108 protein-coding genes, 1 tRNA gene and 4 rRNA genes (2 of these 113 cut by a window edge) are annotated in these 115,343 nt (G+C 53.8%); 55 read left to right on the top strand and 58 right to left on the bottom strand.

What is annotated here, in order from left to right:
- Positions 1-380: the 5' end (the start) of a methionyl-tRNA formyltransferase gene (fmt, locus tag ACN9MQ_RS20500; protein WP_410377828.1), read on the bottom strand. Its footprint begins 568 nt before the window's first position; only the first 380 of its 948 coding nucleotides appear in the window; it begins with the start codon at positions 378-380; its stop codon lies beyond the left edge, outside the window.
- 25 nt (positions 381-405) lie between these two features.
- On the bottom strand, positions 406-915 hold the full coding sequence (def, locus tag ACN9MQ_RS20495) for a peptide deformylase (RefSeq protein WP_008503479.1): 510 nt from the start codon (positions 913-915) through the stop codon (positions 406-408).
- A 128-nt stretch (positions 916-1,043) separates the two neighbouring features.
- Between def and dprA the strand changes: the two genes are divergently transcribed.
- From dprA to ACN9MQ_RS20465, 6 genes are read left to right on the top strand one after another with little or no spacing between them, the layout of a single operon-like run.
- Positions 1,044-2,168, top strand: a complete 1,125-nt coding sequence (gene dprA / locus ACN9MQ_RS20490) for a DNA-protecting protein DprA (protein ID WP_410377829.1) — start codon at positions 1,044-1,046, stop codon at positions 2,166-2,168.
- Positions 2,140-2,613: a DUF494 family protein Smg gene (smg, locus tag ACN9MQ_RS20485; protein WP_014171887.1), complete on the top strand. Its 474-nt coding sequence runs from the start codon at positions 2,140-2,142 to the stop codon at positions 2,611-2,613. The genes dprA and smg overlap by 29 nt, the downstream gene beginning before the upstream one ends.
- Positions 2,614-2,639: 26 nt before the next feature.
- On the top strand, positions 2,640-3,197 hold the full coding sequence (locus tag ACN9MQ_RS20480) for a DNA topoisomerase family protein (protein ID WP_014171886.1): 558 nt from the start codon (positions 2,640-2,642) through the stop codon (positions 3,195-3,197).
- Positions 3,187-3,759 (top strand): L-threonylcarbamoyladenylate synthase type 1 TsaC, encoded by a 573-nt coding sequence (gene tsaC / locus ACN9MQ_RS20475; RefSeq protein ID WP_086532951.1) that lies wholly within the window; start codon positions 3,187-3,189, stop codon positions 3,757-3,759. Before ACN9MQ_RS20480 ends, tsaC begins: the two co-directional genes overlap by 11 nt.
- A 4-nt stretch (positions 3,760-3,763) precedes the next feature.
- Entirely contained in the window at positions 3,764-4,582 is an 819-nt protein-coding gene (gene aroE / locus ACN9MQ_RS20470; protein WP_410377830.1) for a shikimate dehydrogenase, read from the top strand.
- Positions 4,579-4,827 (top strand): DUF1488 domain-containing protein, encoded by a 249-nt coding sequence (locus ACN9MQ_RS20465; protein ID WP_014171883.1) that lies wholly within the window; start codon positions 4,579-4,581, stop codon positions 4,825-4,827. Before aroE ends, ACN9MQ_RS20465 begins: the two co-directional genes overlap by 4 nt.
- On the opposite strand, the gene ACN9MQ_RS20460 is transcribed toward ACN9MQ_RS20465, so the two are convergent.
- Positions 4,803-5,357 (bottom strand): gamma carbonic anhydrase family protein, encoded by a 555-nt coding sequence (locus ACN9MQ_RS20460; protein ID WP_426021634.1) that lies wholly within the window; start codon positions 5,355-5,357, stop codon positions 4,803-4,805. The two genes, ACN9MQ_RS20465 and ACN9MQ_RS20460, sit on opposite strands and share 25 nt — an antisense overlap.
- Positions 5,358-5,829: 472 nt before the next feature.
- On the opposite strand from ACN9MQ_RS20460, the gene ACN9MQ_RS20455 reads away from it, so the two are divergent.
- The 5 genes from ACN9MQ_RS20455 (at position 5,830) to rrf (ACN9MQ_RS20435) (ending at position 10,911) form a co-directional block, all read left to right on the top strand.
- Positions 5,830-7,369: ribosomal RNA gene (locus tag ACN9MQ_RS20455) — 16S ribosomal RNA — on the top strand.
- 208 nt (positions 7,370-7,577) lie between these two features.
- Positions 7,578-10,483: ribosomal RNA gene (locus ACN9MQ_RS20450) — 23S ribosomal RNA — on the top strand.
- Between the two features lie 63 nt (positions 10,484-10,546).
- Positions 10,547-10,662: ribosomal RNA gene (gene rrf / locus ACN9MQ_RS20445) — 5S ribosomal RNA — on the top strand.
- A gap of 14 nt (positions 10,663-10,676) precedes the next feature.
- Positions 10,677-10,752 (top strand) — tRNA-Thr (locus ACN9MQ_RS20440).
- Between the two features lie 43 nt (positions 10,753-10,795).
- Positions 10,796-10,911, top strand: a 5S ribosomal RNA gene (gene rrf / locus ACN9MQ_RS20435).
- The 16S, 23S and 5S rRNA genes sit together here with 1 tRNA gene alongside, the layout of an rRNA operon.
- A 103-nt stretch (positions 10,912-11,014) precedes the next feature.
- Here rrf (ACN9MQ_RS20435) and ACN9MQ_RS20430 read toward each other — a convergent pair.
- The 7 genes from ACN9MQ_RS20430 to ACN9MQ_RS20400 all read right to left on the bottom strand — a co-directional run bounded on the left by ACN9MQ_RS20430 (position 11,015) and on the right by ACN9MQ_RS20400 (position 20,445).
- Positions 11,015-11,773, bottom strand: coding sequence for an amino acid ABC transporter ATP-binding protein (locus tag ACN9MQ_RS20430; RefSeq protein WP_014171880.1), 759 nt, complete (start codon positions 11,771-11,773; stop codon positions 11,015-11,017).
- Positions 11,774-11,780: 7 nt separating this feature from the next.
- A complete protein-coding gene (locus tag ACN9MQ_RS20425) occupies positions 11,781-12,884 on the bottom strand; it encodes an amino acid ABC transporter permease (protein WP_426021124.1) in 1,104 nt (367 codons plus the stop codon).
- A gap of 9 nt (positions 12,885-12,893) precedes the next feature.
- The gene (locus ACN9MQ_RS20420) at positions 12,894-14,075 is read right to left on the bottom strand and encodes an amino acid ABC transporter permease (RefSeq protein WP_311382906.1); all 1,182 of its coding nucleotides are present in this window, start codon (positions 14,073-14,075) and stop codon (positions 12,894-12,896) included.
- Positions 14,076-14,142: 67 nt separating this feature from the next.
- Positions 14,143-15,168, bottom strand: coding sequence for an amino acid ABC transporter substrate-binding protein (locus tag ACN9MQ_RS20415; RefSeq protein ID WP_014171877.1), 1,026 nt, complete (start codon positions 15,166-15,168; stop codon positions 14,143-14,145).
- Between the two features lie 487 nt (positions 15,169-15,655).
- Complete coding sequence (locus tag ACN9MQ_RS20410) at positions 15,656-15,877, bottom strand: lipoprotein (RefSeq protein WP_008502867.1); 222 nt, start codon at positions 15,875-15,877, stop codon at positions 15,656-15,658.
- A gap of 303 nt (positions 15,878-16,180) precedes the next feature.
- Positions 16,181-19,294, bottom strand: a complete 3,114-nt coding sequence (locus ACN9MQ_RS20405; protein WP_426021125.1) for an efflux RND transporter permease subunit — start codon at positions 19,292-19,294, stop codon at positions 16,181-16,183.
- A gap of 11 nt (positions 19,295-19,305) precedes the next feature.
- Complete coding sequence (locus ACN9MQ_RS20400; protein WP_426021126.1) at positions 19,306-20,445, bottom strand: efflux RND transporter periplasmic adaptor subunit; 1,140 nt, start codon at positions 20,443-20,445, stop codon at positions 19,306-19,308.
- A gap of 383 nt (positions 20,446-20,828) precedes the next feature.
- Between ACN9MQ_RS20400 and envR the strand changes: the two genes are divergently transcribed.
- Positions 20,829-21,548, top strand: a complete 720-nt coding sequence (envR, locus tag ACN9MQ_RS20395) for an acrEF/envCD operon transcriptional regulator (RefSeq protein ID WP_020883496.1) — start codon at positions 20,829-20,831, stop codon at positions 21,546-21,548.
- Here envR and ACN9MQ_RS20390 read toward each other — a convergent pair.
- The 14 genes from ACN9MQ_RS20390 to ACN9MQ_RS20325 all read right to left on the bottom strand — a co-directional run bounded on the left by ACN9MQ_RS20390 (position 21,452) and on the right by ACN9MQ_RS20325 (position 34,394).
- Positions 21,452-23,545, bottom strand: coding sequence for a putative bifunctional diguanylate cyclase/phosphodiesterase (locus tag ACN9MQ_RS20390; RefSeq protein WP_151711679.1), 2,094 nt, complete (start codon positions 23,543-23,545; stop codon positions 21,452-21,454). The two genes, envR and ACN9MQ_RS20390, sit on opposite strands and share 97 nt — an antisense overlap.
- Before the next feature lie 139 nt (positions 23,546-23,684).
- On the bottom strand, positions 23,685-23,849 hold the full coding sequence (locus ACN9MQ_RS20385) for a DUF2556 family protein (RefSeq protein ID WP_020883498.1): 165 nt from the start codon (positions 23,847-23,849) through the stop codon (positions 23,685-23,687).
- A gap of 180 nt (positions 23,850-24,029) precedes the next feature.
- Complete coding sequence (gene fis / locus ACN9MQ_RS20380; protein WP_000462905.1) at positions 24,030-24,326, bottom strand: DNA-binding transcriptional regulator Fis; 297 nt, start codon at positions 24,324-24,326, stop codon at positions 24,030-24,032.
- A 23-nt stretch (positions 24,327-24,349) separates the two neighbouring features.
- On the bottom strand, positions 24,350-25,315 hold the full coding sequence (dusB, locus tag ACN9MQ_RS20375) for a tRNA dihydrouridine synthase DusB (protein ID WP_014171871.1): 966 nt from the start codon (positions 25,313-25,315) through the stop codon (positions 24,350-24,352).
- A 330-nt stretch (positions 25,316-25,645) separates the two neighbouring features.
- Complete coding sequence (locus ACN9MQ_RS20370) at positions 25,646-26,386, bottom strand: carbonic anhydrase (RefSeq protein WP_020883499.1); 741 nt, start codon at positions 26,384-26,386, stop codon at positions 25,646-25,648.
- 137 nt (positions 26,387-26,523) lie between these two features.
- Complete coding sequence (prmA, locus tag ACN9MQ_RS20365) at positions 26,524-27,405, bottom strand: 50S ribosomal protein L11 methyltransferase (RefSeq protein ID WP_014171869.1); 882 nt, start codon at positions 27,403-27,405, stop codon at positions 26,524-26,526.
- A gap of 11 nt (positions 27,406-27,416) precedes the next feature.
- Positions 27,417-28,868 (bottom strand): sodium/pantothenate symporter, encoded by a 1,452-nt coding sequence (gene panF, locus ACN9MQ_RS20360; protein ID WP_020883501.1) that lies wholly within the window; start codon positions 28,866-28,868, stop codon positions 27,417-27,419.
- Positions 28,858-29,100: a YhdT family protein gene (locus tag ACN9MQ_RS20355; protein WP_006178860.1), complete on the bottom strand. Its 243-nt coding sequence runs from the start codon at positions 29,098-29,100 to the stop codon at positions 28,858-28,860. The genes panF and ACN9MQ_RS20355 overlap by 11 nt, the downstream gene beginning before the upstream one ends.
- A gap of 110 nt (positions 29,101-29,210) precedes the next feature.
- Entirely contained in the window at positions 29,211-30,560 is a 1,350-nt protein-coding gene (gene accC, locus ACN9MQ_RS20350; RefSeq protein ID WP_020883502.1) for an acetyl-CoA carboxylase biotin carboxylase subunit, read from the bottom strand.
- Positions 30,561-30,570: 10 nt separating this feature from the next.
- Positions 30,571-31,032 (bottom strand): acetyl-CoA carboxylase biotin carboxyl carrier protein, encoded by a 462-nt coding sequence (gene accB, locus ACN9MQ_RS20345; RefSeq protein ID WP_014171866.1) that lies wholly within the window; start codon positions 31,030-31,032, stop codon positions 30,571-30,573.
- Between the two features lie 21 nt (positions 31,033-31,053).
- Positions 31,054-31,506 (bottom strand): type II 3-dehydroquinate dehydratase, encoded by a 453-nt coding sequence (aroQ, locus tag ACN9MQ_RS20340; RefSeq protein ID WP_047956178.1) that lies wholly within the window; start codon positions 31,504-31,506, stop codon positions 31,054-31,056.
- Positions 31,507-31,740: 234 nt separating this feature from the next.
- Positions 31,741-32,340, bottom strand: coding sequence for a protein-methionine-sulfoxide reductase heme-binding subunit MsrQ (gene msrQ / locus ACN9MQ_RS20335; protein ID WP_020883503.1), 600 nt, complete (start codon positions 32,338-32,340; stop codon positions 31,741-31,743).
- Complete coding sequence (msrP, locus tag ACN9MQ_RS20330) at positions 32,341-33,342, bottom strand: protein-methionine-sulfoxide reductase catalytic subunit MsrP (RefSeq protein ID WP_020883504.1); 1,002 nt, start codon at positions 33,340-33,342, stop codon at positions 32,341-32,343. It abuts the gene before it with no gap.
- 77 nt (positions 33,343-33,419) lie between these two features.
- Complete coding sequence (locus ACN9MQ_RS20325; RefSeq protein WP_020883505.1) at positions 33,420-34,394, bottom strand: MDR family oxidoreductase; 975 nt, start codon at positions 34,392-34,394, stop codon at positions 33,420-33,422.
- 182 nt (positions 34,395-34,576) lie between these two features.
- Here ACN9MQ_RS20325 and csrD point away from each other — a divergent pair, with 182 nt between their 5' ends.
- The 8 genes from csrD to tldD all read left to right on the top strand — a co-directional run bounded on the left by csrD (position 34,577) and on the right by tldD (position 46,843).
- Complete coding sequence (gene csrD / locus ACN9MQ_RS20320) at positions 34,577-36,517, top strand: RNase E specificity factor CsrD (RefSeq protein WP_073396292.1); 1,941 nt, start codon at positions 34,577-34,579, stop codon at positions 36,515-36,517.
- A 281-nt stretch (positions 36,518-36,798) separates the two neighbouring features.
- Positions 36,799-37,842, top strand: a complete 1,044-nt coding sequence (mreB, locus tag ACN9MQ_RS20315; RefSeq protein ID WP_000913396.1) for a rod shape-determining protein MreB — start codon at positions 36,799-36,801, stop codon at positions 37,840-37,842.
- Positions 37,843-37,903: 61 nt separating this feature from the next.
- Positions 37,904-38,920 (top strand): rod shape-determining protein MreC, encoded by a 1,017-nt coding sequence (mreC, locus tag ACN9MQ_RS20310; protein WP_014171860.1) that lies wholly within the window; start codon positions 37,904-37,906, stop codon positions 38,918-38,920.
- Entirely contained in the window at positions 38,920-39,408 is a 489-nt protein-coding gene (mreD, locus tag ACN9MQ_RS20305) for a rod shape-determining protein MreD (protein WP_014071997.1), read from the top strand. Before mreC ends, mreD begins: the two co-directional genes overlap by 1 nt.
- 9 nt (positions 39,409-39,417) lie before the next feature.
- A complete protein-coding gene (locus ACN9MQ_RS20300) occupies positions 39,418-40,011 on the top strand; it encodes a Maf family protein (RefSeq protein ID WP_014171859.1) in 594 nt (197 codons plus the stop codon).
- Positions 40,001-41,470 (top strand): ribonuclease G, encoded by a 1,470-nt coding sequence (gene rng, locus ACN9MQ_RS20295; RefSeq protein WP_014885432.1) that lies wholly within the window; start codon positions 40,001-40,003, stop codon positions 41,468-41,470. Before ACN9MQ_RS20300 ends, rng begins: the two co-directional genes overlap by 11 nt.
- Before the next feature lie 42 nt (positions 41,471-41,512).
- Entirely contained in the window at positions 41,513-45,313 is a 3,801-nt protein-coding gene (gene yhdP / locus ACN9MQ_RS20290; RefSeq protein ID WP_426021128.1) for an AsmA2 domain-containing protein YhdP, read from the top strand.
- 84 nt (positions 45,314-45,397) lie between these two features.
- A complete protein-coding gene (tldD, locus tag ACN9MQ_RS20285) occupies positions 45,398-46,843 on the top strand; it encodes a metalloprotease TldD (RefSeq protein WP_426021129.1) in 1,446 nt (481 codons plus the stop codon).
- A 51-nt stretch (positions 46,844-46,894) separates the two neighbouring features.
- Here the strand turns inward: tldD and ACN9MQ_RS20280 are convergent, their stop codons facing one another.
- Positions 46,895-47,509 carry a YagU family protein gene (locus ACN9MQ_RS20280; RefSeq protein ID WP_020883508.1) on the bottom strand — a complete coding sequence of 205 codons (615 nt, stop codon included), beginning with the start codon at positions 47,507-47,509 and terminating at the stop codon, positions 46,895-46,897.
- A gap of 218 nt (positions 47,510-47,727) precedes the next feature.
- A complete protein-coding gene (gene aaeR, locus ACN9MQ_RS20275; RefSeq protein WP_014171854.1) occupies positions 47,728-48,654 on the bottom strand; it encodes an HTH-type transcriptional activator AaeR in 927 nt (308 codons plus the stop codon).
- Between the two features lie 179 nt (positions 48,655-48,833).
- Between aaeR and aaeX the strand changes: the two genes are divergently transcribed.
- From aaeX to ACN9MQ_RS20250, 5 genes are all read left to right on the top strand, one after another.
- The gene (gene aaeX, locus ACN9MQ_RS20270) at positions 48,834-49,037 is read left to right on the top strand and encodes a p-hydroxybenzoic acid efflux pump operon protein AaeX (protein WP_003860416.1); all 204 of its coding nucleotides are present in this window, start codon (positions 48,834-48,836) and stop codon (positions 49,035-49,037) included.
- 7 nt (positions 49,038-49,044) lie between these two features.
- The gene (aaeA, locus tag ACN9MQ_RS20265) at positions 49,045-49,977 is read left to right on the top strand and encodes a p-hydroxybenzoic acid efflux pump subunit AaeA (RefSeq protein ID WP_059305675.1); all 933 of its coding nucleotides are present in this window, start codon (positions 49,045-49,047) and stop codon (positions 49,975-49,977) included.
- 5 nt (positions 49,978-49,982) lie between these two features.
- Positions 49,983-51,950 carry a p-hydroxybenzoic acid efflux pump subunit AaeB gene (aaeB, locus tag ACN9MQ_RS20260; protein ID WP_426021130.1) on the top strand — a complete coding sequence of 656 codons (1,968 nt, stop codon included), beginning with the start codon at positions 49,983-49,985 and terminating at the stop codon, positions 51,948-51,950.
- Between the two features lie 89 nt (positions 51,951-52,039).
- Positions 52,040-53,494 carry an NAD-dependent succinate-semialdehyde dehydrogenase gene (locus ACN9MQ_RS20255; protein ID WP_426021131.1) on the top strand — a complete coding sequence of 485 codons (1,455 nt, stop codon included), beginning with the start codon at positions 52,040-52,042 and terminating at the stop codon, positions 53,492-53,494.
- A gap of 45 nt (positions 53,495-53,539) precedes the next feature.
- Positions 53,540-53,812, top strand: coding sequence for a barstar family protein (locus tag ACN9MQ_RS20250; protein ID WP_014171850.1), 273 nt, complete (start codon positions 53,540-53,542; stop codon positions 53,810-53,812).
- 66 nt (positions 53,813-53,878) lie between these two features.
- Here ACN9MQ_RS20250 and yhcN (ACN9MQ_RS20245) read toward each other — a convergent pair whose 3' ends face one another.
- The 3 genes from yhcN (ACN9MQ_RS20245) to argR all read right to left on the bottom strand — a co-directional run bounded on the left by yhcN (ACN9MQ_RS20245) (position 53,879) and on the right by argR (position 55,367).
- Entirely contained in the window at positions 53,879-54,145 is a 267-nt protein-coding gene (gene yhcN / locus ACN9MQ_RS20245) for a peroxide/acid stress response protein YhcN (RefSeq protein WP_014171849.1), read from the bottom strand.
- A 110-nt stretch (positions 54,146-54,255) separates the two neighbouring features.
- Positions 54,256-54,519, bottom strand: coding sequence for a peroxide/acid stress response protein YhcN (gene yhcN, locus ACN9MQ_RS20240; protein ID WP_014171848.1), 264 nt, complete (start codon positions 54,517-54,519; stop codon positions 54,256-54,258).
- 377 nt (positions 54,520-54,896) lie between these two features.
- Positions 54,897-55,367: a transcriptional regulator ArgR gene (gene argR / locus ACN9MQ_RS20235; RefSeq protein WP_014171847.1), complete on the bottom strand. Its 471-nt coding sequence runs from the start codon at positions 55,365-55,367 to the stop codon at positions 54,897-54,899.
- A 397-nt stretch (positions 55,368-55,764) separates the two neighbouring features.
- Between argR and mdh the strand changes: the two genes are divergently transcribed.
- Positions 55,765-56,703 carry a malate dehydrogenase gene (mdh, locus tag ACN9MQ_RS20230; protein ID WP_014171846.1) on the top strand — a complete coding sequence of 313 codons (939 nt, stop codon included), beginning with the start codon at positions 55,765-55,767 and terminating at the stop codon, positions 56,701-56,703.
- 83 nt (positions 56,704-56,786) lie between these two features.
- Here mdh and degS read toward each other — a convergent pair whose 3' ends face one another.
- From degS to zapG, 3 genes are all read right to left on the bottom strand, one after another.
- Complete coding sequence (gene degS, locus ACN9MQ_RS20225; RefSeq protein ID WP_020883511.1) at positions 56,787-57,854, bottom strand: outer membrane-stress sensor serine endopeptidase DegS; 1,068 nt, start codon at positions 57,852-57,854, stop codon at positions 56,787-56,789.
- 92 nt (positions 57,855-57,946) lie between these two features.
- On the bottom strand, positions 57,947-59,314 hold the full coding sequence (degQ, locus tag ACN9MQ_RS20220; protein ID WP_014171844.1) for a serine endoprotease DegQ: 1,368 nt from the start codon (positions 59,312-59,314) through the stop codon (positions 57,947-57,949).
- A gap of 169 nt (positions 59,315-59,483) precedes the next feature.
- Entirely contained in the window at positions 59,484-59,882 is a 399-nt protein-coding gene (gene zapG / locus ACN9MQ_RS20215) for a Z-ring associated protein ZapG (protein WP_014171843.1), read from the bottom strand.
- Between the two features lie 189 nt (positions 59,883-60,071).
- On the opposite strand from zapG, the gene zapE reads away from it, so the two are divergent.
- From zapE to rpsI, 3 genes are all read left to right on the top strand, one after another.
- Positions 60,072-61,196 (top strand): cell division protein ZapE, encoded by a 1,125-nt coding sequence (gene zapE / locus ACN9MQ_RS20210; RefSeq protein ID WP_040018734.1) that lies wholly within the window; start codon positions 60,072-60,074, stop codon positions 61,194-61,196.
- Between the two features lie 289 nt (positions 61,197-61,485).
- Positions 61,486-61,914: a 50S ribosomal protein L13 gene (gene rplM / locus ACN9MQ_RS20205; RefSeq protein ID WP_003860434.1), complete on the top strand. Its 429-nt coding sequence runs from the start codon at positions 61,486-61,488 to the stop codon at positions 61,912-61,914.
- A 15-nt stretch (positions 61,915-61,929) separates the two neighbouring features.
- The gene (gene rpsI, locus ACN9MQ_RS20200) at positions 61,930-62,322 is read left to right on the top strand and encodes a 30S ribosomal protein S9 (RefSeq protein WP_003860436.1); all 393 of its coding nucleotides are present in this window, start codon (positions 61,930-61,932) and stop codon (positions 62,320-62,322) included.
- Positions 62,323-62,333: 11 nt separating this feature from the next.
- On the opposite strand, the gene ACN9MQ_RS20195 is transcribed toward rpsI, so the two are convergent.
- On the bottom strand, positions 62,334-62,636 hold the full coding sequence (locus ACN9MQ_RS20195; RefSeq protein ID WP_136342246.1) for a hypothetical protein: 303 nt from the start codon (positions 62,634-62,636) through the stop codon (positions 62,334-62,336).
- Here ACN9MQ_RS20195 and sspA point away from each other — a divergent pair.
- The 6 genes from sspA to ACN9MQ_RS20165 all read left to right on the top strand — a co-directional run bounded on the left by sspA (position 62,635) and on the right by ACN9MQ_RS20165 (position 68,646).
- Positions 62,635-63,273, top strand: coding sequence for a stringent starvation protein SspA (sspA, locus tag ACN9MQ_RS20190; protein WP_014071978.1), 639 nt, complete (start codon positions 62,635-62,637; stop codon positions 63,271-63,273). The two genes, ACN9MQ_RS20195 and sspA, sit on opposite strands and share 2 nt — an antisense overlap.
- 5 nt (positions 63,274-63,278) lie before the next feature.
- Positions 63,279-63,770, top strand: coding sequence for a ClpXP protease specificity-enhancing factor (gene sspB, locus ACN9MQ_RS20185; protein WP_025202910.1), 492 nt, complete (start codon positions 63,279-63,281; stop codon positions 63,768-63,770).
- A 380-nt stretch (positions 63,771-64,150) separates the two neighbouring features.
- Positions 64,151-64,834, top strand: a complete 684-nt coding sequence (locus ACN9MQ_RS20180; RefSeq protein WP_032679063.1) for a DUF1120 domain-containing protein — start codon at positions 64,151-64,153, stop codon at positions 64,832-64,834.
- Between the two features lie 120 nt (positions 64,835-64,954).
- Positions 64,955-65,659, top strand: a complete 705-nt coding sequence (locus ACN9MQ_RS20175) for a fimbria/pilus chaperone family protein (RefSeq protein ID WP_014171838.1) — start codon at positions 64,955-64,957, stop codon at positions 65,657-65,659.
- Between the two features lie 9 nt (positions 65,660-65,668).
- Positions 65,669-68,089, top strand: a complete 2,421-nt coding sequence (locus ACN9MQ_RS20170) for a fimbrial biogenesis usher protein (RefSeq protein WP_426021132.1) — start codon at positions 65,669-65,671, stop codon at positions 68,087-68,089.
- Complete coding sequence (locus ACN9MQ_RS20165) at positions 68,086-68,646, top strand: hypothetical protein (RefSeq protein ID WP_426021133.1); 561 nt, start codon at positions 68,086-68,088, stop codon at positions 68,644-68,646. The genes ACN9MQ_RS20170 and ACN9MQ_RS20165 overlap by 4 nt, the downstream gene beginning before the upstream one ends.
- Before the next feature lie 105 nt (positions 68,647-68,751).
- On the opposite strand, the gene ACN9MQ_RS20160 is transcribed toward ACN9MQ_RS20165, so the two are convergent.
- Positions 68,752-70,170: a glutamate synthase small subunit gene (locus ACN9MQ_RS20160; RefSeq protein ID WP_014171835.1), complete on the bottom strand. Its 1,419-nt coding sequence runs from the start codon at positions 70,168-70,170 to the stop codon at positions 68,752-68,754.
- Positions 70,171-70,179: 9 nt separating this feature from the next.
- Positions 70,180-74,640, bottom strand: coding sequence for a glutamate synthase large subunit (gltB, locus tag ACN9MQ_RS20155; protein WP_032679060.1), 4,461 nt, complete (start codon positions 74,638-74,640; stop codon positions 70,180-70,182).
- Positions 74,641-75,322: 682 nt separating this feature from the next.
- On the opposite strand from gltB, the gene ACN9MQ_RS20150 reads away from it, so the two are divergent.
- The gene (locus ACN9MQ_RS20150; protein WP_121339897.1) at positions 75,323-76,264 is read left to right on the top strand and encodes a TIGR01212 family radical SAM protein; all 942 of its coding nucleotides are present in this window, start codon (positions 75,323-75,325) and stop codon (positions 76,262-76,264) included.
- Here the strand turns inward: ACN9MQ_RS20150 and ACN9MQ_RS20145 are convergent.
- The gene (locus ACN9MQ_RS20145) at positions 76,244-77,746 is read right to left on the bottom strand and encodes a helicase HerA-like C-terminal domain-containing protein (RefSeq protein WP_025202916.1); all 1,503 of its coding nucleotides are present in this window, start codon (positions 77,744-77,746) and stop codon (positions 76,244-76,246) included. The genes ACN9MQ_RS20150 and ACN9MQ_RS20145 overlap by 21 nt on opposite strands.
- 137 nt (positions 77,747-77,883) lie before the next feature.
- On the opposite strand from ACN9MQ_RS20145, the gene ACN9MQ_RS20140 reads away from it, so the two are divergent.
- The gene (locus ACN9MQ_RS20140; protein WP_032680191.1) at positions 77,884-79,530 is read left to right on the top strand and encodes a glycerone kinase; all 1,647 of its coding nucleotides are present in this window, start codon (positions 77,884-77,886) and stop codon (positions 79,528-79,530) included.
- An 81-nt stretch (positions 79,531-79,611) separates the two neighbouring features.
- Here the strand turns inward: ACN9MQ_RS20140 and ahr are convergent, their stop codons facing one another.
- The 5 genes from ahr to pepA all read right to left on the bottom strand — a co-directional run bounded on the left by ahr (position 79,612) and on the right by pepA (position 86,263).
- Positions 79,612-80,631 (bottom strand): NADPH-dependent aldehyde reductase Ahr, encoded by a 1,020-nt coding sequence (gene ahr, locus ACN9MQ_RS20135; RefSeq protein WP_032680192.1) that lies wholly within the window; start codon positions 80,629-80,631, stop codon positions 79,612-79,614.
- Positions 80,632-80,714: 83 nt separating this feature from the next.
- Positions 80,715-81,218: a GNAT family N-acetyltransferase gene (locus ACN9MQ_RS20130; RefSeq protein WP_020883521.1), complete on the bottom strand. Its 504-nt coding sequence runs from the start codon at positions 81,216-81,218 to the stop codon at positions 80,715-80,717.
- Between the two features lie 123 nt (positions 81,219-81,341).
- A complete protein-coding gene (locus tag ACN9MQ_RS20125) occupies positions 81,342-84,197 on the bottom strand; it encodes a valine--tRNA ligase (RefSeq protein ID WP_020883522.1) in 2,856 nt (951 codons plus the stop codon).
- Positions 84,197-84,640, bottom strand: coding sequence for a DNA polymerase III subunit chi (gene holC / locus ACN9MQ_RS20120; protein ID WP_008502815.1), 444 nt, complete (start codon positions 84,638-84,640; stop codon positions 84,197-84,199). Before holC ends, ACN9MQ_RS20125 begins: the two co-directional genes overlap by 1 nt.
- A gap of 111 nt (positions 84,641-84,751) precedes the next feature.
- Positions 84,752-86,263 carry a leucyl aminopeptidase gene (gene pepA, locus ACN9MQ_RS20115; protein WP_014171826.1) on the bottom strand — a complete coding sequence of 504 codons (1,512 nt, stop codon included), beginning with the start codon at positions 86,261-86,263 and terminating at the stop codon, positions 84,752-84,754.
- A 266-nt stretch (positions 86,264-86,529) separates the two neighbouring features.
- Between pepA and lptF the strand changes: the two genes are divergently transcribed.
- The 5 genes from lptF to mtgA all read left to right on the top strand — a co-directional run bounded on the left by lptF (position 86,530) and on the right by mtgA (position 92,787).
- Positions 86,530-87,630, top strand: coding sequence for an LPS export ABC transporter permease LptF (gene lptF / locus ACN9MQ_RS20110; protein WP_014171825.1), 1,101 nt, complete (start codon positions 86,530-86,532; stop codon positions 87,628-87,630).
- A complete protein-coding gene (gene lptG, locus ACN9MQ_RS20105; RefSeq protein WP_014171824.1) occupies positions 87,630-88,712 on the top strand; it encodes an LPS export ABC transporter permease LptG in 1,083 nt (360 codons plus the stop codon). The genes lptF and lptG overlap by 1 nt, the downstream gene beginning before the upstream one ends.
- A gap of 135 nt (positions 88,713-88,847) precedes the next feature.
- Positions 88,848-91,181 carry an aerobic respiration two-component sensor histidine kinase ArcB gene (gene arcB, locus ACN9MQ_RS20100; RefSeq protein ID WP_032679053.1) on the top strand — a complete coding sequence of 778 codons (2,334 nt, stop codon included), beginning with the start codon at positions 88,848-88,850 and terminating at the stop codon, positions 91,179-91,181.
- 230 nt (positions 91,182-91,411) lie between these two features.
- Positions 91,412-92,065, top strand: coding sequence for an isoprenoid biosynthesis glyoxalase ElbB (elbB, locus tag ACN9MQ_RS20095; protein WP_032670144.1), 654 nt, complete (start codon positions 91,412-91,414; stop codon positions 92,063-92,065).
- On the top strand, positions 92,062-92,787 hold the full coding sequence (gene mtgA / locus ACN9MQ_RS20090; RefSeq protein ID WP_032679051.1) for a monofunctional biosynthetic peptidoglycan transglycosylase: 726 nt from the start codon (positions 92,062-92,064) through the stop codon (positions 92,785-92,787). Before elbB ends, mtgA begins: the two co-directional genes overlap by 4 nt.
- Positions 92,788-92,825: 38 nt before the next feature.
- On the opposite strand, the gene npr is transcribed toward mtgA, so the two are convergent.
- The 11 genes from npr to ACN9MQ_RS20035 all read right to left on the bottom strand — a co-directional run bounded on the left by npr (position 92,826) and on the right by ACN9MQ_RS20035 (position 100,745).
- The gene (npr, locus tag ACN9MQ_RS20085) at positions 92,826-93,098 is read right to left on the bottom strand and encodes a PTS phosphocarrier protein NPr (protein WP_003861872.1); all 273 of its coding nucleotides are present in this window, start codon (positions 93,096-93,098) and stop codon (positions 92,826-92,828) included.
- The gene (gene rapZ / locus ACN9MQ_RS20080; protein WP_014171820.1) at positions 93,095-93,949 is read right to left on the bottom strand and encodes an RNase adapter RapZ; all 855 of its coding nucleotides are present in this window, start codon (positions 93,947-93,949) and stop codon (positions 93,095-93,097) included. Before rapZ ends, npr begins: the two co-directional genes overlap by 4 nt.
- A gap of 45 nt (positions 93,950-93,994) precedes the next feature.
- Complete coding sequence (gene ptsN / locus ACN9MQ_RS20075) at positions 93,995-94,486, bottom strand: PTS IIA-like nitrogen regulatory protein PtsN (protein ID WP_014171819.1); 492 nt, start codon at positions 94,484-94,486, stop codon at positions 93,995-93,997.
- Positions 94,487-94,568: 82 nt separating this feature from the next.
- Positions 94,569-94,856, bottom strand: coding sequence for a ribosome hibernation promoting factor (gene hpf / locus ACN9MQ_RS20070; RefSeq protein WP_014171818.1), 288 nt, complete (start codon positions 94,854-94,856; stop codon positions 94,569-94,571).
- A 22-nt stretch (positions 94,857-94,878) separates the two neighbouring features.
- Positions 94,879-96,312, bottom strand: coding sequence for an RNA polymerase factor sigma-54 (gene rpoN / locus ACN9MQ_RS20065; protein ID WP_014171817.1), 1,434 nt, complete (start codon positions 96,310-96,312; stop codon positions 94,879-94,881).
- Positions 96,313-96,359: 47 nt separating this feature from the next.
- Positions 96,360-97,085: an LPS export ABC transporter ATP-binding protein gene (gene lptB, locus ACN9MQ_RS20060; protein WP_014171816.1), complete on the bottom strand. Its 726-nt coding sequence runs from the start codon at positions 97,083-97,085 to the stop codon at positions 96,360-96,362.
- A gap of 6 nt (positions 97,086-97,091) precedes the next feature.
- Positions 97,092-97,646, bottom strand: coding sequence for a lipopolysaccharide ABC transporter substrate-binding protein LptA (gene lptA, locus ACN9MQ_RS20055; RefSeq protein WP_020883526.1), 555 nt, complete (start codon positions 97,644-97,646; stop codon positions 97,092-97,094).
- On the bottom strand, positions 97,615-98,190 hold the full coding sequence (lptC, locus tag ACN9MQ_RS20050) for an LPS export ABC transporter periplasmic protein LptC (RefSeq protein WP_014171814.1): 576 nt from the start codon (positions 98,188-98,190) through the stop codon (positions 97,615-97,617). The genes lptA and lptC overlap by 32 nt, the downstream gene beginning before the upstream one ends.
- Complete coding sequence (kdsC, locus tag ACN9MQ_RS20045; RefSeq protein ID WP_014171813.1) at positions 98,187-98,753, bottom strand: 3-deoxy-manno-octulosonate-8-phosphatase KdsC; 567 nt, start codon at positions 98,751-98,753, stop codon at positions 98,187-98,189. The genes lptC and kdsC overlap by 4 nt, the downstream gene beginning before the upstream one ends.
- A gap of 14 nt (positions 98,754-98,767) precedes the next feature.
- Positions 98,768-99,754, bottom strand: coding sequence for an arabinose-5-phosphate isomerase KdsD (gene kdsD / locus ACN9MQ_RS20040; protein ID WP_020883527.1), 987 nt, complete (start codon positions 99,752-99,754; stop codon positions 98,768-98,770).
- Positions 99,755-99,767: 13 nt separating this feature from the next.
- Complete coding sequence (locus ACN9MQ_RS20035; RefSeq protein ID WP_020883528.1) at positions 99,768-100,745, bottom strand: calcium/sodium antiporter; 978 nt, start codon at positions 100,743-100,745, stop codon at positions 99,768-99,770.
- 231 nt (positions 100,746-100,976) lie between these two features.
- Here ACN9MQ_RS20035 and mlaF point away from each other — a divergent pair, with 231 nt between their 5' ends.
- From mlaF to murA, 7 genes are all read left to right on the top strand, one after another.
- Complete coding sequence (mlaF, locus tag ACN9MQ_RS20030; protein ID WP_014171809.1) at positions 100,977-101,789, top strand: phospholipid ABC transporter ATP-binding protein MlaF; 813 nt, start codon at positions 100,977-100,979, stop codon at positions 101,787-101,789.
- A 7-nt stretch (positions 101,790-101,796) separates the two neighbouring features.
- Positions 101,797-102,579 carry a lipid asymmetry maintenance ABC transporter permease subunit MlaE gene (gene mlaE / locus ACN9MQ_RS20025; RefSeq protein WP_010436044.1) on the top strand — a complete coding sequence of 261 codons (783 nt, stop codon included), beginning with the start codon at positions 101,797-101,799 and terminating at the stop codon, positions 102,577-102,579.
- A 4-nt stretch (positions 102,580-102,583) separates the two neighbouring features.
- Positions 102,584-103,132: an outer membrane lipid asymmetry maintenance protein MlaD gene (mlaD, locus tag ACN9MQ_RS20020; protein WP_025202923.1), complete on the top strand. Its 549-nt coding sequence runs from the start codon at positions 102,584-102,586 to the stop codon at positions 103,130-103,132.
- Between the two features lie 18 nt (positions 103,133-103,150).
- Positions 103,151-103,786 carry a phospholipid-binding protein MlaC gene (mlaC, locus tag ACN9MQ_RS20015; protein WP_014171807.1) on the top strand — a complete coding sequence of 212 codons (636 nt, stop codon included), beginning with the start codon at positions 103,151-103,153 and terminating at the stop codon, positions 103,784-103,786.
- Positions 103,786-104,079: a lipid asymmetry maintenance protein MlaB gene (mlaB, locus tag ACN9MQ_RS20010; RefSeq protein ID WP_014171806.1), complete on the top strand. Its 294-nt coding sequence runs from the start codon at positions 103,786-103,788 to the stop codon at positions 104,077-104,079. Before mlaC ends, mlaB begins: the two co-directional genes overlap by 1 nt.
- Positions 104,080-104,205: 126 nt before the next feature.
- The gene (gene ibaG, locus ACN9MQ_RS20005) at positions 104,206-104,460 is read left to right on the top strand and encodes a BolA family iron metabolism protein IbaG (protein WP_320738704.1); all 255 of its coding nucleotides are present in this window, start codon (positions 104,206-104,208) and stop codon (positions 104,458-104,460) included.
- A 50-nt stretch (positions 104,461-104,510) separates the two neighbouring features.
- Positions 104,511-105,770 carry a UDP-N-acetylglucosamine 1-carboxyvinyltransferase gene (murA, locus tag ACN9MQ_RS20000; RefSeq protein WP_020883531.1) on the top strand — a complete coding sequence of 420 codons (1,260 nt, stop codon included), beginning with the start codon at positions 104,511-104,513 and terminating at the stop codon, positions 105,768-105,770.
- Between the two features lie 61 nt (positions 105,771-105,831).
- Here the strand turns inward: murA and sfsB are convergent, their stop codons facing one another.
- Complete coding sequence (gene sfsB, locus ACN9MQ_RS19995) at positions 105,832-106,119, bottom strand: DNA-binding transcriptional regulator SfsB (RefSeq protein ID WP_014171802.1); 288 nt, start codon at positions 106,117-106,119, stop codon at positions 105,832-105,834.
- A gap of 231 nt (positions 106,120-106,350) precedes the next feature.
- Positions 106,351-107,322, bottom strand: coding sequence for an octaprenyl diphosphate synthase (gene ispB / locus ACN9MQ_RS19990; protein WP_040018745.1), 972 nt, complete (start codon positions 107,320-107,322; stop codon positions 106,351-106,353).
- Positions 107,323-107,578: 256 nt separating this feature from the next.
- On the opposite strand from ispB, the gene rplU reads away from it, so the two are divergent.
- From rplU to cgtA, 4 genes are all read left to right on the top strand, one after another.
- Positions 107,579-107,890, top strand: coding sequence for a 50S ribosomal protein L21 (rplU, locus tag ACN9MQ_RS19985; RefSeq protein ID WP_003025032.1), 312 nt, complete (start codon positions 107,579-107,581; stop codon positions 107,888-107,890).
- Positions 107,891-107,909: 19 nt separating this feature from the next.
- On the top strand, positions 107,910-108,167 hold the full coding sequence (gene rpmA, locus ACN9MQ_RS19980) for a 50S ribosomal protein L27 (RefSeq protein WP_004385076.1): 258 nt from the start codon (positions 107,910-107,912) through the stop codon (positions 108,165-108,167).
- Positions 108,168-108,263: 96 nt separating this feature from the next.
- Complete coding sequence (locus tag ACN9MQ_RS19975) at positions 108,264-109,229, top strand: DMT family transporter (protein WP_014171799.1); 966 nt, start codon at positions 108,264-108,266, stop codon at positions 109,227-109,229.
- 15 nt (positions 109,230-109,244) lie between these two features.
- Complete coding sequence (gene cgtA, locus ACN9MQ_RS19970) at positions 109,245-110,417, top strand: Obg family GTPase CgtA (RefSeq protein ID WP_014171797.1); 1,173 nt, start codon at positions 109,245-109,247, stop codon at positions 110,415-110,417.
- Between the two features lie 32 nt (positions 110,418-110,449).
- Here cgtA and pmrB read toward each other — a convergent pair whose 3' ends face one another.
- The 3 genes from pmrB to dacB are packed head-to-tail and all read right to left on the bottom strand — an operon-like array spanning position 110,450 to position 113,588.
- Positions 110,450-111,493: a two-component system sensor histidine kinase PmrB gene (pmrB, locus tag ACN9MQ_RS19965; RefSeq protein WP_020883533.1), complete on the bottom strand. Its 1,044-nt coding sequence runs from the start codon at positions 111,491-111,493 to the stop codon at positions 110,450-110,452.
- Entirely contained in the window at positions 111,490-112,152 is a 663-nt protein-coding gene (pmrA, locus tag ACN9MQ_RS19960) for a two-component system response regulator PmrA (RefSeq protein ID WP_014171795.1), read from the bottom strand. The genes pmrB and pmrA overlap by 4 nt, the downstream gene beginning before the upstream one ends.
- A gap of 2 nt (positions 112,153-112,154) precedes the next feature.
- Entirely contained in the window at positions 112,155-113,588 is a 1,434-nt protein-coding gene (dacB, locus tag ACN9MQ_RS19955; RefSeq protein WP_025202924.1) for a serine-type D-Ala-D-Ala carboxypeptidase, read from the bottom strand.
- Between the two features lie 227 nt (positions 113,589-113,815).
- Between dacB and greA the strand changes: the two genes are divergently transcribed.
- The gene (gene greA, locus ACN9MQ_RS19950) at positions 113,816-114,292 is read left to right on the top strand and encodes a transcription elongation factor GreA (RefSeq protein WP_014171793.1); all 477 of its coding nucleotides are present in this window, start codon (positions 113,816-113,818) and stop codon (positions 114,290-114,292) included.
- A 151-nt stretch (positions 114,293-114,443) separates the two neighbouring features.
- Here the strand turns inward: greA and yhbY are convergent, their stop codons facing one another.
- Positions 114,444-114,737, bottom strand: a complete 294-nt coding sequence (yhbY, locus tag ACN9MQ_RS19945) for a ribosome assembly RNA-binding protein YhbY (RefSeq protein ID WP_003861814.1) — start codon at positions 114,735-114,737, stop codon at positions 114,444-114,446.
- 127 nt (positions 114,738-114,864) lie between these two features.
- On the opposite strand from yhbY, the gene rlmE reads away from it, so the two are divergent.
- A protein-coding gene (gene rlmE / locus ACN9MQ_RS19940; RefSeq protein WP_014171792.1) for a 23S rRNA (uridine(2552)-2'-O)-methyltransferase RlmE crosses the window boundary here: on the top strand, positions 114,865-115,343 show its 5' portion. Its footprint extends 148 nt past the window's final position; only the first 479 of its 627 coding nucleotides appear in the window; it begins with the start codon at positions 114,865-114,867; its stop codon lies off the right edge, out of view.

Below are 115,343 nucleotides of genomic sequence, written 5' to 3'. Positions count from 1 at the left end.
GAGCGCTGAATAGGTGCTGCCCCACGCCAGCGTGGAAGCAGAGAACCATGCACGTTAATGCAACCCAGGCGAGGCATATCAAGCACAGCTTTTGGCAGAATTAAACCGTAAGCCACCACCACCATTACATCGGCATTCAGGTCAGCGACAAGCTGCTGGTTTTCCTGAGGGCGCAAGGATGCTGGCTGGAAAACAGGTAACCCATGCTCTTCTGCCAGCACCTTAACAGGACCTGGCATCAGTTTTTTACCACGGCCAGCCGGGCGATCCGGTTGGGTAAACACGCCAACAACCCGGTGGCCAGAAGATAACAGCGCGTCAAGATGACGCGCTGCAAAATCAGGGGTTCCCGCGAAGATAATACGTAGTGATTTAGACACGATGATCCTTGTATCCGGGGGGACGTTATGCGCGAGAACGCAAACGGTCCAGTTTCTCTACTTTCTGACGAATTCGTTGCTGCTTCAGCGGCGAGAGATAATCGATAAACAGTTTACCGACCAGATGATCCATCTCATGCTGAATACAGATCGCCAGCAGGTCGTCAGCTTCCAGTTCGAACGGATTGCCGTCACGATCCAGGGCGCGAATTTTCACTTTTTCGGCACGCGGCACTAAAGCACGCTGTTCCGGAATAGACAGACAACCTTCCTCAATACCTGTTTCGCCACTCTTCTCGAGCAGCTCAGGATTGATTAACACCAGGCGGCCATCGCGATTTTCAGATACGTCGATCACGATAATACGCTTGTGAATGTCGACCTGAGTGGCCGCAAGACCAATACCTTCTTCGGCGTACATGGTATCGAACATATCATCAACGATACGCTGAATTTCTGCATTCACTTCTTTTACCGGTTCAGCGACGATGCGAAGGCGCTCGTCCGGAATATGTAACACTTGCAAAACTGCCATAAATTTCCAGAGTCGTGTTCAGGAGTTGATAAGAATATTATCTCCTATTCTAGACAAAACCCCCATCGATTGACAGCATCAGTGACCAATCGCAATGATTGCGGAGGCCGCTTATGGCAGGGGAAAGGATGACGTCGACTGAGTTATGGCTACGGTTAATACACACCGGTTCTCTTTATGGCGATGTGATGCTGGAAGCGGCAGCACGATTGCACAACCAGACAACCATTGATGGTCCTGTTGTCAGAGACGCCGGTCTGTCTGTCAAACAGGCTGCACGGTTCTTTGCGCTCAGAGAAAGTGAGCTGGAAAGTAGCCTGCTCTGGCTTGAGCAGCCGGGTAACTATCTGATCACGGCGGATCACCCCCTTTATCCCCCCTTACTCCGGACGATCCCGGATTGTCCAGGCGCAGTCTTTGTTAAAGGCAACCCTAATGTACTGAATGCAGTTCAACTGGCGGTTGTTGGCAGCCGTGCGCCGTCATGGTACGGCGAGCGATGGGGAAAAATTCTCTGTGAACAGCTTTCTCAAAGTGGTTTAACGATCACCAGCGGGCTGGCCTGCGGTATTGACGGTATCGCCCACAACGCTGCGCTATCGGCAAAAGGGCGTAGCGTTGCGGTGCTGGGTAACGGTCTCTTTAGTATTTATCCTCGTCGGCATCAGGCGCTGGCTGCGCGGCTTATCGATTCTGGTGGCGCGATAGTGTCTGAGTTTCCGCTATCAGCGCAGCCCCGGCCGGGACACTTTCCCCGGCGTAATCGAATTATCAGCGGGCTAAGTCAGGGGGTGTTCGTGGTTGAAGCAGCGGTACGCAGCGGTTCGCTTGTGACCGCACGGTGCGCGCTTGAGCAGGGGCGAGACGTGTTTGCCTTACCCGGCCCAATTGGTAACCCGGGATGCGAAGGGCCGCACTGGCTGATAAAGCAGGGTGCAACACCGGTAACGGAAGTCAGGGACATTCTTGAAAATTTGCAATATGGATTGCAATGGCTGCAGGAAGATCCCGAAAAGCGACATTATTCATCAGATCAGGGAAAGGTGGCATTGCCATTTCCCAAGCTCCTGGCTAACGTAGGAGATGAGGTAACACCTGTTGACGTTGTCGCTGAACGTGCCGGCCAACCTGTGCCAGTTACGGTAGCACAGCTACTCGAACTGGAGTTAGCAGGATGGATCGCAGCTGTACCCGGCGGCTATGTCCGATTAAGGAGGGCAAGCCATGTTCGACGTACTGATGTATTTGTTTGAGACTTACATCCATAACGAAGCAGAAATGCGAGTGGATCAGGACAAATTGACACAGGATCTTACCGATGCGGGGTTTGAGCGGGAAGATATCTATAATGCGTTGATGTGGCTGGAAAAACTGGCTGATTATCAGGAAGGCCTCGCCGAACCGATGCAGTTAGCTTCTGACCCATTGTCTGTGCGCATCTACACAGCTGAAGAGTGTGAAAGGCTGGACGCGAGCTGCCGGGGATTCATTTTATTCCTTGAGCAGATTCAGGTGCTAAACCTCGAAACGAGAGAGATGGTGATAGAGCGCGTTATGGCGCTGGATACGGCAGACTTCGAACTGGAAGACCTCAAGTGGGTCATCCTGATGGTTCTGTTTAATATTCCAGGCTGTGAAAATGCCTATCAGCAAATGGAAGAATTACTCTTTGAAGTGAATGAAGGTATGCTGCATTAATTCAATGTGCAGCACCAAGAGTTGTTATGGCCAAATCAGCACTATTCACGGTGCATAAAAATGAGCCCTGTCCGCAGTGCGGGGCTGAACTTGTTATTCGGTCCGGGAAACACGGCCCGTTTCTCGGTTGTTCCCACTATCCGGAATGTGATTATGTCCGTCCCCTGAAAAGCCAGGCGGATGGACATATCGTCAAAATTCTGGAGGGACAGCTTTGCCCTCTTTGCGGCGGCGAGTTAGCGCTACGTCAGGGCCGTTTCGGCATGTTTATTGGCTGTAGCCACTATCCTGAATGTGAACATACAGAACAAATTGATAAACCTGATGAAACGGCTATTGCCTGTCCTCAATGCCAGCGTGGACAGCTCGTGCAGCGCCGTTCTCGTTTTGGTAAGACCTTTCATTCCTGCGATCGCTATCCTGAATGTCAGTTTGTTATCAATTTCAAACCGGTAGCGGGTGTCTGCTCTCATTGCAATTATCCGCTACTTATAGAGAAAAAAACGGCGCAAGGTTTGAAACGCTTCTGCGCCAGTAAACAATGTGGAAAGCCGGTTCCGGCGGATCAAAACAGTGAAGAATAACCTGCCATCAGGCTCTATTGCTCATGCGGTGGATGTCCTGAAAAATGAAGAAGTCATCGCCTATCCAACTGAAGCTGTTTTTGGGGTCGGTTGCGATCCTGACAGCGAAACGGCCGTTGGCCGACTGCTCACACTTAAACAGAGGCCAGTCGAAAAAGGGCTTATTTTAATCGCTGCTAACTATGAGCAGCTTAAACCTTATATCGATGATTCCATGCTAACGCCGGAGCAGCGGGAGACTATTTTCTCAGCATGGCCCGGCCCCGTGACCTTTGTTTTCCCGGCGAAGCCGACAACGCCGCGCTGGTTGACCGGGCGCTTTGATTCCCTCGCAGTGCGCGTGACGGACCATCCGATGGTGGTCGAGCTTTGCCTGGCCTTTGGGAAACCACTGGTCTCAACCAGCGCGAATCTGACCGGGCAGCCACCTTGCCGTACAACCGATGAAGTACGGGCGCAGTTTGGGAATGATTTCCCGGTTGCCGTCGGTGAGACGGGAGGGCGCCTCAATCCGTCTGAAATCCGCGACGCCTTGACCGGCGAACGTTTTCGCCAGGGGTAATCCAATGGAAACCTATGCTGTTTTTGGTAATCCGATAGCACACAGCAAGTCACCGTTAATCCATCAACTGTTTGCCGAGCAACTGCAAATAAATCATCCCTATGGCCGCGTGCTGGCACCCGTTGATGCATTTATTCCTGCGCTGGAGGGTTTCTTCAACGCGGGTGGCAAAGGTGCGAATGTAACGGTACCGTTTAAAGAGGAAGCCTTCGAACGTGCGGATGAACTCACCGAGCGTGCTTCCCTTGCGGGTGCAGTGAATACCTTAAAACGGCTTGAGGATGGACGCCTGCTGGGAGATAACACTGATGGAATTGGTTTACTAAGCGATCTGGAAAGGCTCTCGTTTATTAAGCCTGGTTTCAGGGTTCTGCTGATTGGTGCGGGCGGAGCGTCACGGGGAGTATTGCTGCCTCTGCTGTCACTGGATTGCGCGGTGACCATTACAAACAGGACCTTCTCGCGGGCAGAAACGCTGGCTGCGTTGTTCGCACATACCGGCAGCGTGAGCGCGGTCGCCCTGGATGAACTTGCCGATCGTGAGTTTGATCTGATCATCAACGCCACCTCCAGCGGTATCGGTGGTGACGTGCCGGCGATCTCTGCTTCGCTGGTAAGTGCCCATATTTACTTCTACGACATGTTCTATCAGAAAGGGAAGACACCTTTTTTGAACTGGTGTGAACAGCACGGCGGAAAACACGTAGCCGATGGGCTGGGAATGCTGGTGGGGCAGGCGGCACACGCGGTGCTGCTCTGGCACGGTGTATTGCCTTCGGTCGAACCGGTCATTGAAAAGCTGAAAAGGGAGCTCACGGCGTGAATCAGGCAATTCATTTTCCGGACAGGGAAAGCTGGGACGAGAGTAAACAGGCGGTCTGTTTCCCGGTGCTGGTGCATGGAATGCAACTTACCTGCGCCATTCGTGGGGAAACGCTGTTGCGTCGCTTTGGTGGTTCAGACCCGTTAGAGGTGTTTTGTGAAAATCGCTGGGATCTTGAAGAGGAAGCCAGCGATTTAATCCGCGATCAGCAGGAAGACGATCAGGGCTGGGTCTGGGTATCCTGACTCAGATAGTCATTCTTCCATTTAACGTAGTTATTCGCCGAGTATTTTAATCCTTCGATCTCTGCCTCCTTCAGGGGGCGGATCTGTTTTACCGGGCTTCCCAAATAGAGATAGCCGCTCTCCAGTCTTTTGTTCTGGGGAACAAGGCTGCCTGCGCCAATCATCACGTCATCTTCTACAATGACGCCATCCAGCAAAATCGACCCCATGCCAACAAGAACCCGATTACCAATAGTGCAGCCGTGAAGCATCACTTTATGGCCGACGGTGACATCTTCTCCAATGATGAGTGGATTGCCCTGGGGGTTATAGGAGGATTTGTGGGTTACGTGCAGAACGCTACCGTCCTGAATATTGGTGCGTGTACCAATGGTCACATGGTTTACATCCCCCCGGATGGCGACGAGCGGCCAGATACTGACGTCATCGGCCATTCGAACATCGCCGATGACCACGCTGCTGGCATCGATCATCACGCGATCGCCTTTTTGGGGGAAAAGATCTTTATAAGGACGTAATACTGCGGACATATCTACCTCGAACGATGAGCACTATATAGAAGACTTGATCATATTATTGGATCGAGGCAAGGCAAAAAGCGTCAATATTTAAGCATATTGGGTGGGATTTCAGCGAAAAGCGCGGAAAATCGACAGTTGGAAAAAAAGATCCAAAAAGTACTTGTGCTAAAAATTGGGATCCCTATAATGCGCCTCCATCGACACGGCGGATGTGAATCACTTCACAGTTAACCCGGTCGGTTGAAGAGAAAAAATCCTGAACTTCAGGGTTGACTCTGAAAGAGGAAAGCGTAATATACGCCACCTCGCGACGGTGAGCTGTAAGCCGCGTCGCAACTGCTCTTTAACAATTTATCAGACAATCTGTGTGGGCACTCAAAGTGACATGGATTCTTAATGTCTTCGGACACTAAATGAATACCAAGTCTCTGAGTGAACATACGTAATTCATTACGAAGTTTAATTCACGAGCATCAAACTTAAATTGAAGAGTTTGATCATGGCTCAGATTGAACGCTGGCGGCAGGCCTAACACATGCAAGTCGAACGGTAGCACAGAGAGCTTGCTCTCGGGTGACGAGTGGCGGACGGGTGAGTAATGTCTGGGAAACTGCCTGATGGAGGGGGATAACTACTGGAAACGGTAGCTAATACCGCATAACGTCGCAAGACCAAAGAGGGGGACCTTCGGGCCTCTTGCCATCAGATGTGCCCAGATGGGATTAGCTAGTAGGTGGGGTAACGGCTCACCTAGGCGACGATCCCTAGCTGGTCTGAGAGGATGACCAGCCACACTGGAACTGAGACACGGTCCAGACTCCTACGGGAGGCAGCAGTGGGGAATATTGCACAATGGGCGCAAGCCTGATGCAGCCATGCCGCGTGTATGAAGAAGGCCTTCGGGTTGTAAAGTACTTTCAGCGGGGAGGAAGGTGTTGTGGTTAATAACCGCAGCAATTGACGTTACCCGCAGAAGAAGCACCGGCTAACTCCGTGCCAGCAGCCGCGGTAATACGGAGGGTGCAAGCGTTAATCGGAATTACTGGGCGTAAAGCGCACGCAGGCGGTCTGTCAAGTCGGATGTGAAATCCCCGGGCTCAACCTGGGAACTGCATTCGAAACTGGCAGGCTAGAGTCTTGTAGAGGGGGGTAGAATTCCAGGTGTAGCGGTGAAATGCGTAGAGATCTGGAGGAATACCGGTGGCGAAGGCGGCCCCCTGGACAAAGACTGACGCTCAGGTGCGAAAGCGTGGGGAGCAAACAGGATTAGATACCCTGGTAGTCCACGCCGTAAACGATGTCGACTTGGAGGTTGTGCCCTTGAGGCGTGGCTTCCGGAGCTAACGCGTTAAGTCGACCGCCTGGGGAGTACGGCCGCAAGGTTAAAACTCAAATGAATTGACGGGGGCCCGCACAAGCGGTGGAGCATGTGGTTTAATTCGATGCAACGCGAAGAACCTTACCTACTCTTGACATCCAGAGAACTTAGCAGAGATGCTTTGGTGCCTTCGGGAACTCTGAGACAGGTGCTGCATGGCTGTCGTCAGCTCGTGTTGTGAAATGTTGGGTTAAGTCCCGCAACGAGCGCAACCCTTATCCTTTGTTGCCAGCGGTCCGGCCGGGAACTCAAAGGAGACTGCCAGTGATAAACTGGAGGAAGGTGGGGATGACGTCAAGTCATCATGGCCCTTACGAGTAGGGCTACACACGTGCTACAATGGCGCATACAAAGAGAAGCGAACTCGCGAGAGCAAGCGGACCTCATAAAGTGCGTCGTAGTCCGGATTGGAGTCTGCAACTCGACTCCATGAAGTCGGAATCGCTAGTAATCGTAGATCAGAATGCTACGGTGAATACGTTCCCGGGCCTTGTACACACCGCCCGTCACACCATGGGAGTGGGTTGCAAAAGAAGTAGGTAGCTTAACCTTCGGGAGGGCGCTTACCACTTTGTGATTCATGACTGGGGTGAAGTCGTAACAAGGTAACCGTAGGGGAACCTGCGGTTGGATCACCTCCTTACCTTAAAGAACCTGCCTTTGTAGTGTCCACACAGATTGTCTGATGAATGATAAATTTCAAAATGTACTGCGAAGTGCATTGTGAAATTTTGCTCTTTAAAAATCTGGATCAAGCTGAAAATTGAAACGACACACAGTTAATGTGTGTTCGAGTCTCTCAAATTTTCGCAAGCCGGTGATGAATCGAAAGAAACATCTTCGGGTTGTGAGGTTAAGCGACTAAGCGTACACGGTGGATGCCCTGGCAGTCAGAGGCGATGAAGGACGTGCTAATCTGCGAAAAGCGCCGGCGAGGTGATATGAACCTTTGACCCGGCGATGTCCGAATGGGGAAACCCAGTGTGTTCCGACACACTATCGTTAACTGAATACATAGGTTAACGAGGCGAACCGGGGGAACTGAAACATCTAAGTACCCCGAGGAAAAGAAATCAACCGAGATTCCCCCAGTAGCGGCGAGCGAACGGGGAGCAGCCCAGAGTCTGAATCAGCTTGTGTGTTAGTGGAAGCGTCTGGAAAGTCGCACGGTACAGGGTGACAGTCCCGTACACGAAAGCACACAGGCTGTGAACTCGAAGAGTAGGGCGGGACACGTGGTATCCTGTCTGAATATGGGGGGACCATCCTCCAAGGCTAAATACTCCTGACTGACCGATAGTGAACCAGTACCGTGAGGGAAAGGCGAAAAGAACCCCGGCGAGGGGAGTGAAAAAGAACCTGAAACCGTGTACGTACAAGCAGTGGGAGCCTCTTTTATGGGGTGACTGCGTACCTTTTGTATAATGGGTCAGCGACTTATATTCTGTAGCAAGGTTAACCGTATAGGGGAGCCGAAGGGAAACCGAGTCTTAACTGGGCGTTAAGTTGCAGGGTATAGACCCGAAACCCGGTGATCTAGCCATGGGCAGGTTGAAGGTTGGGTAACACTAACTGGAGGACCGAACCGACTAATGTTGAAAAATTAGCGGATGACTTGTGGCTGGGGGTGAAAGGCCAATCAAACCGGGAGATAGCTGGTTCTCCCCGAAAGCTATTTAGGTAGCGCCTCGTGAACTCATCTTCGGGGGTAGAGCACTGTTTCGGCTAGGGGGCCATCCCGGCTTACCAACCCGATGCAAACTACGAATACCGAAGAATGTTATCACGGGAGACACACGGCGGGTGCTAACGTCCGTCGTGAAGAGGGAAACAACCCAGACCGCCAGCTAAGGTCCCAAAGTCATGGTTAAGTGGGAAACGATGTGGGAAGGCACAGACAGCCAGGATGTTGGCTTAGAAGCAGCCATCATTTAAAGAAAGCGTAATAGCTCACTGGTCGAGTCGGCCTGCGCGGAAGATGTAACGGGGCTAAACCATGCACCGAAGCTGCGGCAGCGACACTATGTGTTGTTGGGTAGGGGAGCGTTCTGTAAGCCGTTGAAGGTGTCCTGTGAGGGGTGCTGGAGGTATCAGAAGTGCGAATGCTGACATAAGTAACGATAAAGCGGGTGAAAAGCCCGCTCGCCGGAAGACCAAGGGTTCCTGTCCAACGTTAATCGGGGCAGGGTGAGTCGACCCCTAAGGCGAGGCCGAAAGGCGTAGTCGATGGGAAACAGGTTAATATTCCTGTACTTGGTGTTACTGCGAAGGGGGGACGGAGAAGGCTATGTTAGCCGGGCGACGGTTGTCCCGGTTTAAGCATGTAGGCGGAGGTTCCAGGTAAATCCGGTTCCTTGTTAACGCTGAGGTGTGATGACGAGGCACTACGGTGCTGAAGTAACAAATGCCCTGCTTCCAGGAAAAGCCTCTAAGCATCAGGTAACATCAAATCGTACCCCAAACCGACACAGGTGGTCAGGTAGAGAATACCAAGGCGCTTGAGAGAACTCGGGTGAAGGAACTAGGCAAAATGGTGCCGTAACTTCGGGAGAAGGCACGCTGATATGTAGGTGAAGCCCCTGCGGGTGGAGCTGAAATCAGTCGAAGATACCAGCTGGCTGCAACTGTTTATTAAAAACACAGCACTGTGCAAACACGAAAGTGGACGTATACGGTGTGACGCCTGCCCGGTGCCGGAAGGTTAATTGATGGGGTTAGCGGCAACGCGAAGCTCTTGATCGAAGCCCCGGTAAACGGCGGCCGTAACTATAACGGTCCTAAGGTAGCGAAATTCCTTGTCGGGTAAGTTCCGACCTGCACGAATGGCGTAATGATGGCCAGGCTGTCTCCACCCGAGACTCAGTGAAATTGAACTCGCTGTGAAGATGCAGTGTACCCGCGGCAAGACGGAAAGACCCCGTGAACCTTTACTATAGCTTGACACTGAACACTGGTCCTTGATGTGTAGGATAGGTGGGAGGCTTTGAAGCGTGGACGCCAGTCTGCGTGGAGCCAACCTTGAAATACCACCCTTTAATGGCTGGTGTTCTAACGTAGACCCGTGATCCGGGTTGCGGACAGTGTCTGGTGGGTAGTTTGACTGGGGCGGTCTCCTCCCAAAGAGTAACGGAGGAGCACGAAGGTTAGCTAATCCTGGTCGGACATCAGGAGGTTAGTGCAATGGCATAAGCTAGCTTGACTGCGAGAGTGACGGCTCGAGCAGGTGCGAAAGCAGGTCATAGTGATCCGGTGGTTCTGAATGGAAGGGCCATCGCTCAACGGATAAAAGGTACTCCGGGGATAACAGGCTGATACCGCCCAAGAGTTCATATCGACGGCGGTGTTTGGCACCTCGATGTCGGCTCATCACATCCTGGGGCTGAAGTAGGTCCCAAGGGTATGGCTGTTCGCCATTTAAAGTGGTACGCGAGCTGGGTTTAGAACGTCGTGAGACAGTTCGGTCCCTATCTGCCGTGGGCGCTGGAGAATTGAGGGGGGCTGCTCCTAGTACGAGAGGACCGGAGTGGACGCATCACTGGTGTTCGGGTTGTCATGCCAATGGCACTGCCCGGTAGCTAAATGCGGAAGAGATAAGTGCTGAAAGCATCTAAGCACGAAACTTGCCCCGAGATGAGTTCTCCCTGAGACTTTAAGTCTCCTGAAGGAACGTTGAAGACTACGACGTTGATAGGTCGGGTGTGTAAGCGCAGCGATGCGTTGAGCTAACCGATACTAATGAACCGTGAGGCTTAACCTTACAACGCCGAAGGTGTTTTGGCGATGAGAGACGATTTTCAGCTGATACAGATTACAGAATTTGCCTGGCGGCTTTAGCGCGGTGGTCCCACCTGACCCCATGCCGAACTCAGAAGTGAAACGCCGTAGCGCCGATGGTAGTGTGGGGTCTCCCCATGTGAGAGTAGGGAACTGCCAGGCATCAAATTTAGCGTGCTGATATGGCTCAGTTGGTAGAGCGCACCCTTGGTAAGGGTGAGGTCCCCAGTTCGACTCTGGGTATCAGCACCACTTTATACTTAGGTTAAAGTTCGGCAAGAAGTAAAAGAATTTGTCTGGCGGCTTTAGCGCGGTGGTCCCACCTGACCCCATGCCGAACTCAGAAGTGAAACGCCGTAGCGCCGATGGTAGTGTGGGGTCTCCCCATGTGAGAGTAGGGAACTGCCAGACATCAAACAAGTGAAGAGGCCATCCGAAAGGATGGCCTTTTTGCGTTATGTTTCCCGGAAAAAGTCAGACCCGGTAAGCGAAGCGCCACCGGGCTAAGACACGCTTAATGGATCACTTGTGACAGGAAAGCCCGCGTACGTTCAGATTTAGGATGTGCGAAGAACTCATCCGGCGGTGCCTGCTCAACGATTTCCCCACGATCCATAAAGATCACCCGATCGGCCACGGTTCTGGCAAACCCCATTTCGTGCGTCACACACAGCATGGTCATCCCGGACTGCGCCAGTCCAATCATGGTATCCAGTACCTCTTTCACCATTTCCGGATCCAGGGCGGATGTCGGTTCATCAAACAGCATAATTTTCGGTTTCATACAGAGCGAACGGGCGATAGCCACGCGCTGCTGCTGACCGCCTGATATCTGGCCGGGAAATTTATTGGCGTGCTCTGCGATTCGTACCCGTTCCAGGTAGTGCATCGCCAGTGCTTCAGCCTCCTTTTTAGGCATCTTTCGTACCCAAATTGGCGCAAGCGTACAGTTCTGCAGAACGGTCAGATGGGGAAACAAGTTAAAGTGCTGAAACACCATTCCCACTTCCTGGCGCACCCGTTCGATGTTACGAATATCTTCATTTAGCTCGATGCCATCAACAACAATGCGCCCCTGCTGATGTTCTTCAAGGTGGTTAATACAGCGAATGGTCGTGGATTTTCCGGACCCGGAAGGGCCACAAAGAACGATCCGTTCTCCCTGCTTAACCTTGAGGTTAATGTCTTTCAAAACATGAAACTGCCCGTACCATTTATTCACGTTTTCCAGCGTAATCATCGCGTCGGCAGGTGTCATAGTAATCTGGCTCATAATTTCCTCAGTGCGGTGTACGCCCGGTGTTAAAGCGCTTTTCCAGATGCTGGCTATAGCGCGACATGCTAAAACAAAAGATCCAGTAGATCAGAGCAGCAAAGACATATCCCTCGGTGGACATACCCAGCCAGGCAGGGTCAACGGTCGCCTGTTGCACGCTGCTAAAGAGATCGAACAGCCCGATGATGATCACCAGGCTGGTATCTTTGAAGAGGGCAATGATGGTATTGACCAGGCCCGGGATAACCAGCTTGAGTGCTTGTGGCAATATCACCAGCCCCTGCGTTTTCCAGTAGCCAAGCGCCAGTGATTCCGCCGCTTCGTACTGACCTTTAGGCAGAGCCTGCAGGCCCCCACGCACCACTTCCGCAACGTAAGCGGACTGGAAAAGGATGACCCCGACCAGGGCACGGATCAGTTTGTCTATCGTTGTCCCTTCTGCCATAAACAGCGGCAACATGACCGAAGACATAAACAGAACGGTGATAAGCGGTACGCCACGCCAGAATTCAATGAAAATAACGGAAAGCACACGTACGACAGACATTTTTGAGCGCCGCCCAAGCGCGAGCAAAATACCCCATGGCAGTGCGCCGGCTATCCCAACGGACGCGATAATCAGCGTCAGCGTTAACCCACCCCACTGACGTGTTTCAACACGTTCCAGCCCCAGGAAGCCGCCATACAACAGCACCCAAACAATAATGGGATACACCACTGCCCAACAGGCAATATAACGGCCCCGATGAGGCAGTTTTTTCCAGAACATTACGGCGATGGAGAGCAGCCCGATGGCCAGTGCCAAATTAATCCGCCAGCGCTGTTCATGCGGATACAATCCATACATGAACTGGCCAAAGCGCTCATGGATAAACACCCAGCAGGCCCCTGCTTTTGTACAGTCTGCGCGAGTGGATCCCGACCAGTTAGCCTGTAAAAAAGCCCAGTTCAGCAGTGGTGGAATTAATTCCCACATAAGCCACAAACATACAATTGTCAGCAGGCTGTTACTCCAGCTGGAGAACAGATTCTTACGCGCCCAGAGAATAAAACGTCCGCCTGTCGAACCGGCAGGGCGCGAGGAGTGCGACAGTATCGCTTTTGTCATCATAGATCCTTAGCGCTCGACCAGTGCTATACGACGGTTATAGAGGTTCATCAGCAACGAAATCACCAGGCTGATGATCAGATAGACAGACATTGTGATGGCGATAGTTTCAATGGCTTGTCCGGTCTGGTTAAGCACGGTTCCGGCAAACAGCGACACCATATCGGGGTAACCAATGGCGGCCGCCAGCGATGAGTTTTTGACAATATTGAGGTATTGACTGGTCAGCGGCGGAATGATGACCCGTAACGCTTGCGGAATAATGACCTGACGAAGCGTCACCGTATGGGGTAATCCCAGCGAGCGTGCCGCCTCGTGTTGTCCGTAAGGAACGGCCTGGATCCCCGCACGAATAATCTCGGCGATAAATGCAGAGGTATAAATCGAAAGCGCCAGCGTCAGGGCTGCCAGCTCAGGAATTAAAACCATTCCGCCCTGGAAGTTAAAGCCACGCAGCTGCGGAATATCCCAGTGAAGGGCGGCCCCAAACAGCCAGTGTGTCAGGAGTGGCAGACCAATGATAAGGATGGCGGCGGTTGGCCAGGTTTTACGAAGCTGCCCGGTTTTGAACTGATGCTTGCGGTTATAGCGGAACATGGCCGCTGAGAGAGCAAGCGCTATTACAAGGGCGGCAATGAAGGCATACAACCCTTCACCCGGCTGCGGAGAAGGAATATACAACCCGCGATTACTCAGGAAAAACAGATCAAGAGCGTCAATAGCCTGACGTGGCCCCGGCAGGTTGCGCAGCACGGCAAAATACCAGAAAAAGATCTGCAGCAGCGGCGGGATATTACGGAACGTCTCAATATAAAAAGTAGACAGTTTGCGCAGCAGCCAGTTTTCGGACAGACGTGCCAGACCAATAAAGAAGCCCAGTATGGAGGCAAAAACAATACAAAGTGCAGAGACCAGCAGCGTATTCAGTAAACCGACCATGAACACGCGTCCATACGTGTCGCCTTCCTGATAATCAATAAGGTGTTGAACAATGCCAAACCCCGCGCTGCGATCCAGAAAAGCAAAGCCGGAGGTAATACCGCGATTATTCAGGTTGGTTATAGTGTTATGGATGAGATACACGGCGATAAGAACAACCGCAATAATCGCAATAACCTGGAATAGCCAGGCGCGGACCGCGGGATGAGAAAAGGATAGCGATCCTTTTACGGCTGAGCGGCGATGGGACATAAAGAAACCTCGGTAACCATGACTCTGGGGCGGGCACTGCCTTAACAGTGCCCGTTACAGCAATGTCTTAACGTACTGGTGGCGCGTACTGAATACCGCCGTTGTTCCAGAGATTGTTCTGGCCGCGTTTGATCTTCAGAGGGCTTTCCGATCCCACGTTGCGCTCAAAGATCTCAGCGTAGTTACCCACCTGTTTGATGATGTTGTAAGCCCACTTGTTATCCAGCTTCAGATCCTTCCCGAAATCGCCCTCTGTTCCCAGCAGATGAGCCATATCCGGCGTGGACGGTTTAGCGGCTTTCTCGTCGACGTTTTTCGAGTTGATACCCATCTCTTCGGCATTCAGCATGGCAAACAGCGTCCAGCGAACAATGGAGAACCAGTCTTCATCGCCACGACGCACAACCGGTCCAAGAGGCTCCTTGGAGATCACTTCAGGCAGGACAATCCACTCCGCCGGGTTGCTCAGCTTAATACGCAAGGCGTACAGCTGTGACTGGTCAGAAGCCAGCGTGTCGCAACGACCGGATTCCAGCGCTTTGGCCGATTCATCGGAGCGATCGAATGTCACAGGGGTATATTTCATGTTATTTGCTTTGAAATAATCCGCGACGTTCAGCTCTGTATCGGTACCGGCCTGGATACAAACGGTCGCGCCATCCAGCTCTTTGGCGCTTTTCAGCCCCGCTTTATTGTGGGTCAGGAAACCGATACCGTCATAATAGGTCACGCCAGTAAATGCCATTCCCATGCCTGCATCACGGGAGGAGGTCCAGGTGGTATTACGGGAAAGCATGTCAACTTCGCCAGACTGTAATGCAGTAAAACGTTCTTTCGCCGTCAGCGGGGTATATTTTACTTTACTGTCGTCACCGAAAACGGCGGCGGCGACACCGCGGCAGACATCGACATCAATACCGGTAAATTTGCCGTTTGCATCGGCATAAGAGAAGCCAGGTAAACCGTCACTGATCCCACATTGAACAAACCCTTTCTTTTTAACGGCATCCAGTGTCGTACCCGCATGGGCCTGACCGGCTACAGCAAACAACATGCCCGCGGCGGCCAGGCTGGCTATCATCGTCTTTTTCATAATGCATCCTGTGTGGCGAAATTTATCGTTATAGAGGCGTTTTAAACGCTTTACCTGTCTGTGGCTTTGGCCAACGTTTATAAAGCAAACGTAATGCCAGGTTTTGCGCTCAACAAAATAGGTGACCAATGAACGCATAATGCTGAGTGTAGACAGGGTTAAATAAAGAGAGCGCCCCGAAACGGTGCGAAATTACAACCTGTGCCACAAATCGGAGCAAAACTTTCAGCGGCTATACCTTAAAAAGAAGAGATAGTTTCTGGGGTGAATATTGGCAGGGTATTAAATATAATTAATATGTGAAAATCATCACGATAGAATATGTAATTTAACGCTGTGCATTAAAAATATGTGACTGTCCGCAGGATGAAATAAACAAGGTGGGTAAAGACAGGGCTATTTTTTTACTTATCTGAAAACGCTGCACTCTTTAAAAGCAAAAGCGCGGACAGAGCCGCGCTTTCTACACACATGATACGTTCTGATGTTACTTCGTCAGAGCAACGATACCCAGCGTCAAACCTGCCACCGCGGCAGCACCACCGGCGATAGCACCTGCTGTTTCCCAGTTGTCCTGAGTGGTGCCTTTCATACAGGTATTGGTATGAACCAGTCGGCCTTGATCGTCGTATACCGGTACACATGGAGAGTCGTGCGCGCATCCAGCAAGCAGCGCAGCGAGTAGTGCAACGGAAATGAATCTTTTCATGATGTTACCTCAGTATTATTTCTCATTCGCTATACAGCCAGGAGGGCTATTAACGAACTGGAGACTATTTTACCACCGGGATAAGGCAACGTTGCACGGGGAATAATCTCAAATTATGTTGTTTGTAAAAATCGTGGAGAAAAGTCGCTGTCAGGATGAATTAATGGAGAAAATATGAAGACGTAACGCGGCGTTTTTACTTAATGCAAATGGTTAACTATTAATGCTGTGAGTATGACATATCTAATTCATTGTTTATGCCAAAAATAAAAAAGGCACCTGAGGTGCCTTTTTTGAGAAACATTACTCTTTATGTTTCGTAAACCGGCGCCGGACAACCACAAAGAAGACGGGCACGAAGAAAATGGCCAGAAGCGTTGCGGAAAGCATCCCTCCCATAACACCTGTCCCGACAGCATTTTGCGCGCCGCTCCCGGCTCCTCTGCTGATGACCAGTGGCATCACGCCAAGGATAAAGGCCAGCGACGTCATCAGGATCGGTCGAAGGCGCATTCTGGATGCTTCCAGTGTGGCTTCAATGATCCCTTTACCTTCTTTATCCATCAGATCCTTAGCAAACTCGACGATCAGAATGGCGTTTTTCGCTGACAGACCAATCGTTGTCAGCAGACCGACCTGGAAATAGACATCATTATTTAACCCGCGAATCGATGCGGCGAGAAGTGCGCCCGTGACACCCAGCGGCACAACCAGCATGACCGAGAAGGGAATAGACCAGCTTTCATAAAGCGCAGCCAGGCACAGGAACACCACAATCAGTGAAATGGCGTACAGGGCAGGTGCCTGGTTACCAGACAGTCGTTCCTGATAAGACATTCCCGTCCAGTCATGGCCGATACCGGAAGGCAGTTTTGCGGCGAGGTTCTCCATCAAGGCCATCGCCTCACCGGTACTTTTACCCGGCGCGGACTCACCGAGGATCTCCATCGAAGGCATCCCGTTGTAGCGCTCCAGGCGAGGCGAGCCATACACCCAGTGCGAGCTGCTAAAGGAGGAGAACGGCACCATTTCTCCGTTCTCGCTGCGCACGTAGAGGTTGTTGATGTCCCCTGGCAACATACGGAAGTGAGCGTCGGCCTGGACGTACACTTTTTTCACGCGTCCATGATCGATAAAGTCGTTCACATAGGTTCCCCCCAATGCCGTCGAGATCGTCTGGTTGACGTCAGAGAGGCTGACGCCCAGCGCCTGTGCCTTCTCCTGGTCGACATCCAGTTTGAACTGTGGGGTATCTTCCAGACCGTTAGGACGAACGCGAACCAGCAGATCGGGGTGCGCTTTCACCATACCGAGCAGCTGATTACGCGCCTGGGTCAGTTGGGTATGCCCCAGGTTAGCTTGATCAATCAACTCAAAGTCAAAGCCCGTTGCGGTACCCAGCTCGATAATCGCAGGCAGGTTAAACGGGAACACGAGGCCATCTTTAATCTGACTGAAGGCCTTTGTCGCACGCCTTACGATCGCCTCAACGCTATTTTCTGCTCCGGGACGCGCTTCCCAGGGCTTTAGGCTAACGAACGCAATACCGGAGTTCTGACCCTGACCACTAAAGCTAAAGCCGTTCACGGTAAACACCGATTCAACGTTAGCCTTCTCGTTGTTGAGATAATAGTTTTGAACCTGGTCAAGCACCTGCTGGGTTCGCATCTGGGTGGCACCGGCGGGGAGCTGGACCATGGTCATAAATACCCCCTGATCCTCTTCGGGCAGGAAGGAGGTGGGTAAGCGCAGGAACAGTACGGCCATGCCACCGACGATGATGACGTATACCACCAGATAGCGCCCGGTCTTACGCAAAATGCCGCTTACGCTATTGCTGTAATGCTTCACGCTCCGGTCAAAGAGCGCATTAAACCAGCCGAAGAAGCCACCTTTCTTTTCGTGGCTATCGCTGGAGACGGGCTTAAGCAAGGTGGCGCACAGTGCCGGTGTCAGAATCAGAGCGACCAGCACTGACAGCGCCATAGCCGAGACAATGGTCAGCGAGAACTGACGATAGATGGCTCCCGTTGAACCGCCAAAAAAGGCCATGGGGATAAAGACCGCTGAGAGCACCATGGCGATACCCACCAGTGCGCCCTGTATCTGCCCCATCGACTTCTGCGTCGCCTCTTTTGGCGGCAGCTTGTCCTCAACCATGACGCGTTCGACGTTCTCAACCACCACGATGGCGTCATCAACCAGCAGGCCAATCGCCAGCACCATACCGAACATGGTCAGGGTGTTGATGGAGAAACCGAACGCCGCCAGGATCGCAAACGTACCCAACAGCACGACCGGCACCGCAATTGTCGGGATAAGCGTCGCCCGCAGGTTTTGCAGGAAAAGATACATCACCAGGAAGACGAGAATGATCGCTTCGAACAGCGTTTTCACCACTTCGTGGATAGAGATCTTCACAAAAGGCGTGGTGTCATAGGGGTAGACTACTTTCAGCCCTTGCGGGAAGAACTGCTGGAGCTGGGCCAGTTTGCTCTTGATGGCGGCGGCCGTGTCCAGTGCGTTTGCACCGGTAGCCAGCTTAATCCCCAGGCCGGTTGCCGCTTGCCCGTTGATTTTGGTGACCATATTGTAGTTTTCGCCCCCCAGCTCAATGCGGGCCACATCTTTCAGATGAACCATGGAGCCGTCCTGGTTCACCTTGAGCGTCACGCGGCCAAACTCTTCCGGAGATTTCAGACGCGTTTGTGCAATGATCGAGGCGTTCAACTGCTGCCCCGGTACTGACGGCGTTCCGCCTAACTGGCCGGCCGCTATCTGGTCGTTCTGCGTTTTCAGCTGATTAATCACATCCAGTGGCGTCAGCTGGTATTTGTTCATCGCGTTGCTGTCGAGCCAGATGCGCATCGCATACTGGGCACCAAACAGCTGCACATCACCAACTCCCGTGGTGCGGCTAATGGCATCTTTCACGTTAGATGCGACATAGTCAGAGATGTCATCCTGCGTGAGGTCTTTGTTATCGGAAACAAAGCCTGCGACCAGCAGGAAGCTGCTGCTGGACTTCTCAACACCGATCCCTTGCTGCTGGACCTCTTGGGGGAGCAGAGGCATGGCGAGCTGCAGTTTGTTCTGCACCTGTACCTGCGCAATGTCCGGGTCTGTTCCAGACTGGAAGGTCAGCGTGATGGTGACATTACCTGCGGAATCGCTGGTGGATGACATATACATCAGGTTATCGATACCGTTCATGTTCTGTTCGATAACCTGCGTTACGGTATCCTGCACCGTTTGCGCATCAGCACCCGGATACGTTGCGGTGATAGCCACGGCGGGAGGGGCAATGGTCGGATACTGCGCGATGGGCAGTTTGAGAATAGCCAGCCCGCCTGCAATCATCAAAATGATGGCAAGCACCCAGGCGAAAACCGGCCGTTGGATAAAGAAATTAGCCATGTCGTCGTTCCTTAACCGGCTGGAGTCGTGGTGGTATCAGGCGTCGCGACGACGGTAGCGCCCGGTCTGACTTTTTGTAAGCCGCTGACAATGACGCGGTCGCCATTTTTCAGCCCTTCCGTCACCAGCCAGCGATCGCCAATCGCCTGAGGGGCAACGATGGTACGTGACTCAACCTGGTTTTTATCGTTAACCACCAGAACGGATGCATCACCGCGCGGCGTGCGGGTCACGCCTTGTTGTGGGACCAGAATCGCATCAGGCTGTGTGCCTTCATCAATGCGGGCCCGGACAAACATGCCAGGCAACAGCAGGTGCTGTGGGTTTGGGAAAATCGCGCGCAAGGTGATAGAGCCGGTACTTTCGTCGACCGTGACATCCGAGAACTGCAGCGTACCTTTCAACGGGTAGGGCTGACCATTCTCCATCACCAGCTCAACGGTGCTGGTGGCCTCTCCTTTTTGCAGGCTCGTCTGCTTCAGACGCATAAAATCACTGCTGGACTGGGTGACGTCGACATACATCGGATCAAGCTGCTGAACCGTTGCCAGGGCTGCGGCTTGCCCGTTGGTCACCAGCGCGCCTTCGGTGACGCTGGATTTACCGATGCGACCCTCGACGGGAGACGTCACTTTGGTATAGGCAAGATTAATGCGCGCGCTTTCAACGCCTGCCTGTGCGGCAACGACGCTGGCATCTGCTTGCTGCGCTGTCGCCACGGCCTGGTCGTATTCCTGCTTGCTGACATACTGCGTGCCAACCAGCGTGAGATAACGTTTTACCGTCAGGTGCGCAATGTTAGCCGCCGCCTGGGCCTTCGCGAGTTCACCTTTCGCGTTGTCATACGCAGCCTGATAGGTGGCAGGATCGATCTGATAAAGTGACTCGCCGGCTTTTACATCGCTTCCCTCTGTGAAGTTACGACGCAATATGATGCCGCTCACCTGAGGACGAACCTCCGCAACGCGAAAGGCATCTGTTCTGCCCGGGAGTTCGGTGGTGACAGCCAGAGGGGCGCTTTTCACTATATGCACGCTGACCTGAGGCGCCTGCGGATGCGGTGGTTGGTTTTCCTGACCATCGCATCCAGCGAGCAGTACCGCGCAGACAATAAAACCGGATAAGGGCAAACGTCTGAAATAATTCGTCATTACTGTTCCTTTAAATACCCATGAACCGATATTTGCCGTGAATCGGTAGCAGGGCAGAGGGAGAAAAATAAAATGTAGGGCGTATAATAATGAGGGTAATTAATGTTTTTTAATTTATAAGTGCGAATGAACAGGTCTTAAGGCAAAAATCAGAATCAAACCTGGTGTTAGCGGGGATATACTTCTGGCTGGTTAATCAGATAAATGGCATTTAACGTGGTTGAATTATTTATCTCATGAATTTAATTATATCTATGCATTTGTCTGAATTATTAATTAAGCGATTTGACTTTTTTTGTGCAAAATTAAAACGCAAAGTAGTGAATACTTTCGTGTACCTGACCCGTGTAAATATAAACCTTGTGAGTAACGAGTAGTCGTCTATGGCGCGTAAAAAGAAAGAAGAGGCTCAACAAACCCGTCAGCAGCTGATTGAAGCGGCTATCGGGCAGTTTGCGACGCGGGGCGTGGCGAACACGACGCTGACGGATATCGCGGATGCAGCAAATGTTACACGGGGTGCCATCTACTGGCATTTTACCAGTAAATCAGAAATATTTAATGCCATCTGGGAACAGCAATTACCGTTTCGTGACATCATTCGTGACAGACTTTCTCTTTCTGCGGGCAGCGATCCGTTGTTAATGCTTCGTGAGCAATTTATTGCTGCGTTGCAATATATTGCACATGAGCCTCGGCAATGTGCTCTTTTGCAAATTTTGTATCATAAGTGTGAATTTAATAGCGATATGATTTCAGAGTGTGAAATCAGAAAACGTATTGGTTTTAATTATGAGTCTTTACGTGCCACGTTGCAGGACTGTATTTCGCGGAACCTTATTTCGTCACAGGTAAATGTTGATCTGACCCTGATTGTTTTCCACGGTTTTTTCAGCGGGATCATTAAAAACTGGTTAATGAATAACAGCAGTTTTAATCTTTACCAGCAGGCTCCTGCGCTGGTCGATAGCATTCTGGCGACACTCCCTGTCGTGCGGGTGTCGCCTCATGAGGATGATTTTAGCTCAGCGCCAGGTAACATTTCCCCTTGCGCGCAGAGCGTTTCGATGGTCTGTGCACTGACCGGTTTGCCCAACAGATAGCCCTGAAGCGTGTTGCAGCCCAGCGCCGTCAAAAAGGTTTGCTGTGCTTCGGTTTCCACCCCTTCCGCCACGACTTTCAGATTTAGCGTTTTTGCCAGGGCCACGATCGCTGAGACAATGGTGGCGTCTTCGCTTTCACCGCTTAACTCTTTCACGAACGCTCTGTCGATTTTCAACTCACAGGCCGGCAGACGCTTGAGATAAAGCAGGCTGGAATAACCGGTACCAAAATCATCAATGGACGCTTTCACGCCCGCGTCCGTCAGCTCTGTCAGTACGCGCACACTCTCATCCGGGTTGCTCATCGCCGTGGTTTCCGTCACTTCAAGGATCAGCATCTCCGGCGGTACGTTGTGACGCGTCAGGCAGTCGAGCACCGTTTTAACCAGTGAAGGTTGCTCAAACTGCAGTGTCGACAGGTTCACCGCCATCGACCAGTTTTGATGCCCCTGAAGGTGCCATTCCCGCAACTGACGGCAGGCCTCATTAAGCACCCAGTTACCAATCGGGATGATCAGCCCCGTTTTTTCCGCCAGCGGCAGGAACAGGTCTGGCGTCAGCAATCCCTGTTTCGGATGTTGCCAGCGCAATAGCGCCTCGAACCCAAGGACAGGACCCGCCGGTGCGTGGAATTTTGGCTGATAAAGCAGGCGCAGTTCATTACGATCGATAGCCAGCCACAGATCGTTCATCAACTGGAGATGGGTCTGCGCCAGGGTGTTCATGGAGGGCTGGAAAAAGTGATAACCGTTTCGGCCCATGTGCTTCGTGTGGTACATCGCCGCATCGGCGTTAAACATCAGCTCGCGCTCGGTTTTACCGTCGTGGGGATAGAGCGCGATACCAATGCTAAGGGTTACCACCAGTTCATAGGGATCCAGATTGAATGGGCTATCGATAGCGCGAACCAGCGAGTTGGCCAGCGAGGCCGCATCATCCGGACCTTCTCCTTCTGCCAGCAGAACAAACTCATCACCACCGATACGGGCAAGGGTGAACTGACCCTTCAGGGGCGTGAGCAGGCGCTGCGTCACGGCGACAAGCAGTCTGTCACCGACATCATGGCCGTACGCATCGTTGATGGTTTTAAACCCGTCGAGATCCATGAACATCAGTGCAAAATGGGTGCCTTCACGGTCAGCTTTGCTGATGGCCTGATCGAGTCGGTCCTCCAGCAAAACACGGTTCGGCAGACGCGTCAGCGTATCCTGCAAAGCCAGTTGAGCGAGTTCGCGGTTCGCTTCTGCAAGGGATGAGGCCAGAAGAGAGGTCCGTGCCTGAAGGCGGGCATCCAGCATCGAGACCAGCAGCGTGATCCCCAGTATGGAGAGTGCGACGACGCTGACCAGTACTGCCAGCCAGCTGCCGTTAATACCTTCATGGTGTGTCATGGTCGACATTGGGAACTGAGCGGCTTTCATCCCGGCATAGTGCATACCGGCAATGGCGATCCCCATCGTAACGGCGGCGGCAAGACGCATCAGCGACACCTGAGATGCTTCATGCCGCAAGCGGAACGTCAGCCATAATGCGGCGAGCGAAGCCGCAAGCGCAATGACAACCGAAATGGCCACCCATGTTTTGTCCCAGATAATACCGGGAGAGACTTCCAGCGCCGCCATGCCAGTGTAATGCATCGCCACAATGCCGCAGCCCATCACTAACGCACCGGGCAGCAGACGGCGCAAACGTAACTGCTCACAGCTTACGAGCCACAGCGCAAACAGTGACGAGCCCACGGCGATAACCATGGATAGCACCGTCAGGGTCGCGTTGTAGCGCATGCTCATGGAGAGGTCCATCGCCAGCATGCCGATAAAATGCATGGCCCACACGCCAATCCCCATGGCAATACCGCCGCCGGCCAGCCAGACGCGCGCAGCCACGCCCTGACTCCCGGCAACACGTGCAGCCATATTCAGCGCGGTATAGGCAGCAAGGATAGCAACAACAAAGGAGAGGACGACGAGGATATGGTTGTATTGGCTAACCAGCATGATCGGTTCTACTCGAGTGTGAAGTTACGCAGGCGCGGTTGAGAAGGGCGAGACATTATCATCGTAAGGTAACGGCTCAAAGGGATTTAAATCCCCGTTTTTAGTGGGTCTTAACAGTGAGTTTAGCGACGTCAGGCGGTTAGTCGAGTTCTGAGCAGTTCACTAATTTTAGCGGATTTACGGAATTCATATTGCGACACTTATCGGCTTCAGTGCTCATCAGTTCAATCCACTGCATCAGGAGCGCGTCGAAGAGGAAAACCGAGACAGCAAATACAACCAGCCACCAGTATTTACGAATCATACGTATCGTTCCGGGCGAAGAGGTTCAGTGAGGTGGTGGAAATATACACGAAAAGTTGCGGTTTAAAAGGGGGATAAACGAAGGTTTACACAGCCTTGACGGTGACAGGCGCGGGCAATAAAAAAGGCGCATCCCCATGCCAGGTAGCGCCTTTTTAAACAAGCATTTCGCTAACCGAAATTAGTTCATGCCGTATTTTTTCAGTTTCTTACGCAGTGTACCACGGTTGATACCCATCATCAGGGCAGCGCGGGTTTGGTTACCGCGGGTGTATTGCATCACCATGTCCAACAGTGGCTGTTCAACTTCAGCCAGTACCAGCTCATACAGGTCATTAACATCCTGACCGTTCAGTTGAGCAAAATAGTTCTTCAGTGCCTGTTTAACCGAGTCACGCAGGGGCTTTTGAGTTACCTGATCCTGAGAGTTAACGGTAGAAACGGTCAGTACGTCAGAATTTACGCGTTGTTCGAACATAGTTCTGTCAGCTCTTTATTTCATTACGCAAGATTTTCGAAGTATGCCTCCAACGCCTCCAGCTGTACGCTGGCATCCTCTATGGCGTTGAATGTGCGCCGAAACTGGTCATTTGGAGCGTGCTCCTGGAGATACCAGGATACGTGTTTACGCGCAATTCGGTACCCTTTTGCCTGACCATAAAAGTCATGCAATTCCCGAACATGCGAACAAAGCAAGCGCTTTACCTCTGCCAGTGGCAGTGGGGCAAGCAACTCCCCAGTGTCCAGATAATGCTGGATTTCCCGAAAGATCCAGGGTCTTCCCTGAGCGGCACGTCCTATCATCAGAGCATCAGCTCCCGTATAGTCGAGCACAGCTCTGGCTTTAAGCGGGTCAGTAATGTCACCATTCGCGATAACCGGAATGGAAACTTTCTGCTTAACTGCCCGAATGCTGTCGTATTCAGCTTCACCATTGAACAAACAGGCGCGAGTGCGTCCATGGATGGTCAGGGCCTGAATGCCACAGTCTTCGGCCAGTTGGGCAATCTCTACACAGTTACGGTGTTCCGGCGACCAACCCGTGCGAATCTTCAACGTAACAGGAACGTCCACTGCGCTGACAACCGCGGTCAGGATAGACTTCACCTGGTCGGGGTATTGCAGAAGGGCTGAACCTGCAAGCTTGCGATTCACTTTCTTGGCCGGGCAACCCATATTGATATCAATAATCTGGGCGCCACTTTCCACGTTAATCCGCGCGGCATCTGCCATCTCTTCAGGCACGCTTCCGGCAATTTGCACGGTGCGAATACCTGGTTCATCAACGTGCACCATCCGAAGGCGGGACTTATCGCTTTCCCACACCTGTGGGTTAGACGACATCATCTCGGAAACGGTTAAACCTGCCCCCATCTCATAGCACAGCGTCCTGAACGGCCGGTCGGTAATACCTGCCATTGGGGCTGCGATCAGGCGATTTCTGAGCTGGTAGTGTCCGATGCGCATGAGTTAAGAAATGACCATACTGTGACTGCAAGGCGGCGTATATTACGCATTTTTTGCACGAGATGAAAGGCCAAACTTTGAACAATCCACTGTTGTAGATCAAGGAATCGCCGCTCTGTCCTTCAGGTGAAAATTATAAACCTGTTAAATCATAAAGTTATGACGTAATGATTATTTTATAGCCGCTTACAATTTCCCGTAACTTCTCATCATTTCTGAATAAATGCATCACTTGAGCGGGATAATCTGCTGTTTTTAGCAGCAGATTATCCCGCTTGTTTGCGATCTGAGTCGCATTTTAGAACATGATCTGCATGCGAAAAATGCGCATTATTCGACGACTACGCGACCATGAAGGGGTTGTACCGGGCGGTTATTTTCGTGGTGCATCGTGTGGGAGAATTTCTCAAGCTGCTCTGCAGAGACGGTCAGCGGGTGCTTCAGTACAATCCAGGTTACCCCCTCTGAGCACGGCGGTGTGGTCAGCGAGCCGCTAAAGCGCCAGTATGTTTTATCTTTTGGAATCAGCTTGTTCAGATTGAGATCCTGCTTAATGGAGACGTTCTGTTCGGCCTGCTCAGGCATGACGCTCCACAGCTTATTCAGTTCCGGGTTCGCGGCCCCTTTATCGAACATGACCGCCACCACCGCCAGCTCACCGGCCGCGTTTTTGTGCACCAGATGCATTTCCATCGCAAATTTCTTGCCATGCACGGTGTTTTCGCTCGGCGCGTGGAAATGGAACTGTTGCAGGGTCCAGGTTTGCTTATCGAGGGTAAGGGTATCGCGGGTTTCCGGCTTTTCACTTGCCTGAATGGTGTGGCCGTTGTTCGTCAGCGTCACAGGGCCATCAATGTAATGTGTTTGCAGCGGGGAGAGGTGCGCGTTAGCAGTGGATTCAATGTTGATGGGGGACTGGTTCATCCCGCTTTGACAGGTTTTATAGGCCTCGTCCAGTTCGCCCCAGTGTTCCGGTGCGCCTTCGCCTTCGTAGCTCCAGTGTGATGCGCAGGCTGAAGCCGAGATAATGCTCAGCGCGAAGAGCGCTGCCTTGCCAGTAAAGTGGGTCATAGTATTCTTCCGGTGAATTATTGTGGTTCAAACCATTTTTATCAATATGATTTGTGTGGGTATTTTACCGGAGAAGGGCACGGGAAGAGAGGATTATCGGAGGAAGAGAGGCGTGGTCAGATGACCACGCCAATGGCTTACTTTTTACGGCCCGTAATACGACACCACTCTTCTTTTTCGACCACCGGGTCGAGGGCGAAAAGATCGGCGTAGGCTTCGCATACGCTGTCAGCCTGGCTTGCCAGGATCCCGGAAAGCCCCAGCAGACCGCCGTCAACGGGCAGCACGCTGATTAACGGGGCCAGTTCGCGTAATGGGCCGGCCAGAATGTTCGCCACCACCACATCGGCTTTCATGGCTTCTGGCTGCGCATCCGGCAGATACAGTTCAAGGCGGTCAGAAACGCCGTTGCGCTCAGCGTTATCACGGCTGGCCTGAATAGCCTGTGGATCGATATCGATCCCAATGGCTTTGGCCGCGCCCAGTTTCAGCGCCGCGATAGCGAGGATCCCGGATCCGCATCCGAAGTCGATCACCGTCTTGCCGTCCAGATCCAGACTGTCCAGCCACTGCAGGCACAGAGAAGTCGTCGGGTGAGTACCGGTCCCAAATGCCAGGCCCGGATCCAGCATCACGTTTACCGCGTTTTCATCCGGAACGTCACGCCAGCTCGGGCAGATCCACAGACGTTTACCGAACTGCATTGGGTGGAAGTTATCCATCCACTCGCGTTCCCAGTCTTTGTCTTCCAGCTGTTCGATTTTGTGTGCAAAACCCGCACCCAGCAGCGGATGATTTTCCAGGATCGCGACAACCTCTTTCATGTCAGTTTCTGCATCAAACAGGCCAATAACGTCGGTATCACCCCACAGGCGGGTTTCGCCCGGCAGTGGCTCAAACACCGGCGTGTCATGCGTGTCCTGGAAGGTGATGGAGACCGAACCGGCTTCCATCAGCGCATCGCTTAGCTCTTCGGCGTTAGCGCCGGTTGTATTCAGTTTTAGTTGGATCCACGGCATGGCAAAACTCTTTATTTATCAGTAGAAATCGTAGCGGGCTGTGGGACAGGCTGACCGAAACGGTTCCCGACCACAAACGCCAGTAAACTTAACAGTAACGAAGGCACAATAGGATGGAAGCCCAGGTACTGAATTTTAAATGTAGCTAGCACGGCATACAGCACACCGCCGACAATCATGCCGCTCAGGGCACCGGCAGCGTTGGCGCGCTCCCAGTAGAGGCCCAATACCAGCGGCCACAGGAAGACGGCTTCAAGGCCGCCAAACGCCAGCAGGTTCAGCCAGATGATCATCTCCGGCGGACGCCATGCGGCTAACAGCAGCAGCGCGCCTAAAACGAGCGTAATCACCGCCGACATACGCTTCAGGCGTCGTTCATTTTGAACCTGCTCAGGACGCAGGTTCAGATAGAGATCTTTAATGATCGTAGCGGAACTCTGCAGTAGCTGGGCGTTAATGGTCGACATTATGGCGGCCATTGGCGCGGCGAGGAATATCCCCGCGGCAAAAGGCGGAAGCACTTTGACCATCAGGGTCGGGATCACCAAATCGGGAACCGTAAGGTCGGGGATCACCGCACGTCCTAACGCACCCGCCAGATGCATGCCGAACATCAGGATTGCAACAACGACCGTCCCGATAATAATACCCCGGTGAACGGCTTTGCTGTCTTTATACGAGATACAACGCACGGCGGTATGCGGCAGGCCAATAACACCAAAGCACACCAGCACCCAGAACGACGTCATAAATGTTGGCGAAAGGATATCATCCGCACCCTGCGGGGAAATCAGTTTCGGGTCAATCGCTTCCAGAGTTTCAACGGCATGGCTCAGACCACCTGCGGCGTGAACAATTCCCACCAGCAGAACGATTGTGCCAACGAGCATCACCATCCCCTGCAGCGTATCGTTCAGCACGCTGGCGCGAAATCCGCCAAACGCGGTATACAGCGCAATGCTCACCCCAAAGATGATAAGGCCCGTCTCATAGGGGATCCCTGCAGCGGTTTCCAGCAGACGTGCCCCGCCGATGAACTGCACCGTCATTGCACCAATAAACGCGACCAGCAGGCTTAAGCTTGCCAGCCACACCAGCAGACGGCTCTGGTAGCGCGCAAACAGCATATCGTTGAGCGTCACGGCGTTATAACGGCGTGCCAGAATGGCAAACTTTTTACCCAGTATACCCAGTGAGAGCCAGACGGCAGGCAGCTGAATCATTGCCAGCAGCACCCAGCCTAACCCATATTTATAGGCTGCACCGGGGCCACCGATAAACGAGCTGGCGCTGATATAGGTGGCGGTAAGCGTCATGGCCAGCACGACACCGCCCATCGAGCGACTGCCGAGGAAATACTCATTCAGGAAAGTGCCGGTTGTCCTCTTACGCATTGCATAAACGGACAAACCAAACACGACCACCAGGTACGCGACCAGCGGCAGAATGACTTCAAGCTGCATCATCATCCTCCAGCGGGATATCCCGGTAGATAAATTTCACCATTGCCCAGCACAGCAGGATAAAGACCAGCGGCACCAGCAGGCAGGCCATTTCGAACCAGTGAGGCAGGCCGGTAATGCCGATAGCCGAGTCAGGTAAGTAAGCGGTCACCAACCATGCGGCAAGATAGAGAAGGGTCAGCCACAGCGCCCATCGCGCTTCTTTATGGGCCTGAACAAAACGCTTGTCCATTTTTTGTCCCTTGTGGATGAATAAAGTGGGGATTGTACATGATGGGGCTTTCCGATCCCCAGAAATAAAAAAAGGCCGGATTATCCGGCCTTTTTGGCGTGACTGCGCGCTTACTTCTCTTGCAGACCGAGTTTTTTCTCCAGATAGTGGATGTTAGTCCCACCATTCTGGAAGTGCTCGTCGCTCATTATACGCATCTGCAGTTCAACGTTGGTTTTGATACCGTCGATGATCAGCTCCTGCAGGGCGTTCTTCATGCGGGCAATTGCCACGTCACGGTTTTCGCCGTAGCAGATAAGCTTACCGATCATGGAGTCATAGTACGGCGGTACGGTGTAACCCGCGTAGATATGAGACTCCCAACGCACACCAAAGCCACCCGGCGCGTGGAAACGCGTGATTTTACCCGGGCTTGGCAGGAAGGTATTCGGGTCTTCGGCGTTGATACGGCATTCCACCGCATGGCCTTTGACCACAACTTCTTCCTGTTTGATGGAAAGAGGCTGACCCGCAGCGATACGCAGCTGTTCTTTGATCAGGTCAACGCCGGTAATCATTTCGGTAACCGGGTGTTCTACCTGAATACGGGTGTTCATCTCAATGAAGTAGAACTCGCCGTTTTCGAACAGGAACTCGAAAGTACCCGCACCGCGATAGCCGATATCGACACAGGCTTTAGCACAACGCTCGCCGATGTAGCGACGCAGTTCCGGCGTAATGCCCGGTGCTGGCGCTTCTTCAACCACTTTCTGGTGACGACGCTGCATGGAGCAGTCACGTTCTGCCAGATAGATAGCGTTACCCTGACCGTCAGCCAGCACCTGAATTTCGATGTGGCGTGGGTTTTCCAGGTATTTTTCCATGTACACCATGTCATTGCTGAAAGCTGCTTTCGCTTCCGCTTTGGTCATGGAGATGGACTGAGCCAGTTCAGCATCGCTACGCACAACGCGCATACCGCGACCGCCGCCGCCGCCGGACGCCTTGATGATAACCGGATAGCCAATGCGTTTCGCATGAGCACGGTTAGCATCCATGTCGTCGGTCAGAGGACCGTCAGAGCCCGGTACGGTTGGAACACCGGCTTTTTTCATCGCGGTGATTGCGGACACTTTGTCGCCCATCAGGCGGATAGTGTCAGCTTTCGGGCCGATGAAGATAAAGCCAGAGCGCTCAACCTGCTCAGCAAAGTTGGCGTTCTCAGAGAGGAAGCCATAACCCGGATGAATTGCCACCGCGCCGGTGATTTCAGCGGCGCTGATGATAGCCGGGATGTTCAGATAGCTTTTTACGGACGGAGCCGGGCCAATACAGACCGTCTCATCCGCCAGCAATACGTGTTTTAAATCGCGATCCGCGCTTGAGTGCACAGCGACGGTCTTGATGCCCAGTTCTTTACAGGCACGAAGAATACGCAGTGCAATCTCGCCGCGGTTGGCGATAACAATTTTATCCAGCATGTTCGCCTCGTTACTCGATGACGACCAGCGGCTCGTCAAATTCAACCGGCTGACCACTTTCGACCAGAATCGCTTTCACAGTGCCTGATTTGTCTGCTTCGATCTGGTTCATCATTTTCATCGCTTCAACGATGCACAGGGTATCGCCTGCGTTGACTTTCTGACCCACTTCGATGAACGCTTTCGCGTCCGGGCTCGGGGTGCGGTAGAAAGTACCAACCATTGGGGAACGTACGATGTGACCACTGATTTCTGCTGCAGCGGCAGGTGCGGCTTCAGCTGCTGGTGCAACGGCTGCGGAAAGCGCAGGCTGCTGCACTGGCGCAGCATAAGCCTGCTGCATTACCGGGAAGCTAGCGGCTGGGGCTGCACGGCTGATGCGTACAGACTCTTCGCCTTCAGAAATTTCCAGTTCGGAGATGCCTGATTCTTCAACCAGCTCGATCAGTTTTTTAATCTTACGAATATCCATGAGTGGGTTCCGTACTCTTGTTTAGTGTGATTGTGACAAGCGTTTTACCGCTGTCTGTAAAGCGTATGAATAGCCGTCAGCGCCCAGTCCGCAAATAACGCCAGCGGCGATATCTGATAGATAGGAATGGTGGCGGAACGGCTCTCGGGCGTGCACGTTGCTCAGGTGGATCTCGATAAACGGGATACTCACTGCGAGCAGTGCGTCGCGAATAGCAACACTGGTGTGCGTAAACGCGGCCGGATTGATCAGGATATAGTCCACAATGTCTTTAGCCTGATGAATACGGTCGATGATTGCGTACTCCGCGTTCGACTGAAAATGATCCAAATCCACATTCAGCGACGTTGCTTCCGTGCTCAGACGGTTAACAATTTCACTCAATGTTAGCGAGCCGTACTTCTCTGGCTCGCGGGTGCCGAGCATGTTCAGGTTCGGTCCGTTTAAAACTAAGATATGGAACTTATCAGCCATTGTGCCGCTATCTCCTGCGATTCTCCGGTAAAAAACAAAATATACCTTCGAAGCACGATTGTCACCTTTTCAGAGGCCTAAAACCGCTGTCGGGTAAACCAAAGTCGCACATTATAACGATTTCGTAGCATTTGGCAGCTAAATACTGGTCTTATCAGGGAAGATAATCAACCGCTATCCGAAAAAGATTCGCGGTTGACAGGGATTCTGCGGGAAAACGCACAGTTTCGCGAATTATCGCAACCACTGACGGAACTTCTTGTAACGCCATGCTAAAAGCGCCACAGCCAGCAGCGCGTAGAGTATGGGCTGCGGGGAGAGGATCTTCACCGACCACAGATAATGGATGGGAGCGAGGATCGCGACAAGATAGACGAAGTTGTGCAGCAGTTGCCAGCGCCTGCCCAATGTACGTTGTGCATATTGCGTTGATGTCAGTGCTAATGCCAGTAACACCAGCCAGCTCACGATACCTAACGTCAGGTACGGACGGGTAACCAGTTCGCGGCCCAGCAGTGCCAGGTTGTTAACGCCCAGTTCCAGCAAGGCGTAGCTGGTCAAATGGAGCGTCGCCCAGGCAAAACACCATAGCCCCAAAAGCCGGCGGGTGCGTATCAATAATGGCTGTTTAGCGTAGCGCGCTAACGGTGACACCAGCAAGGTCGCCAGTAAAAATTTCAGAGCCATCCGACCGGTAAAGTGCTGGATATCCTTTGCCGGATCAGCGCTAAAAAGCCCCTGGCTGGCGGCCCAGAATAACCAGATAAAAGGAAGCAACCCGGCTAAGTGCAACAGCACTTTCAGCCAGGTTATCTGTTTTGCCGTTAAACGCACTCAGAAGTTCTCCCGTAAATTAAGGCCACGGTAAAGCGACGCCACTTCATCAGCGTAGCCGTTAAACAGCAGTGTCGGCTGACGCTTCACATCCAGCGCGCCGCCGGAACCGATAAATCGCTCGGTGGCCTGCGACCAGCGGGGATGATCGACGTGCGGGTTCACATTGGCAAAAAAGCCATATTCGTCGGGCGCCGCCAGGTTCCAGGTCGTGGGTGGACGTTCGCGGGTGAGCTTAATGCTGACGATAGATTTAATCCCTTTAAAACCGTACTTCCACGGCACCGTTAAGCGAACAGGCGCGCCGTTCTGCGGCGGGAGTGCTTTGCCGTAAACACCGACGGTCAGCAGCGTAAGAGGATGCATCGCTTCGTCGAGCCGTAACCCTTCGACATACGGATACGCAAGCCCACCGCCGATAAACCGATCTTTCTGGCCCGGCATCTCGTCCGGGGCGTAGCGCGTCTGGAAAGAGACATATTTTGCGTTGCTGGTGGGTTCAACCATCGCCAGCAGTTTATGCAGCGGGAAGCCTACCCAGGGCACGACCATCGACCAGGCTTCCACGCAGCGCATGCGGTAGATACGCTCTTCCAGTGGAAAACGGGTGGTGAGATCGTGATGGTCCAGCGTCAGCGGTTTTGCCACTTCACCGTCGATTTTCAGCGTCCACGGATCGGTTTTCATACTCCCCGCGTTGGCCGCAGGATCGGCCTTATCGAGACCAAATTCGTAGAAATTGTTATAGCCGGTCACTTTGTCTTCCGGCGTGAGCGTCAGTGTGTTTTGCCACTGCGCGGGCTTCGTAAAGGTGAGTGGGGCGCCAGAAGGGGCTTTCGGGCGATCGTTACCTTTAAACCAGTCGAGCAGGTCGGCATGAGCCGCAGGGGAAAGCGTCAGTGCGGTGGCGCTGATGCCAAGCATTTTCAGGATCTGGCGGCGCTGTAACATAAAGACAGATTCCGACGTTACGTCGGCTTCCGTCAGTTTTCGGGTTTTCATGGCATCCTCCGTCATGCGTTTTTCTAAGCATGACGGAGGAGAGGGATTAGCGCGAATATGTCACGAAAATTTGAAGATTAGGCAATTTTCACCAGCGCGCGGCCGTGGAACTGGTTGTCCATGATCTTGCTGGCATATTCAGGCGCCTGGCTAAGCGTGATTTCGGTTGCGCTCTGAGTAAAGAACGTGTCCGGCAAATCGCGCTGCAGACGTTCCCAGGCCGCAATGCGGCGCGCCGCCGGGGTCATTACGGAATCAACACCCTGCAGGCGAACGTTACGCAGAATAAAGGGCATCACGGTGGTGGGCAGGGCAAAACCGCCCGCCAGACCACAGGCTGCCACGCAGCCGCCGTAGTTCATCTGCGCCAGCACTTTTGCCAGCACTTTGTCACCGACGGTATCTACCGCACCTGCCCAGAGCTGTTTTTCCAGTGGACGGGTTTCGGCAAACTCGTCGCGGCTCAGGATGCGATTAGCGCCGAGCTGACGCAGGTACGCGTGGGTGCTCTCGCGCCCGGAAACTGCCGCAACCTGGTAACCCAGTTTGTGCAGCAATGTCACCGCCGTGCTGCCCACACCACCGCTGGCACCGGTCACGACGATCTCACCCGATTCAGGGCGAATACCGGCATCTTCCAGCGCCATCACGCACAGCATGGCGGTAAAGCCTGCGGTACCGATGATCATCGCTTTACGACCATCCAGGCCTTGTGGCATCGGCACCAGCCAGTCGCCTTTCACGCGCGCCTGTGTCGCCAGCCCACCCCAGTGATTTTCACCCACGCCCCAGCCCGTGAGCAGCACCTGCTGGCCGGCATGGAAGCGCGGATCTTCGCTCGCATGAACCCGGCCCGCAAAATCGATACCTGGCACCATAGGGAAATTTCGGATGATTTTACCCTTCCCGGTAATAGCCAGCGCATCTTTATAATTTAAACTGGACCAGTCGATGTCGACGGTCACTTCGCCTGCCGGCAGGCGGCTCTCTTCAACGGCCTGCACCGAGGCAAGCGTTTTGCCGTCCTGCTGTTCTAAGATCAAAGCCTGCATACAGGGTCCTCACGACTCAGATGATTGGAAAATAGCTCCTGAAGACTATACTCCCTCAGGGAAAAGCAATGCCGATTTAACGCAATAAATTGCCAGATACGCCAGGTTTGATAGTATGCCGCATTTGAAATGCAAGTTAGCGCTTACTCGCTACCCCCTCAACCCACGGAGTTATCTCAAGGATGCGATTAACGACGAAGTTCTCGGCTTTTATCACCTTACTGACGGGGCTAACCATTTTTGTCACGCTCCTTGGCTGTTCTCTGAGCTTTTATAACGCCATTCAGGACAAGCTGGTTAATCGGGTGCAGTCTGTCGCGTCGGTGATTGATAATCGTCTCCTCACCACCCCGCTGCCGGCGCTGTCCCGCGAGCTGGATGAGTTGATGGTGCCTGTCGATATTGTCCAAATCGACATTCTGCAGGGAAAGCATAACGTTTTAAGCCATGCCCGGCAGGACAGCTATCGGCCTGCGGGCGTGGTAAGCCAGTACCGGGAAGTGACGGTGCATTCCCTTAAAAACCCGGGCATGACCATAAACATGGTCTACCTCGATCCGATGGCCAGCTACTTCCGCTCGATGATGACCACCGCGCCGCTCACCGTCGCCGTCGCGTTTATTGTCCTGCTGATTTTTCTCGCGGTTCGCTGGCTGCGCCGTCAGCTCTCTGGTCAGGAACTGCTGGAGATGCGTTCCGTGCGAATACTGAACGGTGAACGCGGCCCGCAGGTGCGTGGCTCGATCCATGAATGGCCTGCACGTGCCAGCAGTGCGCTGGATATGTTGCTCTCAGAAATTCAGTTCGCCAGCGACCAGCGCAGCCGTATGGACACGCTGATCCGCTCTTACGCTGCGCAGGATAATAAAACCGGGCTGAACAACCGTCTTTTCTTTGATAATCAACTGGCCACGTTGCTGGACGATCCGGAAAAAGTCGGGACGCACGGTGTTGTCATGATGATTCGCCTGCCCGATTTCGATCTGCTGCGCGATACCTGGGGACAGCGCGTGGCGGAAGAGAATCTCTTTACGCTGATCAACCTGCTCTCAACCTTTATTATGCGTTATCCGGGTGCGCTGCTGGCCCGTTATCACCGCAGCGACTTTGCCGTGCTGCTGCCTCACCGTACGCTGAAAGAGTCAGAAAGCATCGCCAGCCAGCTGCTGAAAGCGGTGGATGCGCTGCCGCAGAGCAAAATGCTCGACAGGGACGATATGGTTCATATGGGCATCTGTGCCTGGCGCGGCGGCCAGTCGACGGAACAGGTGATGGAACATGCTGAAGCGGCAACCCGCAACGCCGTGTTGCAGGGCGCTAACGGCTGGGCAGTATACGACGATTCGTTACCGGAAAAAGGGCGCGGTAATGTGCGCTGGCGAACGTTAATAGAACAAATGCTCAGCCGCGGCGGGCCGCGCATTTATCAAAAACCGGCGGTGATGAAAAACGGGAACGTTCATCATCGTGAGCTGATGTGCCGTATTTTTGACGGTACGGAAGAGGTCATCTCCGCGGAATATTTGCCGATGGTGCTGCAGTTTGGGCTTTCTGAAGAGTATGACCGCCAGCAGATCACCCGACTCATGCCGTTTTTATCCTTCTGGCCCGAAGAAAACCTGGCGCTACAGGTTACCGTGGAGTCGTTAATTCGCCCGCGTTTTCAGCGCTGGTTGCGTGATACATTAATGCAATGCGAAAAATCGCAACGCAAACACATTATTTTTGAACTTGCTGAGGCGGATGTGGGTCAACACATCAGCCGGTTACGTCCGGTAGTACGGTTGATTAATGCGCTAGGTGCCCGTGTCGCGGTCACGCAGGCGGGTTTAACGCTGGTCAGTACTAACTGGATTAAGGAACTGGATGTGGAGTTATTAAAGCTGCATCCGGGGCTGGTAAGGAACATTGAAAAGCGCACGGAAAACCAGCTGCTGGTACAGAGTCTGGTGGAAGCGTGCAAGGGAACGCGAACACAAGTCTTTGCCACGGGCGTGCGCTCCAGAAGCGAATGGCAGATGTTGACAGAGCGCGGTGTGACGGGCGGTCAGGGGGATTTTTTTGCCTCCTCTCAGCCGCTTGACACCAATGTGAAAAAATATTTGCAAAGATACTCTGTTTGACCTGCCGTTTAATCCGTTTTCACGTAGAATATCGCGCCTGTAGCTTTGAGTATGACGAGCAAAAAGCCAGTGAACGACCTTTAGCGGGTTACAAATGTCAGTGAGGGACGCTACTGTGTACTCAGCCCTGAGGGAATCAGGGAAAGATTTGTAACATCAGGATACGTACTGCACAAATTTTCACCGCTGCAGATGATTTTTGCGCCTTGTCGCTGCTGCGTGTGGTTGGTAAAGTAAGCGGATTTTGTTTTCCGCCCCAGCTTTCAGGATTATCCCTTAGTATGTTGAAAAAATTTCGTGGCATGTTTTCCAATGACCTGTCCATTGACCTGGGTACCGCGAATACCCTTATTTACGTTAAAGGACAAGGCATCGTATTGAATGAGCCTTCCGTTGTGGCCATTCGTCAGGATCGTGCCGGCTCGCCGAAAAGCGTAGCCGCGGTGGGTCATGACGCGAAGCAGATGCTGGGACGTACCCCTGGCAACATCGCCGCAATCCGCCCAATGAAAGACGGCGTTATCGCTGACTTCTTCGTGACTGAAAAAATGCTTCAGCACTTCATCAAGCAGGTTCACAGCAACAGCTTCATGCGCCCAAGCCCGCGTGTTCTGGTGTGTGTGCCGGTTGGTGCCACCCAGGTTGAACGTCGCGCAATCCGTGAATCAGCCCAGGGTGCAGGCGCGCGTGAAGTGTTCCTGATTGAAGAGCCAATGGCGGCGGCAATCGGTGCGGGTCTGCCTGTTTCTGAAGCGACCGGTTCTATGGTGGTGGATATCGGTGGTGGTACCACTGAAGTGGCCGTTATCTCCCTGAATGGCGTGGTGTACTCCTCTTCCGTGCGTATCGGTGGCGATCGTTTCGACGAAGCCATCATTAATTATGTGCGTCGTAACTACGGTTCCCTGATCGGCGAAGCGACCGCTGAGCGTATCAAGCATGAAATCGGTTCCGCTTACCCGGGCGATGAAGTGCGTGAAATCGAAGTTCGCGGCCGTAACCTGGCTGAAGGTGTTCCACGCGGCTTTACCCTGAACTCCAACGAAATTCTGGAAGCGCTGCAGGAACCTCTGACCGGTATCGTGAGCGCAGTGATGGTTGCCCTGGAACAGTGCCCACCAGAACTGGCGTCTGACATCTCCGAGCGAGGTATGGTTCTGACCGGTGGTGGTGCGCTGCTGCGTAACCTCGACCGCCTGTTAATGGAAGAGACAGGTATTCCTGTCGTAGTTGCAGAAGATCCACTGACTTGCGTCGCCCGTGGTGGTGGCAAGGCGCTGGAAATGATCGACATGCACGGCGGCGACTTGTTCAGCGAAGAGTAGTCATTGTGAAAGGGTAGCGTATCGCTACCCTTTCTCTCTGACACGAGAATACGCATAGCCTATGAAGCCAATTTTTAGCCGTGGCCCATCGCTACAGTTTCGCCTCATTCTGGCGGTCCTGGTTGCGCTTGGGGTCATTATTGCCGATAGCCGCCTCGGTACGTTCAGTCAGATCAGAACGTACATGGATACCGCCGTCAGTCCTTTCTACTTTATTTCAAATGGTCCCCGTGAGTTGCTCGACTCCGTTTCTCAAACGTTGTCTTCACGTGACCAACTCGAACTCGAAAACCGGGCATTACGTCAGGAACTGCTGTTGAAAAACAGCGAGCTGCTGATGCTGGGACAATATAAGCAGGAAAACGCGCGTCTGCGTGAGCTGCTTGGCTCGCCGCTGCGTCAGGATGAGCAGAAGATGGTGACGCAGGTGATCTCCACCGTCAACGATCCTTACAGCGATCAGGTTGTGATCGACAAAGGAAGCGTGAACGGTGTGTATGAAGGTCAGCCTGTTATCAGTGATAAAGGCGTTGTAGGCCAGGTTGTTGCTGTGGCCAAACTGACCAGCCGCGTTCTGCTGATCTGCGATGCCACGCATGCGTTGCCGATTCAGGTACTGCGTAATGACATTCGCGTCATCGCGGCCGGTAACGGGTGTACCGACGATCTCCAGCTGGAACATCTGCCGGCTAACACGGACATTCGTGTGGGCGACGTTCTGGTGACGTCGGGTCTGGGTGGACGTTTCCCTGAAGGGTATCCGGTTGCGGTTGTCTCTTCGGTGAAGCTTGATACGCAGCGTGCCTATACCGTGATTCAGGCGCGTCCAACCGCGGGTTTACAGCGTCTTCGCTACCTGCTGCTGCTGTGGGGCGCCGACCGCAATGGTGCTAACCCCATGACGCCTGAAGATGTTCATCGCGTCGCGAATGAACGCCTGATGCAAATGATGCCGCAGGTTCTGCCGGCACCGGATGCCATGGGACCCCCTGCGCCAGTACCGGCCCCTGCTACGGGGCTAACGCAGCCGCTGCCGGATGCACCGCCACCGCCTAAACTCTCCTCGGGAGGGCAGTAGTGGCAAGTTACCGTAGCCAGGGACGCTGGGTTATCTGGCTCTCATTTCTCATTGCGCTGTTACTGCAAATCATGCCCTGGCCGGACGACATTCTCGTTTTCCGGCCAAACTGGGTATTGCTCATTTTGCTCTACTGGATCCTTGCCCTGCCGCACCGCGTAAATGTCGGCACAGGTTTTGTGATGGGTGCCATACTGGATCTCATTAGTGGCTCTACGCTTGGCGTGCGCGCCTTGTCCATGAGTATTATTGCGTACCTCGTCGCACTTAAATTCCAGCTCTTTCGTAACCTCGCGCTCTGGCAACAGGCGCTGGTGGTGATGTTGTTGTCGCTTGCTGCGGATATCGTTGTTTTCTGGGCAGAGTTTTTAGTGATCAACGTCTCTTTCCGACCGGAAGTGTTCTGGAGTAGTGTAGTAAACGGTGTGCTCTGGCCGTGGCTGTTCCTGCTGATGCGTAAGGTTCGCCAGCAGTTTGCTGTGCAATAAAAGGTTTCTATGACGTCTCTATATCTTGCTTCTGGTTCTCCGCGTCGTCAGGAGTTGCTCACTCAGCTGGGTGTCTCCTTTGAACGCATTGTTACGGGCATCGAAGAGAAACGCGCTGAAGGCGAAAGTGCCCAGCAGTACGTTTCTCGACTGGCGCGTGAGAAAGCGCAGGCAGGCGTGGCGCAAACGCCGCGTGACTTGCCGGTGCTGGGGGCAGATACCATCGTTATTCTTAACGGTGAAGTGCTTGAGAAACCGCACGACGCTGAACATGCGGCGCGCATGCTGCGCAAAATGTCCGGACAAACACATCAGGTAATGACCGCCGTCGCGCTGGCGGACAGCCAGCACGTGCTGGATTGCCTGGTGGTGACGGACGTGACATTCAGAGTGCTTACCGACGACGAGATCGCCGCTTATATCACCAGCGGTGAACCGATGGATAAGGCAGGTGCATACGGTATTCAGGGGCTGGGTGGCTGTTTTGTCAGGAAGATTAATGGCAGCTATCACGCCGTAGTCGGCTTACCGCTGGTGGAAACGTATGAGTTGCTGAGCAATTTTAACTCACTGCGTGAGGGAAGGGATAATTATGACGGCTGAATTGTTGGTAAACGTAACCCCATCGGAAACCCGTGTGGCCTATATTGATGGTGGCATTCTTCAGGAAATTCATATTGAGCGTGAAGCGCGGCGCGGAATAGTAGGCAATATCTACAAAGGTCGTGTCAGTCGTGTACTACCGGGTATGCAGGCGGCTTTTGTAGATATTGGACTGGATAAGGCGGCATTTTTACATGCCTCCGACATTATGCCGCATACCGAGTGCGTCGCGGGCGAAGAGCAAAAGCAGTTTGCCGTGCGCGATATCTCCGAACTGGTGCGTCAGGGCCAGGATCTAATGGTGCAGGTCGTCAAAGATCCGCTGGGCACGAAAGGCGCCCGTCTGACGACCGACATTACCTTGCCTTCCCGTTATCTGGTCTTTATGCCTGGCGCGTCGCACGTGGGCGTTTCGCAGCGCATTGAGAGCGAAAGCGAGCGCGAGCGTCTTAAAAAAGTGGTCAGCGCTTACTGCGATGAACAGGGCGGGTTTATCATCCGTACCGCCGCAGAAGGGATCAGTGAAGACGATCTGGCGTCTGATGCGGCCTACCTCAAGCGCGTCTGGACCAAAGTCATGGAGCGTAAAAAACGCAACCAGACCCGCTACCAGCTTTACGGCGAACTGGCGCTGGCTCAGCGCGTCCTGCGTGATTTTGCCGATGCACAGCTCGACAGAATTCGCGTGGATTCCCGCCTGACCTATGAAGCACTGCTGGAATTTACCGCCGAATACATTCCCGAAATGCCTGGCCTGCTGGAGCATTACACGGGGCGTCAGCCTATCTTCGATCTCTATGACGTCGAAAATGAGATCCAGCGAGCGCTGGAACGCAAGGTTGAACTGAAGTCCGGCGGCTATCTGATCATCGATCAGACCGAAGCGATGACGACTGTGGATATCAACACCGGCGCGTTTGTCGGCCATCGCAACCTGGATGACACCATCTTTAATACCAACATCGAAGCCACGCAGGCCATCGCCCGCCAGCTTCGCCTGCGCAATCTGGGTGGCATTATCATCATCGACTTTATCGATATGAGTAATGAAGACCATCGCCGTCGTGTGCTGCACTCGCTGGAGCAGGCGCTGAGTAAAGATCGCGTGAAAACCAGCATCAACGGCTTCTCACAGCTGGGGCTGGTGGAAATGACGCGTAAGCGTACCCGCGAAAGCGTGGAGCACGTGCTGTGCAATGAATGCCCAACCTGCCACGGACGTGGCACAGTAAAGACGGTTGAGACCGTCTGCTACGAGATCATGCGTGAAATCGTTCGCGTTCATCATGCCTACGACTCCGATCGTTTTCTGGTCTATGCTTCCCCTGCGGTGGCTGAAGCGCTGAAAGGCGAAGAGTCGCACGCGCTGGCGGAAGTGGAAATCTTTGTCGGTAAACAGGTAAAAGTTCAAATCGAACCGCTCTATAACCAGGAGCAGTTTGACGTCGTGATGATGTAAGACGCGGTACGCCGCGTGACCAAAGCTGACAAGGAGAGATGAGTGAGGCGATTGCCGGGGATTTTATTGCTTACAGGGGCAACGCTGGTCGTGATTGTCGCGTTGCTCGTGAGCGGGCTGCGCCTCGTTTTACCGCATCTGGACAGCTGGCGTCCGCAGCTGCTGGCAAAAATCGAATCCACCACCGGTGTCCCGGTGGACGTGAGCCAGATAAGCGCCAGCTGGCAGAATTTTGGCCCGACGCTTGATGTCCGGGATATCAATGCCAGCCTGAAAGATGGCGGCTATCTGAAAATCAAACGCGTCACCCTGGCGCTGGATGTCTGGCAAAGCCTGCTCCATTTTCGCTGGCAGTTCCGCGATCTCACCTTTTATCAGCTTCAGTTTCTGACCAATACCCCGCTGTCCGGCGGCGATAGCAATCAGAGCCTTGAAACCAACCGCTTCAGCGATCTCTTCCTGCGTCAGTTTGATCATTTCGATCTGCGCGACAGTGAAGTGAGCTTTATTACCCTCTCCGGGCAGCGCGCTGAACTGGCGATCCCACAGCTGACCTGGCTTAACGGCAAAGAACGCCATCGCGCGGAAGGACAGGTGAATCTCTCCAGTCTGAACGGCCAGCACGGCGTGATGCAGGTTCGTATGGATCTGCGCGACGACGACGGTTTGTTAAATAACGGCAAGGTATGGCTGCAGGCCGACGACGTGGATGTTAAGCCGTGGCTCGGCGACTGGTTACAGCAAAATATGCAGCTGGAAACCGCCCGTTTTAGCCTTGAAGGCTGGATGACCCTGACGAAAGGGGAATTTGCCAGCGGCGATATCTGGCTTAAGCAGGGGGGCGCAAGCTGGAAGGGCGAAAAACAGCAGCATCAACTTTCTGTCGATAACCTCACCGCGCACGTGACGAAAGAGAAAGAGGGCTGGCAGTTTGCCATTCCGGACACACGCATCACCATGGATAACAAACCCTGGCCGCGCGGTGCTCTGACGCTGGCCTGGATGCCGGAACAGGATGTCGGTGGGGCGACCAGCAAACGCAGTGACGAGCTGCGTATTCGCGCCAGCAACCTTGATCTGGCCGCAATAGAAGGTCTGCGCTCGATGGCCGCCAAGCTTTCTCCGGACCTGGGTGAGATCTGGCTGGCAACGCAGCCAAGCGGAAAGATAGATTCGCTGGCGCTGGATATCCCGCTTCAGGCCACGGAAAAGACCCGTTTTCAGGCCGCATGGAAAGGTCTGGCCTGGAAGCAGTGGAAGATGTTACCGGGCGCGGAAAACTTCAGCGGTAAGCTGGAAGGGAGCGTTGAGAACGGCAGGCTAACGGTCGATATGCATGACGCCAGAATGCCTTACGAAACGGTCTTCCGTGCGCCGCTGGAAATTGAACAAGGCAATGCGGTGCTCAACTGGCTGCGTAACGATAAAGGCTTCCAGCTGGATGGGCGCCATATCGATGTGAAAGCCAAAGCGGTGCATGCGCGTGGCGATTTCCGCTATCTGCAGCCTGAAGATGAAGAGCCGTGGCTGGGTATTCTGGCCGGGATCAGCACTAACGACGGTTCTCAGGCCTGGCGCTACTTCCCCGAGAACCTGATGGGCAAAGCGCTGGTGGACTATCTGAGCGGCGCGATCCAGGGCGGCCAGGCGGATAATGCCACCCTGGTCTACGGCGGTAATCCGCATCTTTTCCCGTACAAGCACAATGAAGGTCAATTCCAGGTGCTGGTGCCGCTGCACAACGCCACCTTTGCCTTCCAGCCGGGCTGGCCTGCGCTGAAAAATCTCGACATTGAACTTAATTTTATCAATGACGGATTATGGATGAAGGCAGACAACGTGGCGCTGGGCGGCGTAACGGCCAGTAACCTGACGGCAAACATTCCGGATTACTCAAAAGAGAAGCTTTTGATTGATGCCGACATTAACGGCCCCGGGAAAGCGGTCGGCCCCTATTTTGAAGACACGCCGCTGAAAGAGTCGCTGGCGGCGACCCTTCAGCAGCTGCAGCTGGATGGCGATGTGAGTGCTCGCTTACATCTTGATATCCCGCTCGACGGTGAAATGACCACCGCCAAAGGCGACGTCCGTCTCAATAACAACAGTCTGTATATTAAGCCGCTTGAAAGCACCCTGAAGAACCTCAGCGGGCAGTTTAGCTTTGAGAACGGTAATCTGAAGAGCGAGCCGCTCACGGCCAGCTGGTTTAATCAGCCTGTGAATATTGATTTCTCGACCACCGAGGGCGAGAAAGCTTATCAGGTAGCCGTCAACCTGGACGGCAACTGGCAGCCATCGCGCATGGATGTTCTGCCAAAGCCGATTGAGGAGTCGGTTAACGGTGCAGTCTCCTGGAATGGCAAGGTGGCAATTGAACTGCCTTATCACGCCGGTGCGCGCTATAAAGTTGATATCACCGGCGATCTGAAAAACATTCAGAGCCAGTTGCCTGCACCGCTGGATAAATCGTCCGGTCAACCCCTGCCAATAAAGGTTAACGTCGATGGCAATCTTAACAGCTTCGCGCTGACCGGCAGTGCGGGTGAGAAAAACCATTTCAACAGCCGCTGGCTGCTTAACCGTAAGCTCACGCTCGACAGAGCCATCTGGACGACGGACAGCCGCACCACGCCGCCGCTGCCCGATCACACCGGCATTGAGCTTAATCTGCCGCCAATGGACGGGGCCGAGTGGCTGGCCCTGTTCCAGAAGGGCGTGGGCCAAAACGTTGATGAGGCTGCCCAGTTCCCGCAGAGCATTACTGTTCGTACGCCGTCGCTGATGCTGGGTGGACAGCAGTGGAATAACCTGAGCATTGTTTCGCAGCCAACGGCGAATGGGTCAAAAGTCGAAGCCCAGGGCCGCGAGATCAATGGCACGCTGACCATGCGCGACAATGCGCCGTGGCAGGCGGCGATTCGCTATCTTTACTACAACCCGGCCACCGCGAGCGGAAAAGATCGTCCGTCAAATACGGCGCCGTTGAATAACCCAACCCGTATCGACTTCAGCGGCTGGCCCGATCTCCAGCTACGCTGTGCTGAGTGCTGGCTTTGGGGTCAAAAGTATGGCCGTATTGACGGCGATTTCGCCATTAAGGGGAATACGCTGAGCCTTGCGGGCGGACTTATCGACACCGGCTTTGGCCGTCTGCGGGCCGCCGGGGAGTGGGTTAATAACCCGGGCGAGCAGCGAACCTCTTTGAAGGGCGACATCAAGGGCAATAAACTGGATTCCGTGGCTAACTTCTTTGGCATCAGCACGCCGCTGCGGGGTTCATCATTTGACGTGAATTACGATCTCCACTGGCGTGCGGCACCGTGGACGCCGGATGAAGCCTCGCTGAACGGCATTCTGAAAACCCGCTTTGGCAAGGGTGAAATTGCCGATGTGAGTACCGGGCATGCGGGCCAGATACTGCGTCTGTTGAGCTTTGATGCCCTGCTGCGTAAGCTGCGTTTCGACTTTAGCGATACCTTCAGCGAAGGTTTCTATTACGACTCCATCCGCAGTACGGCATGGATCAAAGACGGGGTGCTGCATACCGACGATACGCTGGTGGACGGCCTGGAAGCGGATATTGCGATGAAAGGCTCGGTCAACCTCGTGCGCCGCGAACTGGATATGGAAGCGGTAGTGGCACCTGAAATTTCAGCCACCGTCGGCGTGGCGGCGGCTTTTGTGGTGAACCCGATTGTCGGTGCGGCGGTGTTTGCCGCCAGTAAAGTGCTGGGGCCGCTGTGGAGCAAAGTTTCTATTCTGCGCTATCGCATCACCGGGCCGGTGGATAAACCGCAGATTAATGAAGTGCTGCGCCAGCCGCGCAAAGATGCACAGCAATGATTTGACGTGGGCAGGTAATTGCCTCACTCTCAATAAATACGATTTATATACCGCCACGGGCGGCAACGAACGAGTAGCAATACGATGAGTCTGAACCTGGTAAGTGAACATTTGCTCGCAGCGAACGGCCTGAGCCATCAGGACCTGTTCTCCATTCTTGGTCAACTGACCGAACGCCGTCTCGACTACGGCGATCTCTATTTCCAGTCGAGCTATCACGAATCCTGGGTTTTAGAAGACAGCATCATTAAAGATGGCTCTTATAACATTGACCAGGGTGTCGGTGTACGTGCCGTCAGCGGCGAGAAAACCGGTTTTGCTTATGCCGACCAGATTAGCCTGGCCGCACTGGAGCAGAGCGCGCTGGCCGCGCGGACTATCGTGCGCGAAACCGGTGACGGTCGCGTGAAGACGCTGGGTGAAGTGCAGCACTCTGCACTCTATACCAGTATCGATCCCCTGCAGAGCATGAGCCGTGAAGAGAAACTGGATATCCTGCGCCGCGTGGATAAAGTCGCACGCGCTGCGGATAAACGCGTGCAGGAAGTCTCTGCCAGCCTGAGCGGTGTCTATGAACTGATCCTGGTCGCGGCGACAGACGGCACGCTGGCAGCGGATGTGCGTCCGCTGGTACGTCTTTCTGTCAGCGTGCAGGTTGAAGACGACGGTAAGCGTGAGCGCGGTTCAAGCGGTGGCGGCGGTCGTTTTGGCTATGACTGGTTCCTGGGCGATGTTGACGGTGAAGCACGCGCTGACGTATGGGCAAAAGAGGCCGTGCGCATGGCGCTGGTGAACCTGTCTGCCGTGGCGGCACCCGCCGGTACATTGCCGGTGGTACTCGGTGCAGGCTGGCCTGGTGTGCTGCTGCACGAAGCGGTGGGCCACGGCCTGGAAGGCGATTTTAACCGTCGCGGCACCTCCGTATTCAGCGGCCAGATGGGACAACGCGTCTCATCTGAACTCTGTACTGTGGTTGATGACGGCACGATGCAGGATCGCCGTGGCTCGATTTCAATCGACGATGAAGGTACGCCCGGGCAGTACAACGTGCTGATCGAAAATGGCGTACTGAAAGGCTACATGCAGGACAAACTCAACGCGCGTCTGATGGGCGTTGCGCCAACGGGCAACGGCCGTCGTGAATCCTACGCGCATCTGCCGATGCCGCGTATGACGAACACCTACATGTTGCCGGGTAAATCCACACCGCAGGAGATCATCGAGTCCGTTGATTACGGCATCTTCGCGCCAAACTTTGGTGGCGGTCAGGTAGATATCACCTCCGGTAAGTTCGTCTTCTCCACTTCAGAAGCGTATCTGATTGAGAAAGGCAAAGTGACCAAAGCGGTGAAAGGGGCGACCCTGATTGGCTCCGGTATTGAAGCCATGCAGCAGATCTCCATGGTCGGTAACGATCTGAAACTGGATAACGGCGTTGGTGTTTGCGGTAAAGAGGGCCAGAGCCTGCCGGTTGGCGTCGGTCAGCCAACGCTGAAAGTGGATAACCTGACGGTGGGCGGCACCGCCTGACCTGAACCAATCTGAAAAAATGGCGCGACTTTTACAGTCGCGCCATTTTTTTTAACGTGCGTTACCCAGCGGGATCTCCGGGTCGGGCTCGTGCGTGATGCGGTTGCGTAGGTCACGACGAATGATTTCAATCGACCAGAACCAGATCAAATGCCCCACGATCTCTGAGACGTGTTCGTACCAGGGCAGTTCGAACAGCGGGGGTGTCAGCCCCATCAGCGGGAAGGAGATCATGTGAACAAAAAGCTGCGCTAACGCACCCGCCAGTAAACCTTGCCAGAGTTTAATTTTTGGGAAGACTTCAGCAACTACACAATACCCTACAGCAAAGACGATAGAGAAAATAATATGTGTTACGCCGACCGCGTTAAATATATGTCCGGCAAAGGTATAAACCGCGGCGTTAGGGTCAGCAATGCCCAGCCAGTCGCGTAAAAATACATAAGGAGGATTTAAAAAATTGCGGGAACAATCAATCTGACCTGCGGCTCTTATTAATTGCTCCGGTCCGCATGCGCTGGTGAATAAATCGGTAGGGCTTCGCGGCGGAAGCGGCACCTCTGCTCCCCATTTTACGAAGGCGGAGACAATCCCTGCAATCAAACCAATGAACGCGGCGAGTCCATAGCGCCTGCGTGAAGGCGGTGTTTGTTCAAATATATTCATTTCTTTTCCTTGTTTAACGTCATCCTGAGAAATACATTTTATTATTCATATCGGTAACAAATTAATAACAGCCTGACTGTCAGACTGTTTATAAGGTAAGGCGCAGATGGCGGCAGTGTCAATTCGCTATTCCTGGCAGGGGCGAAGGAATATTCCTGAATGACGGTCTGTATCATCCTGGAATATTCATCACGAATATACTTTTGGGAAATTAAAGGTTATTCCTTTCGTCTTTCGCGCATTCCCTGAAACAACTCCGCCACGTCCACAAAATACTCGGTCAGATAGTTTATGCATACCTGAACCTTGAGCGGCAGTTTGTCTTTCTCGGTGTACAGCGCGTACACCGGACGCGGATCGGACTGATAGCGCGGGAAGAGGATCTCCAGTACACCGCTGTTGATCTCGTTGATTACCCACATTAACGGCACATACGCGATCCCGGCACCGGCCACCAGCCAGCGCGAAATAGTCATCGGATCGTTGGTGACGAACCGTCCTTCCGGCAGCAGTCTGGTGGAAATCCCTTCCGGGGCAATCAGCTCAAATTCATTGTCGGGGCGAACGCTGTACTCCAGCCAGGAGTGGTTGGTGAGATCGGCGGGTTTCTCCGGCACCCCGTACTGAGCCAGATAGCTTTTCGAGGCGCAGACCACCATTGGCATACTGCCCAGCCGACGGGAGAAGAGGCTGGAGTCCTGTAATGCCCCCACGCGGATCACCACGTCCAGCCCGTCGGCAATCAGGTCCGGAGCGGGAATGCCCGTGACCAGATTGACGGTTAATCCCGGGTACTCTTTCAGCATGTCAGCGGTCATGGCGGCGAGAACATTTTGTGCCATAGTTGAAGAACAACCGATGCGCAGCGTACCGATAGGCGTGTTGTTGAAGGCGTAAAGTTGTTCGTGCACATCCTGCACTTCGAGCAGCATGCGGCGACAACCCTGATAGTAAATCTTACCCGCTTCCGTCAGCCCAATGCTGCGGGTGCTGCGGTTGAGTAGCTTGACCTGCAGCTCATCTTCCAGTTTGGACACGGTCTGGCTGATGGAAGAGACGCTCATCTGAAGCTGACGTGCAGCGGCGGTAAAAGAGCCAAGTTCAACCACTTTGGCAAAGACCGACATCCGTTTTAGACGTTCCATTGTTAACTCTGACTTAAAAGTGATTTAGATCACATATTATAGATAACAGCATAACAGTTACGTTAATATATTATTAATTACATAACGGCTGCGCCATTCTCGCCCGGCGTTTCTTGCTCTCCTGCGGTGGCGTGCGCTAAAAAAGTCTGAAGCCTGCACTCTCTCTAATCAAGGTCAACATGAGTCTGTTTCCCGTTATCGTGGTGTTCGGTTTGTCGTTCCCACCGATATTTTTCGAGCTTCTTTTATCACTGGCGATTTTCTGGCTGGTGCGCAAGGTGCTGGTCCCCACCGGGATCTACGATTTTGTCTGGCATCCTGCATTGTTCAATACCGCGCTGTATTGCTGCCTGTTTTACCTGATATCGCGCATGTTTGTCTGAGGTTGATGTGAAAACGCTAACAAGAAAAATCTCCCGCACTGCCATCACCATGGCGCTCGTTATCCTCGCGTTCATCGCTATTTTCCGCGCCTGGGTCTACTACACCGAATCACCGTGGACGCGTGATGCACGCTTTAGCGCCGATGTCGTGGCAATCGCCCCCGACGTGGCGGGTCTCATCACTGCGGTCAATGTCCACGATAACCAGCTGGTGAAAAAAGATCAGGTACTGTTCACCATCGACCAGCCGCGTTATCAGAAAGCGTTAGAAGAAGCCGAAGCGGATGTGGCCTATTATCAGGCGCTGGCTTCCGAGAAACGTCGTGAGGCAGGTCGCCGTAACCAACTGGGTGTTCAGGCGATGTCCCGCGAAGAGATTGACCAGTCCAATAACGTCCTGCAAACCGTGCTGCATCAGCTGGCCAAAGCGCAAGCGACACGCGATCTTGCCCGGCTCGATCTTGAACGCACCGTGATCCGCGCACCAGCCGATGGTTGGATCACCAACCTGAATGTTTATACCGGGGAGTTTATCACCCGCGGCTCAACCGCCGTGGCGCTGGTTAAACAGAACTCCTTCTACGTGCTCGCCTATATGGAAGAGACCAAACTGGAAGGCGTGCGTCCGGGATTCCGGGCTGAAATTACGCCGCTTGGCAGCAACCGAGTGCTGAAAGGCACCGTCGACAGCGTAGCCGCGGGGGTCACTAACTCCAGCAGCTCTAACGATACTAAAGGGATGGCGACGGTGGATTCCAACCTGGAATGGGTACGTCTGGCCCAGCGTGTGCCGGTGCGTATCCACCTGGATGAACAGCAGGGCAATCTGTGGCCTGCCGGGACCACAGCGACGGTGGTGATCACCGGTGAAAAAGACCGTGACGCCAGCCAGGACTCCATCTTCCGTAAAATTGCCCATCGCCTGCGCGAGTTTGGTTAATCGTTATGGGTATCTTTTCCATCGCCAGCCAGCACATTCGCTTCGCCGTTAAGCTGGCGTGTGCCATTGTGCTGGCGCTGTTTGTCGGCTTCCACTTTCAGCTGGAAACCCCCCGCTGGGCCGTACTGACGGCGGCGATTGTCGCGGCAGGGCCTGCCTTTGCTGCGGGCGGGGAACCTTACTCCGGAGCGATCCGCTACCGTGGGATGCTGCGCATCATTGGGACATTTATTGGCTGTTTCGCCGCACTGACCATCATCATATTGATGATCCGCACGCCGCTGCTGATGCTGATGGTGTGCTGTATCTGGGCGGGCTTCTGTACCTGGCTCTCGTCGCTGGTGAAAGTGGAGAACTCCTACGCCTGGGGGCTGGCCGGTTATACCGCGCTGATTATTATCATCACCATTCAAAGCGAACCGCTGCTTGCCCCACAGTTTGCCGTGGAACGCTGCAGTGAGATTGTCATCGGTATTGTCAGTGCCATTGTCGCTGACCTGCTTTTCTCTCCTCGCTCCATTAAGCAGGAAGTGGATCGTGAACTGGATGCGCTGATTGTTGCCCAGTATCAGTTGATGCAGCTCTGTATTAAGCATGGTGACAGCGAAGAGGTGGATAAAGCCTGGAGCGCTCTGGTGCGCCGCACCACGGCGCTGGAAGGGATGCGCAGCAATCTGAACATGGAGTCTTCGCGCTGGGCCCGTGCCAACCGCCGCCTTAAAGCCATCAACACCGTCTCCTTAACGCTGATTACCCAGGCGTGTGAAACCTATTTGATCCAAAACACCCGCCCGGACGCGGTAACCGATACCTTCCGCGAGCTGTTTGCGGAGCCGGTGGAAACCGTGCAGGACGTACACAAACAGCTTAAACGCATGCGCCGGGTCATTGCCTGGACCGGGGATCGTGATACGCCAGTGACGATCTATACCTGGGTCGGGGCCGCGACGCGCTACCTGTTGCTGAAACGCGGTGTGATCAGTAACACCAAAATCAGCGCGGTAGAAGAAGAGGTGCTGCAGGGTGAAGTGGTGATCAAGGCAGAATCCGCCGAACGCCATCACGCAATGGTTAACTTCTGGCGTACAACGCTTGCCTGTATGCTCGGCACGCTGTTCTGGCTGTGGACCGGCTGGACCTCCGGCAGCGGCGCGATGGTGATGATCGCCGTCGTTACCGCGCTGGCGATGCGTCTTCCGAATCCGCGCATGGTGGCCATTGATTTCCTGTTCGGCACAATTGCTGCACTGCCGATTGGCGCGTTCTATTTTCTGGTGATCATTCCCTCGACCCAGCAGAGCATGTTACTGCTCTGTATTAGCCTTGCGGTGATGGCGTTCTTTATCGGAATCGAAGTACAAAAACGTCGGCTGGGTTCATTGGGTGCCCTGGCCAGTACGATTAACATCATTGTGCTGGATAACCCGATGACCTTCCATTTCAGCCAGTTCTTAGACAGCGCCTTAGGTCAGCTGGTGGGTTGTTTCCTGGCGATGATGGTCATTCTGCTGGTGCGGGATAACTCTCAGGCACGGACGGGCCGCGTGCTGTTGAATCAGTTTGTCTCGGCTGCCGTGTCGTCCATGACCACCAATACCGCGCGTCGCAAAGAGAACCACCTGCCGGCGCTCTATCAGCAGCTGTTTTTACTGCTGAACAAGTTCCCGGGTGACATCGCCAAGTTCCGTCTGGCCTTGACCATGATTATCGCGCACCAGCGTTTACGTAATGCCCCCGTGCCCATCAATGACGATCTGTCGGCTTTCCACCGTCAGCTGCGTCGGACGGCCGACCACGTGCTTTCCGCCTCCAGCGATGACAAACGACGTCGTTACTTTAAGCAACTGCTTGAAGAGCTGGATATCTACCAGGATAAGCTGAAAGTCTGGGAAGCACCGCCTCAGGTGACAGAGCCGGTAGGACGGCTGGTGTTTATGCTGCATCGCTATCAGAACGCCCTTACGGATAACTGACTGAAGTAAAAAAGCCGACGCCAAAAGCGTCGGTTTTTTTGTGGCTATACTTATTCCAGCATGCTCTTACATTCAGGAAGGGAGGACACATGACAACCCAGGCGCTTCAGGATAATCACCTTTTTCAGACCGGTTATCTGGTCAACGGCATATGGAAAACGCTGGACACGACGTTTGATGTGCTGAACCCGGCTACCGGTGAGGTCATCGCCAGAGTAGCCAAAGCCGGCAAAGCAGAAACCGAAGACGCCATTGCCGCGGCGGCCAAAGCTTTCCCGGCATGGCGCGCCAAAACCGCGAAAGCGCGTTCGGCAATTCTCTACCGCTGGTACGAACTGATCATTGAGAACAAAAGCTGGCTCGGGCGTTTAATGACCACCGAACAGGGCAAGCCCCTGAAAGAAGCGGAAGGCGAGGTGGAATACGCCGCGAGTTTTATCCAGTGGTTCGCCGAAGAGGCCAAGCGCGCGAACGGCGAAATTATTCCACCGATCAAACCGGGTTCCCGCATCCTGGCGACCCGCGAGCCCATCGGCGTGGTTGCGGCGATTACGCCATGGAACTTCCCGATGGCCATGCTCACCCGTAAATTAGGTCCGGCGCTGGCGGCAGGGTGTACCGGGGTAATCAAACCGGCAAATAACACACCTCTCAGCGCCTTCGCGCTGCTTACGCTGGCAAAACAGGCCGGCGTACCGGATGGGGTACTCAACGCCGTAGCCGGGAATACGCATGAGATCAGCGACGCGATTATGGCGAGCCATGAGGTGCGGAAAATCTCCTTTACCGGCTCGACTTCCGTCGGCAAAACGCTGGTGCGTAACGCCGCAGAAACCATGAAGAAAGTGTCGATGGAGCTGGGAGGCAATGCGCCGTATATCGTCTTTGAAGATGCGGATATCGAGGCTGCCGTTAAAGGGGCTATCGCCAATAAATTTCGCAATGCCGGCCAGGTCTGCGTCAGCGTTAACCGTTTCTATATCCAGGAAACCGTCTACGACAAATTTGTGAATAAGCTTGCCGATGCGGTGAAGGCCCTGAAGGTCGGGAATGGTCTGGAAGAGGGCGTCATCGTGGGGCCGCTGATCGAATCCTCCGCCGTCAATAAGGTGCGTGAACACGTTGAAGATGCCGTGGCCCGTGGCGCGACCGTTCTGGCGGGCGGTAAACCCCATTCGCTTGGCGGGAATTTCTGGATGCCAACTGTCCTGGGCGATTGCCATGAAGGCATGAAACTGGCTGAAGAAGAGACGTTTGGCCCGGTTGCGGCCTGCTTCCGTTTTACCTCGGAAGATGAGGTTATCCAGCGTGCCAATAACACGCCATATGGCCTGGCGGCTTACTTCTATACCCAAAATCTGGCACGTGTCTTCCGCGTGTCGCAGGCCATCGAAAGCGGGATGATAGGAATTAACGAATGTGCCGTCTCCACAGAGCTGGGGCCGTTTGGTGGGGTAAAAGAGTCTGGCCTTGGGCGTGAAGGGTCCGTGCTGGGGCTGGAAGAGTATCTGGAAGTCAAAACCCTGCATATTGGGGGATTATAATAATCAGGGCGGCGAAGGCCGCTCGCCTGGACTGGGTGACTGGCAATGAAAACCTATACCTTTGATTTTGACGAGATCGACAGTCAGGATGACTTCTATCGTGAATTTATCCGGGTGTTTGATCTTGAACGGGAAAGCGTCACCAATCTGGACACGCTGTGGGACGTGGTGACCGGCAGCCTGCTGCCGTTACCGCTGGAAATTGAGTTTATCCATCTGCCTGAAAAGTTGCGCAGACGGTTTGGCGCACTCATTTTGCTGTTTGATGAAGCGGAAGAAGAGCTGGAAGGGCAGCTACGCTTCAACGCGCGCCATTGATCAAGCCATAAAAAAGCCCCTGACCAGAAGCCAGGGGCAAGTCGTATGATGAGATACGACGAGGGTTTATTTATACAGTTGAGCCGTTGCATGCCAGTGGTCACCCTGGTTCAGCTCGGTGACGCGATAGCTGCTGGCGCCTGCTTTTTCAGCTTTAGCGGCCAGTGCCTGACGGATATCCATTGGAGAGCCGGTAACGGACGTCACAGACACACTCCCCATAGACTGCAGATTCTGCGCCTGGTCAGCGTTCACTTGCTGTACGGCTGCACTTGCGCCGAAAGAGAGAACGGATGCCAGACCGAGGGTTGCGATGATGAATTTGGTTTTCATAGTTTTTGCTCCTGAATAGGGTTTTTGCTCAACGGCGAGAAGGGTTGAACTGCTATTTTTATGCCTGGTGCCGTTGAGTAGAGATTTTGGTCTTCAGTTATTACTAAAACTTATTTGTACAGCTCAGCGGTTGCGTGCCAGTGGTCACCTGAACGCGCTTCAATGATGCGATAAGATGACGCACCTTGTTCTTCCGCTTTTTTGTTCAGCATCTCATGCATGTCCATTGGAGACGTGCCGATTGCGCCGACAGAAACCGTACCGATTGCCTGGCGGGATTGTGCCTGCTCGGCATTGATAGCGTCAGCGGCGAAAGCACCGAATGACAGGACAGACAGGACGCTGAGCGCCGCTACAGTAGTTTTGATTTTCATGATTCTTTACCTCGTCGAATTTTTAGTGGGGTCTTTGTTTCGTGACCCTCATCACAAAATCAAGTATACACTAATAACGGTAAAAATTAATACCAGACTAATTGTTTCTGTTGTTATTACGTATTAACTAGCCTGTTTTTTATAACCTAATGGCATAAAATTGTGCGTTTATTGTTCAGGGTGTGGCTGTATATCTAAGAAAATCATATGGATATCAGCTTTTGATTTTTTGTGCGATTTTTTGATTTATCATTCACCAAATGAATGTTAATGGGCGGTAAAAAGCACTATTTGTTAAAGTAAAGGGCGGGATAAAACAGGGGTAAACGCGGCAGAAGCAGAATGATCCCCGCAGCAGGACGCCACGGGGAGGGTAATCAGAGTTCCTGCTCGAACAGGTCCAGAATCGCTTCGTAGAGATCTTTCACTGAGAAGCCATTGGCGGGGGTAGTGAAGATGGTATCGTCACCCGCAATCGTCCCAAGGATGCCTTTGGGCTTACCCAGCGAGTCCAGCATACGTGCAATCAACTGTGCAGCACCCGGGCTGGTATGGATCACAACAACGGCATCGTTGTAATCGATATCGAGAACCAGATTCTTCAACGGGCTGGAGGTGGTTGGCACGCCAAGTTCTGCAGGCAGGCAGTAGACCATCTCCATTTTGGCGTTACGCGTACGTACCGCACCAAATTTGGTTAACATGCGGGAGACTTTCGACTGGTTGATGTTATCGAAGCCTTGTTCCTGTAAAGCCTGAACAATTTCTCCCTGAGAACTGAATATCTCTTCTTTGAGTAGCGCTTTAAACGCCTTCACTAAATCTTCTTGCTTAGACGAGCTTCGCATAAGTCACCCGGAATATGACGAAAGAAACAACATTATTATGCATGTGGATGAATTTTTATGCAAATTATCTGCCAGCGGTTAGGCTGAAATAATGTTATGAAAGGGAGTGATTTTATCAGATTTCGTTATCAGAAAACATGCCTGGGTCACGGCAAGCAAATAAGCTTAAAAGTAAATTAAATGTTATCAAAATGATGTTGTTTTGGTGGCGTGGCAGGGTGTATTGTAACCCCCTCTTAATTCGTTGTCGTCTGTCGTCAGATAGCCTTCTGGTGAGAGATAAAGTCGCGCGACCTCAAATTATTTAGTGACGAAAATTGTAATTAATTACCTGCTGAATTATGGTCGCCGCAACGGAGTTACAGATACTTAAGTTAACCATAATAAGGAGTTTAGGATGAAAGTCGCAGTCCTCGGCGCTGCTGGTGGTATCGGCCAGGCGCTTGCCCTACTACTGAAAACCCAACTGCCTTCAGGCTCAGAACTCTCCCTGTACGATATTGCTCCGGTAACCCCAGGTGTGGCGGTTGACCTGAGCCACATCCCGACAGCTGTGAAAATCAAAGGCTTCTCCGGTGAAGATGCTCGTCCTGCCCTGCAGGGCGCGGACGTGGTGCTGATCTCCGCTGGCGTGGCGCGTAAGCCAGGCATGGATCGTTCAGACCTGTTCAACGTCAACGCGGGTATTGTGAAAAACCTGGTGCAGCAGATTGCTGAAACCTGCCCGAAAGCGTGCATTGGTATCATCACTAACCCGGTGAACACCACGGTCGCTATCGCGGCAGAAGTGCTGAAAAAAGCCGGTGTTTACGATAAGAACAAACTGTTCGGCGTAACCACGCTGGACATCATCCGTTCCAACACCTTTGTGGCTGAACTGAAAGGCAAACAGCCTTCAGAAGTTGAAGTGCCGGTTATCGGCGGTCACTCTGGTGTCACCATTCTGCCTCTGCTGTCGCAGATCCCTGGTGTTAGCTTCACCGAGCAGGAAGTGGCTGACCTGACCAAACGCATCCAGAACGCGGGCACCGAAGTGGTGGAAGCGAAGGCGGGTGGCGGTTCTGCAACCCTGTCTATGGGCCAGGCGGCGGCACGTTTCGGTCTGTCACTGGTCCGTGCACTGCAGGGCGAGAAAGGCGTTGTTGAATGCGCGTATGTTGAAGGCGATGGCGAACACGCTCGTTTCTTCTCTCAGCCGCTGCTGCTGGGTAAAAACGGTATCGAAGAACATCAGCCGATTGGCAAGCTGAGCGCGTTTGAACAGAACGCGATGGAAGGCATGCTGGATACGCTGAAGAAAGATATCACTCTGGGCGAAGAGTTCGTTAACAAGTAAAACGGATGTCCCCACAGGCCGGGTAAGCCGTCATGCCGCCCGGCAAAAAAAACGGAGCAATGCGCTCCGTTTTTTTATGCCTGTCAGTTGGTGGCCGGGTATTCCTGAATCGTCACCTGCAGCGTCAGCTTCTTATCGTTACGCATGACTTCAACCGGGATGATAGAGCCAGGACGGATCTCCGCAACCTGATCCATGGTCTCCAGCGCCGATACCGCTGGTGTGCCGTTGACCGACACGATGACATCATTAACCTGAATTCCCGCGTTAGCCGCCGGGCCGCCAGGCGACACTTCGTTGACCACGATGCCCTGAATCTGATCGATACCGCCGCCCTGCGAATGCATAGGCGCAATTTCACGACCGCCAATACCAATATAACCGCGGATCACACGGCCATCGCGGATCAGCTTATCCATGATCTTGGTCGCCAGCTGGAAGGGAATGGCGAACCCAATCCCTTCCGGCGTCTCACCGTCATTGCTCTTATCGAACGAGAGGGTATTGATACCCATCAGTTCGCCCAGCGAGTTGACCAGCGCACCGCCGGAGTTACCGTGGTTGATGGACGCATCGGTTTGCAGGAAGTTCTGCCGTCCCGACGGGTTGAGGCCAATGCGACCGGTGGCGCTGATAATCCCCTGCGTGATCGTCTGGCCCAGGTTATAAGGGTTACCGATAGCCAGCACGACGTCGCCAATATGAGGGGTTCGTTTACGGTTGATAGGAATAACCGGTAAACCGCCCGTGGCGTTGATCTTCAAAACAGCCAGGTCAGTCAGGCTATCCGAGCCCACCAGCAGGGCCTCAAACACGCGGCCATCCTGCAGGGCAACGATGATCTGGTCGGCATCGTTAATCACGTGTTTGTTGGTAATGATGTAGCCGCGCTCGTCCATAATTACCCCGGAACCGAGAGTGCGGATCTCCAGCTGGTTATGGGCTGAGCTATTGAGGCCACGGTTATAAACGTTAACCACGGCAGGCGCGGCACGGCGAACGGCCTGGTTGTAGGTCGCAGGCGTTTCATCCGCACTGTCGAACTGAGGCGCCGACAGCTTATTGAACTGGCGTAAAGACGGCATGACGACCAGCAGCAGGCCGGCAACAATCAAACCGATGACAATTGAACGAAAGAGCTTTAAAAGCATGATGCGCGTGTCGTTAATAAAGGAACGATTTGCAGCATAACATGAGTTATCCGGACATCACACGCAGCGGTGATGTCCGGAATCGCAAATGCTTAGCGCAACAGAATATAGATAGACTCGTTGCCGCGCATAACCTGCAGGGCAATGACCGCCGGTTTGCTTTCCAGCACCTTGCGCAGTTCTGCGATGGATTGCACGCGATTGCGGTTCACGCCGATGATCACATCATCCTGATGCAATCCGGCCTGCGCGGCAGGGCTGCTCTTCTCGACGGTATCGACGCTAATCCCTTTCGTCCCGTCTTTCAGCTGCCCATCGCTCAGCGTTGCCCCTTGCAGCGCTGGGGCGATAAGCTCCGCGCTGGCAGAGGATGAGGTGCTCTTATCAAGCGTCACTTCGACATCCAGCGGCTTACCATCACGAATCAGGCCTAACTTCACTTTGGCACCCGGTTCGGTGGTGGCAATACGCGAGCGCAGTTCCGCAAAGCTGCTCAGCGGTTTATCGTTCAGGCTGACAATCACATCGCCCGACTTCACGCCAGCTTTTGCCGAGCCGGAGTTTGGCAGCACTTCACTGACAAACGCACCGCGCTGCACATTGATGTTGAACGCTTTCGCGATGTCAGCGCTCATCTCCATCCCTTTGATGCCCAACAGCCCGCGTTTGACCTCACCGAACTGAATGAGCTGCTGCGCCAGCGTTTTGGCCATATTGCTGGGGATAGCAAAACCGATGCCGATACTGCCGCCGCCCGGCGCCAGGATAGCGGTGTTAATCCCAATCAGCTCGCCGTTGAGATTGAGCAATGCCCCGCCGGAGTTCCCGCGGTTAATTGAGGCGTCGGTCTGGATAAAGTTTTCCAGGCCTTCCAGATTCAGACCGCTGCGACCCAGCGCCGAGATTATCCCGGAGGTAGCGGTTTGCCCTAAACCAAACGGATTCCCCACGGCGACGGCAAAATCACCAACACGCAGTTTATCGGAGTCCGCAATGGCAATTTGAGTCAGATTGCTCGGGTTTTGCACCTGCAGCAGTGCGATGTCGCTCTGGTCATCGCCGCCAATCAGTTTGGCCTCAAACTCACGCCCATCGTTGAGCTGTACGCTGATTTTATCGGCCTGACTGATAACATGATTGTTGGTCAGAATATAACCTTTGGCCGCATCAATAATGACGCCAGAACCCAGACCTTCAAAAGGCTGCGCCTGCTGGTCGGGCGACTCATCGCCAAAATATTTTTTCAGTTCTTCAGGTACGCGTTGATTTTGTAATGCCGTGCCTTCTACCTGCACGCTCACTACCGCAGGCAGAACTTTTTCCAGCATTGGCGCAAGGCTTGGAATTGCCGCCTGGCCGGGTACCTGGGAAGGCAGGGCGGCAGATGCAGGGAAGGACGCCGAGAGAGATAACCCGACACTTAACGCTATAGCGCTCAACAGCTGGTTTTTTTTCTTCATCGATGCTGACTCTCGTAACCTGGAATAAAGGAAAAACGGCCCTAAAACACGTTGATGTTATTGAATTTTAAACCGCTGAACAATGAAGTGCTTACTCAATAATAGCTGGGGTCATGAAGAAAGGACGGGCGCAATAGCAGCGCCCGTAAAATAAATTCAGGTTGTGCGATTAATCGCGTTTTGCACCGCCGCGCAGCAGGCCAGACGCGCCATCTGAATAGTCGCGTGGCATCTGAACAGGGGCCTGATCGTTACCGGCTTCAGAGTCGGCCAGACGGTTACGGAATGGATTGGATTCCGCGGTCATTTCTGGCAGCAGGCTGCTGGAGCTTTTTGCCATATGTTGATAGAGCTGACGATAGTCGGTCGCCATGTTGTCCAGCAGCTCGGCGCTACGGGCAAAGTGGCTGACCAGCTCTTCACGATACTCTTCCAGTTCGGCTTTGTTCTTTTCCAGTTCGTACTGCAGTGACTGCTGCTGACGCAATTTGCGATTACCGAAACGCATGGCCACAGCACCAATGACGATGCCGACGACTAAACCGATTAGCGCATATTCCCAGGTCATGAACTTCTCCCGTTGTCTTGTTGTTCCGTAGGGTGTTGGCTCGGCTCCTGCCTGTGCCTGATATTGCCACTATAACCGCTATTTCCGCAGAAGTGGAATCCTGACGTATCATCGCGTAGTGTAGAACGGCCTTTTTTTCATCAGTCACGTCTGCTGGTGAGTATTATTTGAAGGAATAACAATACGTTTATGCAAAACCTGTCCCCTGCATCGCGATACCAACTTGCCCTAAATGAGGGTACACATCAGCCGGATGACGTTCAGCGTGAAGCGGTGAATCGTCTGGATACGATTTATCAGGAGCTCACGGCAAAACCTGCAGAGGGTGAACAGAGCGGTGGGTTGAAGGCGGCTCTGGGGCGGTTGCTCGGAAAAAAAGAGCCACAGACTCATGCGCCGGTGCGCGGTTTGTATATGTGGGGCGGCGTCGGGCGCGGGAAAACCTGGCTGATGGACCTCTTTTATCTGAGCCTGCCGGGTACCCGTAAGCAGCGTCTGCATTTCCACCGCTTTATGCTGCGGGTTCACGAAGAGCTGACGGCACTGCAGGGCAAAAGCGATCCGCTGGAGATTGTGGCCGACAGGTTCAAGGCGGAAACGGACGTACTCTGTTTTGACGAGTTTTTTGTCTCCGATATTACCGACGCCATGCTGCTGGGTGGCCTGATGAAAGCGCTGTTCGCGCGCGGGATAACGCTGGTGGCGACCTCGAATATCCCGCCGGATGAGCTTTACCGCAATGGCCTGCAGCGCGCGCGTTTCCTGCCCGCTATTGATGCCATCAAACAGCACTGCGACATCATGAATGTTGATGCCGGGGTGGATTACCGCCTGCGTACCTTAACTCAGGCGCATCTGTGGCTCTCTCCCTTAAACGATGAGACCACGCAGCAGATGGATAAACTGTGGCTGGCGCTGGCGGGGGCAAAACGGGCTCATGCCCCTGAGCTCGAGATTAACCATCGCCCGCTGCAAACCCTGGGTGTCGAAAATCAAACCCTGGCCGTCTCCTTTGCAACGCTCTGTGTGGATGCCCGCAGCCAGCATGACTACATCGCGCTCTCGCGCCTGTTCCATACCGTGATGCTGCTCAACGTGCCGGTCATGACGCCGCTGATGGAAAGCGAAGCGCGCCGCTTCATTGCGCTGGTCGATGAGTTCTATGAACGTCACGTGAAGCTTGTGGTCAGCGCCGAGGTACCTTTATATGAGGTGTATAAAGGCGAGCGGCTGAAGTTTGAGTTCCAGCGCTGTCTGTCGCGCCTGCAGGAGATGCAAAGCGAGGAGTATCTTAAGCTTCAGCATATGCCATAAATGCGACCTTCTCCCTGTGGGAGAGGGGCTGGGGGTGAGGGCGGCAGACCGCAAAAACCTTACCCCCGAAAAACCCGCCTCGAATCACATTTAAGGGTCGATCTTTGACCTCAACTTCTCTATAATCTTGCGACCCCACGTTACGAGAAGGTTTTTTTCCCGAAACTTTCTATGTGTCGGCATTAGCTATTCGAAGGGGTAGGTTTGCCGGACTTTGTCGTGTGAACCTCAACTGACTAAACGTTTGGGTGTTCACCAACGTGTAACTTATTATTTGGGTAAGCTTTTAATGAAAACTTTTACAGCTAAACCAGAAACCGTACAGCGCGACTGGTATGTTGTTGACGCGACCGGTAAAACTCTGGGCCGTCTGGCTACTGAACTGGCTCGTCGCCTGCGCGGTAAGCATAAAGCGGAATACACTCCGCACGTTGATACGGGTGATTACATCATCGTTCTGAACGCAGATAAAGTTGCTGTAACCGGCAACAAGCGTACAGACAAAATGTACTACCATCACACTGGCCACATCGGTGGTATCAAAGAAGCGACCTTTGAAGAGATGATTGCTCGCCGTCCTGAGCGTGTGATTGAAATCGCGGTTAAAGGCATGCTGCCAAAAGGCCCGCTGGGTCGTGCTATGTTCCGTAAACTGAAAGTTTACGCAGGTAACGAGCACAACCACGCGGCACAGCAACCGCAAGTTCTTGACATCTAATCGGGATTATAGGCAATGGCTGAAAATCAATACTACGGCACTGGTCGCCGCAAAAGTTCCGCAGCTCGCGTGTTCATCAAACCGGGCAGTGGTAAAATCGTAATCAACCAACGTTCTCTGGAACAGTACTTCGGTCGTGAAACTGCCCGCATGGTAGTTCGCCAGCCGCTGGAACTGGTTGATATGGTAGAAAAACTGGATCTGTACATCACCGTTAAAGGTGGTGGTATCTCCGGTCAGGCAGGTGCGATCCGTCACGGTATCACCCGCGCTCTGATGGAGTACGACGAATCCCTGCGTTCTGAACTGCGTAAAGCTGGCTTCGTTACTCGTGACGCTCGTCAGGTTGAACGTAAGAAAGTGGGTCTGCGTAAAGCACGTCGTCGTCCACAGTTCTCCAAACGTTAATCCTTTTCTGCTTACGCAGAAACGATTGGCGAAAAACCCGCTTCGGCGGGTTTTTTTTTATGGATAATGTGCAGGTTATCCACAGCATCACTGCATATATCTTCTCTTTTTCCACATTTCCAGAATCCCCTCACCACAAAGCCATCAAAATCTGGTAAACTATCATCCAATTTTCTGCCCAAATATCGGTGAATACTCGTTTTTTGTTCGATTCTTGAACAATGTGTTTTCTCTGGGATGGGCGATACAACATCTGGCTGGCCCTGTTTGGGCTGGTAGCAGTAAAAATTCTGAATATACCTGGAGGTTTTCATGGCTGTCGCTGCCAACAAACGTTCGGTAATGACGCTGTTTTCTGGTCCTACTGACATTTATAGCCATCAGGTTCGTATCGTGCTGGCCGAGAAGGGTGTCAGTTTTGAGATCGAGCATGTGGAAAAGGATAACCCGCCTCAGGATCTGATCGATCTCAACCCGAGCCAAAGCGTACCGACGCTGGTGGATCGCGAGCTGACCCTGTGGGAATCCCGTATCATTATGGAATATCTGGATGAGCGTTTCCCGCATCCACCACTGATGCCTGTTTACCCTGTTGCACGTGGTGAAAGCCGCCTGTACATGCAGCGTATCGAAAAAGACTGGTACACGCTGATGAACGTTATCGTCAACGGTTCCTCTTCTGAAGCAGACGCTGCACGCAAGCAACTGCGTGAAGAGCTGCTGGCGATTGCCCCTGTGTTTGGTCAGAAACCATTCTTCCTGAGCGATGAGTTCAGCCTGGTAGATTGCTACCTGGCGCCGTTGCTGTGGCGTCTGCCAACCCTGGGCGTAGAGTTCAGCGGTCCGGGCGCGAAAGAGCTGAAGGGCTACATGACTCGCGTATTTGAACGCGATTCTTTCCTGGCATCTTTAACTGAACCGGAACGTGAAATGCGTCTCGGCCGAGGCTAATGACTGTGGAAATGTCACAACTTACCCCACGCCGTCCGTATCTGCTGCGCGCCTTCTATGAATGGCTGCTGGATAACCAGCTCACGCCGCACCTGGTTGTGGATGTGACGTTGCCGGGCGTGCAGGTTCCTATGGAATATGCACGTGACGGGCAGATCGTACTGAACATCGCGCCGCGCGCGGTGGGTAACCTTGAACTGGCCAACGACGAAGTGCGCTTTAACGCGCGTTTCGGCGGTGTGCCGCGTCAGGTTTCTGTACCGCTGGCTGCGGTGCTGGCGATTTATGCGCGTGAAAACGGTGCAGGCACTATGTTTGAGCCGGAAGCGGCTTATGACGAGGATGTTGTCGGCCTGAATGACGAAAACGGCGCTTCGGAAAACGAAAGCGAAACGCTGATGTCGGTCATTGAGGGTGACAAGCCCGATCACAATGACGATCCTGATGACGATCCGCCGCCGCGCGGAGGCCGTCCGGCACTGCGCGTTGTGAAGTAGTAAAAGCATTTTTATCGACTATCCAGTTAGTTATTCAGACTAGCTGGATTTTTTTTATGTCTTTTTATGTCAAAACGTTTAATAAAGTAAATCATATACATCCCTTCTTTTTTGCTTGCCCCCACCGTTCGGATAATTTCAAGCTATATCTCCGCTGAATATAATATGTCGTTTTAAAGCTATATACACTCTTATAAATAAATATCACTTATTGATAACGTTATTCTAAATCCATAAATTAATTTTTCTAAATTGCTTGTATTTATAAAGATTATATTATCTACGCATGCTCTCAAGCATGACGATAAACAGTATGGGGTAAATTTATTTATCCCTGCTGTATTTAATATTGCAATTACTCATATGTTAAGGAATAACAAGTGAAAAAGGTTTTACTCGCTACTGCGCTCTCTCTGTGTGTGACATCCGCTTTTGCGGCTAACCCAACTGCCGTTCTGAAAGTCAAAGGTACGCTGACTAATTCAGCCTGTACGCCTCAGTTAAGCAACGGCGGAACGGTTGACTACGGCACAGTTAGTTTGGGTGGTTTAAGCTCAACGGCAGTTAACCAGCTGGGCCAGAAAGACATCGATCTGACTATTACCTGCACCGCAGCAACAAAAGTGTCCTGGAATATGATTGACGATCGCGCTGATTCTAACGCGAAACTCACCGTTGAGAATGGCATGTTTGGTGGTGGTTCTAATTCGTCTGAAAGCCAGACTTACGGTGTAGGTAAAACAACAGGTGCAACACCAGTGAACATCGGAACATACTCGCTGTTCGTTAAAACTGACAGCGTAATGGCTGACGGCGCTAAAGTTGACCCAATTTACCAGCAGAATGCTACCGGTAACTGGTCGAAGAGCACCAACGGTACAACTCAGGGCGATAACTATCGTGATTTCACCGTTGCGACTGTTGGCACCCTGGCTCCACTGGCGTTCCAGACCGCAACCTTCCCACTGGTGACCTCTCTGGCGATCCAGGATACCACCACGCTGGCGATCACTGATGACACCCAGCTTGATGGTCAGGTGACTATCAGCCTGCGTTATCTGTAAGACTTTTAATCGAGTAAACGTAATTTAATTAACCGGAGAGTAAATGCGCTGCATTTACTCTCTTTTTAACGGCGCGATAAACATGGACTGTTCTGTTGTTGCTTTCAAGGAGATATTATTATGCATTGTTTAAAATCCACTTTATTTAACACGCTTATTACTGCCGCGTTATTATCTGCCAGTGTTGCTGTACATGCAGAAGGCATGGTGCCTGAAACCAGTCTGTTAATCATTGATGAAGCGACGCACAGTGGAACGATTAACGTCAAGAATACCGATTCGCATCCTTCACTTTTATATACAAATGTCGTTGACCTGCCGGACGATACTGGTCTTAAGCTTATTGCAACGCAGCCGGTGGTACGTCTTGAGCCAGGTCAGACGCAGCAGCTGCGCTTTATTCTTCAGAACAAACAGCCATTGGATGTAGAGCATTATAAACGCGTCACATTCGACGGTATTCCGCCTAAAAACGATGATAAAAAAATAAAGATTGGCATTAACATTCGCCAGGATATCCCCGTGCTTATTCGTCCGGCATCCCTGGGAGTGGTCACTGATGCCTGGAAGTTCCTGAAGTGGTCCTCAAACGGCACGTCCGTCACCGTGAACAATCCCAGCAAATATGTGGTCCGTCTTGGGCAGAACGTGATGCTGCTGCCTTCAGGTGTGAGTGCCTCTCTGTCCAAAACCTACATTCTTCCTGGCGAAACGCTAACGGCTGATATGAGTAAGAAAGTCAGCGGTGACAGCAGCGTTAAGTTTTTCCCGGCCAGCCGCTATGGCGTTGAGGTACCGAGCTTTACGTCGGAATTAAATAAATAAAATAGGGATATGACGGTGAGTAAACAAAGCCGCCTTGCACTTTGTGTCCGCGCCATTCTTTGCGGCACATTACCTCTGGTGTTACTTGATTCAACATCCGTTCTGGCGAGGGAGGTCACCTTCGACACGGGGATAATGCAAACGCTGGGGTTGAATAAAGATCTCAACCATTACTTCGCAGAAGCACCGCGCTTTTTACCCGGAACCCACTCCGTTTCGGTGAAGGTCAACGGGAAAGAGCGGGGAATGGCTGCAGTTCGTTTCAACAAAGATGGCATGCTTTGCTTTGATAACGATCTCATGGAGTTTGCTGGGCTGATGCCTGTGTCAATAAAGTCCGGTGAGGAGTGTCATGATATTCGGGATAACTATCCTAAAGCCGTCATCAACGCCTTGCCTAACCAGGAGGCCGTTGAACTCTATCTGCCAGCTGAAGCGGTGAACAGTCTGTCGTCGGATATCAAAAACTTCCAGCATGGTGGAACGGCGGCGTTGCTGAACTATTCATTGTTCAGCACCCATAACGACTATGGTGACAATGACAGCAGTCGCTACTCTCAGGCCAGCCTGGAAGCCGGATTCAACACGATGGACTGGGCGCTGCGCAGCCGTTATATCCTGACGGATGACGACGGTAGCCGAAATGCCGAAAGCATTTACACCTATGCAGAGCATGTCTTTACCGCGCAAAAAATGACGATGCAGGTGGGTGAAATCAACGCCATGTCCAACGTGTTGAGCGGGGTGCCGATTACCGGCGTTCAGTTTATGCCGACCAGCGGTCTGGCGAGAGCAAGCTCTGGCGTGAGCGTTTCCGGTATTGCCCAGTCTTCCCAGGCACGTGTCGAAATCCGCCAGAACGGTCAACTGGTCTTCAGTACCCTTGTGCCAGCCGGCCCCTTCACGCTGGATGACGTGCCCGTGGTTCGCAACAATGTGGATCTGGACGTCTCAGTGGTGGAATCCGACGGCGCAACTAACCGTTTCATCGTCCCGGCTTCTCAGGTAAGGGCACGCAACCTTTCACGCCCGCAGGGTCTAACCCTTTCTGTAGGTCAGGTGCGCAGCATTGACAGCGATTATAACGATCCGCTGGTGATGAACATCTCTGACGGCTGGCGTGTCTCTCCGTGGATGAATCTCCTGGCTTCAGGTGCCGCTGCGGAAAACTATCAGGCGGCAGGCGGCAGGACAGAGTTCCTGATAAGCGATGACTGGACCCTTTCAACGGGTGCGGCAGTCAGCAATGCGAGCTTTAGTGACAGCAGCAGCGGGGTAAAAACCGAGCTGCAAAGTGATTACATCCTGAACGAGTACGTCGGTCTTTCAGGCAGTGCGACGCATTACAGCGGAGAGTATCGCGAACTGGCTGATGCGATGGACGATGATTATCAGGGATATGACAACACCTATTCCGGCAACGTTCGTTTCTCCTCCCCTCTGGCGGGGGTGTTTAGCGCAGGGTTCAACTACAACCAGACCAGCGGTGACGGTGAAGATTCACGTTACCTCTTGCTGTCATGGGGCAAGACCTTTACGTACGCGTCAGTATCCATGAACTGGCAAAGTGCGGTCGGTAATGTCGATGACGATCAGGACAATGAGATGTTCTACGTCAACGTGAGCATCCCGCTCGGCGGCAGTCAGTCCATCAGTACCTATATGCGTAAACAGGGTGATAGCACCTCCTATGGCGCGTCTAACAGCGGCTCGCTGGGAGACAATACGAACTATTACATCTCAGCCGATCGCGATCAGGATTCGAAAGACAACAGCTTCAACGGCAACATCAACACTAACCTTCGCTATACGCAACTGAGCGTGGGGGGCGGAACCAGTGGGGATAATCAGCGGAACTACAATGCGACATTGTCGGGTGGCGTGGCCATGCATAAAGAGGGTGTGACTTTCTCGCCATATACGATTCAGGACACCTTCGCGATTGCCAGACTGAGCGAGAAGAAGAGCGGCGTTGAAATCTCCACTCCGCAAGGTACCGTCTGGACCGATCCATGGGGCCAGGCCGTGGTACCTTCACTCAACGAATGGCATAACTCCCGCATAGAAATTGATGCTAATAAGCTGCCGCAGAGTATGACGCTGGCTAACGGCACGAAATATATTGCCGCAGGCCATGCCTCGGTCAGCGAGATTGATTTCAAAGTACTTAACAGCCGCCGCGTCATGCTAAGCGTTAAGCAGGCTGACGGTCAGCCCCTGAGTAAAGGGATCTCGATTGTTGATGAGAAAGGTAACTATATCGTGACCACGGTTGATGATGGCCACGTCTTTATTAACGATGCCGATCAGCTGAGTGCGCTGTACGCGCTAGACGGTGACAATAACCGACTGTGTAAGATTGATTACACCCTGGCTGATAAGCGTGACGAAAATGCCTTCTATGAAGAAGTGAACGGAGTCTGCCGATGAACAGTCGACACTTATCGGGCTTAGTGGCCTTGCTGATGCTCGGTGTGACAGGAATAACCCATGCTGAAGAGTGCCAGCTCAGTCTCTCACAGCTGGTGGTGGATTATCACGAGATGCGCCGGGATACGATCGAAACGACGCAGCAGGACTGGCATAAAATGGCCGATCGTGACATCACGGTAAATGTTTTTTGCCCTCAGTCTCAGCAGATGGCGGTGATACTGCGCGGTACAGCGGGAGATAAGGGGCGGTTTCTTTTTGGGCAGTCCGGCGGTGTCGCAGTCAAAATTGACAACATGACCGTCGATGGCAAAAGTTACACCGTGGGTAAAACGGTCGATCAGCTGAATTTTACGCCGGAAAACGGTACACCGACGCCGTTCTATCTGCGTAATAACGAGGCGGTGATTGCGCTTGAGAATAACCAGGTTCCTTCCGGCCAGCAGATGAGTTTCAACGTAACGCTCTCACCGGTTCTCAACGAAAGCGCGTTCAGCCATCTGACAGATCAAACTACGCTGGAAAGTGATTTGACCTGGAGCTTATTGACGAAGTAACCCTTCTTTTTGCGGCACCACAGAAAAGCGGAGCTGCAGGGGGAGAATCAACGGCGGTTAGCCGCATAAAAAAAGCCGGATGGTATTTGCCATCCGGCTTATTTTTTACACTTCCAGGTAATTCAGAATACCGTCAGCGGCTTTACGGCCTTCGGCAATCGCGGTAACGACCAGGTCGGAACCGCGAACGATATCACCGCCAGCAAAGATTTTCGGGTTGCTGGTCTGGAACGCGTTTTCGTTGCCTTCCGGCGCAATAACACGACCCTGAGAGTCCAGCTCTACGCTGTGCTTCGCCAGCCACTCCATGCTGTGAGGACGGAAACCGAACGCCATTACTACGGCATCGGCCGGGATCACATGCTCGGAGCCTGCCACGATCTCTGCGCGACGACGACCTTTCGCATCCGGCGCACCCATCTCAGTGCGCGCCATTTTCACGCCGCTCACTTTGCCGTTGGCATTCACTTCAATACCCAGAGGCTGGATGTTGAACTGGAATTCCACACCCTCTTCACGCGCGTTTTTCACTTCGCGTTTAGAGCCCGGCATGTTCTCTTCGTCACGACGATAGGCGCAGATCACGTGTGCCGCATTCTGGCGAATGGAGGTACGCACGCAGTCCATCGCGGTATCACCCCCGCCCAGCACCACCACGCGTTTGCCTTCCATGCTGACATACGGCTCATCGGCGGTTTCGCCATAGCCCATGATCTGTTTGGTATTGGCAATCAGGAACGGCAGTGCGTCGAATACGCCCGGCGCATCTTCGTTTTCCAGACCACCGCGCATGGACTGATAGGTTCCCACGCCCAGGAAGACGGCGTCGTAATCCTTCAGCAGGTCGTCGAGCTGCACGTCGCGACCGACTTCCACGTTCAGTTTGAACTCAATACCCATACCGGTGAAGATTTCACGGCGGCGGGTCATGACCTCTTTTTCCAGCTTGAAGGCCGGAATACCGAAGGTCAGCAGACCGCCGATTTCCGGATGGCGGTCAAAGACCACCGCCTTCACGCCGTTACGGGTCAGAACGTCCGCACAGGCCAGGCCCGCCGGGCCCGCACCGATGATCGCCACACGCTTGTCGGTTTGCTTCACGCCGGTCATATCCGGACGCCAGCCCATTTCGAAGGCTTTATCGTTGATATAGCGTTCGATATTACCGATGGTCACCGCGCCAAATTCGTCGTTCAGCGTACAGGAACCTTCACACAGACGGTCCTGAGGACACACGCGGCCGCATACTTCCGGCAGGGTGTTTGTCTGGTGAGACAGCTCGGCAGCTTCAAAAATACGTCCTTCGTTGGCCAGTTTCAGCCAGTTCGGGATGTAGTTATGGACCGGACATTTCCATTCGCAGTAAGGGTTACCGCAGGACAGGCAGCGGTCTGCCTGTGCTTTGGCCTGGCCTTCTGAAAACGGCTCATAGATTTCTACAAATTCAATTTTACGGATCTTCAGCGGTTTCTTTGGCGGATCAACACGCTGCAGGTCGATAAACTGGTATACGTTCTGGCTCATCTGAATTCCTTACTGCGCCTGCACACGCAGCTCTGCTGCGCTACGACTACGGTGACCCAACAGGGCTTTAACATCGCTGGACTTCGGTTTAACCAGCGCGAATTTCGCAGAGAACGCCGGCCAGTTGGCCAGGATCTCTTCGCCGCGCGAAGAACCGGTATGCTGCACGTGTTCGGTAATCAAACCGCGCAGGTGTTCTTCGTGGATAGCCAGCGTTTCAACGTCCAGCACTTCCACCAGTTCAGGGTTCACGCGTTTGCGGAACTCACCGTCTTCATCCAGGACGTAAGCAAAACCGCCCGTCATGCCTGCGCCAAAGTTCACGCCGGTTTTACCCAGGACGCACACAATCCCGCCCGTCATGTATTCACAACCGTTATCACCGATACCTTCAACTACGGTGATGGCACCGGAGTTACGTACGGCAAAACGTTCACCTGCACGACCCGCTGCAAACAGACGACCGCCGGTCGCGCCGTACAGACAGGTGTTACCGATGATGCTGGCATCGCAGCTACGGAAGGCTGAACCGACCGGCGGACGCACCGCCAGCAGACCACCCGCCATGCCTTTACCGACATAGTCGTTGGCATCACCGGTCAGATACAGTTCAACGCCGCCGGCGTTCCACACGCCGAAGCTCTGACCCGCGGTACCGCTGAAGTGCGCGGTAATCGGGTCGGCCGCCAGGCCCTGGTCACCGTGCGTTTGCGCGATGTAACCGGAAAGCGATGCACCGACAGAACGGTCAGTGTTGCGAATATCAAACCAGAACGTTTTGCTCTGCTTGTCATCCACGTACGGCTTCGCTTGCTGCAGCAGCTGCGCGTTCAGCACGCCATTGTCGAACGGCGGGTTATTCTCGGTGCAGTAGACCGCTTTGCCAGGATGTGGCTCGGCAGTTTCCAGCAACTTAGACAGCTCAAGCTTCTGCTGTTTGGCTGTGAAGCCTTCCAGCTCTTTGAGCAGGTCGGTACGGCCAATCAGATCCACCAGGCGTTTCACGCCCAGCTGTGCCATCAGCTCACGGGTTTCGCGGGCGATGAAATCAAAGTAGTTCGTCACTTTGAACGGCAGGCCGTGGTAATGGTTCTTACGCAGCTTCTCGTCCTGGGTTGCAACACCGGTTGCACAGTTGTTCAGGTGGCAAATACGCAGGTATTTACAGCCGAGCGCGACCATAGGGCCCGTGCCGAAACCAAAGCTTTCCGCACCCAGAATCGCCGCCTTGATGATGTCGAGGCCGGTTTTCAGGCCGCCATCCACCTGCAGACGGATCTTATGACGCAGACCGTTAGCCACCAGCGCCTGCTGGGTTTCCACCAGGCCAAGCTCCCACGGACAGCCCGCGTATTTCACGGAGGAGAGTGGGCTTGCCCCGGTACCACCGTCATAACCGGCGATGGTGATCAGGTCCGCATAGGCTTTTGCCACACCGGTCGCGATGGTGCCAACGCCCGGTTCGGAAACCAGCTTCACGGAGATCATCGCTTTCGGGTTGACCTGTTTCAGGTCGAAAATCAGCTGCGCCAGATCCTCGATAGAATAAATATCGTGATGCGGTGGCGGAGAAATCAGCGTCACACCCGGTACGGAGTAGCGTAATTTGGCGATATACGGCGTGACTTTATCACCCGGTAACTGGCCGCCTTCGCCCGGTTTTGCACCCTGAGCGACTTTAATCTGAATCACGTCGGCGTTAACCAGATACGCTGGCGTGACGCCAAAGCGACCGGATGCAACCTGCTTGATACGTGAGACTTTGTTGGTGCCATAACGGGCAGGGTCTTCACCACCTTCACCGGAGTTTGAATTGCCGCCGATGCTGTTCATCGCTTCAGCCAGCGCTTCGTGAGCTTCCGGGCTGAGCGCACCGATGGACATTGCCGCGGTGTCAAAGCGTTTAAACAGTTCAGTGGCAGGCTCAACGTCGTCAATGCTGACGGCTTCATCACCCGGGTTCAGCGCCAGCAGGTCGCGCAGCGTCGCCGCCGGACGGCTGTTCACCAGTTCAGCATACTGCTGGTAATCGCTGTACTCGCCGCTCTGAACGGCCTGTTGCAGCGTACGCACCACGTCCGGGTTATAAGCGTGATATTCACCGCCGTGGACATACTTCAGCAGACCACCTTGATCCAGCGGCTTACGTGCCAGCCAGGCGCGTTTCGACAGGTTCATCAGATCCTGCTGGAAGTCAGCGAATCCGGCACCGCCGATACGGCTGATAACACCCTGGAAGCAAAGTGTCGCCACGTCGTCATGCAGACCGACCGCTTCAAACAGCTTCGAGCAGCGGTAGGAGGCGATGGTCGAGATGCCCATTTTGGACATGATTTTGTACAGGCCTTTGTTGATGCCGTTACGGTAGTTCAGCATCACCGTGCGGTAATCTTTGTCGATAGCACGGGTATCCACGAGACGCGCCAGCGTTTCGTAGGCCAGGTACGGGTAAATAGCCGTCGCACCAAAGCCTAACAGCACGGCAAAGTGGTGCGGATCGCGGGCGCTGGCGGTTTCAACAATGATGTTGGCGTCGCAGCGCAGGCTCTTATCGACCAGACGCGTCTGGATAGCACCTACCGCCATTGGGGCCGGTACCGGCAGACGGTTTTTCGCAATATTGCGGTCAGAGAGCACCAGCAGAACGGTACCGTTACGCACCATCTGTTCCGCTTTGTCACACAGCGCATTCACCGTCTCTTCGAGGGTCGCTTCGGTCACGTCGAAAGTGATATCGAGCGTGTCGGCGCGGTAGTGATCCTCTTTCAGGGTGGTGAGCTGTTTGAAATCAGAGTACAGCAGGATCGGCGATTTAAAGGTCAGGCGGTGCGCCTGGCCTTCAGCTTCGCAGAAGACGTTCATCTCGCGACCGATGCTGGTGGCCAGTGACATCACGTGTGCTTCACGCAGCGGATCGATTGGCGGATTGGTCACCTGCGCAAACTGCTGACGGAAGTAATCATAAATGATGCGTGGCTGGCTGGAGAGCACGGCAAACGGGGTATCGTCACCCATGGAGCCGACCGCTTCCTGGCCATTTTCACCGAGTACGCGGATCACGGAATCCAGCTCTTCGGCGCTGTAGTTAAACTGTTTCTGGAAGCTGGCGAGCGTATCGTCGTCCAGCTCACGACTGCCCACTTCTTCATCCGGCAGATCTTCGAATGGCACCAGGCGACGAACGTTTTTCTCCATCCACTCTTTGTACGGATGGCGGCTCTTCAGATCGTTATCGGTTTCAGCAGAGTGCAGAATGCGCCCACCGCGGGTGTCGATAACCATCAGCTCGCCCGGGCCAACGCGGCCTTTCTCAACCACTTCGTCAGGCTGGTAATCCCAGATACCGACTTCAGAGGCGCAGGTGATGAGCTTATCTTTGGTGATGACGTAGCGTGCCGGACGCAGACCGTTACGGTCCAGGTTACAGGCAGCAAAGCGACCGTCGGACATAACGATGCCCGCCGGGCCATCCCACGGCTCCATGTGCATGGAGTTAAAGTCGAAGAACGCGCGCAGCTCTGGATCCATATCCGGGTTGTTCTGCCATGCCGGTGGCACGAGCAGACGCATGGCGCGCACGATATCCATACCGCCTGCCAGCAGCAGCTCCAGCATGTTATCCATGGAGCTGGAGTCAGAACCGGTTTCGTTAACGAACGGCGCGGCATCGTGCAGGTCAGGGATCAGTGGCGTCTGGAACTTATAGGTACGAGCACGCGCCCACTGGCGGTTACCGGTAATGGTATTGATCTCGCCGTTGTGCGCCAGGTAGCGGAACGGCTGCGCCAGCGGCCAGCGAGGGACGGTGTTGGTGGAGAAGCGCTGGTGGAAGAGGCAGATGGCCGATTCCAGACGCAGGTCCGCCAGGTCCAGGTAGAAGCGCGGCAGGTCAGCTGGCATACACAGACCTTTATAGATGTTCACCAGGTTAGAGAGGCTACAGACGTAGAACTCTTTGTCGTCCTGGAGACGTTTTTCAATGCGACGACGGGCGATAAACAGACGGCGTTCCATATCACGCGGACGCCAGCCCGCAGGGGCATTAACAAAAATCTGTTCAATTCGAGGCAGCGAGGAGAGGGCGATTTCGCCGAGTACCCCTTCGTTGGTTGGCACATCGCGCCAGCCAACAATAGACAGGGTTTCACGTTGAAGTTCTTCTTCGACGATGCGGCGTGAGGCGGCAGCTTTTTCAGGATCCTGATTCAGGAACAGCATACCGACAGCGTAGTTTTTGGCTAAACGCCAGCCGCGCTCTTCCGCAACGATACGGAAGAAACGATCCGGTTTTTGCAGCAGCAGACCGCAACCGTCGCCGGTTTTACCATCAGCAAGGATGGCACCACGGTGCTGCATGCGGGCCAGTGCGTGAATAGCAGTACGCACTACCTTGTGGCTAGGTTCGCCTTCTATGTGGGCGATCAGGCCGAAACCACAGTTATCCTTCTCAAGGGATTTATCGTACAACATATCAGTGAACCTCCCCAGGCTCGTCGGGCTTCCCACTGAACCGTGGCGCACAGGCACAGAAAGAGCATGGCGACGGGGTTTGCGTTTCATACGCGTACCTCGCATTCGCCCTCTTTTTCATCCTTTCGCGCAGGTAAACAAGTTTGAGGACTTGCTTCAGAGGGAATCTCAATTACTGCATAAATATGATGAGCAGGCTGCTCATCCAGAAAGCTTCCAGCGGATTTCCAACTTATCGGGAATTGGTACACAGGTCAAATGGCAATCTTATTTATACAAAAATGTGCTAAAGAGCTATTAACTATTTGTATATAAAAGAAATTCAACTCTATTTACAACGTTTGTAAGCTGTGGTGAGACGCAGCGGAGTGTGATCTGACTCACTATATGAAAGCGGTATTATCGATGTAGCGTGCTGAATAGCCGTTTTTTAGCAGAATAATTCTCTACGATGAAATGCAAACCCGCATAAAGTCACTGTTTTTCAGTGCTGACGCTATAAGTGAAAAAAACAATCAGAACATAAGGAAAAGTAATCACAACTGGCGTGAATGAAATTGCAGTAATCCTGAGTATTTATTCATAGAGATAAAGGCCGTCCAGGGCGATTGATCCAGGTCATCGCCGACAGAGGCTAAAAATGGCAGGCTTGTCCCCTTTCTTTGGGACGGTCTACCAGATTATGCAGTTACAGAAATTAGTCAATATGTTTGGTGGGGATCTTTTGCAGCGTTACGGGCAAAAGGTTCACAAGCTGACGCTGCATGGCGGTTTTAGCTGCCCGAACCGTGACGGGACGATCGGGCGCGGGGGCTGTACTTTCTGTAATGTGGCGTCTTTTGCTGACGAAGCGCAGCAGCATCATTCCATCGTCGAACAGCTGTCCCATCAGGCGAGTCTGGTCAACCGTGCGAAACAGTATCTGGCCTATTTCCAGGCCTACACCAGCACATGGGCGGAAGTACAGGTCTTGCGCTCCATGTATCAGCAGGCGGTAAGTCAGGCCAGTATCGTAGGGCTGTGTGTGGGCACCCGCCCGGACTGCGTGCCGGAAGCGGTACTGGACCTGCTCAGCGAGTACAAGGAGCAAGGGTATGAGATCTGGCTGGAGCTGGGCCTGCAAAGTGCGCACGACAAAACTCTGCACCGCATCAACCGTGGACATGATTTCGCCTGTTACCAGCGCACCACACGTCTCGCGCGTGAGCGTGGGCTAAAGGTGTGCTCGCACCTGATTGTCGGCCTGCCTGGCGAAGGGCAGCAGCACGGTCTTGAGACACTGGAAAAGGTGGTCGAGACCGGTGTGGACGGAATTAAGCTGCATCCACTGCACATCGTAAAGGGCAGTATCATGGCCAAAGCCTGGGAAGCAGGGCGCTTAACCGGTATTGAGCTTGATGCGTATACGATGACGGCGGGGGAGATGATTCGGCACACCCCGCCGGAGATTGTCTACCACCGCATCTCCGCCAGCGCCCGCCGTCCAACGCTTCTTGCACCGCTCTGGTGTGAGAACCGCTGGACGGGGATGGTGGAAATCGACCGTTATCTGCAAGAGCACGGCGTACAGGGGTCGGCGCTTGGTCGCCCCTGGGTTCCCCGCTTACCGGCGACGACCGCCTAACAGGCTCCCCAGCATGCCGCGTACAATCTGATTCGTGACCTGACGCGCTGCACTTTTCGCCATGGTCTGCACGACGCCATCGCGTTTGCCGCCGCGTGGTCCGGTTGTACCAAACAGGATATCCTTAAGCCCGCCCAGGATGCCGTCGTCCACGGCAACAGACTGGCCTTTGGCGGCAGGCGCGTCCTGGGATTCGGTGGTGGCCTGTACCCCTTTTTGCAGCATCTCGAATGCCGACTCGCGATCCACGTCGTCCTCATACTTACCATACAGCGGGGAGCGGTTAATCAGGCCGTTGCGTTCATCGTCCGTCACGGGTCCCATCCGGGAGCAAGGGGCAATCACCATTGCGCGCTCCACAACGGACGGGCTGCCTTTTGCATCCAGGAAAGAGATAAGCGCTTCACCGGTGCCCAACGCCTGGATGGCCGCTTCGGTATCAAATGCCGGGTTCGCTCGCATGGTTTGTGCGGCGGCTTTAACGGCCTTCTGATCTTTCGGCGTAAAGGCGCGCAGGGCATGCTGTACGCGGTTGCCAAGCTGTCCCAGCACGTTGTCAGGAATATCGGACGGGTTTTGCGAAACAAACCAGACGCCGACGCCTTTAGAGCGGATCAGGCGGATCACCTGTTCAATCTTATCCAGAAGAACCTGTGGCGCATCGTTAAACAGCAGGTGCGCTTCGTCGAAGAAGAAGACCAGCTTGGGTTTGTCGAGATCGCCGGCTTCAGGTAACTGCTCGTACAGTTCAGAGAGCATCCACAGCAGGCTGGCGGCGTAGAGCTTCGGCATCTGGTAAAGCTTCTCTGAGCTCAGAATATTGATGATGCCTTTCCCGTTGCTGTCGGTGCGCATCCAGTCCTTGATATCCAGCATCGGCTCGCCAAAGAAATGTTCGGCACCCTGTTGCTCCAGGGTCAGTAACCCGCGCTGGATGGCCCCGACGGAGGCGCTGCTGATATTACCGTACTGGTTCTGGAACGATTTGGCGTTATCACCGATGTACTGGGTAATGGCCCGCAGATCTTTGAAATCAAGCAGCAGAAGACCCTGGTCGTCGGCAATACGGAAGATGATGTTCAGCACACCGGACTGCACGTCGTTGAGGTTGAGCAGACGAGCCAGCAGCAGCGGACCGAGATCAGAGACGGTTGCACGTACCGGGTGACCTTTCTCACCAAAGATATCCCATAACACGACCGGATTGTTGTGCGGTGTCCAGTCCGTGATGCCGATATTTTTGAGTCGGTCGAGCAGTTTTTCGGACGGAGTGCCTTCCTGAGCCACACCGGTTAAATCGCCTTTTACATCGGCCATAAAGACCGGTACGCCAATCTCTGAAAGCGACTCTGCCAGCTTCTGCAGGGTCACGGTTTTCCCCGTCCCGGTGGCCCCGGTGATGAGACCGTGGCGGTTGGCCATCGCGGGCAGTAAAAACAGCTCTTTGTCCAGCGTGCGGGCAATTAACAATGGTGTACTCATAATGCGCTTCCTCTCTTAGTCCTCGGTCGAGTATAGGCAACCTGACGGCAAAATGGCTGAGTAAATTGCTGACTTTGCGGCGCATTATCCAGCGCGGACTATGCTTTTGCATACGGTTCACAAAATTTTGGAAAACTATGTCCAGATTCTTCTTTAACGATCGCAAACAGCTGGTCAACGACGCCATCGAAGGCATACTGATTTCGGCACCACACGCTAATCTCGTCAAACTTGATATCGACCCGGCCATTCGGGTGGTGGCGCGCAGCGACTGGGATAAAAGCCGGGTGGCGGTTATTTCAGGCGGTGGCTCTGGTCACGAACCTGCACACGCCGGGTTTGTCGGCAAAGGGATGCTCACGGCAGCGGTGTGCGGGGATCTTTTTGCTTCGCCGAGCGTTGATGCGGTGCTGAACGCCATTGTGGCGGTAACGGGCGATCGGGGTTGTCTGCTGATCGTGAAAAATTACACCGGCGACCGGCTTAATTTCGGCCTGGCGGCAGAAAAAGCCAAGCGCTATGGCCTGAAGGTCGAGATGGTCATTGTCGCCGATGATATTGCCCTGCCGGATAACAAACAGCCGCGCGGTATCGCCGGTACGGCACTGGTTCATAAAATCGCGGGCTATGCGGCAGAGCACGGCAAATCACTGACCGAGGTGCGCGATATCGCGCAACAGGCTTGCGATAATCTCTGGAGCCTGGGCGTGGCAATGCAAACCTGTAACCTGCCGGGCAGTGATGATGAAGAGGGGCGGATCAAGCAGGGGCACGTGGAGCTGGGGCTTGGGATCCACGGGGAGCCTGGTGCCTCGGTTGTCGATACGCAAAACAGCAAAGCCATCATCGACACGCTGGTCGAGCCGCTCAAAGCGCAGGCCGGTAACGGGCGTTTTGCGGTGCTTATCAATAACCTCGGCGGCGTGTCGGCGCTGGAGATGGCGTTGCTCACCAAAGAGCTCGCCCACTCGGCGCTGAAAGAGAATATCGCTTATCTGATTGGTCCGGCACCGCTGGTGAGTGCCCTGGATATGAAAGGCTTTTCGCTGACGTTGCTGAAGCTTAACGATCTGTTCGAAAAAGCTCTCCATGAAGAGGTGGAGACGTTGGGCTGGCAGAAGCCGGTGGCGTTTGCGCCGCTGCGCGTGCAGGAACATAGCGCGATCCATGACCGCGTGGAATATACCGCCTCGGACAATCCACGGGTCGCAGAGATCGTCTCCACGGTCACGCAGACGCTGATCCAGCTGGAAAACCGCCTCAATGCGCTGGATGCCAAAGTGGGTGATGGCGATACGGGCTCTACCTTTGCGCAAGGGGCGCGGGATATTGCGCAGCGTCTGGAGAAGAAACAGCTTCCGCTAAATGATGTGTCGACGCTGTTGCTGCTGGTTGGCGAGCGGCTGGCAACGGTTATGGGGGGCTCAAGCGGTGTGCTGATGTCGATCTTCTTTACCGCTGCCGGGCAGACGTTGCATGACGGTCAGCCGTTGCCGGAAGCGCTCTTAAGCGGGCTGGCGCAGATGAAGCAGTATGGTGGGGCAGATCTTGGCGATCGCACCTTGATCGATGCCCTGCAACCGGCGCTGGAGGCATTGCAGAAAGGCGACCTTCAGGCTGCTGCGCAGGCTGCGAACGCGGGCGCTGAGGCGACAGCGAATATGGTGAAAGCGGGTGCCGGACGTTCGTCGTATGTCAACAAAGAGAACCTGGAGGGGGTGACCGACCCGGGGGCCGTGGCGGTGGCAGAGGTGTTCAAGGCAATGACCGCAGCAAAACGGTAGCGTTTTGAGTATTACACCCTCTCCCGACGGGAGAGGGTAGAGATGCGTGCAATCAGGCCGCACGCACCCCGCGCGTTCACATCAAAAATCCGCTTTCAACACCACGCGATAACGGGCTTTACCGTCACGCACATGCTGGATAGCTTCGTTGATTTTAGACATCGGATACAGTTCGGTGGTGGGCGCCACTTTAGTGCGTCCGGCAAACTTCATCAGTTTGCGCAATTCGAACGGCGTACCGGTTGCGGAACCGGAGACGCTGCGATCCCCCCCGATCAGCGTAAACGCAGGCACCGGCAGCGGTTTCATCACTGCACCGACGGTGTGGAAGTTACCGCCGTGGGCCAGCGCTTCAAAGTACGGTTGCCAGTCGAGATCGACGTTAACAGTATTGATGATCAGATCAAACTGACCTGCCAGCGATTTAAGCGCTTGCGGATCGCGGCTGTTGACTACCTTATCCGCCCCCATCGCCAGCACTTCTTTCTCTTTGGCCGGGTTCGAGCTAAACGCCGTGACTTCACAGCCCATCGCGTGCAGCAGTTTGATTGCGATATGGCCCAGACCACCAATCCCGATGACACCCACACGGCTGGTGGCGGTGACATGATGCATCAGCAGCGGTTTGAATACGGTGATACCGCCGCACAGCAGCGGACCGGCAGATTCGATATCAATGCTGTCCGGCAGGGGAATAACCCATTGCCAGTCGGCACGCAGTTTATCGGCGAAACCGCCTTTGTTCAGAATGGTAGGGACTGCGCCTTCGAGGCAGTTGATTTGGTTACCGCTGATACAGGCATCGCAGTGACCACAGCTGCGCGCCGTCCAGCCAATCCCCACGCGCTGGCCGATCTTCAGCCCTTTGTCCTGTGCGGCGCTACCGAGCGCCACAACGCGGCCAATGACTTCGTGGCCAGCAATCAGTGGATACTGTGAGAAGCCCCATTCATTGTCGATCATGGAGAGATCGGAGTGGCAGATCCCGCAGTAATCAACCTGCACTTCGACGTCTTCTGCTTTTAGGTCGCCCGCATCGTATTCGTACAGCTCAAGTTCTGCACCCGCCTGCGGTGCGGCGTAGCTTTTTATCTTCGACATCGTGTTTCCCCCGTTATGGTGTGAACTGAGAGTGTAGAGCATTCAGTTTACAGTCGCTTAACAGAAGAGGGCAGGAATGCCCTTTACAGAGTTTTCAGCATCCTGACTTCGCAATCGACGTGGCCGGTACAGCCCAGCGGCGCATCAATATGCGTAAAGCCCAGATGTTCATACAGGCCAATGGCCTCTTTGAGGAAGGCGGTTGTTTCCAGGTAACAGCGTTTAAAACCCTGAGTACGCGCATGTTCAAGGGCGATAAGCGCCAGCTTTTTCGCCAGCCCTTGCCCGCGTACCGACGGCAGGAAATACATTTTTTGCAGTTCGCAGATATCCGGCTCGCTGCAGCTTAAAGGCGCCACGCCACCGCCGCCCACCACCTGACCGTTCTGCTCAATAACCCAATAGGCGTAGCCCGGCTGGCTGTACAGCTGAAACAGCTCATCCAGATTCGGGTCGGCAACGGTATAACCTTTGTCGGCGGTCAGGCCATACTCTGCGGAAACCGTTCGGATAACGGCGGCAATAGCCGGGTTGTCCTGCTCAGTGATCCGACGCATCGTCGTCGCGACGGGGGTAATCACGCTCATAGTCTTACTCATTACAAAAATTGACACACAACTGCTGTTAATAGCATCGCAGTAAAGGGAGCGCAAGCGAGGAGTTTTCAGGAAGGATACCCCTTACGCCCTGAAGCGTAAGGGGTAAAAGCATTACAGGGCTGCAATAACCGCCTGCTGCTCGATCAGTTTGGTCTTAGCATCGGCGAAGGCAACCAGACGCTCACGTTCTTTCGCGATAACCGCTTCCGGCGCGCGGGCAACAAAGCCTTCGTTCGCCAGTTTGCTTTCGATTTTGCCAATTTCCACATCGACCTTAGCCACTTCTTTTGCCAGACGAGCCAGCTCAGCGTCTTTGTCGATAAGACCTGCCATCGGGATCAGCAGCTCGGCGCCGTCGATGATTTTGGTCACGGATACCGGACCTTTGTCATCCGCAGGCAGCACGGTGATGCTTTCCAGACGCGCCATGGTTTTCAGGAAGGTGTTGTTCTCGGTGACACGGCGAACAGCAGCCTCACTGCAACCGCGCAGCAGCAGCTCCAGAGGTTTACCCGGGGCGATGTTCATTTCGGCACGGATATTACGTACCGCCACGATCGCCTGTTTCAGCCATTCGGTATCGGCTGACGCCGCTTCATCGACCTTCGCTGCATCAAATTCCGGGAACGGCTGCAGCATGATGGTGTCGGCGTTGATGCCGGCAATCACTTTCACACGTTGCCAGATGGTTTCGGTGATGAATGGAATAATCGGGTGCGCCAGACGCAGCAGACCTTCCAGAACGGTAATCAGCGTGTTGCGCGTACCGCGCAGTTCCGCTTCAGAACCGCCGTTCATTACCGGTTTTGCCAGCTCCAGGTACCAGTCACAGAACTGGTTCCAGGTGAATTCATACAGAATGCCCGCCGCGATATCGAAGCGGTAGCTGTCCAGCGCTTCGCGGAAGGCTTTTACCGTCTGGTTGAACTCTGCCAGGATCCAGCGATCGGCCAGAGACAGGGTCATCTCGCCGCCGTTGAAGCCGCAATCCTGATCTTCGGTGTTCATCAGCACGAAGCGGCTGGCGTTCCACAGCTTGTTACAGAAGTTACGGTAACCTTCCAGGCGCTTCATGTCCCAGTTGATGTCACGACCGGTTGAAGCCAGTGCCGCCAGAGTGAAACGCAGGGCATCAGTACCGTGTGGTTCGATCCCATTCGGGAACTGTTTCTCAGTACGCTTGCGGATCTTCTCTGCCAGCTGCGGTTGCATCATGTTGCCGGTACGTTTTTCCAGCAGCTCTTCGAGGGAGATACCGTCAACCATGTCCAGTGGGTCGATAACGTTACCCTTGGACTTGGACATCTTCTGGCCTTCGTCGTCACGAATCAGACCGGTCATGTAGACGGTATGGAACGGAACCTGTGGCTTGCCGTTTTCATCTTTGATGAAGTGCATGGTCATCATGATCATGCGGGCGATCCAGAAGAAGATGATGTCGAAGCCGGACACCATCACGCTGGTTGGGTGGAACTGACGCAGCGCGTCGGTGTTCTCCGGCCAGCCCAGCGTGGAGAAGGTCCACAGTGCGGAGGAGAACCAGGTGTCCAGTACGTCTTCGTCCTGACGCAGGGCGACATCGGCACTCAGGTTGTTTTCCTGACGAACTTCATCTTCGCTGCGGCCAACATAGACGTTGCCTTCACTGTCGTACCAGGCCGGGATACGGTGGCCCCACCACAGCTGACGGGAGATACACCAGTCCTGAATATCACGCATCCAGGAGAAGTACATGTTTTCATACTGCTTCGGCACGAACTGGATGTCGCCGTTCTCGACCGCTTCAACAGCCGGTTTCGCCAGCACGTCGGCGCGCACGTACCACTGGTCGGTCAGCATTGGCTCGATAACAACACCACCACGGTCACCGTACGGCACGGTCAGATCGTGAGGTTTGATCTCTTCCAGCAGGCCGAGTGCATCCACTGCAGCGACAATCGCTTTACGCGCGGCAAAACGTTCCATTTTCTGGAATTCAGCCGGAATGTCGCTGGAGTAAACGTCGGATTCGTTACCTTTGGTGTCATACACTTCCGCGCTTTCACGGATATCACCGTCGAACGTCAGAATGTTGATCATTGGCAGGGCGTGACGACGACCCACTTCGTAGTCGTTGAAGTCGTGTGCCGGGGTGATTTTCACACAGCCGGTGCCTTTTTCCATGTCGGCGTGTTCATCGCCCACAACGGGAATGCGGCGGTTAACCAGCGGCAGCACCACGAATTTGCCAATCAGATCTTTATAACGCGGATCTTCCGGGTTAACGGCCACGCCGGTATCGCCCAGCAGGGTTTCCGGACGGGTGGTCGCTACCACCAGGTAATCTTTACCGTCTGCCGTTTTAGCGCCGTCGGCCAGCGGATAGCGGATATGCCACATGGAGCCTTTAGACTCACGGTTTTCCACTTCTAGGTCGGAGATAGCGGTGCGCAGTTTAGGGTCCCAGTTTACCAGGCGCTTGCCACGGTAAATCAGGTCTTCTTTGTACAGACGGACAAATACTTCTTTAACGGCGTTGGAAAGACCTTCGTCCATGGTGAAGCGCTCGCGCTCCCAGTCCACGGAGTTGCCAAGACGGCGCATCTGACGGGTGATGGTACCGCCGGATTCTGCTTTCCACTGCCAGATTTTATCGATGAACGCGTCGCGACCGTAGTCGTGGCGGGTTTTACCTTCTTCAGCGGCAATTTTACGCTCAACCACCATCTGGGTCGCGATACCCGCGTGGTCAGTCCCCGCCTGCCACAGGGTGTTTTTGCCCTGCATGCGCTGGTAGCGGATCATGGTATCCATGATGGTCTGCTGGAAGGCATGACCCATATGCAAACTGCCGGTGACGTTCGGCGGTGGGATCATGATGCAGAAGGACTCTTTGCTTTCATCGCCGTTAGGCTTGAAATAGCCCTGCTGTTCCCAGTGCTCGTAAAGCGGCTGTTCGATATCGCGTGGGTTATATGTCTTTTCCATTATTTCCAGGTTGCCGTATTCAGGTTAAAACCAGCCAGGCGGTACGCTTTATAGCGTTCGCGCGCCAGTTGTTTCAAAGATTCTTCGTAAGGGACAAAGTCTACCACTTCTGTGAAAGCGGTGGCAAAATCTGCAAAATCTATCCGCAGGCTAATCAGAATATCGCGCGCGCTGCTGTTGCGCTTTTGCGGCCAGGCAATCTCTACCGGTGCGCCGCCACGAGGGCCTTCGCCAGACAAATTATGCGGAACAAAACTCTCCGGCGGGCGTGCCCAGAGTGCTTCGTCAAGGCGGATGGCCTGCTGCTCATCTTCGCAGGCAATCAAAACGCGTTTACCTGCGCGCCAACGTTCTGCGGCAATTTCACACACCAGCTGTTCAACTGCGCTGAGGCCGTCCTGATGGGTGTCGTTGTCCAGAAGGTAGAACGTTGCATTCTTCATATATGGGGCTTCTTGTTGTGGATTTAAATGCAAGGCCGGGCTGACCCGGCCTACAAACGGCATCTTTCCGTAGGCCCGGTAAGCGTAGCGCTACCGGGCATCTGACGGCAATTACTCTTCGCCGTTAAAACCCGCACGATTGAGCAGGAACTGCGACAGTAACGCGACCGGACGACCGGTTGCGCCTTTGGCCTTACCGGAACGCCAGGCGGTACCTGCGATATCCAGATGCGCCCAGTTGTACTTACGGGTAAAGCGCGCCAGGAAGCAGCCCGCAGTGATTGCCCCGCCAGGACGACCGCCGATGTTCGCCATATCGGCGAAATTAGACTCCAGCTGTTCCTGGTACTCGTCACCCAGTGGCAGACGCCATGCGCGGTCGCCGGCCTGTTCGGACGCGCCAATCAGCTCGTGCGCCAGAGGATTGTGGTTCGACATCAGCCCTGTGATGTGATGGCCCAGCGCAATCACACAGGCACCGGTCAGCGTGGCCACGTCAATGACCGCTTCAGGCTCGAAGCGCTCAACGTAGGTCAGCACGTCGCACAGCACCAGACGGCCTTCGGCGTCGGTGTTCAGCACTTCAACGGTCTGGCCGGACATGGTCGTCAGAACGTCACCCGGACGGTACGCACGACCGCCAGGCATGTTTTCACAGCCCGCCAGCACGCCAATGACGTTAATCGGCAGCTGAAGTTCCGCCACCATACGCATCACGCCATACACTGCTGCTGCACCACACATGTCGTACTTCATCTCGTCCATGCCTTCGGCAGGCTTGATGGAGATACCGCCGGAATCGAAGGTCAGACCCTTACCAACCAGCACAATCGGACGCGCATCTTCAGACGGATTACCTTTGTACTCGATAACCGACATCAGCGACTCATTCTGGGAGCCGTTGCCGACTGCCAGATAGGAGTGCATTCCCAGCTCTTTCATCTGCTGTTCGCCGATGACGCGGGTGATGACATTCTTACTGTAGGCGTCAGCCAGCTGACGTGCCTGAGAGGCCAGATACGCTGCGTTACAGATGTTAGGCGGCATATTGCCCAGATCTTTTGCGGCTTTAATCCCGGCAGCAATTGCCAGACCGTGCTGGATAGCGCGTTCACCGCTGGTCAGCTCGCGACGGGTCGGTACGTTAAAGACCATTTTACGCAGCGGACGACGTGGCTCGCTTTTGTTGGTTTTCAGCTGGTCGAAGCTGTACAGGCTCTCTTTTGCCGTTTCGACCGCCTGACGCACTTTCCAGTAGGTGTTACGGCCTTTGACGTGCAGCTCGGTCAGGAAGCAAACGGCTTCCATTGAGCCGGTATCATTCAGCGTATTAATCGTTTTCTGAATAACCTGCTTATACTGACGTTCATCCAGCTCGCGCTCTTTACCGCAGCCAATCAGCAGAATACGTTCAGACAGTACGTTTGGAACATGGTGCAGTAACAGCGTCTGCCCAGGTTTGCCTTCCAGTTCGCCACGGCGCAGCAGGGCGCTGATGTAGCCATCACTGATCTTATCGAGTTGCTCGGCGATCGGGGAGAGTCGGCGTGGTTCAAAGACGCCCACAACGATGCAGGCACTCCGCTGTTTCTCCGGGCTACCGCTTTTTACACTGAACTCCATGCACTACGCTCCTGAATCTTAAAGACAACAGCGGCTGCTACAGATAGAATTGAAACCTTTCGTAACTCATGTCCGCTGTTGTGGTGACTTCGTGTTAATCTTACGTTACTACGGTTTCGACACGTCAGAAAAAGTCCTGAAGCGTGAATCCGCCGGATGTTTTAATCTTAGCGATGATTTCGACGACTCAAGAGAATAAATGACGTTTAAGCCATGAAACAAGCGATTTTCCAGCAAAGAGACGGGTTTTTACGGGCGTATTTAAAGTGATAATCATAAGATATCTGGTGCGGGAGACGCTCAAAAGCCAGCTGGCGATCCTCTTCATCCTGCTGCTGATTTTTTTCTGTCAGAAGCTGGTCAGGATCCTCGGTGCGGCCGTTGACGGCGAAATTCCTACGAATCTGGTGCTTTCCCTGCTTGGTTTAGGGATCCCGGAAATGGCGCAGCTTATCCTGCCGCTAAGTCTTTTCCTCGGTCTGCTCATGACGCTCGGCAAGCTTTATACCGAGAGTGAAATCACCGTGATGCACGCCTGCGGCTTGAGTAAAGCCGTACTGGTGAAAGCCGCTATGGTTCTGGCGCTTTTCACAGGTATTGTTGCGGCGGTGAATGTGATGTGGGCGGGCCCAACGTCTTCCCGTCACCAGGATGAAGTGCTGGCAGAAGCCAAAGCAAACCCGGGTATGGCCGCACTGGCGCAGGGCCAGTTCCAGCAGGCGACGGACGGGAATTCTGTTCTCTTTATCGAAAGCGTGGATGGTAGCCGCTTTAACGATGTGTTCCTTGCGCAGCTCCGCACCAAAGGGAATGCCCGTCCTTCCGTCGTGGTGGCCGATTCGGGTCAACTGTCACAGCGTAAAGATGGCTCTCAGGTAGTGACGCTGAATAAAGGCACGCGCTTCGAAGGCACTGCGATGCTGCGCGATTTCCGCATCACCGATTTCCAGAACTACCAGGCCATTATTGGTCACCAGACCGTGGCGCTCGATCCAAGTGATACCGAGCAAATGGATATGCGTACCCTGTTCAATACGGACAACAACCGTGCGCGTGCCGAACTGCACTGGCGTATCACGCTAGTATTCGCCGTATTTATGATGGCTCTGATGGTCGTTCCGCTGAGTGTGGTTAACCCACGTCAGGGACGCGTGCTGTCAATGTTGCCAGCCATGCTGCTGTACCTGGTGTTCTTCCTGTTGCAGACCTCAATTAAGTCTAACGGTGGTAAAGGTAAAATTGACCCGTTCGTCTGGACCTGGGTGGTCAATGGTCTGTATCTGCTGCTGGCGGTGGGACTCAACCTGTGGGATACGGTGCCTGTGCGCCGCATTCGTGCCCGCTTCTCGCGTAAAGGAGCCCTCTAATGCAGGCGTTTGGCGTTCTTGACCGCTATATCGGTAAAACTATTTTTTCCACCATCATGATGACGTTGTTCATGCTGGTGTCGCTCTCCGGCATTATCAAATTTGTCGATCAGTTGAAAAAAGCCGGGCAGGGGAGCTATGACGCGCTGGGTGCGGGCATGTATACCCTGCTCAGCGTGCCAAAAGATGTGCAGATCTTCTTCCCGATGGCAGCCCTGCTGGGTGCGCTGTTGGGCTTAGGGATGCTGGCACAGCGCAGTGAACTGGTTGTTATGCAGGCTTCGGGCTTCACCCGTATGCAGGTTGCGCTGTCGGTGATGAAAACCGCGATCCCGCTGGTGCTATTGACCATGGCAATTGGTGAGTGGGTGGCACCGCAGGGTGAGCAGATGGCGCGTAACTATCGTGCGCAGGCGATGTACGGTGGTTCATTGCTCTCAACGCAGCAAGGGTTGTGGGCAAAAGATGGTGACAGCTTCGTCTATATCGAACGTGTGAAGGGCGATGACGAACTGGGGGGCGTGAGTATTTACACCTTCAATAACGATCGTCGTTTGCTCTCCGTGCGTCACGCCTCTTCGGCCAAGTTTGACGCCGAGCATAAGCAGTGGCGGTTGTCGCAGGTGGATGAGTCAGACCTGACCGATCCAAAACAGATCTCCGGCTCTCAGACGGTGTCGGGCATGTGGAAAACCAAACTCACGCCGGACAAACTCGGCGTGGTGGCGTTGGATCCTGACGCTCTCTCAATCAGTGGTTTGCACAACTACGTGAAATACCTGAAGTCGAGCGGACAGGACGCCGGACGTTATCAGCTCAACATGTGGAGCAAAATCTTCCAGCCGTTGTCCGTGGCGGTGATGATGCTGATGGCACTGTCGTTTATCTTTGGCCCGTTGCGTAGCGTGCCGATGGGCGTGCGCGTGGTGACCGGGATCAGCTTCGGCTTTGTGTTCTACGTTCTCGATCAGATCTTCGGCCCGCTGACGCTGGTTTATGGTATTCCGCCTGTTATCGGCGCGCTGCTGCCGAGCGCCAGCTTCTTCCTGATCAGCCTCTGGCTGATGCTGAAACGCTCCTGACAGACCTCTCCTCGCTTCCGGAGAACCGGAAGCGAGGCTAATCTCCTGTTTCACCCCGCACTTTTTCTCACAACCTTCAACGCCCCGCCGCGAATTTGAGTATTATTGAGCGATAAAGTCGTGAAGGGATCCTCTATGAAGCAAATTCGAATGCTGGCCCAGTACTACGTCGATCTGATGATGAAGCTTGGGCTGGTGCGTTTCTCCATGCTGCTGGCACTGGCGCTGGTCGTTCTGGCCATTGTCGTGCAGATGGCCGTAACCATGGTTCTGCACGGTCAGGTCGAGAGTATCGACGTGATCCGCTCCATCTTCTTTGGCTTGCTGATTACACCCTGGGCGGTCTATTTCCTCTCCGTGGTGGTTGAACAACTGGAGGAGTCCCGTCAGCGCCTGTCAAAATTGGTCGATAAACTGGAAGAGATGCGCGATCGCGATCTGAAGCTCAACGTTCAGCTAAAGGATAATATCGCCCAACTGAACCAGGAGATTTCGGATCGTGAGAAGGCGGAGGCTGAGCGCCAGGCGACGCTGGAGCAGCTGAAAATCGAAATGAAAGAGCGTGAGGTGACGCAGATCCAGCTTGAGCAGCAATCCTCTTTCCTGCGTTCGTTCCTTGATGCATCACCGGATCTGGTTTTCTACCGTAATGAAGATAAAGAGTTTTCCGGCTGTAACCGGGCGATGGAACTGCTGACCGGGAAGAGCGAGAAGCAGCTGATTCACCTGAAGCCGCAGGACGTATACTCCGAAGAGGCGGCCGCCAAAGTGATGGAGACGGACGAAAAAGTGTTCCGTCATAACGTCTCACTGACCTATGAACAGTGGCTGGATTACCCCGACGGGCGCAAAGCCTGCTTTGAGATCCGTAAGGTGCCGTACTACGACCGCGTGGGGAAACGCCACGGTCTGATGGGGTTTGGCCGTGATATCACCGAACGTAAGCGCTATCAGGATGCCCTTGAACGTGCCAGCCGCGATAAAACCACCTTCATCTCCACCATCAGCCATGAACTGCGTACGCCACTTAACGGAATTGTCGGCCTGAGCCGCATTCTGCTGGACACCGATCTCACCGCAGAACAGGAAAAATACCTCAAAACCATCCATGTCTCAGCGGTCACGCTGGGGAATATCTTCAACGATATTATCGATATGGATAAGATGGAACGCCGCAAAGTGCAGCTTGATAACCAGCCGGTTGATTTCACCGGTTTCCTTGCCGATCTGGAAAACCTGTCGGGTTTGCAGGCGCAGCAGAAGGGGCTGAGCTTTGTCATGGATCCCACGCTGCCGCTGCCGCACAAGGTGGTTACCGACGGCACGCGTCTGCGCCAGATCCTGTGGAACCTTATCAGCAATGCGGTCAAATTTACCCAGAAAGGGCAGGTCTCGGTACGTATTCGCTATGACCAGGGCGACATGCTGCACTTTGAGGTGGAAGACTCCGGCATTGGGATTCCGCAGGAAGAGCAGGACAAAATCTTTGCGATGTACTATCAGGTGAAGGACAGCAACGGCGGCAAGCCCGCTACCGGCACGGGAATTGGTCTGGCGGTGTCTAAACGTCTTGCGAAGAGCATGGGCGGTGATATTACCGTCGCCAGCCATCCGGGCAAAGGCTCAACCTTCACGCTGACGGTGCACGCGCCGGCGGTGGCGGAAGAGGTGGAAGATACCTTCGAAAACGACGATATGCCGCTGCCCGCGCTGCATGTCCTGCTGGTGGAAGATATTGAGCTTAACGTGATTGTCGCACGCTCTGTCCTGGAAAAACTGGGCAACAGTGTGGATGTGGCGATGACCGGTAAAGCCGCGCTGGAGATGTTTAAGCCGGGTGAATATGATCTCGTTCTGCTGGATATTCAGTTGCCGGACATGACCGGGCTGGATATTTCCCGTGAACTGACGAGCCAGTACGCTGCCGACGAACTGCCGCCGCTGGTGGCGTTGACGGCGAACGTGCTGAAAGATAAAAAAGAGTACCTCGATGCCGGTATGGATGATGTACTTAGCAAGCCGCTGGCGGTGCCTGCCCTGACCGCCATGATCAAGAAGTTCTGGGATACCCATGATGAAGAGGAGAACACCATGACGTCTGTGGATAGCGCGAAAGCCCAAACGATACTCGATACCGCGATGCTGGAGCAGTACATCGATCTGGTTGGTCCAAAACTGATTACCGACGGTCTGGCGGTATTTGAAAAAATGATGCCGGGCTATCTGAGCGTGCTGGAGTCAAATCTGACAGCGCGGGATCAGAAAGGCATTGTGGAAGAAGGGCATAAAATCAAAGGTGCGGCCGGCTCGGTCGGCTTACGTCACCTGCAGCAGCTGGGACAACAGATTCAGTCACCTGATTTACCTGCCTGGGAAGATAACGTAGGTGATTGGGTTGAAGAGATGAAACAAGAGTGGCAGAACGATGTGGCGGTGCTTAAAGCCTGGGTGGACGCCAGAAAAAAATGACCCCGGCTTAACCGGGGTGCGCGAATACTGCGCCAACACCAGGGAAATTGTGGCTGCGCCTGTTTTTTGTGTTGTTTTCGTATGGACGCCGCCTGAAAATTTAGGCCGCACGCAAATAAGATAGCAAATCTTAAATGGTTTGTTACAGGAATCAGTGAAATGTGTGAAGCATAGCGTTTTAATCAAAATTAATTATGTGCTTCAGCGAGTTGCAGAGAAGGATCGTCATGATGAAAAAGATTGGTGTCGTACTGAGCGGATGTGGCGTTTACGATGGTTCTGAGATACACGAAGCCGTCATCACATTGCTGGCCCTGGCAAGAGAGGGGGCTGAAGTCATTTGCTTCGCGCCAGACAAAAATCAGGCTGATGTCATTAATCATCTGACCGGGGAGCCGATGGCGGAAACCCGTAACGTCCTGATTGAAGCCGCGCGTATTGCGCGTGGCGAAATTCATCCTCTGATTCAGGCGGACGCGGCAGAGCTTGATGCGTTAATTGTGCCGGGCGGGTTTGGGGCGGCTAAAAACCTCAGCACGTTTGCCACGCAAGGCGCCGGGTGTCAGGTTGATCCACATTTAAAAGCATTATCACAGGCCATGCATGCGGCGGGTAAACCGCAGGGCTTTATCTGTATCGCTCCGGCCATGCTTCCGACAATTTTTGATTTCCCGCTGCGCCTGACCATCGGGACCGATATTGATACAGCGGAAATCATCGAGGAGATGGGAGGCGAGCACATCCCTTGTCCGGTGGATGACATTGTGGTGGATGAAGACAATAAAATCGTCACCACACCTGCGTATATGCTGGCGCAGACTATCGCGGAAGCCGCTTCAGGCATTGAAAAGCTGGTGGCCAGAGTGCTGGTGCTGACTGAATGAGGCGTCAATTCGCCGCAGGCGCCTGGGTAAAACGTATTCTTTGGCGTACCGTGCTGGTGCTGGCGGTGTTCTGGGGCGGCGGACTGGCATTATTCAGCATTCTGCCGGTTCCGTTTTCTGCCGTGATGGTTGAGCGTCAGCTGAGCGCGTGGTTCACCGGTGACTTCAGCTATGTTGCCCACTCTGACTGGGTGAGCACAGATGAAATCTCCCCGTGGATGGGGCTGGCGGTGATAGCGGCGGAGGATCAGAAATTCCCGGAGCACTGGGGGTTTGACGTGGCGGCAATCGAGAAAGCGCTTGCCCATAACGAACGCCATGAAAACCGCGTGCGCGGCGCATCGACGCTGTCACAACAGACGGCCAAAAACCTGTTTTTGTGGGATGGCCGCAGCTGGGTGCGAAAAGGGCTGGAAGCCGGATTGACCCTGGGGATGGAAACGGTCTGGAGCAAGAAACGTATTCTGACGGTCTATCTGAACATTGCCGAGTTTGGTGATGGCGTGTTTGGTGTCGAAGCCGCGTCGCAGCGATATTTCAATAAACCTGCCAGTCGGCTGAGCCTCTCTGAAGCTGCGCTGTTGGCCGCGGTCTTGCCTAACCCAATTCGCTTTAAGGCCGATGCACCCTCAGGCTATGTGCGAAACCGACAGGCGTGGATCATGCGCCAGATGCGGCAGCTGGGAGGGGAAGGGTTTATGGCGAGAAATAAATTGATGTAAGGCGGGTAAGCGTAGCGCTACCCGCCATGAAAGAGGTGTTAGTCTTCGTCAAACCCGGCGTTAAACAGCGCAATCACCGCAGCCAGCGCTTCCTCTTCCTGTGGACCGGTAGCTTCTACTTCAATCTGGCGGCCTTTGGCGGAGTCCAGCATCAGCAGCGCAATCACGCTGTTCGCTTCCGCCTCGGTACCTTCATCGTTACGCAGCAGAACTTCTGCATCGAAACCCTGCATCAGCTCAAACAGTTTCATCGCCGGACGTGCATGCATGCCCAGCTTATTGGTGATCTCAACGGTTTGTTTTACGGTCATGTTTTACGTTTTTCCAGCGTGCGATGACGGGACTGAACGTTCTTCCCGCGTGAGCGGAAATAGTCGGCCAGCTGTTCGGCGATATAGACCGAACGATGTTTACCACCGGTACAGCCAATCGCCACGGTCAGGTAGCTACGGTTGTTTGTCTCCAGCATAGGTAACCATAGCTCAAGGTAGCTTCGCGTCTGGTAGATAAAATTGTGAACTTCTGTGTGTCTGTCGAGGAAGGCCGCGACGGGCTTATCGAGACCGGTCATTGGACGCAGCTTCGGATCCCAGTGCGGGTTCGGCAGGAAGCGCACGTCGAAAACATAATCCGCATCGATAGGAATACCGTGCTTAAAGCCGAACGACTCGAACACCATCGTCAGTTCACGCTCGCGTTTGCCCAGTAAACGGGTACGCAGCATTTCCGCCAGCTCATGCACGGACATTTCGGACGTATCGACAATCAGGTCAGCACGGGAACGCAGCGGTTCCAGCAGATCGCTCTCTTCGTCGATAGCACTTTCCAGCGAGAGGTTCTTGCTGGAAAGCGGGTGCAAACGACGGGTATCGCTGTAGCGACGGATCAGAGTATTGCGGTCTGCATCGAGGAACAGCAGCTGAGGCGAGAATGAATCAGGCAGGTTGCTCATTGCCTGTTCAAAGATTTCTGGCGATTCAGGCATGTTACGAACGTCGATACTGACGGCGGCAGAGATTTGCCTCTCCGCAAGCGTGCGTGCCAGGTCGGGCAGCAGCACGACCGGCAGGTTATCTACGCAGTAAAACCCCATGTCTTCCAGCGCGCGCAGGGCCACGGATTTCCCGGACCCTGAACGGCCACTGACAATCATCAGCACCATGTTCCGTTTCTCCTCAGGACAACAGATGTGAAGGCCATCTCCTGGTTATGCATCATCCTGATTGCCTTCTGCTTCAGTGATAATTTGATATAGCTCTTCATCACTTTGGGCTGCGCGCAGTCGACGGCAAATGGTTTTATCGGCCAGGCGTTTTGCGACCAGCGAAAGCGTATGCAAATGGGTTTTCGTCTGGTCGGCAGGCACCAGCAGCGCGAAGAGGAGATCGACGGGCTGATTATCGATGGCATCGAAGGCGATAGGCGTCTCCAGCTGCACAAACACACCGACGGCACGCAGGGTGTCCTCTTCCAGTTTGCCGTGCGGGATCGCGATGCCGTTGCCGATGCCGGTACTGCCCATTTTTTCACGGGTCAGGATCGCTTCGAACACGACCTGCGGCGGCAGGCCCAGCTGTTTTGCGGCCAGTTCACTGATGATCTCCAGCGCACGTTTTTTGCTCTGGCAGTGAACAGCACTGCGCGTACATTCCTGGTTAAGGACATTGCTCAGTTGAAGAGCGGAATCGTTGTTCATCATAATTTCACCTAAGCGCTAACTGTACAAACGGCCTGTTGTGTTTCACAACAGGCCTTCCTGCACCCGTTAACTGCCCGGACAATTAGTGTTGTTTCAGTTTGTCTTTATGTTTATTGAGCTGTCGTGCAAGCTTATCAATCAAGCCGTCGATAGCAGCGTACATGTCTTGCCCTTCCGCACTGGCATGGAGCTCACCCCCGTTGACATGCAGGGTCGCATCCGAGATATGAGTCACTTTCTCCACTTTCAATACAACATAGACCTGGTTGATCCTTTCGAAATACTGCTCGAGTTTCGCGAATTTAGCATTCACAAAATCACGTAAAGCCTCAGTAATCTCGACGTTATGTCCTGTGATATTGAGCTGCATAGTGTCTTCCTTATCGGTTGTGTCAGACCAGCTGTTTACGCTGGTTAGACGGCGGAATGGATAAAGACTCTCGATACTTCGCAACAGTTCGGCGTGCCACCATAATACCCTGGTCGGACAGTATGGTGGTTAACTTACTGTCGCTCAGTGGCTTCGCGGGGTTCTCCGCGGCGATCAACTTCTTCACCAGGGCGCGAATGGCCGTTGACGACGCTTCACCGCCGCCCTCGGTATTCACATGGCTGGAGAAGAAATACTTAAGCTCAAAAATACCGCGTGGGCTGTGCAGATACTTCTGCGTGGTCACGCGGGAAATGGTTGATTCATGCATCTCGACGGCCTGGGCGATATCCGCCAGCACCATCGGTTTCATATACTCTTCGCCCTGCTCAAAGAACGCCTGCTGCTGTTCGACAATACAGCGGCTTACGCGGAGCAGCGTATCATTTCGGCTCTCCAGACTTTTGATCAACCATCGCGCTTCCTGCAAATTGCTACGAATGTATTGATTATCGGAGTCGTTACGCACGCTGGTGCACATGGAGGCATACTGCTGGTTGATTTGCAGGCGAGGGATGCTGTCTGAGTTCAGTTCAACGACCCAGCGGTCATTGTGTTTTCTGACCAGCACATCCGGGATGACGTACTCGGGTTCGCTGGTCTGAATGGACTGACCGGGGCGCGGATCGAGGGACTGAATCAGATTGACCGCCTCTTTCAGCACCTCTTCTTTCAGGCGCGTGACGCGCATCAGGCTGCGGAAATCGTGATTGGCCAGAAGATCCAGATGGTCGCTGATGATCAAGCGGGCTTCATCAAGCCATGGCGTCTCTTTACTGAACTGAGAAAGTTGGATAAGCAGGCAGTCGCGCAGATCTTTTGCGGCCACCCCAACCGGATCGAAACGCTGAATGCGCTTCAAAACGGCTTCTATCTCCTCGAGTTCAATCTCTTCGTCACCCATGCTTTCCAGAATTTCGTCCAGCGTGACGGTCAGATAACCGGTGTCATCCACGGCATCGACAATGGATGTCGCTATCGCGCGGTCGGTATCGGAGAAGGGGGTAAGTTCCACCTGCCACATCAGGTAATCCTGCAGTGACTGGGTAGTTTCACCCTGATAAACCGGTAGCTCATCGTCCTGGTAGTCTGCACGCGTACCGGAAGGGGTTCCGGCGGTGTAGATTTCATCCCAGCTGGCATCCAGCGGAAGCTCGTCCGGCATCTCTTTTTGTTCGAGCGCATCGGCGGTGTCGAGTGCTTCAGTATCCTGCGACTGCTGGGTATCTACCTCTTCATGAAGATCGGCTTGCTCCAGCAACGGATTGCTATCCAGCGCTTGCTGGAGCTCCTGCTGGAGTTCTAAGGTGGACAGTTGCAACAGGCGAATCGCCTGCTGTAGCTGCGGCGTCATCGCCAGTTGTTGGCTGAGCCGTAATTGCAAACCTTGCTTCATGTTCAGAGCATTTTTCTCCGGTTCGGCGTTACATTACCTCTACCCTATCAGAGTCTGAAGTCTTCCCCAAGGTAGACACGCTTAACATGATCATCTTCGAGGATCTGCTGCGGCGTACCGTGGGCGATCAGATTGCCCTGGCTCACGATGTATGCGCGTTCGCACACGGCCAGCGTTTCACGGACGTTATGGTCAGTGATCAGTACGCCAAGCCCGCTGTCGCGCAGATGCTCAATGATACGTTTAATGTCGATAACGGAGATCGGGTCAACGCCTGCAAACGGTTCATCCAGAAGGATAAATTTCGGGTTTGCAGCCAGCGCACGTGCAATCTCAACGCGACGGCGTTCACCACCGGACAGCGCCTGACCGAGGCTGTCGCGCAGATGTTCGATATGGAACTCTTCCATCAGCTCGTTAGCCCGGTCCTGACGCTGTTCGCTGGTCAGATCGTCACGAATTTGCAGGACGGCCATCAGGTTATCAAAGACGCTCAGGCGGCGGAAAATGGACGCTTCCTGCGGCAGATAGCCGATACCGCGACGCGCACGCGCATGCAGCGGCAGAAGACTGATATCTTCATCATCAATGACGATGTTGCCCGCATCGCGCGACACAATGCCAACGACCATGTAGAAGGTTGTGGTCTTGCCCGCACCGTTAGGGCCAAGCAGGCCTACAATTTCGCCGGAGTTGACGGTCAGACTGACATCTTCTACGACACGGCGGCCCTTATAGGCCTTCGCGAGATTTTTTGCAGTTAATGTTGCCATAACGAATTAGTTACTCTTCTTCTGTGCCGGGGCCTGACCCTTACCTTTGTCCTGCAGCTGCGACGGAACCAGCACGGTGGTTACGCGTTTGCCTTTCTCGCTGGAGGCCTGCATTTTTTGCTCTTTCACCAGATAGGTGATCTGGTCGCCGGTGATGTTGCTGTCCAGCTGTTCCAGATAAGCGTTACCGGTCAGGATGACCAGGTCCTTCGCCAGCTCATAGTGCATATGTGTGGCGCGGCCTTTCACGGGTTTGCCGTTATCCTGCATCTGGTAGAAGGTTGCCGGGTTGCCATAACCATCAATGATCTCTTTGCCTTGCTCGCCACCGGGACGGGTAACGACCACTTTGTCGGCGTTGATTTTAATGGTGCCCTGGGTCATGACGACGTTACCGGTAAAGGTAACGACATTGCCTTGCATATCAAGCGACTGCGTGTCGGACTCGATATGGATAGGCTGGTCAGTATCGCCCGTTACAGCAAGCGCGGGAAGACTGGTCGCCAGCATCGCACTGGCGATAATTACTTTAAGGCTGAGTTTGTTTGTTTTGAATTTCATAGGAGGTTCTAACCTTTTCAATCAGCTCGGCGTTTTTGCTGCGTAAGTTCCCGCGCATTCTTAAACCGCTGGAATTAAATGTTGTGCCATACAGTGTGACCAGATCCTGCGACGTCACGTCCTGGGTCACGAGGTTGATCTGTGCATTATCCGTCGTGATTTTGCGCAGTTGTGAGTCAGCGGTCAGGGCGTTGACTTCAACGTGGCCATACAGATAAAGCATACGGTCATTCGTCAGTTTTGCCCGGTCAGATTTAATCGACCACGTCGGCACTTTGTCTTTATCAAACGTGGTCATGACAGGCTGGGTAAACCACGAAATACCGTCATCTGAAAAATATTCAACATGCTGGGCAATCAGGCGATAGTTCAGCGCACCTTCCGGGCTGTAGACCACGGTGTCACTGTGATCGCTTTTATAGGTTGGCTCGCTCGTATTGACCACTTCCGTCTGCGTATCGTCGCGATCGGCAAGGTTCACGCCAATCAATACCAGTGCGACAAGCGAAAGCAGAATGATAACCCAACGTCTGGTTTTACTCATATCGATTGCCCTTTGGCCTCATCAAGCTTGCCCTGCGCCAGCAAAAGCAGATCGCAGACTTCACGTACGGCACCACGGCCACCGTTAATATGGGTGACATAGTCAGCACGCGGGATCAGCAGCGGATGCGCATCGGCCACGGCGATACTCAGACCGACTTCAGCCATCACCGGCCAGTCAATCAGATCGTCCCCGACATAGGCCACGTTTTCCGGCGCGACAGCCAGTTTACCCAGTAAATCGTTGAACGCCGCCATCTTATCGGACTGACCCTGATACAGATGGGTAATGCCTAACGTTTCACAACGGTCTTCTACCAGTTTAGCTTTCCGACCGGTGATAATGGCAACGTCGATGCCTGATGTGAGCGCACAACGAATACCGTAGCCATCGCGAACGTTAAACGCTTTCAGCTCTTCACCATTATTGCCCATGTAAATCAGGCCATCAGAGAGTACCCCATCCACATCCAGGATGAGCAGGCGAATGTTTTCCGCCTTTGCCATCATATGGGTACTGACCGGACCATAACAGGTTGCAAGGGATGCACCCGCATTACTCATTGTCTTATCCTTCATTACACTACGCCTGCGCGCAGCAGATCATGCATATGTACCACACCCAGCAACTGGTCGCCATCGGCAACCATCACTGAGGTGATATGACGGGACTGCATCAGGTTCAGCACATCCACCGCCAGCGTGCCCGGACGAACACGGATACCGCCGGACGTCATCACATCAGCGATGCCCAGCGTGCGAACATCAACACCCATGTCGAACACGCGTCGCAGGTCGCCATCGGTGAAGATCCCCTGGATCTTCATCAGGTCGTCGCACACAACCGTCATACCCAGATTCTTGCGGGTGATCTCCAGCAGCGCATCGCGCAGGGAGGCCTCTTTACTGACGTGAGGGATCTCATCGCCAGTGTGCATAATATCGTTAACCCGAAGCAGAAGCTTACGCCCGAGCGCGCCACCTGGGTGGGAAAGCGCGAAATCTTCCGGGGTAAAACCGCGGGCTTCCAGCAACGCAACGGCAAGCGCATCGCCCATGACCAGCGCAGCGGTCGTGCTGGACGTTGGAGCAAGACCCAGCGGGCAGGCTTCTTTAGGCACTTTCACGCACAGGTGAATATCCGCCGCGCGCGCCATGCTACTTTCCGGGCGGCTGGTCATGCAAATAAGCGGAACCCGCAGCCGCTTCAGCACGGGGATCAGCGCCAGGATCTCATTAGACTCACCGGAGTTCGATAGCGCGATGACGATATCCTGCGGCGTTACCATGCCCAGATCGCCGTGCGCGGCTTCCCCCGGGTGTACAAAGAAGGAAGAGGTTCCGGTGCTGGCAAACGTTGCCGCCATTTTGCGCCCAATGTGACCGGACTTGCCCATGCCCATCACCACGACTTTACCGGCACAGTAGAACATCTTCTCACATGCCAGACTAAAATCCTGATTAATGTACTGATCTAACTGCGCCAGACCTTCACGTTCAATCTCCAGAACCTCTTTGCCTGCTTTCTGAAAGTCAAAACCCGGCTGCAATTCTATTTGCGACATAATGCGTTTCCGTTTACCCAGAGAGAAGAGGCGAAAGCCAGTACAGCATCGCCATCCATACGATAAATCCACCCGTCAGCAGCGCCCCTGCGCCTTTGCCGATCTGTCGTTGCCGCCGCCAGCAGAGCAGGGCAAAAATGACGCTGACCAGCAACATCACCCCGTAATCGCGTGAGAATGCCAGGGGGTTAAAAGGCCCGGGCGTTATCAGGGCCGGCAGGCCCATCACGATGGCGATATTAAAAATGTTTGAACCGATAATATTGCCTATGGCAATGTCATCTTCACCTTTACGTGCCCCTGCGATAGCGGTGGCCAGTTCCGGCAGACTGGTGCCAATGGCAATGACCGTCAGGCCAATGGTGAGCTCACTCATGGCGAAATAGTTCGCCAGCACCGTGGCGTTATCGACGACCATGCGCGTGGCCATCGGCATGATGATCAGCGCGACGCCGAGCCACAGCAGCGCTACAGGCAGCGTGCCTTCACGCGGGAGTTCGGCGACCTGCTCTCGCGTCAGGCTATCCTGGCCCTGTTTTTCTGCCAGACGGGCGATTTTAACACTATACAGCAGCCAGATAACGGCCAGCGCCAGCAAGAAAATGCCGTCACCGTAGCTCAGTACGCCATCATAAAATACGCACCCTGCCAGCAGGCTTACGATTAACATTAGCGGCAATTCACGGCGCAGAACATCAGAATGCACGCGAAATGGATGGAGCAGGGCCGCAAGGCCAAGGATCAGTAAGATATTGACGATGTTGGAACCAATCGCGGTGCCGACGGCAAGGTCTAACTGACCGTGCAGTGATGCCGTGACAGAGACGATGATTTCAGGAAGCGAGGTTCCGACACTGACCACGGTCATCCCGATGACGACAGGCGGTACGCCAGTCAGGCGGCACAGGATAGATGCAGCAAATACCAAACGGTCAGCACTGTAGACCACCAAAAGTAAACCAATTATTAACAGTGCTGTTGCTAAAAGCATCAAAAGTCCTTTCTTCAGGTATACTCGTCGGTCCATCGCGCAGGAATGGAATGGCAGGACTGCATACAGTCTGAGGCGTAACGAATTCCTAATTTTGACTTTATGCGCCGGAAAAGTAAAACAAATGCCAGCTTTCGCTAACCTCAACGGCTAATATTCTGTAAAAATGCTGAGTTTAGGGCTGATTCAGTCTGCATGCTTAACGTGAGCAGGGTAAGAAAGGAACCATAAATGAGCCAAACTATGGCGAATTTAGTTGATGTCCGGGGTGTGAGTTTTTCTCGCGCCAACAGATTGATATTCGATGATATTTCGTTGACCGTACCGCGTGGCAAGATCACTGCCATCATGGGGCCGTCCGGGATCGGTAAAACGACCCTGCTGCGCCTTATTGGTGGCCAGATCCCACCCGATAGCGGTGAAATCCTCTTTGACGGCGAAAACATCCCCGAGATGTCACGATCGCGCCTGTATACTGTTCGTAAACGCATGAGTATGCTTTTCCAGTCGGGAGCGTTGTTCACGGACATGAATGTCTTTGATAACGTGGCCTATCCGCTGCGCGAACACACCCGTCTGCCGCCAGAGCTGCTGAAAAGTACGGTGATGATGAAGCTTGAAGCCGTGGGACTGCGAGGGGCTGCAAAACTGATGCCCTCAGAGCTGTCCGGCGGTATGGCACGTCGTGCCGCGCTGGCACGCGCCATCGCCTTAGAACCCGATTTAATCATGTTCGACGAACCGTTCGTCGGGCAGGACCCTATCACGATGGGCGTGCTGGTGAAGCTCATCTCTGAACTGAACAGCGCGCTCGGCGTAACCTGTATAGTGGTTTCTCACGATGTACCGGAAGTGTTGAGCATCGCCGACTATGCCTACATTGTGGCAGACAAAAGGATCGTTGCGCATGGCAGCGCTCAGGCGTTGCAGGAAAACTGCGATCCGCGTGTACGGCAGTTCCTCGACGGCATTGCGGATGGGCCTGTGCCATTCCGATATCCGGCGGGCGACTATCGTGACGATTTACTGGGAATAGGGAGTTAAGCCACTGATGCTGTTAAATGCATTGGCCGCTCTTGGACACCGTGGCATAAAAACCATCAGGACGTTCGGGCGTGCCGGATTGATGTTGTTCAACGCGCTGGTCGGCAAGCCGGAATTTCGTAAGCATGCACCGCTACTGGTGCGGCAGCTCTATAATGTCGGCGTGCTGTCGATGCTCATCATCATTGTCTCCGGTCTGTTTATCGGCATGGTGCTGGGGCTGCAGGGCTACCTCGTTCTGACGACCTACAGCGCCGAAACCAGCCTCGGCATGCTGGTGGCGCTGTCGCTGCTGCGTGAACTGGGGCCGGTAGTGGCGGCGCTGTTGTTCGCCGGGCGTGCAGGGTCGGCATTGACCGCTGAAATTGGCCTGATGCGTGCGACCGAGCAGCTTTCCAGCATGGAGATGATGGCGGTCGACCCGCTGCGTCGCGTGATCTCGCCACGCTTCTGGGCGGGGGTGATTTCCTTACCGCTCCTGACGATCCTCTTTGTCGCCGTGGGTATCTGGGGCGGCTCGCTGGTTGGCGTTCACTGGAAGGGCATCGATGCGGGCTTCTTCTGGTCGGCCATGCAGGACGCCATCGATCTGCGAATGGATCTGGTTAACTGTCTGATTAAAAGCGTGGTATTTGCCATTACGGTTACCTGGATCGCCTTGTTCAATGGCTATGATGCGATCCCGACCTCGGCGGGCATCAGCCGTGCAACTACACGTACTGTCGTACATTCGTCGCTGGCCGTACTGGGTCTGGATTTTGTGCTCACCGCACTGATGTTTGGGAATTGAGTTCATGCAAACGAGAAAAAATGAAATTTGGGTCGGCGTGTTCCTGTTACTGGCGTTGCTGGCCGCGCTGTTTATCTGCCTGAGAGCGGCGGATATCACGTCTGTGCGCACCGAGCCGACTTATCGCATTTATGCGACCTTTGATAACATCGGCGGGCTGAAGGCGCGCTCGCCGGTACGTATAGGCGGGGTGGTCATCGGACGTGTCTCTGACATTACGCTTGATGAGAAAACCTATCTGCCGCGCGTGTCGATGGATATTGAAGAGCGTTACAACCATATCCCGGACACCAGCTCGCTTTCTATCCGCACGTCCGGCCTGTTGGGTGAGCAATATCTGGCGCTTAACGTCGGTTTTGAAGACCCGGAGCTGGGAACGACTATCCTTAAAGACGGTAGCGTAATCCAGGATACGAAGTCCGCGATGGTACTGGAGGATATGATTGGTCAGTTCCTTTATAACAGTAAAGGAGATGATAAGAAGTCCGACGCTGCCCCTGCGCAGAGCGAAGATCCTGCCAGTGTCGCACCGACACCAGGCACGACGAATTAATTTCAGGAGAAGTCATTCATGTTTAAACGACTGTTAATGGTTGCCATGCTGGTCATTGCCCCTCTCACCGCGGCGCATGCTGCGGATCAGAGTAACCCGTACAAACTGATGGATGAGGCTGCGAAGAAGACCTTCGACCGGCTTAAAAACGAACAGCCGAAAATTCGTTCCAATCCTGATTATCTGCGCGACGTGGTTGATCAAGAGCTGCTGCCGTACGTGCAGATCAAATATGCGGGTGCGCTGGTTCTGGGCCGTTATTACAAAGACGCGACCCCGGCGCAGCGCGACGCCTATTTTGCCGCGTTCCGTGAATACCTGAAACAGGCTTACGGTCAGGCACTGGCGATGTATCACGGTCAGACCTATCAGATTGCGCCAGAGCAGCCGCTGGGCGACGCGACTATCATTCCTATCCGCGTAACGATTATCGATCCTAACGGCCGTCCGCCAGTACGCCTGGACTTCCAGTGGCGTAAAAACAGCCAGACCGGTCACTGGCAGGCCTATGACATGATTGCGGAAGGGGTGAGCATGATCACCACTAAACAGAACGAGTGGAGTGACCTGCTGCGCACCAAAGGCATTGATGGCCTGACCGCACAGCTGCAGTCTATCTCGCGTCAGAAAATCTCTCTGGACGAGAAGAAGTAATGTCGGATCAACTGAGCTGGTCGCGTGAGGGTGAGACGTTGAAGCTGACGGGTGAACTCGACCAGGATCTGCTGAACCCGCTCTGGGACAAACGTTTTGAAGCGATGCAGGGCGTGACGGTTATCGATCTGAGCGGCATTTCACGGGTGGACACGGCAGGCGTCGCGCTGCTGGCCCATCTTGTTGCCGTGGGGAAAAAGCAGGGGACAAGCGTTACGCTGCACGCGGCGAGCGATAATGTGGTCACCCTGGCCCAGCTCTATAATCTCCCTCAGGACGTACTGCCTCGTTAATATTTTCAGTGCGTTACTTCTGAAAGCCCTGACAGATTCATCGTCGGGGCTTTTTGCTTGTTTAAGACGACGCCACTTTGCTCTAAGATGTTGGGCTTGTTTTCACTATCAGATGATTAAGAACCCATGGAAAATCATGAAATCCAGACAGTGCTGATGAATGCACTCTCCCTTCAGGAAGCCCACGTCACTGGCGATGGCAGTCACTTCCAGGTTATTGCTGTGGGTGAGATGTTCGACGGTATGAGCCGTGTGAAGAAACAGCAGGCTGTATACGCGCCGCTGATGGAATACATTGCGGATAACCGCATCCACGCCCTGTCGATTAAAGCGTTCACCCCTCAAGAGTGGGCACGCGATTGCAAACTAAACGGTTTTTGAGTTGTGGGCGACACGCCCGCAGCACGGTTGAATTTATAAGAGAGCACACAATGGATAAATTTCGTGTACAGGGGCCAACGCGTCTCCAGGGCGAAGTCACAATTTCTGGCGCAAAAAATGCCGCGCTGCCCATCCTCTTTGCTGCGCTGCTCGCGGAAGAGCCGGTAGAAATTCAGAACGTACCGAAGCTGAAAGATATCGACACCACCATGAAGTTGCTCAGCCAGCTGGGCACCAAAGTTGAGCGTAACGGTTCCGTCTGGATCGACGCCAGCAACGTAAACAACTTCTCTGCACCTTACGATCTGGTGAAAACCATGCGTGCATCCATCTGGGCGCTTGGCCCGCTGGTGGCACGTTTTGGTCAGGGTCAGGTTTCCCTGCCGGGTGGCTGCGCAATCGGTGCACGTCCGGTTGACCTGCACATCTTTGGCCTGGAGAAACTGGGCGCCGAGATCAAACTCGAAGAAGGTTATGTTAAAGCGTCTGTGAATGGCCGCCTGAAAGGCGCGCACATTGTCATGGACAAAGTGAGCGTTGGTGCCACCGTCACCATCATGTCTGCGGCAACGCTGGCAGAAGGTACTACCATCATCGAAAACGCCGCGCGTGAACCGGAGATTGTGGATACCGCGAACTTCCTCGTGGCGCTGGGTGCGAAGATCACCGGCCAGGGCACCGACCGTATCACCATCGAAGGCGTTGAGCGTCTGGGCGGCGGCGTGTATCGCGTCCTACCAGACCGTATCGAAACCGGGACGTTCCTGGTTGCTGCCGCGATTTCAGGCGGGAAAATTACCTGCCGCAACGCGCAGCCAGATACCCTGGATGCGGTGCTGGCGAAACTGCGTGACGCAGGCGCTGATATCGAAATCGGTGAAGACTGGATCAGCCTGGACATGCACGGCAATCGTCCAAAAGCGGTAAACGTGCGTACAGCTCCGCATCCTGCTTTCCCGACCGATATGCAGGCGCAGTTCACCCTGTTAAACCTGGTGGCGGAAGGGACGGGGTTCATTACCGAGACCATCTTTGAAAACCGCTTTATGCACGTACCGGAACTGATCCGTATGGGCGCACATGCTGAGATCGAGAGTAATACCGTGATTTGCCACGGCGTTGAGAAACTGTCTGGTGCTCAGGTGATGGCAACCGATCTGCGTGCATCTGCAAGCCTGGTGCTGGCGGGTTGTATTGCGGAAGGGACGACGGTCGTTGATCGTATTTATCACATCGATCGTGGCTATGAACGTATCGAAGATAAACTGCGCGCGTTGGGTGCGAATATCGAGCGTGTGAAGGGCGAGTAATCGTTCCGGCAGCCCCCTGCCAGAAATGACCGGGGGGTTGCTGTTCCTGTCAAAAAAACCGCTATTCCTGCGGGTCTTTCTTCACTTTCCTCTGGCGGATCATGCGCGATCTGTCGATAAATTCATGGGTAATGGGATCGTGGTAACGCGAAGGCCAGATCACCCACGGATGCGTATCCAGCGCCGTCGCAATGATCAATTCTCCCTTCGGCCAGGGGCGCGTCAGGGCATTTGCCAGGGTTGAAGAACTCAGGCCATGGCGGCGAGATTCCGCAGCCAGTGATGTGCCTTTTTTGCGCAGTGCCGCAATGATATCTGCTGTGTGCCAGTCGATAAATTTCGTATCCATAACGCTGTCCTTAAGTTCGGATTCACTTACGCCATTTCGTCTGAAACGACTGGCCTTACTATACCCATTTCAATTTCTTGTTCTAAAAAGTTCGCGTTACTGGTAGGGATATTCAGAATAAGGCATGGCTTTATTCATGCGGTCTGTAAACCGGTGCGTTTACGTGAAAGAGGAATATACAGGTGTGTACTGGAATCTCCCCGCGAGGGCCGCGGGGAGGGGAGAGCAGGATTAACGGTCGCGCTGAACGGCGATATGGGCAAGACCAATAAGCGCATCGCGCCATGGGCTGTCCGGGATGACCTGAAGTGCAGCGATGGCTTTATCCGCCTCTTCTTCGGCACGCTGACGCGTCCAGTCCAGCGATCCGCAAACGGCCATTGTTTCCAGCACGGGTTCCAGAAGATGACGACCATTTCCCTGCTCGATCGCTTCACGGATCATTTTCGCCTGGTCGGCTGACCCGTTGCGCATCGCATGGAGTAGCGGCAGCGTCGGTTTGCCTTCGTTCAGGTCATCACCCACGTTTTTGCCGAGCGTTTCGCCGTCTGCACTGTAATCCAGCAAATCATCAATCAGCTGGAATGCGGTACCCAGATAACGGCCATAGTCCTGCAGCCCTTTTTCCTGGGCTTCGCTACAGCCAGCCAGAATGCCGGAACACTGTGCAGCCGCTTCAAACAGGCGCGCAGTTTTGCTGTAAATCACGCGCATGTAGTTTTCTTCGGTGATGTCAGGGTCGTTGACGTTCATCAGCTGAAGCACTTCGCCTTCAGCAATCACGTTAACGGCTTCAGACATGACCTCCAGCACTTTCAGCGAACCCAGGCTGGTCATCATCTGGAAGGCACGGGTATAGATAAAATCCCCCACCAGGACGCTGGCAGCATTGCCAAAGGCGGCGTTGGCGGTGGCTTTACCCCGGCGCATGTCTGATTCATCCACAACATCATCATGAAGAAGCGTCGCAGTGTGAATAAATTCGATCAGTGCCGCGATCGTGACGTGAGCATTTCCCTGATAGCCGACGGCTCGGGCAGCCAGGATGGCAATCATCGGGCGAATGCGTTTACCGCCGCCGCTGACGATGTAATAGCCCAACTGATTGATCAGCTGAACGTCAGAATTGAGTTGCTCCAGGATTGCTGCATTCACACCCGCCATATCTTGCGCGGTTAACTCGTTGATTTTTTCTAAATTCATCGCAAAAGCCGGGCTTTTTATCCTGTTTATCCCATCTTCAATGGGGTAACGAAGGGTTAGGTTTATCAATAGTAGTGCTGATTGTACTGAAAAAACGGCTCAGATAAACGTTACCTTACGCGTTGTGTTTTTTTTCTTCATGTATTGATGGTAGCACTTGTCAAAGGCTCGCGTTTTGCGTAATATTCGCGCCCTATTGTGAATATTTATAGCGCACTCTGATTCATACGAGGATGTGCGCGGAAGCGGAGTTTATATGTACGCGGTTTTCCAAAGTGGTGGTAAACAACACCGAGTAAGCGAAGGTCAGACCGTTCGCCTGGAAAAGCTGGACATCGCAACTGGCGAATCTGTTGAGTTCGCAGAAGTTCTGATGATCGCAAACGGTGAAGAAGTCAAAATCGGCGTTCCTTTCGTTGATGGCGGCGTTATCAAAGCTGAAGTTGTTGCTCACGGTCGTGGCGAGAAAGTTAAAATCGTTAAGTTTCGTCGTCGTAAACACTACCGTAAGCAGCAGGGCCACCGTCAGTGGTTCACTGATGTGAAAATTACTGGCATCAGCGCCTAAGACCTGAGGAGAGATTTAAATGGCACATAAAAAGGCTGGCGGCTCCACACGTAACGGTCGCGATTCAGAAGCTAAACGCCTGGGCGTTAAGCGTTTCGGTGGCGAATCCGTTCTGGCGGGTAGCATCATTGTTCGTCAACGTGGCACCAAATTCCACGCTGGCAACAACGTAGGTTGCGGTCGTGACCACACTCTGTTTGCTAAAGCAGACGGTAAAGTGAAATTTGAAGTTAAAGGCCCGAACAACCGTAAATACATCAGCATCGTTGCTGAGTAAGGTTTTCTCGGTCCGGTAACGGATTAAAGCCCCGCAACCTGTTGCGGGGCTTTTTACATTGGAAACCCGGTAATTTTTTCTGTAGGGAAAACGGGCATGAAGCAGCAGGCCGGCATTGGTATTCTTTTGGCGCTCACGACCGCAATGTGCTGGGGTGCGCTGCCAATTGCAATGAAGCAGGTACTGGAAGTGATGGAGCCGCCAACGGTGGTGTTTTATCGCTTTCTGATGGCAAGTATCGGCCTTGGGGCCATCCTCGCGATCAAAGGTAAGCTTCCGCCGTTGCGTATCTTCCGTAAACCGCGCTGGCTGGTGTTGCTGGCTATCGCGACGGGTGGCCTGTTCGGTAACTTCATACTGTTCAGTTCTTCCCTGCAGTATCTTAGCCCCACGGCGTCGCAGGTGATTGGTCAGCTTTCACCGGTCGGCATGATGGTCGCCAGCGTCTTTATCCTCAAGGAGAAGATGCGTGGCACGCAAATTATCGGGGCGAGCATGTTGCTCTGTGGTCTGGTGATGTTCTTCAACACCAGTCTGATAGAGATTTTTACCCGACTGACGGATTACACCTGGGGTGTGATCTTCGGTGTGGGAGCAGCAACGGTTTGGGTGAGTTATGGCGTCGCGCAAAAGGTGTTATTGCGTCGTTTGGCCTCACAGCAGATCCTCTTTTTGCTGTACACTTTGTGTACAATAGCATTATTGCCGTTAGCAAAACCGGGTGTGATCACCCAGCTTAGCGACTGGCAACTGGCGTGCCTCATTTTTTGTGGGCTGAACACGCTGGTCGGTTATGGCGCGCTGGCCGAAGCGATGGCGCGCTGGCAGGCAGCACAGGTGAGCGCACTCATTACGCTTACCCCGCTGTTTACGCTGTTATTTTCAGATTTGTTATCAATGGCCTGGCCCGATGTCTTCGTCAGACCGATGCTCAACATGTTGGGCTATCTCGGTGCGTTTGTCGTGGTTGCGGGCGCGATGTATTCCGCCATTGGTCATCGTCTTTGGGGGCGTTGGCGCAAAAATGAAGCGGTCGTAGTAGTCCCCCGCTCAGGCGAATGAGTTACGGAGAGTAAAATGAAGTTTGTTGATGAAGCGACAATCCTGGTCGTGGCAGGTGATGGCGGCAATGGTTGCGTGAGCTTCCGCCGTGAGAAATATATTCCACGTGGCGGTCCTGACGGCGGTGACGGTGGGGACGGCGGTGACGTGTGGCTGGAGGCGGATGAGAACCTCAACACGCTGATCGACTACCGTTTCGAAAAATCCTTCCGCGCTGAGCGTGGTCAGAACGGTCAAAGCCGTGACTGTACGGGCAAACGCGGTAAAGACGTGACCATTAAGGTTCCGGTCGGTACGCGTGTGATTGACCAGGGGACGGGCGAAACCATGGGCGATATGACCAAACACGGTCAGCGTCTGATGGTGGCGAAAGGCGGCTGGCACGGTCTGGGTAACAGCCGTTTCAAATCGTCCGTAAACCGTACCCCGCGTCAGAAAACGATGGGTACGCCGGGCGACAAGCGCGATCTGCAGCTGGAGCTGATGCTTCTGGCCGATGTCGGGATGCTGGGTATGCCAAACGCCGGTAAATCGACGTTTATTCGCGCGGTCTCTGCAGCTAAGCCAAAAGTGGCGGATTATCCGTTTACCACGCTGGTACCAAGCCTGGGCGTTGTCCGTATGGATAACGAGAAGAGCTTTGTGGTTGCTGATATCCCGGGTCTGATTGAAGGTGCTGCAGAAGGTGCCGGTCTGGGTATCCGCTTCCTGAAACACCTTGAGCGCTGCCGCGTACTGCTGCATCTCATCGATATCGATCCAATCGACGGTTCCGATCCGGTAGAAAATGCCCGCATCATTATCGGCGAGCTGGAAAAATACAGCGAAAAACTGGCGAACAAGCCGCGCTGGCTGGTCTTTAACAAGATCGATCTGATGGATAAAGCCGAAGCGGAAGCGAAAGCGAAAGCCATTGCTGAAGCGATGGGCTGGGAAGATAAATACTACCTGATCTCCGCGGCAAGCCAGGTTGGCGTGAAAGATCTGTGCTGGGATGTGATGACCTTTATCATCGAGAACCCGGTTGTTCAGGCTGAAGAAGCGAAACAGCCAGAAAAAGTCGAATTCATGTGGGATGACTACCACCGCCAACAGCTCGAAGAGCTGGAAGTGGAAGAGGAAGAAGACTGGGACGACGACTGGGATGAAGACGACGAAGAAGGTGTCGAGTTCATCTACAAGCACTAATCGCAGTTTAAAGCCCCCGGAAGGGGGCTTTTTTATTGCAGGCTGGACGGCAACCAGCAGCTGGCGATTAAGCCGCCCTCAGCACCATTCTCCAGCGTCAGCTTGCCGTGGTGGAGCTGCACGATACGTTGCACAATGCTCAGCCCCAGGCCGCTGCCACCGTAGCGCTGGTCAAGACGACGGAACGGTTCAGTAATCAACTGGCGGTGCGCTTCATCTATCCCCGGCCCCTGATCGATAACGCTGACCTGTGTCCCCCCGTCAACGTCGGCCAGAGTCACGCGAATCGTTGTGCCTGACGGACTGTAGCGCCCGGCGTTCTCAAGCAGATTGCGCAGCATCAAACGCAGAAGTACCGCATCACCCTGCACCGTGAGCGGACTTTTGTCCGGCCATATCACCGTATGCTCTTTGGCTTCATGCCCAAGACCGAGCGGCATGATGATATCGTCTGTCCAGTTGACGGTTTCATAGTGACCGCTCGCCATCGCCTGTCCGGCACGGGACAACATCAGCAGTTGCTCAACCGTGTGCATCAGCTGATCGATACGGGTAATTAACGTCGTGGCCTGTGGAGAGCCGGACTGCGCCATCAGTTCCAGATGCAGTCTGATCCCCGCAAGCGGCGTTCGCAGCTCGTGAGCGGCGTCCGCGGTGAAGAGACGTTCCTGTTGAATGGTGTGATCCAAACGGGCGAGGAGCTGGTTGAGCGAGGTTGTGACGGCACCAATTTCTTCCATGTCGGAATAGACAGGGAGTGGGGTTAAGTTATCCGCCGAGCGGTTCGCCAGGCTGACGCGCAGTTGATTCAGCGGCCGGGTTATCCAGGTGACCGCCCAGAATGAGAAGCACAGCGTAAAACCGACCATCACCAGAGAGGGAACCAGCAGCGAGGCAATCGCTTCACGGATCTCTTTCTCGACATGATTATTGCGCGATTTCGCCGAGAGCGTTTCGTTGACCAGAAAACCAATCTGTTCACGGCTTTCATGCCAGAGCCAGATCACGCTTATCAGCTGGAAAAATAACAGAATGACCGCCAGCAGAACCATTAATCGCCGACGCATGCTGTTCATTTCTGGCTCTCCAGACGATAGCCTACGCCACGGACAGTTTTAATCCGGTCTTTACCCAGTTTGCGACGCAGATTGTGAATATGCACTTCGAGGGTATTTGAGCCCGGATCGTCCTGCCAGGAGTAAATATCCTGCTGCAGGGTTTCGCGGTGTACCGTTTGTCCGCTGCGCATAATCAGGCGCGTCAGCAGCGCGAACTCTTTAGGGGTTACTTCAACCGGCAGGGACTGGCACAGCACCTGCTGGGTTTGCAGATTCAGCGTAATATCGCCGTCGGTCAGTAAGTTATCGCTGTGTCCCTGATAACGACGAATCAACGCCCGTACCCGCGCCTGAAGCTCCGCAAGGGCAAACGGTTTCACCAGGTAATCATCAGCGCCAGAATCGAGGCCGTTGATACGATCTTCAATGGCATCACGTGCCGTCAGGATCAATACTGGATTGGCGATACCCCGGCGGCGCCACTGGCTTAGCTGCGTAGCGCCGTCTTTATCCGGTAAGCCTAAATCGAGGATCACCAGACTGTATTCGCCGCTCTGGATCAGGGCATCCGCCTCAGCCGCCGTGGCGGCGCAGTCGAGGGCATATCCTTCATTGGCCAGCGCCAGAGCCAGCCCTTCCTGCAATAACAGATCGTCTTCAACTATGAGTAGTTTCATCGCTAGTTATTCTGGTAGATGTCCTTATAAAGCCTGCTTTCGAAGCGAACCAGTGGAATACGACGATTACGCTGGTCGGTCGGTTCGACGGCATAGCCGGAAAGATACTGCACGAATGCCATGCGTTGCCCGCTGGCGGTAGTGATGAAGCCTGCAAGGTTATAAACCCCCTGCAGTGAACCTGTCTTGGCTGAAACTTTTCCATCCACCCCGGCCGCATGAAGGCCGGCACGGTACTGAAGCGAACCGTCATGCCCGGCAAGTGGCAGCATCGAAATAAAGTTTAGCTCAGTGTCATGTTGTGCAATGTACTGAAGTACTTGCATCATCGTTGCCGGGGAGATCAAATTATGCCGCGATAACCCGGAGCCATCGACGGCAATGGTGTTGCCAAGATCGATCCCCGCCTGTTGGCGCAGGATCTGACGTACGGCGTCGGAACCCGCACGCCAGGTTCCTGGCACGCCGAAACGCGCGTGACCAATCATGCGGAACACCGTGTCAGCAATCATGTTGTCAGACTTTTTCAGCATAATCCGTAGCAAATCGTGCAGCGGCGCAGATTGTTTGCTGGCGATGACCGTACCGGGTTGATTAACCTGCGTCTGGCGCAGCAGGGTACCGGAATAGGTTATTCCCGCCTGCTTCAGTTCATCCTTGAGAATGGCACCCGCATAGCTTGCGCCATCCTGTATCGCAAAGGCCAGCGGCAATGGGTCGGCGCGCTGTGTCAGGCACCCGGTCAGCGTGAAGCGGTTAAGATCGCCTGGCACCACGTCCAGCTCGCAATACTGCGCATCCGGGGAGCCTTTTGCGAGGGTACGAACCTGGCTGAACATCGTCACCGGGTAGTAAGACGCCACGCGAATAAACGCTAAGTCATCCGGTTTTGGCGCGCTGTAAAGTGAAATGGAGAAGCAGTTACGATCCACAATCGCGGCGGCTGGCGGAGCGCTAAAGCACTGCGTCATGTCGTTCCACGGCCATCCTGGCGCTTTATCGTGGCTGGCAAAAATAGAGGTGTCGATTAACACATTGCCATCAATCTTCTGCACGCCAGATTTTTTCAGCGACGCGACCATGTTGCGGATATCCTGGCGTTTAAACGTAGGATCTCCCCCGAAACGAGCGATAAGATCGCCTTTCAGTTCGCCACCCTCGATGTTGCCTTTGGTCTCGAGCGTGGTGGTAAAACGGAAGTCAGGTCCAAGCTGAAGCAGGGCGGCGAGTGCGGTGATCACCTTCTGGGTACTGGCAGGCAGCGCCATCTGTTGACTGTGATAGTCAATCTCTGGCGACTGCGCCCCGACCTTCTGCACCATCAAGGCAAGGTTGGCACCTGCGGGGAGCTGATTAATGTACTCATCAACATTCGCGGCCTGAACGCTGAACGCTATACTGGTAGTCAATCCGATGATAAATCTGGAAAATCGCATAATCTCGCGCTAACAACCCGAAAACAAACCGTCATACTACGGTGCATAGCACTGCAAAGTAAACGATGACCCATAGTGAACTTCGCGGTAAAATGCGTATCAAATTGAAAATTGTTGCTGACCTGGGGCTTCGCTCCCGGGTCGGTTTTCTTTTTGCTTCTGGCCCGCTCATGGGGGCCGGGGCAGGGAACACTGCTCCCAACAGGAATGTTTAAGAGGTATAACAAATGCAAGCTATTCCGATGACCTTACGTGGTGCCGAAAAACTGCGCGAAGAGCTGGATTTTCTGAAATCCGTTCGTCGCCCTGAAATCATCGCCGCTATCGCGGATGCGCGTGAGCATGGCGACCTGAAAGAGAATGCTGAATACCACGCGGCGCGTGAGCAGCAGGGCTTCTGTGAAGGGCGTATTAAAGATATCGAAGCAAAACTGTCCAATGCGCAGGTTATCGATATCACCAAAATGCCTAACAATGGCCGCGTCATTTTTGGTTCAACCGTTACCGTGCTGAACCTGGACAATGACGAAGAGCAGACTTATCGCATCGTGGGTGATGATGAAGCGGACTTTAAACAGAATCTGATTTCGGTGAACTCCCCGATTGCTCGCGGCCTGATTGGCAAAGAGCAGGATGATGTTGTCACTATCCGCACCCCGGGTGGCGAAGTGGAATACGAAATTATTAAGGTTGAATACCTGTAATTCGCATCTCGACTAAGATGTTGATACATTGTAAAGAAAAGAAAAAGGCCGCATAGCGGCCTTTTATCAACTCAAGGAGCGTGGCATTTTGCTCACCTGCTGACAGAAATCCCTCGTTTTACACAGAAAATGTGTTCGATTCAGGATATCCTTAGCGTGGCAGCGAGATTTTACGCTCTTTAGATGGGCGATAGAGCACCAGCGTTTTACCGATGACCTGTACATTACAGGCACCCGTTTCACGCACGATGGCTTCCACGATCAGGTTTTTAGTGTCTCGGTCTTCAGAGGCGATTTTCACCTTGATCAGCTCGTGGTGTTCCAGCGCTTGTTCAATCTCGGCAAGCACCCCTTCGGTCAAACCATTGTTGCCAAGCATGACTACAGGCTTGAGCGGATGTGCCAGACCTTTAAGGTGCTGTTTTTGTTTAGTACTCAGATTCATCGTATATTTTTGCTTACGTTGGGATTGAAAACGGTTCATTCTACCGCCATCTCCCTTATATCGCCAAATAGCTGCGTAGAAATTTACGTCACAGGCAAGTAACGATGAACCAGGACGGAAATGTTAAATGACAGGTAAAAAGCGTTCTGCCAGCTCCAGCCGCTGGCTTCAGGAACACTTTAGCGATAAATATGTTCAACAGGCACAGAAAAAGGGGTTGCGTTCCCGTGCCTGGTTTAAACTTGATGAAATACAGCAAAGTGACAAACTTTTTAAGCCGGGAATGACGGTTGTCGATCTCGGTGCAGCACCTGGCGGATGGTCCCAGTATGCGGTTACGCAGATCGGTGGAACGGGCCGAATCATCGCATGCGACCTTTTACCAATGGATCCCATCGTCGGTGTCGACTTCCTTCAGGGCGACTTTCGTGATGAATTAGTGCTGAAAGCGCTACTTGAGCGTGTAGGTGATAGTAAGGTCCAGGTTGTCATGTCAGATATGGCACCAAATATGTGTGGAACACCGGCGGTGGATATCCCCCGCGCCATGTATTTGGTGGAGCTAGCGTTAGAAATGTGTCGTGATGTACTAGCGCCTGGTGGTAG

The sequence above is a fragment of the Enterobacter sp. R-25 genome (assembly GCF_049913205.1).
Lineage (GTDB): Bacteria > Pseudomonadota > Gammaproteobacteria > Enterobacterales > Enterobacteriaceae > Enterobacter > Enterobacter ludwigii.
The sequence above is the reverse complement of the archived record's forward strand: the minus strand, read 5'-3'. Positions and strand labels throughout refer to the sequence as shown.

Coding starts and splice junctions, on each gene's coding strand:
- ACN9MQ_RS20460 (WP_426021634.1), bottom strand. CDS start 5,357: ATGTCCGCAGTATTACGTCCTTATAAAGATCTTTTCCCCCAAAAAGGC.
- ACN9MQ_RS20175 (WP_014171838.1), top strand. CDS start 64,955: ATGCATTGTTTAAAATCCACTTTATTTAACACGCTTATTACTGCCGCG.
- mlaF (WP_014171809.1), top strand. CDS start 100,977: ATGAGCCAAACTATGGCGAATTTAGTTGATGTCCGGGGTGTGAGTTTT.
- holC (WP_008502815.1), bottom strand. CDS start 84,640: ATGAAGAATGCAACGTTCTACCTTCTGGACAACGACACCCATCAGGAC.
- lptA (WP_020883526.1), bottom strand. CDS start 97,646: ATGAAATTCAAAACAAACAAACTCAGCCTTAAAGTAATTATCGCCAGT.
- kdsC (WP_014171813.1), bottom strand. CDS start 98,753: ATGAGTAATGCGGGTGCATCCCTTGCAACCTGTTATGGTCCGGTCAGT.
- sspA (WP_014071978.1), top strand. CDS start 62,635: ATGGCTGTCGCTGCCAACAAACGTTCGGTAATGACGCTGTTTTCTGGT.
- zapG (WP_014171843.1), bottom strand. CDS start 59,882: ATGACCTGGGAATATGCGCTAATCGGTTTAGTCGTCGGCATCGTCATT.
- aroE (WP_410377830.1), top strand. CDS start 3,764: ATGGAAACCTATGCTGTTTTTGGTAATCCGATAGCACACAGCAAGTCA.
- pepA (WP_014171826.1), bottom strand. CDS start 86,263: ATGGAGTTCAGTGTAAAAAGCGGTAGCCCGGAGAAACAGCGGAGTGCC.
- ACN9MQ_RS20195 (WP_136342246.1), bottom strand. CDS start 62,636: ATGAAAACCTCCAGGTATATTCAGAATTTTTACTGCTACCAGCCCAAA.
- accB (WP_014171866.1), bottom strand. CDS start 31,032: ATGGATATTCGTAAGATTAAAAAACTGATCGAGCTGGTTGAAGAATCA.
- ptsN (WP_014171819.1), bottom strand. CDS start 94,486: ATGATGAACAACGATTCCGCTCTTCAACTGAGCAATGTCCTTAACCAG.
- dusB (WP_014171871.1), bottom strand. CDS start 25,315: ATGCGCATCGGACACTACCAGCTCAGAAATCGCCTGATCGCAGCCCCA.
- ACN9MQ_RS20370 (WP_020883499.1), bottom strand. CDS start 26,386: ATGACCCACTTTACTGGCAAGGCAGCGCTCTTCGCGCTGAGCATTATC.
- ACN9MQ_RS20430 (WP_014171880.1), bottom strand. CDS start 11,773: ATGAGCCAGATTACTATGACACCTGCCGACGCGATGATTACGCTGGAA.
- tldD (WP_426021129.1), top strand. CDS start 45,398: ATGAGTCTGAACCTGGTAAGTGAACATTTGCTCGCAGCGAACGGCCTG.
- ACN9MQ_RS20355 (WP_006178860.1), bottom strand. CDS start 29,100: ATGGACAAGCGTTTTGTTCAGGCCCATAAAGAAGCGCGATGGGCGCTG.
- lptB (WP_014171816.1), bottom strand. CDS start 97,085: ATGGCAACATTAACTGCAAAAAATCTCGCGAAGGCCTATAAGGGCCGC.
- rplM (WP_003860434.1), top strand. CDS start 61,486: ATGAAAACTTTTACAGCTAAACCAGAAACCGTACAGCGCGACTGGTAT.
- rapZ (WP_014171820.1), bottom strand. CDS start 93,949: ATGGTGCTGATGATTGTCAGTGGCCGTTCAGGGTCCGGGAAATCCGTG.
- msrP (WP_020883504.1), bottom strand. CDS start 33,342: ATGAAAACCCGAAAACTGACGGAAGCCGACGTAACGTCGGAATCTGTC.
- panF (WP_020883501.1), bottom strand. CDS start 28,868: ATGCAGCTTGAAGTCATTCTGCCGCTGGTCGCGTACCTGGTGGTCGTG.
- lptC (WP_014171814.1), bottom strand. CDS start 98,190: ATGAGTAAAACCAGACGTTGGGTTATCATTCTGCTTTCGCTTGTCGCA.
- ACN9MQ_RS20130 (WP_020883521.1), bottom strand. CDS start 81,218: ATGAGCGTGATTACCCCCGTCGCGACGACGATGCGTCGGATCACTGAG.
- ACN9MQ_RS20170 (WP_426021132.1), top strand. CDS start 65,669: ATGACGGTGAGTAAACAAAGCCGCCTTGCACTTTGTGTCCGCGCCATT.
- rpmA (WP_004385076.1), top strand. CDS start 107,910: ATGGCACATAAAAAGGCTGGCGGCTCCACACGTAACGGTCGCGATTCA.
- kdsD (WP_020883527.1), bottom strand. CDS start 99,754: ATGTCGCAAATAGAATTGCAGCCGGGTTTTGACTTTCAGAAAGCAGGC.
- ACN9MQ_RS20255 (WP_426021131.1), top strand. CDS start 52,040: ATGACAACCCAGGCGCTTCAGGATAATCACCTTTTTCAGACCGGTTAT.
- mreB (WP_000913396.1), top strand. CDS start 36,799: ATGTTGAAAAAATTTCGTGGCATGTTTTCCAATGACCTGTCCATTGAC.
- aaeX (WP_003860416.1), top strand. CDS start 48,834: ATGAGTCTGTTTCCCGTTATCGTGGTGTTCGGTTTGTCGTTCCCACCG.
- mreC (WP_014171860.1), top strand. CDS start 37,904: ATGAAGCCAATTTTTAGCCGTGGCCCATCGCTACAGTTTCGCCTCATT.
- mlaC (WP_014171807.1), top strand. CDS start 103,151: ATGTTTAAACGACTGTTAATGGTTGCCATGCTGGTCATTGCCCCTCTC.
- ACN9MQ_RS20035 (WP_020883528.1), bottom strand. CDS start 100,745: ATGCTTTTAGCAACAGCACTGTTAATAATTGGTTTACTTTTGGTGGTC.
- pmrA (WP_014171795.1), bottom strand. CDS start 112,152: ATGAAACTACTCATAGTTGAAGACGATCTGTTATTGCAGGAAGGGCTG.
- mdh (WP_014171846.1), top strand. CDS start 55,765: ATGAAAGTCGCAGTCCTCGGCGCTGCTGGTGGTATCGGCCAGGCGCTT.
- rpoN (WP_014171817.1), bottom strand. CDS start 96,312: ATGAAGCAAGGTTTGCAATTACGGCTCAGCCAACAACTGGCGATGACG.
- fis (WP_000462905.1), bottom strand. CDS start 24,326: ATGTTCGAACAACGCGTAAATTCTGACGTACTGACCGTTTCTACCGTT.
- greA (WP_014171793.1), top strand. CDS start 113,816: ATGCAAGCTATTCCGATGACCTTACGTGGTGCCGAAAAACTGCGCGAA.
- zapE (WP_040018734.1), top strand. CDS start 60,072: ATGCAAAACCTGTCCCCTGCATCGCGATACCAACTTGCCCTAAATGAG.
- ACN9MQ_RS20420 (WP_311382906.1), bottom strand. CDS start 14,075: ATGTCCCATCGCCGCTCAGCCGTAAAAGGATCGCTATCCTTTTCTCAT.
- mlaB (WP_014171806.1), top strand. CDS start 103,786: ATGTCGGATCAACTGAGCTGGTCGCGTGAGGGTGAGACGTTGAAGCTG.
- ispB (WP_040018745.1), bottom strand. CDS start 107,322: ATGAATTTAGAAAAAATCAACGAGTTAACCGCGCAAGATATGGCGGGT.
- sfsB (WP_014171802.1), bottom strand. CDS start 106,119: ATGGATACGAAATTTATCGACTGGCACACAGCAGATATCATTGCGGCA.
- dacB (WP_025202924.1), bottom strand. CDS start 113,588: ATGCGATTTTCCAGATTTATCATCGGATTGACTACCAGTATAGCGTTC.
- ACN9MQ_RS20425 (WP_426021124.1), bottom strand. CDS start 12,884: ATGACAAAAGCGATACTGTCGCACTCCTCGCGCCCTGCCGGTTCGACA.
- aaeR (WP_014171854.1), bottom strand. CDS start 48,654: ATGGAACGTCTAAAACGGATGTCGGTCTTTGCCAAAGTGGTTGAACTT.
- ACN9MQ_RS20165 (WP_426021133.1), top strand. CDS start 68,086: ATGAACAGTCGACACTTATCGGGCTTAGTGGCCTTGCTGATGCTCGGT.
- ibaG (WP_320738704.1), top strand. CDS start 104,206: ATGGAAAATCATGAAATCCAGACAGTGCTGATGAATGCACTCTCCCTT.
- smg (WP_014171887.1), top strand. CDS start 2,140: ATGTTCGACGTACTGATGTATTTGTTTGAGACTTACATCCATAACGAA.
- ACN9MQ_RS20325 (WP_020883505.1), bottom strand. CDS start 34,394: ATGCAGGCTTTGATCTTAGAACAGCAGGACGGCAAAACGCTTGCCTCG.
- mlaE (WP_010436044.1), top strand. CDS start 101,797: ATGCTGTTAAATGCATTGGCCGCTCTTGGACACCGTGGCATAAAAACC.
- hpf (WP_014171818.1), bottom strand. CDS start 94,856: ATGCAGCTCAATATCACAGGACATAACGTCGAGATTACTGAGGCTTTA.
- argR (WP_014171847.1), bottom strand. CDS start 55,367: ATGCGAAGCTCGTCTAAGCAAGAAGATTTAGTGAAGGCGTTTAAAGCG.
- degQ (WP_014171844.1), bottom strand. CDS start 59,314: ATGAAGAAAAAAAACCAGCTGTTGAGCGCTATAGCGTTAAGTGTCGGG.
- prmA (WP_014171869.1), bottom strand. CDS start 27,405: ATGCCGTGGATCCAACTAAAACTGAATACAACCGGCGCTAACGCCGAA.
- ACN9MQ_RS20280 (WP_020883508.1), bottom strand. CDS start 47,509: ATGAATATATTTGAACAAACACCGCCTTCACGCAGGCGCTATGGACTC.
- ACN9MQ_RS20385 (WP_020883498.1), bottom strand. CDS start 23,849: ATGATTCGTAAATACTGGTGGCTGGTTGTATTTGCTGTCTCGGTTTTC.
- csrD (WP_073396292.1), top strand. CDS start 34,577: ATGCGATTAACGACGAAGTTCTCGGCTTTTATCACCTTACTGACGGGG.
- rplU (WP_003025032.1), top strand. CDS start 107,579: ATGTACGCGGTTTTCCAAAGTGGTGGTAAACAACACCGAGTAAGCGAA.
- yhbY (WP_003861814.1), bottom strand. CDS start 114,737: ATGAATCTGAGTACTAAACAAAAACAGCACCTTAAAGGTCTGGCACAT.
- ACN9MQ_RS20300 (WP_014171859.1), top strand. CDS start 39,418: ATGACGTCTCTATATCTTGCTTCTGGTTCTCCGCGTCGTCAGGAGTTG.
- ahr (WP_032680192.1), bottom strand. CDS start 80,631: ATGTCGAAGATAAAAAGCTACGCCGCACCGCAGGCGGGTGCAGAACTT.
- aroQ (WP_047956178.1), bottom strand. CDS start 31,506: ATGGCTGATAAGTTCCATATCTTAGTTTTAAACGGACCGAACCTGAAC.
- pmrB (WP_020883533.1), bottom strand. CDS start 111,493: ATGAACAGCATGCGTCGGCGATTAATGGTTCTGCTGGCGGTCATTCTG.
- cgtA (WP_014171797.1), top strand. CDS start 109,245: ATGAAGTTTGTTGATGAAGCGACAATCCTGGTCGTGGCAGGTGATGGC.
- ACN9MQ_RS20145 (WP_025202916.1), bottom strand. CDS start 77,746: ATGAGTACACCATTGTTAATTGCCCGCACGCTGGACAAAGAGCTGTTT.
- ACN9MQ_RS20415 (WP_014171877.1), bottom strand. CDS start 15,168: ATGAAAAAGACGATGATAGCCAGCCTGGCCGCCGCGGGCATGTTGTTT.
- ACN9MQ_RS20160 (WP_014171835.1), bottom strand. CDS start 70,170: ATGAGCCAGAACGTATACCAGTTTATCGACCTGCAGCGTGTTGATCCG.
- ACN9MQ_RS20405 (WP_426021125.1), bottom strand. CDS start 19,294: ATGGCTAATTTCTTTATCCAACGGCCGGTTTTCGCCTGGGTGCTTGCC.
- degS (WP_020883511.1), bottom strand. CDS start 57,854: ATGCTTTTAAAGCTCTTTCGTTCAATTGTCATCGGTTTGATTGTTGCC.
- ACN9MQ_RS20480 (WP_014171886.1), top strand. CDS start 2,640: ATGGCCAAATCAGCACTATTCACGGTGCATAAAAATGAGCCCTGTCCG.
- gltB (WP_032679060.1), bottom strand. CDS start 74,640: ATGTTGTACGATAAATCCCTTGAGAAGGATAACTGTGGTTTCGGCCTG.
- ACN9MQ_RS20400 (WP_426021126.1), bottom strand. CDS start 20,445: ATGACGAATTATTTCAGACGTTTGCCCTTATCCGGTTTTATTGTCTGC.
- ACN9MQ_RS20390 (WP_151711679.1), bottom strand. CDS start 23,545: ATGCTGGTTAGCCAATACAACCATATCCTCGTCGTCCTCTCCTTTGTT.
- yhcN (WP_014171849.1), bottom strand. CDS start 54,145: ATGAAAACCAAATTCATCATCGCAACCCTCGGTCTGGCATCCGTTCTC.
- aaeB (WP_426021130.1), top strand. CDS start 49,983: ATGGGTATCTTTTCCATCGCCAGCCAGCACATTCGCTTCGCCGTTAAG.
- ACN9MQ_RS20410 (WP_008502867.1), bottom strand. CDS start 15,877: ATGAAAAGATTCATTTCCGTTGCACTACTCGCTGCGCTGCTTGCTGGA.
- murA (WP_020883531.1), top strand. CDS start 104,511: ATGGATAAATTTCGTGTACAGGGGCCAACGCGTCTCCAGGGCGAAGTC.
- ACN9MQ_RS19975 (WP_014171799.1), top strand. CDS start 108,264: ATGAAGCAGCAGGCCGGCATTGGTATTCTTTTGGCGCTCACGACCGCA.
- ACN9MQ_RS20125 (WP_020883522.1), bottom strand. CDS start 84,197: ATGGAAAAGACATATAACCCACGCGATATCGAACAGCCGCTTTACGAG.
- ACN9MQ_RS20140 (WP_032680191.1), top strand. CDS start 77,884: ATGTCCAGATTCTTCTTTAACGATCGCAAACAGCTGGTCAACGACGCC.
- npr (WP_003861872.1), bottom strand. CDS start 93,098: ATGACCGTAAAACAAACCGTTGAGATCACCAATAAGCTGGGCATGCAT.
- envR (WP_020883496.1), top strand. CDS start 20,829: ATGGCGCGTAAAAAGAAAGAAGAGGCTCAACAAACCCGTCAGCAGCTG.
- ACN9MQ_RS20250 (WP_014171850.1), top strand. CDS start 53,540: ATGAAAACCTATACCTTTGATTTTGACGAGATCGACAGTCAGGATGAC.
- def (WP_008503479.1), bottom strand. CDS start 915: ATGGCAGTTTTGCAAGTGTTACATATTCCGGACGAGCGCCTTCGCATC.
- accC (WP_020883502.1), bottom strand. CDS start 30,560: ATGCTGGATAAAATTGTTATCGCCAACCGCGGCGAGATTGCACTGCGT.
- lptG (WP_014171824.1), top strand. CDS start 87,630: ATGCAGGCGTTTGGCGTTCTTGACCGCTATATCGGTAAAACTATTTTT.
- ACN9MQ_RS20150 (WP_121339897.1), top strand. CDS start 75,323: ATGCAGTTACAGAAATTAGTCAATATGTTTGGTGGGGATCTTTTGCAG.
- mlaD (WP_025202923.1), top strand. CDS start 102,584: ATGCAAACGAGAAAAAATGAAATTTGGGTCGGCGTGTTCCTGTTACTG.
- elbB (WP_032670144.1), top strand. CDS start 91,412: ATGAAAAAGATTGGTGTCGTACTGAGCGGATGTGGCGTTTACGATGGT.
- mtgA (WP_032679051.1), top strand. CDS start 92,062: ATGAGGCGTCAATTCGCCGCAGGCGCCTGGGTAAAACGTATTCTTTGG.
- rpsI (WP_003860436.1), top strand. CDS start 61,930: ATGGCTGAAAATCAATACTACGGCACTGGTCGCCGCAAAAGTTCCGCA.
- rng (WP_014885432.1), top strand. CDS start 40,001: ATGACGGCTGAATTGTTGGTAAACGTAACCCCATCGGAAACCCGTGTG.
- yhcN (WP_014171848.1), bottom strand. CDS start 54,519: ATGAAAATCAAAACTACTGTAGCGGCGCTCAGCGTCCTGTCTGTCCTG.
- arcB (WP_032679053.1), top strand. CDS start 88,848: ATGAAGCAAATTCGAATGCTGGCCCAGTACTACGTCGATCTGATGATG.
- dprA (WP_410377829.1), top strand. CDS start 1,044: ATGACGTCGACTGAGTTATGGCTACGGTTAATACACACCGGTTCTCTT.